The 115,343-nt window shown below is 41.0% G+C and carries 108 protein-coding genes, 15 tRNA genes, 3 rRNA genes and 1 pseudogene (2 of these 127 only partly in view); 110 read left to right on the forward strand and 17 right to left on the reverse strand.

From position 1 onward, the window contains the following. From M594_RS00810 to pcp, 11 genes are all read left to right on the forward strand, one after another. Position 1, forward strand: a tRNA-His gene (locus tag M594_RS00810) (it extends 72 nt beyond the left edge of the window). Positions 2–14: 13 nt separating this feature from the next. After that, a tRNA-Gln gene (locus M594_RS00815) sits at positions 15–86 on the forward strand. Between the two features lie 9 nt (positions 87–95). Further along, a tRNA-Leu gene (locus tag M594_RS00820) sits at positions 96–179 on the forward strand. A 107-nt stretch (positions 180–286) separates the two neighbouring features. After that, positions 287–1,564 carry a gamma-glutamylcysteine synthetase gene (locus M594_RS00825; RefSeq protein ID WP_173875717.1) on the forward strand — a complete coding sequence of 426 codons (1,278 nt, stop codon included), beginning with the start codon at positions 287–289 and terminating at the stop codon, positions 1,562–1,564. 75 nt (positions 1,565–1,639) lie between these two features. Then, positions 1,640–3,124 (forward strand): threonine synthase, encoded by a 1,485-nt coding sequence (gene thrC / locus M594_RS00830; RefSeq protein ID WP_173875718.1) that lies wholly within the window; start codon positions 1,640–1,642, stop codon positions 3,122–3,124. Between the two features lie 60 nt (positions 3,125–3,184). Beyond that, positions 3,185–4,465 carry an MATE family efflux transporter gene (locus M594_RS00835; protein ID WP_045606637.1) on the forward strand — a complete coding sequence of 427 codons (1,281 nt, stop codon included), beginning with the start codon at positions 3,185–3,187 and terminating at the stop codon, positions 4,463–4,465. 3 nt (positions 4,466–4,468) lie between these two features. Continuing rightward, on the forward strand, positions 4,469–5,092 hold the full coding sequence (locus tag M594_RS00840) for an HAD family hydrolase (RefSeq protein WP_173875719.1): 624 nt from the start codon (positions 4,469–4,471) through the stop codon (positions 5,090–5,092). A 162-nt stretch (positions 5,093–5,254) separates the two neighbouring features. Then, a complete protein-coding gene (locus tag M594_RS00845; protein ID WP_173875720.1) occupies positions 5,255–6,457 on the forward strand; it encodes a LysM peptidoglycan-binding domain-containing protein in 1,203 nt (400 codons plus the stop codon). A gap of 318 nt (positions 6,458–6,775) precedes the next feature. Continuing rightward, the gene (locus M594_RS00850; RefSeq protein ID WP_173875721.1) at positions 6,776–7,201 is read left to right on the forward strand and encodes a MarR family winged helix-turn-helix transcriptional regulator; all 426 of its coding nucleotides are present in this window, start codon (positions 6,776–6,778) and stop codon (positions 7,199–7,201) included. Between the two features lie 10 nt (positions 7,202–7,211). Further along, positions 7,212–7,574 (forward strand): DUF1304 domain-containing protein, encoded by a 363-nt coding sequence (locus M594_RS00855; protein ID WP_150923264.1) that lies wholly within the window; start codon positions 7,212–7,214, stop codon positions 7,572–7,574. A 217-nt stretch (positions 7,575–7,791) separates the two neighbouring features. After that, a complete protein-coding gene (gene pcp, locus M594_RS00860) occupies positions 7,792–8,436 on the forward strand; it encodes a pyroglutamyl-peptidase I (protein ID WP_173875722.1) in 645 nt (214 codons plus the stop codon). Between the two features lie 27 nt (positions 8,437–8,463). Here pcp and M594_RS00865 read toward each other — a convergent pair whose 3' ends face one another. After that, the gene (locus tag M594_RS00865; protein ID WP_173875723.1) at positions 8,464–9,321 is read right to left on the reverse strand and encodes a DUF975 family protein; all 858 of its coding nucleotides are present in this window, start codon (positions 9,319–9,321) and stop codon (positions 8,464–8,466) included. 116 nt (positions 9,322–9,437) lie between these two features. On the opposite strand from M594_RS00865, the gene tgt reads away from it, so the two are divergent. The 27 genes from tgt to gap all read left to right on the forward strand — a co-directional run bounded on the left by tgt (position 9,438) and on the right by gap (position 34,743). After that, the gene (tgt, locus tag M594_RS00870; RefSeq protein WP_001285237.1) at positions 9,438–10,580 is read left to right on the forward strand and encodes a tRNA guanosine(34) transglycosylase Tgt; all 1,143 of its coding nucleotides are present in this window, start codon (positions 9,438–9,440) and stop codon (positions 10,578–10,580) included. A 100-nt stretch (positions 10,581–10,680) separates the two neighbouring features. Beyond that, positions 10,681–12,498: an acyltransferase family protein gene (locus tag M594_RS00875; RefSeq protein WP_173875724.1), complete on the forward strand. Its 1,818-nt coding sequence runs from the start codon at positions 10,681–10,683 to the stop codon at positions 12,496–12,498. Positions 12,499–12,638: 140 nt separating this feature from the next. Continuing rightward, entirely contained in the window at positions 12,639–13,790 is a 1,152-nt protein-coding gene (gene nagA, locus M594_RS00880) for an N-acetylglucosamine-6-phosphate deacetylase (RefSeq protein ID WP_033687416.1), read from the forward strand. A gap of 191 nt (positions 13,791–13,981) precedes the next feature. Then, positions 13,982–14,347, forward strand: coding sequence for a DUF1033 family protein (locus tag M594_RS00885; RefSeq protein WP_173875725.1), 366 nt, complete (start codon positions 13,982–13,984; stop codon positions 14,345–14,347). 75 nt (positions 14,348–14,422) lie between these two features. Further along, positions 14,423–15,364: a competence type IV pilus ATPase ComGA gene (gene comGA, locus M594_RS00890; RefSeq protein WP_173875726.1), complete on the forward strand. Its 942-nt coding sequence runs from the start codon at positions 14,423–14,425 to the stop codon at positions 15,362–15,364. Then, complete coding sequence (gene comGB, locus M594_RS00895) at positions 15,312–16,328, forward strand: competence type IV pilus assembly protein ComGB (RefSeq protein WP_153209728.1); 1,017 nt, start codon at positions 15,312–15,314, stop codon at positions 16,326–16,328. The genes comGA and comGB overlap by 53 nt, the downstream gene beginning before the upstream one ends. 1 nt (position 16,329) lies before the next feature. Beyond that, positions 16,330–16,653: a comG operon protein ComGC gene (comGC, locus tag M594_RS00900; RefSeq protein WP_000738641.1), complete on the forward strand. Its 324-nt coding sequence runs from the start codon at positions 16,330–16,332 to the stop codon at positions 16,651–16,653. Next, the gene (comGD, locus tag M594_RS00905) at positions 16,616–16,996 is read left to right on the forward strand and encodes a competence type IV pilus minor pilin ComGD (RefSeq protein WP_173875727.1); all 381 of its coding nucleotides are present in this window, start codon (positions 16,616–16,618) and stop codon (positions 16,994–16,996) included. The genes comGC and comGD overlap by 38 nt, the downstream gene beginning before the upstream one ends. A gap of 16 nt (positions 16,997–17,012) precedes the next feature. After that, on the forward strand, positions 17,013–17,315 hold the full coding sequence (gene comGE / locus M594_RS00910) for a competence type IV pilus minor pilin ComGE (protein ID WP_153209718.1): 303 nt from the start codon (positions 17,013–17,015) through the stop codon (positions 17,313–17,315). Further along, entirely contained in the window at positions 17,278–17,739 is a 462-nt protein-coding gene (gene comGF / locus M594_RS00915) for a competence type IV pilus minor pilin ComGF (RefSeq protein ID WP_173875728.1), read from the forward strand. Before comGE ends, comGF begins: the two co-directional genes overlap by 38 nt. Further along, the gene (gene comGG / locus M594_RS00920; protein WP_173875729.1) at positions 17,717–18,130 is read left to right on the forward strand and encodes a competence type IV pilus minor pilin ComGG; all 414 of its coding nucleotides are present in this window, start codon (positions 17,717–17,719) and stop codon (positions 18,128–18,130) included. The genes comGF and comGG overlap by 23 nt, the downstream gene beginning before the upstream one ends. A 32-nt stretch (positions 18,131–18,162) precedes the next feature. Then, a complete protein-coding gene (locus M594_RS00925) occupies positions 18,163–18,750 on the forward strand; it encodes a class I SAM-dependent methyltransferase (RefSeq protein WP_173875730.1) in 588 nt (195 codons plus the stop codon). A gap of 60 nt (positions 18,751–18,810) precedes the next feature. Then, complete coding sequence (locus tag M594_RS00930; RefSeq protein ID WP_173875731.1) at positions 18,811–19,764, forward strand: class I SAM-dependent methyltransferase; 954 nt, start codon at positions 18,811–18,813, stop codon at positions 19,762–19,764. A 49-nt stretch (positions 19,765–19,813) separates the two neighbouring features. Further along, entirely contained in the window at positions 19,814–21,004 is a 1,191-nt protein-coding gene (locus M594_RS00935) for an acetate kinase (protein WP_084886490.1), read from the forward strand. 149 nt (positions 21,005–21,153) lie between these two features. Beyond that, positions 21,154–21,525: a ribonuclease P protein component gene (rnpA, locus tag M594_RS00940; RefSeq protein WP_000739245.1), complete on the forward strand. Its 372-nt coding sequence runs from the start codon at positions 21,154–21,156 to the stop codon at positions 21,523–21,525. After that, on the forward strand, positions 21,500–22,324 hold the full coding sequence (locus M594_RS00945; RefSeq protein WP_217423022.1) for a membrane protein insertase YidC: 825 nt from the start codon (positions 21,500–21,502) through the stop codon (positions 22,322–22,324). Before rnpA ends, M594_RS00945 begins: the two co-directional genes overlap by 26 nt. Positions 22,325–22,341: 17 nt before the next feature. Beyond that, the gene (jag, locus tag M594_RS00950; protein ID WP_173875732.1) at positions 22,342–23,331 is read left to right on the forward strand and encodes an RNA-binding cell elongation regulator Jag/EloR; all 990 of its coding nucleotides are present in this window, start codon (positions 22,342–22,344) and stop codon (positions 23,329–23,331) included. A gap of 50 nt (positions 23,332–23,381) precedes the next feature. Further along, the gene (locus M594_RS00955; RefSeq protein ID WP_173875733.1) at positions 23,382–24,005 is read left to right on the forward strand and encodes a ribonuclease P; all 624 of its coding nucleotides are present in this window, start codon (positions 23,382–23,384) and stop codon (positions 24,003–24,005) included. Between the two features lie 116 nt (positions 24,006–24,121). Then, on the forward strand, positions 24,122–26,098 hold the full coding sequence (gene tkt / locus M594_RS00960) for a transketolase (protein ID WP_173875734.1): 1,977 nt from the start codon (positions 24,122–24,124) through the stop codon (positions 26,096–26,098). A gap of 116 nt (positions 26,099–26,214) precedes the next feature. After that, positions 26,215–26,514, forward strand: a complete 300-nt coding sequence (gene yajC / locus M594_RS00965; protein WP_001069289.1) for a preprotein translocase subunit YajC — start codon at positions 26,215–26,217, stop codon at positions 26,512–26,514. A 46-nt stretch (positions 26,515–26,560) separates the two neighbouring features. Further along, a complete protein-coding gene (locus M594_RS00970; RefSeq protein ID WP_173875735.1) occupies positions 26,561–27,004 on the forward strand; it encodes a low molecular weight protein-tyrosine-phosphatase in 444 nt (147 codons plus the stop codon). Continuing rightward, entirely contained in the window at positions 26,991–27,401 is a 411-nt protein-coding gene (locus M594_RS00975; protein WP_173875736.1) for an MORN repeat-containing protein, read from the forward strand. The genes M594_RS00970 and M594_RS00975 overlap by 14 nt, the downstream gene beginning before the upstream one ends. A 299-nt stretch (positions 27,402–27,700) precedes the next feature. Beyond that, the gene (gene adhE, locus M594_RS00980; protein ID WP_173875737.1) at positions 27,701–30,352 is read left to right on the forward strand and encodes a bifunctional acetaldehyde-CoA/alcohol dehydrogenase; all 2,652 of its coding nucleotides are present in this window, start codon (positions 27,701–27,703) and stop codon (positions 30,350–30,352) included. 131 nt (positions 30,353–30,483) lie between these two features. After that, positions 30,484–31,395, forward strand: a complete 912-nt coding sequence (locus M594_RS00985; RefSeq protein WP_173875738.1) for a helix-turn-helix domain-containing protein — start codon at positions 30,484–30,486, stop codon at positions 31,393–31,395. Positions 31,396–31,605: 210 nt separating this feature from the next. Further along, the gene (locus tag M594_RS00990) at positions 31,606–32,289 is read left to right on the forward strand and encodes an ABC transporter ATP-binding protein (RefSeq protein WP_173875739.1); all 684 of its coding nucleotides are present in this window, start codon (positions 31,606–31,608) and stop codon (positions 32,287–32,289) included. Further along, positions 32,258–33,559 (forward strand): ABC transporter permease, encoded by a 1,302-nt coding sequence (locus tag M594_RS00995; RefSeq protein ID WP_173875740.1) that lies wholly within the window; start codon positions 32,258–32,260, stop codon positions 33,557–33,559. The genes M594_RS00990 and M594_RS00995 overlap by 32 nt, the downstream gene beginning before the upstream one ends. Positions 33,560–33,735: 176 nt before the next feature. Beyond that, positions 33,736–34,743 carry a type I glyceraldehyde-3-phosphate dehydrogenase gene (gene gap, locus M594_RS01000; RefSeq protein WP_000260685.1) on the forward strand — a complete coding sequence of 336 codons (1,008 nt, stop codon included), beginning with the start codon at positions 33,736–33,738 and terminating at the stop codon, positions 34,741–34,743. 68 nt (positions 34,744–34,811) lie between these two features. Here the strand turns inward: gap and M594_RS01005 are convergent, their stop codons facing one another. Continuing rightward, on the reverse strand, positions 34,812–35,687 hold the full coding sequence (locus tag M594_RS01005; protein WP_302478532.1) for an RluA family pseudouridine synthase: 876 nt from the start codon (positions 35,685–35,687) through the stop codon (positions 34,812–34,814). Between the two features lie 86 nt (positions 35,688–35,773). Here M594_RS01005 and pbp2a point away from each other — a divergent pair, with 86 nt between their 5' ends. From pbp2a to M594_RS01100, 19 genes are all read left to right on the forward strand, one after another. Then, on the forward strand, positions 35,774–37,969 hold the full coding sequence (pbp2a, locus tag M594_RS01010) for a penicillin-binding protein PBP2A (protein ID WP_173875741.1): 2,196 nt from the start codon (positions 35,774–35,776) through the stop codon (positions 37,967–37,969). Positions 37,970–38,021: 52 nt separating this feature from the next. Next, entirely contained in the window at positions 38,022–38,174 is a 153-nt protein-coding gene (rpmG, locus tag M594_RS01015) for a 50S ribosomal protein L33 (RefSeq protein WP_001809375.1), read from the forward strand. Positions 38,175–38,183: 9 nt separating this feature from the next. Beyond that, positions 38,184–38,360: a preprotein translocase subunit SecE gene (secE, locus tag M594_RS01020; protein ID WP_042900249.1), complete on the forward strand. Its 177-nt coding sequence runs from the start codon at positions 38,184–38,186 to the stop codon at positions 38,358–38,360. A gap of 53 nt (positions 38,361–38,413) precedes the next feature. After that, positions 38,414–38,950 (forward strand): transcription termination/antitermination protein NusG, encoded by a 537-nt coding sequence (nusG, locus tag M594_RS01025; protein ID WP_049499248.1) that lies wholly within the window; start codon positions 38,414–38,416, stop codon positions 38,948–38,950. 120 nt (positions 38,951–39,070) lie between these two features. After that, on the forward strand, positions 39,071–39,550 hold the full coding sequence (locus tag M594_RS01030; protein ID WP_173875742.1) for a sigma-70 family RNA polymerase sigma factor: 480 nt from the start codon (positions 39,071–39,073) through the stop codon (positions 39,548–39,550). Positions 39,551–39,639: 89 nt separating this feature from the next. Further along, positions 39,640–39,711: transfer RNA gene (locus tag M594_RS01035), tRNA-Glu, on the forward strand. A 243-nt stretch (positions 39,712–39,954) separates the two neighbouring features. Further along, positions 39,955–41,500: ribosomal RNA gene (locus M594_RS01040) — 16S ribosomal RNA — on the forward strand. Positions 41,501–41,551: 51 nt separating this feature from the next. Beyond that, positions 41,552–41,624, forward strand: a tRNA-Ala gene (locus tag M594_RS01045). A gap of 124 nt (positions 41,625–41,748) precedes the next feature. Next, positions 41,749–44,650: ribosomal RNA gene (locus tag M594_RS01050) — 23S ribosomal RNA — on the forward strand. A gap of 76 nt (positions 44,651–44,726) precedes the next feature. Next, a 5S ribosomal RNA gene (gene rrf, locus M594_RS01055) occupies positions 44,727–44,842 on the forward strand. The 16S, 23S and 5S rRNA genes sit together here with 11 tRNA genes alongside, the layout of an rRNA operon. 4 nt (positions 44,843–44,846) lie before the next feature. Further along, positions 44,847–44,919, forward strand: a tRNA-Val gene (locus tag M594_RS01060). Positions 44,920–44,921: 2 nt separating this feature from the next. After that, positions 44,922–44,994: transfer RNA gene (locus tag M594_RS01065), tRNA-Asp, on the forward strand. Between the two features lie 23 nt (positions 44,995–45,017). Further along, positions 45,018–45,090, forward strand: a tRNA-Lys gene (locus tag M594_RS01070). 5 nt (positions 45,091–45,095) lie between these two features. Next, positions 45,096–45,177 (forward strand) — tRNA-Leu (locus M594_RS01075). An 18-nt stretch (positions 45,178–45,195) separates the two neighbouring features. Continuing rightward, positions 45,196–45,268, forward strand: a tRNA-Thr gene (locus M594_RS01080). 22 nt (positions 45,269–45,290) lie between these two features. After that, a tRNA-Gly gene (locus M594_RS01085) sits at positions 45,291–45,362 on the forward strand. Positions 45,363–45,369: 7 nt separating this feature from the next. Continuing rightward, positions 45,370–45,455, forward strand: a tRNA-Leu gene (locus tag M594_RS01090). Between the two features lie 11 nt (positions 45,456–45,466). After that, positions 45,467–45,540 (forward strand) — tRNA-Arg (locus M594_RS01095). A gap of 15 nt (positions 45,541–45,555) precedes the next feature. Then, positions 45,556–45,629 (forward strand) — tRNA-Pro (locus M594_RS01100). A 42-nt stretch (positions 45,630–45,671) separates the two neighbouring features. Here the strand turns inward: M594_RS01100 and M594_RS01105 are convergent. Then, positions 45,672–46,936: pseudogene (locus M594_RS01105) on the reverse strand (ISL3 family transposase). A 61-nt stretch (positions 46,937–46,997) separates the two neighbouring features. After that, positions 46,998–47,183: a hypothetical protein gene (locus tag M594_RS01110; protein ID WP_173875743.1), complete on the reverse strand. Its 186-nt coding sequence runs from the start codon at positions 47,181–47,183 to the stop codon at positions 46,998–47,000. A 217-nt stretch (positions 47,184–47,400) separates the two neighbouring features. On the opposite strand from M594_RS01110, the gene M594_RS01115 reads away from it, so the two are divergent. The 9 genes from M594_RS01115 (at position 47,401) to pepC (ending at position 60,801) form a co-directional block, all read left to right on the forward strand. Continuing rightward, complete coding sequence (locus tag M594_RS01115) at positions 47,401–51,792, forward strand: PolC-type DNA polymerase III (RefSeq protein ID WP_173875744.1); 4,392 nt, start codon at positions 47,401–47,403, stop codon at positions 51,790–51,792. Between the two features lie 87 nt (positions 51,793–51,879). Further along, entirely contained in the window at positions 51,880–52,404 is a 525-nt protein-coding gene (locus tag M594_RS01120) for a DnaA ATPase domain-containing protein (RefSeq protein WP_020902437.1), read from the forward strand. A 107-nt stretch (positions 52,405–52,511) separates the two neighbouring features. Next, positions 52,512–53,462: a helix-turn-helix transcriptional regulator gene (locus M594_RS01125; protein ID WP_173875745.1), complete on the forward strand. Its 951-nt coding sequence runs from the start codon at positions 52,512–52,514 to the stop codon at positions 53,460–53,462. Positions 53,463–53,469: 7 nt separating this feature from the next. Continuing rightward, the gene (locus M594_RS01130) at positions 53,470–54,783 is read left to right on the forward strand and encodes a DUF262 domain-containing protein (protein WP_173875746.1); all 1,314 of its coding nucleotides are present in this window, start codon (positions 53,470–53,472) and stop codon (positions 54,781–54,783) included. Further along, positions 54,777–56,654 carry a DUF262 domain-containing protein gene (locus tag M594_RS01135; RefSeq protein ID WP_173875747.1) on the forward strand — a complete coding sequence of 626 codons (1,878 nt, stop codon included), beginning with the start codon at positions 54,777–54,779 and terminating at the stop codon, positions 56,652–56,654. Before M594_RS01130 ends, M594_RS01135 begins: the two co-directional genes overlap by 7 nt. A 227-nt stretch (positions 56,655–56,881) precedes the next feature. Further along, entirely contained in the window at positions 56,882–58,123 is a 1,242-nt protein-coding gene (locus M594_RS01140) for an aminopeptidase (RefSeq protein ID WP_173875748.1), read from the forward strand. A gap of 9 nt (positions 58,124–58,132) precedes the next feature. Beyond that, on the forward strand, positions 58,133–58,363 hold the full coding sequence (locus M594_RS01145; RefSeq protein ID WP_000901572.1) for a GlsB/YeaQ/YmgE family stress response membrane protein: 231 nt from the start codon (positions 58,133–58,135) through the stop codon (positions 58,361–58,363). Positions 58,364–58,632: 269 nt separating this feature from the next. After that, a complete protein-coding gene (locus M594_RS01150; RefSeq protein ID WP_173875749.1) occupies positions 58,633–59,355 on the forward strand; it encodes a pseudouridine synthase in 723 nt (240 codons plus the stop codon). A 111-nt stretch (positions 59,356–59,466) separates the two neighbouring features. After that, entirely contained in the window at positions 59,467–60,801 is a 1,335-nt protein-coding gene (gene pepC / locus M594_RS01155; RefSeq protein WP_173875750.1) for an aminopeptidase C, read from the forward strand. Positions 60,802–60,856: 55 nt separating this feature from the next. Here the strand turns inward: pepC and M594_RS01160 are convergent, their stop codons facing one another. From M594_RS01160 to M594_RS01180, 5 genes are all read right to left on the reverse strand, one after another. Further along, on the reverse strand, positions 60,857–61,768 hold the full coding sequence (locus tag M594_RS01160; protein WP_033676082.1) for a PTS system mannose/fructose/sorbose family transporter subunit IID: 912 nt from the start codon (positions 61,766–61,768) through the stop codon (positions 60,857–60,859). 23 nt (positions 61,769–61,791) lie between these two features. Next, positions 61,792–62,595 carry a PTS mannose/fructose/sorbose transporter subunit IIC gene (locus M594_RS01165; RefSeq protein WP_049543673.1) on the reverse strand — a complete coding sequence of 268 codons (804 nt, stop codon included), beginning with the start codon at positions 62,593–62,595 and terminating at the stop codon, positions 61,792–61,794. Positions 62,596–62,620: 25 nt separating this feature from the next. After that, positions 62,621–63,610, reverse strand: coding sequence for a PTS sugar transporter subunit IIB (locus tag M594_RS01170; RefSeq protein WP_000021970.1), 990 nt, complete (start codon positions 63,608–63,610; stop codon positions 62,621–62,623). Between the two features lie 236 nt (positions 63,611–63,846). After that, positions 63,847–64,866 (reverse strand): alcohol dehydrogenase AdhP, encoded by a 1,020-nt coding sequence (gene adhP / locus M594_RS01175; protein WP_173875751.1) that lies wholly within the window; start codon positions 64,864–64,866, stop codon positions 63,847–63,849. 224 nt (positions 64,867–65,090) lie between these two features. Continuing rightward, positions 65,091–65,903, reverse strand: coding sequence for a Cof-type HAD-IIB family hydrolase (locus tag M594_RS01180; protein ID WP_173875752.1), 813 nt, complete (start codon positions 65,901–65,903; stop codon positions 65,091–65,093). A gap of 189 nt (positions 65,904–66,092) precedes the next feature. On the opposite strand from M594_RS01180, the gene M594_RS01185 reads away from it, so the two are divergent. The 6 genes from M594_RS01185 to folK all read left to right on the forward strand — a co-directional run bounded on the left by M594_RS01185 (position 66,093) and on the right by folK (position 72,175). Further along, the gene (locus M594_RS01185; protein WP_173875753.1) at positions 66,093–67,511 is read left to right on the forward strand and encodes an NCS2 family permease; all 1,419 of its coding nucleotides are present in this window, start codon (positions 66,093–66,095) and stop codon (positions 67,509–67,511) included. Between the two features lie 52 nt (positions 67,512–67,563). Further along, entirely contained in the window at positions 67,564–68,271 is a 708-nt protein-coding gene (locus tag M594_RS01190) for a CPBP family intramembrane glutamic endopeptidase (RefSeq protein ID WP_023947032.1), read from the forward strand. A 93-nt stretch (positions 68,272–68,364) separates the two neighbouring features. Continuing rightward, positions 68,365–69,345: a dihydropteroate synthase gene (gene folP / locus M594_RS01195; protein WP_023947034.1), complete on the forward strand. Its 981-nt coding sequence runs from the start codon at positions 68,365–68,367 to the stop codon at positions 69,343–69,345. Position 69,346: 1 nt separating this feature from the next. After that, positions 69,347–70,669 carry a bifunctional folylpolyglutamate synthase/dihydrofolate synthase gene (locus M594_RS01200; RefSeq protein WP_023947035.1) on the forward strand — a complete coding sequence of 441 codons (1,323 nt, stop codon included), beginning with the start codon at positions 69,347–69,349 and terminating at the stop codon, positions 70,667–70,669. Further along, positions 70,650–71,204, forward strand: a complete 555-nt coding sequence (folE, locus tag M594_RS01205) for a GTP cyclohydrolase I FolE (protein WP_000380921.1) — start codon at positions 70,650–70,652, stop codon at positions 71,202–71,204. Before M594_RS01200 ends, folE begins: the two co-directional genes overlap by 20 nt. A gap of 158 nt (positions 71,205–71,362) precedes the next feature. Further along, positions 71,363–72,175: a 2-amino-4-hydroxy-6-hydroxymethyldihydropteridine diphosphokinase gene (gene folK, locus M594_RS01210; protein ID WP_173875754.1), complete on the forward strand. Its 813-nt coding sequence runs from the start codon at positions 71,363–71,365 to the stop codon at positions 72,173–72,175. 45 nt (positions 72,176–72,220) lie between these two features. Here the strand turns inward: folK and M594_RS01215 are convergent, their stop codons facing one another. Next, entirely contained in the window at positions 72,221–72,538 is a 318-nt protein-coding gene (locus M594_RS01215) for a DUF960 domain-containing protein (protein WP_049522427.1), read from the reverse strand. A 237-nt stretch (positions 72,539–72,775) separates the two neighbouring features. Between M594_RS01215 and ccpA the strand changes: the two genes are divergently transcribed. Next, positions 72,776–73,786 (forward strand): catabolite control protein A, encoded by a 1,011-nt coding sequence (gene ccpA, locus M594_RS01220; protein WP_001090628.1) that lies wholly within the window; start codon positions 72,776–72,778, stop codon positions 73,784–73,786. Positions 73,787–73,837: 51 nt separating this feature from the next. Here ccpA and M594_RS01225 read toward each other — a convergent pair whose 3' ends face one another. Then, positions 73,838–74,800, reverse strand: coding sequence for an asparaginase (locus tag M594_RS01225; RefSeq protein WP_173875755.1), 963 nt, complete (start codon positions 74,798–74,800; stop codon positions 73,838–73,840). Between the two features lie 65 nt (positions 74,801–74,865). On the opposite strand from M594_RS01225, the gene M594_RS01230 reads away from it, so the two are divergent. Then, positions 74,866–76,257 (forward strand): Cof-type HAD-IIB family hydrolase, encoded by a 1,392-nt coding sequence (locus M594_RS01230; RefSeq protein ID WP_173875756.1) that lies wholly within the window; start codon positions 74,866–74,868, stop codon positions 76,255–76,257. A 127-nt stretch (positions 76,258–76,384) separates the two neighbouring features. On the opposite strand, the gene M594_RS01235 is transcribed toward M594_RS01230, so the two are convergent. Continuing rightward, positions 76,385–76,837 (reverse strand): universal stress protein, encoded by a 453-nt coding sequence (locus M594_RS01235; RefSeq protein WP_000079148.1) that lies wholly within the window; start codon positions 76,835–76,837, stop codon positions 76,385–76,387. Positions 76,838–76,998: 161 nt separating this feature from the next. Between M594_RS01235 and M594_RS01240 the strand changes: the two genes are divergently transcribed. The 4 genes from M594_RS01240 to M594_RS01255 all read left to right on the forward strand — a co-directional run bounded on the left by M594_RS01240 (position 76,999) and on the right by M594_RS01255 (position 81,053). Then, complete coding sequence (locus M594_RS01240) at positions 76,999–77,301, forward strand: hypothetical protein (protein ID WP_173875757.1); 303 nt, start codon at positions 76,999–77,001, stop codon at positions 77,299–77,301. A gap of 156 nt (positions 77,302–77,457) precedes the next feature. Then, complete coding sequence (locus M594_RS01245; protein WP_000666455.1) at positions 77,458–78,672, forward strand: pyridoxal phosphate-dependent aminotransferase; 1,215 nt, start codon at positions 77,458–77,460, stop codon at positions 78,670–78,672. A 144-nt stretch (positions 78,673–78,816) separates the two neighbouring features. Beyond that, a complete protein-coding gene (gene rpmH / locus M594_RS01250; protein WP_000831905.1) occupies positions 78,817–78,951 on the forward strand; it encodes a 50S ribosomal protein L34 in 135 nt (44 codons plus the stop codon). Between the two features lie 137 nt (positions 78,952–79,088). Then, positions 79,089–81,053 carry a peptide ABC transporter substrate-binding protein gene (locus tag M594_RS01255; RefSeq protein WP_173875758.1) on the forward strand — a complete coding sequence of 655 codons (1,965 nt, stop codon included), beginning with the start codon at positions 79,089–79,091 and terminating at the stop codon, positions 81,051–81,053. A 287-nt stretch (positions 81,054–81,340) separates the two neighbouring features. Here M594_RS01255 and M594_RS01260 read toward each other — a convergent pair whose 3' ends face one another. After that, positions 81,341–83,185 carry an APC family permease gene (locus tag M594_RS01260; RefSeq protein WP_173875759.1) on the reverse strand — a complete coding sequence of 615 codons (1,845 nt, stop codon included), beginning with the start codon at positions 83,183–83,185 and terminating at the stop codon, positions 81,341–81,343. 156 nt (positions 83,186–83,341) lie between these two features. On the opposite strand from M594_RS01260, the gene M594_RS01265 reads away from it, so the two are divergent. The 16 genes from M594_RS01265 (at position 83,342) to M594_RS01340 (ending at position 97,449) form a co-directional block, all read left to right on the forward strand. Next, positions 83,342–84,115 carry a TatD family hydrolase gene (locus M594_RS01265; protein ID WP_173875760.1) on the forward strand — a complete coding sequence of 258 codons (774 nt, stop codon included), beginning with the start codon at positions 83,342–83,344 and terminating at the stop codon, positions 84,113–84,115. Continuing rightward, a complete protein-coding gene (gene rnmV, locus M594_RS01270; protein ID WP_049502254.1) occupies positions 84,115–84,681 on the forward strand; it encodes a ribonuclease M5 in 567 nt (188 codons plus the stop codon). The genes M594_RS01265 and rnmV overlap by 1 nt, the downstream gene beginning before the upstream one ends. A gap of 65 nt (positions 84,682–84,746) precedes the next feature. Continuing rightward, complete coding sequence (rsmA, locus tag M594_RS01275; RefSeq protein ID WP_001216838.1) at positions 84,747–85,619, forward strand: 16S rRNA (adenine(1518)-N(6)/adenine(1519)-N(6))-dimethyltransferase RsmA; 873 nt, start codon at positions 84,747–84,749, stop codon at positions 85,617–85,619. 1 nt (position 85,620) lies between these two features. Then, positions 85,621–86,499 carry a ribosome small subunit-dependent GTPase A gene (rsgA, locus tag M594_RS01280; protein ID WP_173875761.1) on the forward strand — a complete coding sequence of 293 codons (879 nt, stop codon included), beginning with the start codon at positions 85,621–85,623 and terminating at the stop codon, positions 86,497–86,499. A 10-nt stretch (positions 86,500–86,509) separates the two neighbouring features. Further along, positions 86,510–87,166: a ribulose-phosphate 3-epimerase gene (gene rpe / locus M594_RS01285; RefSeq protein WP_004255827.1), complete on the forward strand. Its 657-nt coding sequence runs from the start codon at positions 86,510–86,512 to the stop codon at positions 87,164–87,166. Continuing rightward, positions 87,129–87,791 carry a thiamine diphosphokinase gene (locus M594_RS01290; protein WP_173875762.1) on the forward strand — a complete coding sequence of 221 codons (663 nt, stop codon included), beginning with the start codon at positions 87,129–87,131 and terminating at the stop codon, positions 87,789–87,791. Before rpe ends, M594_RS01290 begins: the two co-directional genes overlap by 38 nt. Before the next feature lies 1 nt (position 87,792). Then, positions 87,793–89,049, forward strand: a complete 1,257-nt coding sequence (gene rmuC, locus M594_RS01295; protein WP_173875763.1) for a DNA recombination protein RmuC — start codon at positions 87,793–87,795, stop codon at positions 89,047–89,049. Then, positions 89,039–89,980, forward strand: coding sequence for a 3'-5' exoribonuclease YhaM family protein (locus M594_RS01300; protein ID WP_000703213.1), 942 nt, complete (start codon positions 89,039–89,041; stop codon positions 89,978–89,980). The genes rmuC and M594_RS01300 overlap by 11 nt, the downstream gene beginning before the upstream one ends. A gap of 105 nt (positions 89,981–90,085) precedes the next feature. Beyond that, positions 90,086–90,913, forward strand: coding sequence for a pur operon repressor (purR, locus tag M594_RS01305; protein WP_004255834.1), 828 nt, complete (start codon positions 90,086–90,088; stop codon positions 90,911–90,913). A 66-nt stretch (positions 90,914–90,979) separates the two neighbouring features. After that, positions 90,980–92,230 (forward strand): diaminopimelate decarboxylase, encoded by a 1,251-nt coding sequence (locus tag M594_RS01310; RefSeq protein WP_173875764.1) that lies wholly within the window; start codon positions 90,980–90,982, stop codon positions 92,228–92,230. A gap of 125 nt (positions 92,231–92,355) precedes the next feature. Continuing rightward, a complete protein-coding gene (gene pflA, locus M594_RS01315) occupies positions 92,356–93,150 on the forward strand; it encodes a pyruvate formate-lyase-activating protein (RefSeq protein WP_173875765.1) in 795 nt (264 codons plus the stop codon). A 274-nt stretch (positions 93,151–93,424) separates the two neighbouring features. Further along, positions 93,425–94,135: an ABC transporter ATP-binding protein gene (locus M594_RS01320; protein WP_173875766.1), complete on the forward strand. Its 711-nt coding sequence runs from the start codon at positions 93,425–93,427 to the stop codon at positions 94,133–94,135. 1 nt (position 94,136) lies between these two features. Further along, positions 94,137–94,922 carry an ABC transporter permease gene (locus tag M594_RS01325; RefSeq protein ID WP_173875767.1) on the forward strand — a complete coding sequence of 262 codons (786 nt, stop codon included), beginning with the start codon at positions 94,137–94,139 and terminating at the stop codon, positions 94,920–94,922. A 1-nt stretch (position 94,923) separates the two neighbouring features. Beyond that, positions 94,924–95,643, forward strand: coding sequence for an ABC transporter permease (locus tag M594_RS01330; protein WP_173875768.1), 720 nt, complete (start codon positions 94,924–94,926; stop codon positions 95,641–95,643). Positions 95,644–95,704: 61 nt separating this feature from the next. Then, positions 95,705–96,391, forward strand: coding sequence for a response regulator transcription factor (locus tag M594_RS01335; protein WP_020901993.1), 687 nt, complete (start codon positions 95,705–95,707; stop codon positions 96,389–96,391). Further along, the gene (locus tag M594_RS01340; protein ID WP_020901994.1) at positions 96,361–97,449 is read left to right on the forward strand and encodes a sensor histidine kinase; all 1,089 of its coding nucleotides are present in this window, start codon (positions 96,361–96,363) and stop codon (positions 97,447–97,449) included. Before M594_RS01335 ends, M594_RS01340 begins: the two co-directional genes overlap by 31 nt. A gap of 178 nt (positions 97,450–97,627) precedes the next feature. Here M594_RS01340 and yidC read toward each other — a convergent pair whose 3' ends face one another. Then, positions 97,628–98,554: a membrane protein insertase YidC gene (gene yidC, locus M594_RS01345; protein WP_020901995.1), complete on the reverse strand. Its 927-nt coding sequence runs from the start codon at positions 98,552–98,554 to the stop codon at positions 97,628–97,630. Positions 98,555–98,631: 77 nt separating this feature from the next. Continuing rightward, positions 98,632–98,910, reverse strand: a complete 279-nt coding sequence (locus M594_RS01350) for an acylphosphatase (protein ID WP_001174616.1) — start codon at positions 98,908–98,910, stop codon at positions 98,632–98,634. A 33-nt stretch (positions 98,911–98,943) separates the two neighbouring features. Between M594_RS01350 and M594_RS01355 the strand changes: the two genes are divergently transcribed. The 11 genes from M594_RS01355 to M594_RS01405 all read left to right on the forward strand — a co-directional run bounded on the left by M594_RS01355 (position 98,944) and on the right by M594_RS01405 (position 107,868). Continuing rightward, entirely contained in the window at positions 98,944–99,684 is a 741-nt protein-coding gene (locus M594_RS01355) for a TrmH family RNA methyltransferase (protein WP_173875769.1), read from the forward strand. 54 nt (positions 99,685–99,738) lie between these two features. Beyond that, positions 99,739–100,422, forward strand: coding sequence for a Bax inhibitor-1 family protein (locus M594_RS01360; RefSeq protein WP_001016903.1), 684 nt, complete (start codon positions 99,739–99,741; stop codon positions 100,420–100,422). Positions 100,423–100,534: 112 nt separating this feature from the next. Next, positions 100,535–101,527 carry an aspartate--ammonia ligase gene (gene asnA / locus M594_RS01365; RefSeq protein ID WP_084947345.1) on the forward strand — a complete coding sequence of 331 codons (993 nt, stop codon included), beginning with the start codon at positions 100,535–100,537 and terminating at the stop codon, positions 101,525–101,527. 64 nt (positions 101,528–101,591) lie between these two features. Further along, complete coding sequence (gene rsmD / locus M594_RS01370; protein WP_173875770.1) at positions 101,592–102,131, forward strand: 16S rRNA (guanine(966)-N(2))-methyltransferase RsmD; 540 nt, start codon at positions 101,592–101,594, stop codon at positions 102,129–102,131. After that, positions 102,121–102,609: a pantetheine-phosphate adenylyltransferase gene (gene coaD / locus M594_RS01375; RefSeq protein ID WP_173875771.1), complete on the forward strand. Its 489-nt coding sequence runs from the start codon at positions 102,121–102,123 to the stop codon at positions 102,607–102,609. The genes rsmD and coaD overlap by 11 nt, the downstream gene beginning before the upstream one ends. Beyond that, positions 102,593–103,630, forward strand: a complete 1,038-nt coding sequence (locus tag M594_RS01380; RefSeq protein ID WP_033687316.1) for a SepM family pheromone-processing serine protease — start codon at positions 102,593–102,595, stop codon at positions 103,628–103,630. The genes coaD and M594_RS01380 overlap by 17 nt, the downstream gene beginning before the upstream one ends. Positions 103,631–103,687: 57 nt before the next feature. Then, positions 103,688–103,918 carry a DUF1146 family protein gene (locus tag M594_RS01385; RefSeq protein ID WP_000250399.1) on the forward strand — a complete coding sequence of 77 codons (231 nt, stop codon included), beginning with the start codon at positions 103,688–103,690 and terminating at the stop codon, positions 103,916–103,918. Between the two features lie 23 nt (positions 103,919–103,941). Continuing rightward, the gene (gene murA / locus M594_RS01390) at positions 103,942–105,225 is read left to right on the forward strand and encodes a UDP-N-acetylglucosamine 1-carboxyvinyltransferase (protein WP_173875772.1); all 1,284 of its coding nucleotides are present in this window, start codon (positions 103,942–103,944) and stop codon (positions 105,223–105,225) included. After that, positions 105,218–105,406 (forward strand): DNA-directed RNA polymerase subunit beta, encoded by a 189-nt coding sequence (locus M594_RS01395; RefSeq protein ID WP_004241151.1) that lies wholly within the window; start codon positions 105,218–105,220, stop codon positions 105,404–105,406. The genes murA and M594_RS01395 overlap by 8 nt, the downstream gene beginning before the upstream one ends. A gap of 38 nt (positions 105,407–105,444) precedes the next feature. Continuing rightward, the gene (endA, locus tag M594_RS01400; RefSeq protein ID WP_000359015.1) at positions 105,445–106,269 is read left to right on the forward strand and encodes a DNA-entry nuclease EndA; all 825 of its coding nucleotides are present in this window, start codon (positions 105,445–105,447) and stop codon (positions 106,267–106,269) included. 267 nt (positions 106,270–106,536) lie between these two features. Beyond that, a complete protein-coding gene (locus tag M594_RS01405) occupies positions 106,537–107,868 on the forward strand; it encodes a hemolysin family protein (RefSeq protein ID WP_173875773.1) in 1,332 nt (443 codons plus the stop codon). Between the two features lie 299 nt (positions 107,869–108,167). Here the strand turns inward: M594_RS01405 and M594_RS01410 are convergent. After that, positions 108,168–108,238, reverse strand: a tRNA-Cys gene (locus M594_RS01410). Positions 108,239–108,543: 305 nt separating this feature from the next. Between M594_RS01410 and M594_RS01415 the strand changes: the two genes are divergently transcribed. The 5 genes from M594_RS01415 (at position 108,544) to M594_RS01435 (ending at position 115,025) form a co-directional block, all read left to right on the forward strand. After that, complete coding sequence (locus M594_RS01415; RefSeq protein WP_173875774.1) at positions 108,544–110,523, forward strand: peptide ABC transporter substrate-binding protein; 1,980 nt, start codon at positions 108,544–108,546, stop codon at positions 110,521–110,523. Positions 110,524–110,589: 66 nt separating this feature from the next. Further along, positions 110,590–112,086 (forward strand): ABC transporter permease, encoded by a 1,497-nt coding sequence (locus tag M594_RS01420; RefSeq protein WP_124788148.1) that lies wholly within the window; start codon positions 110,590–110,592, stop codon positions 112,084–112,086. Then, complete coding sequence (gene oppC, locus M594_RS01425; RefSeq protein WP_124788147.1) at positions 112,086–113,012, forward strand: oligopeptide ABC transporter permease OppC; 927 nt, start codon at positions 112,086–112,088, stop codon at positions 113,010–113,012. Before M594_RS01420 ends, oppC begins: the two co-directional genes overlap by 1 nt. A gap of 8 nt (positions 113,013–113,020) precedes the next feature. Continuing rightward, positions 113,021–114,088, forward strand: coding sequence for an ABC transporter ATP-binding protein (locus M594_RS01430; protein ID WP_173875775.1), 1,068 nt, complete (start codon positions 113,021–113,023; stop codon positions 114,086–114,088). Positions 114,089–114,098: 10 nt separating this feature from the next. Next, entirely contained in the window at positions 114,099–115,025 is a 927-nt protein-coding gene (locus M594_RS01435; protein ID WP_124788145.1) for an ATP-binding cassette domain-containing protein, read from the forward strand. A 90-nt stretch (positions 115,026–115,115) separates the two neighbouring features. On the opposite strand, the gene M594_RS01440 is transcribed toward M594_RS01435, so the two are convergent. Further along, a protein-coding gene (locus tag M594_RS01440) for a TrkH family potassium uptake protein (RefSeq protein ID WP_173875776.1) crosses the window boundary here: on the reverse strand, positions 115,116–115,343 show its 3' portion. It continues 1,212 nt past the right edge of the window; 228 of the gene's 1,440 nt are visible here — the last part of the coding sequence; the start codon falls outside the window, past its right edge; its stop codon occupies positions 115,116–115,118.

Raw genomic sequence — 115,343 nt, forward strand, 5'->3', positions numbered from 1 at the left:
CTATTTTATATTATTGGGGTATAGCCAAGCGGTAAGGCAAGGGACTTTGACTCCCTCATGCGTTGGTTCGAATCCAGCTACCCCAGTTACTATTTGCCGGCGTGGCGGAATTGGCAGACGCGCTGGACTCAAAATCCAGTGTCCGCAAGGACGTGCCGGTTCGACCCCGGCCGCCGGTATAGTATAGAGTTAAGGAACGTTGTAAATCTTCGTTCCTTTTTTATATTATTTTTGGTATAATAATAGTTATTCAAATTTTATTTAGATTATGAAAGTGTAGGGAAGTATGTCTCGTTCTATCGATTTATTAAAACATCGGTATTTGAAAAATATTAAAGAAAATCCTGGATTGTTTGTCGGGATTGAGCTGGAATATCCTGTTGTAAACTTGGAAGGGGATGCTACAGATGTTGAAGTTATCAAACACTTATTCCGATATTTAGTTTATGCTTTGGACTTTACTGTCGAAAAGGTTGATGATTTTGGGACTCCTATTCAGTTAGTGGACCCATTAAGTCAGGATGCTATTTTATTTGAAGTTTCCTATACTACGATTGAGTTTGCATTTGGTAAGACAGAAACGATTCAAGAGGTCGAAAATCGTTTTAACAATTATATGGTAGTAATCCAGAAAAAGTTAGCTGAATCAAATCATGCTATTGTTGGCTGTGGTATTCATCCCAACTGGGATAAAAATGAGAATTGTCCAGTGGTTTACCCACGCTATCAGATGTTGATGGACTATTTGAATTTGAGTAGAAATGTGACTAAATCAGACTTACATCATTTCCCTGAATATGGTGCTTTTATCTGTGGGAGTCAGGTACAGTTGGATGTTTCAAAGTCTAAATACTTACGGGTGATTAATGCTTTTACCCAAATTGAAGCTGCTAAGGCTTATTTATTTGCTAATTCTGAGTTTTCAGGTGAGGATTGGGATACGAGAATTGCAAGGGATATTTTCTGGGAAGAATCGATGCATGGTATCTATCCAGAAAACGTCGGGGTCAATGCTAGACTCTTTAAAGATGAGGATGATTTTTTTGATTATCTAGATCATTCTGCAATTTTTACTGCGGAACGTGATGAACAAACCTATTATTTTTATCCGATTCAGGCAAGCGAGTACCTGACAACACCTGAAATCCAAGCATATGCACTTAATGGGGATGAGATTATTATTTATCCTCAAGAGAAGGATTTTGAAACACATCGTAGTTATCAGTACCAAGACTTAACGACTCGTGGAACAGTTGAGTTTCGTAGTGTGTGTACTCAACCTCTAGATAGAACCTTCGCTTCAGCAGCTTTTCACTTAGGATTGTTGGTTAATTTAGATAAGTTAGAAGCTTACTTAGAAACAGTACCTTTCTTTAAAGAATTTGGTCGTGATTACAAGTTTTTAAGACGGCAATTTTCTAAAAAAAATCTTATAGCTGAGGAAAAAACTGCGATTATTGAATTTTCCAAAGACTTACTCCTTCTAGCTGAGGAAGGACTGGAGATGAGAAATAAGCAAGAAATGACCTACTTACAGGCTTTGAAAGAAGAATTGGGCCTATAATTTCTCTTACAAAAGGAGAATTTTCTGAAAAATCATGATATAATGGATGAGACTATAGATAAAGGACAGAGAGTAATGACATTAGTTTATCAATCAACGCGTGATGCCAACAATACAGTAACTGCTAGTCAAGCTATTTTGCAAGGTTTGGCGACGGACGGTGGTTTGTTTACACCGCTTACTTATCCAAAGGTAGATTTGGACTTTGACAAATTGAAAGATGCTTCTTATCAGGAAGTTGCTAAGTTAGTTTTGTCGGCATTTTTAGATGACTTTACAGCTGAGGAGTTGGACTACTGTATCAACAATGCCTACGATAGCAAATTTGATACTCCTGCTATCGCGCCATTAGTGAAATTAGACGGACAATATAACTTGGAACTTTTCCATGGTTCAACAATTGCCTTTAAGGATATGGCCTTGTCTATTTTGCCATACTTTATGACAACAGCTGCTAAGAAACATGGTTTGGAGAACAAGATTGTCATCTTGACAGCGACATCTGGTGACACGGGGAAAGCTGCTATGGCAGGATTTGCGGATGTACCTGGTACTGAGATTATCGTCTTTTATCCAAAGGATGGTGTCAGCAAGGTACAAGAGTTGCAAATGACCACTCAGACTGGCGACAATACTCATGTTATCGCTATTGATGGTAACTTTGACGATGCGCAAACAAATGTGAAGCACATGTTTAACGACGTAGTTCTTCGTGAAAGATTAGCGGCTAACAAGTTGCAATTTTCATCTGCAAACTCTATGAATATTGGTCGTTTGGTGCCACAGATTGTTTATTATGTTTATGCCTATGCTCAGTTAGTTAAGACTGGTGAGATTGTGGCTGGTGAACAGATCAACTTTACCGTACCAACAGGAAACTTTGGAAATATCTTGGCTGCTTTTTATGCCAAACAAATCGGCTTACCAGTTGGTAAATTGATCTGTGCTTCAAATGATAACAATGTTTTGACAGACTTCTTCAAGACACGTGTTTACGATAAGAAACGTGAGTTTAAAGTGACTACTAGTCCATCTATGGATATTTTGGTATCTTCAAACTTGGAGCGTTTGATTTTCCATCTTTTAGGTAATGATGCGGTTAAAACAGCTGAACTCATGAATGCCTTGAACAAGCAAGGACAATATGAGTTGACAGACTTTGATGCAGAGATTTTGGACCTCTTTGCAGCTGAATATGCGACTGAGGAAGAAACAGCGGCAGAAATCAAGCGTGTTTATGAGTCAGATTCCTATATCGAGGATCCACATACGGCGGTTGCCTCGGCAGTTTATAAGAAATACCAAGCGGCTACTGGCGATGTGACTAAGACAGTGATTGCTTCAACAGCGAGTCCATACAAGTTCCCAGTGGTTGCAGTAGAAGCTGTAACTGGAAAATCAGGGCTTGGCGACTTTGAAGCTTTGGCTCAATTACATGATATTTCAGGAGTGGCAGTGCCGCCAGCAGTTGACGGGCTTGAAACAGCTCCTGTTCGTCATAAGACAACTGTGGCGGCTGCTGACATGCGAGCAGCGGTTGAGGCTTATCTAGGACTTTAAGACAGAGGGAGTAAACTCGGTTGGGAAACCAACTGAGTTTCTTTTCATCAGGAGGAAGGATTGTTTAAGAAAAATAAAGACATTCTTAATATTGCCTTACCAGCTATGGGCGAAAACTTTTTGCAGATGCTCATGGGGATGGTGGATAGTTACTTGGTAGCCCACTTGGGCTTGATAGCTATTTCGGGTGTATCAGTAGCTGGCAATATTATCACGATTTACCAGGCGATTTTCATCGCTCTGGGGGCTGCTATTTCCAGTGTTATTTCAAAAAGTTTGGGGCAGAAGGATCAATCTATGCTAGCCTATCATGTGACTGAGGCGTTTAAGATTACCTTACTATTAAGTTTCCTTTTAGGAGCTTTGTCCATCTTCGCTGGGCAAGAGATGATAGGACTATTGGGAACGGAGAGGGCTGTAGTTGAGAGTGGAGGACTGTATCTATCTTTGGTAGGCGGATCGATTGTTCTTTTGGGCTTGATGACCAGTCTGGGTGCCTTGATTCGTGCAACGCATAATCCACGTCTGCCTCTCTATGTTAGTCTCTTGTCAAATGCTTTGAATATTCTCTTTTCCAGTCTAGCTATTTTTGTTCTTGATATGGGGATAGCTGGTGTTGCTTGGGGAACTATTCTGTCTCGCTTGGTAGGTCTTGTGATTTTATGGTCGCAATTAAAGTTGCCTTTTGAGAAACCGACTTTTGGTTTAGATAAGGAACTATTGACCTTAGCTTTGCCAGCAGCTGGAGAGCGGCTTATGATGCGTGCTGGAGATGTCGTTATCATTGTCTTGGTTGTGTCTTTCGGGACAGAGGCAGTGGCTGGAAATGCAGTCGGAGAAGTCTTGACCCAGTTTAACTATATGCCTGCCTTTGGCGTAGCTACGGCAACGGTCATGCTGGTGGCTCGAGCAGTTGGGGAGGATAATTGGAAAAGAGTCGCTAGTTTGAGTAAGCAAACCTTTTGGCTTTCTCTGTTCCTCATGTTACCCTTGACCTTCAGTATCTATGCTTTGGGTATACCACTAACTCATCTCTATACGACTGATTCTCTAGCGGTGGAGGCTAGTGTACTAGTGACACTTTTTTCACTACTTGGTACTCCTATGACGATAGGAACAGTCATCTATACAGCAGTCTGGCAGGGTTTGGGCAATGCTCGGCTTCCCTTTTATGCGACAAGTATAGGAATGTGGTGTATCCGCATTGGAACAGGGTATCTGATGGGGATTGTGCTTGGTTGGGGCTTGCCCGGTATTTGGGCCGGAACCCTTTTGGATAATGGTTTTCGTTGGTTATTTCTACGCTATCGTTACCAGCGCTATGTGAGCTTGAAAGGATAGGAAATGCAAAAAACAGCTTTTATTTGGGATTTAGATGGGACTTTATTGGACTCTTATGAAGCGATTTTATCAGGGATTGAGGAGACTTTTGGTCAGTTTGCTATTCCTTATGATAAAGAGAAGGTGAGAGAGTTTATCCTAAAGTATTCTGTGCAGGATTTGCTTGTGCAGGTGGCGGAAGAGAGAAAACTGGATGCGGAAGTGCTAAATCAGGTGCGTGCCCAGAGTTTGGCTGAGAAGAATGCTCAGGTAGTTTTGATGCCAGGTGCGCGTGAGGTGCTAGCTTGGGCAGAGGAATCAGGAATTCAGCAGTTTGTTTACACTCATAAGGGAGACAATGCTCTTACCATTCTCAGAGATTTGGGTTTGGAGTCCTATTTTACGGAGATTTTAACCAGTCAGAGTGGCTTTGCGCGTAAACCTAGTTCAGAAGCGGCTACCTATCTGTTAGACAAGTATCAGTTGGATTCTGAGAAGACCTATTATATAGGGGATCGGACTCTGGATGTGGAATTTGCCCAGAATAGTGGTATTCAAAGCCTCAACTTTTTAGAGTCGACTTATGAAGGAAATCACAGGATTCAAGCGTTAGCAGATATTTCCCGTTTTTTTAAGGCTGAGCGATAAAAAGATTGTGTCAGTTTTGTGACAGTGACCTAACAAACTGTTTCAAGTAACCGAGTTTGTTACAAGGAATAGACAGTTCTGTTAAATAGGCCCGAGAGGGCTTTGTTTCTGCATTTTTTGTGTTATCATAGACAGGTACTCATTTGAAAGGAATTTGAAAGAATGAAGAAAAGAATATTATTAGCCTCAACAGTAGCCTTGTCATTTGCCCCAGTATTGACAACTCAAGCAGAAGAAGTTCTTTGGACTGCACGTAGTGTTGAGCAAATCCAAAATGATTTGACTAAAACGGATAACAAAACAAGTTATACCGTTCAGTATGGTGATACCTTGAGCACCATTGCAGAAGCCTTGGGTGTAGATGTCACAGTTCTTGCGAATTTGAATAAAATCACGAATATGGACTTGATTTTCCCAGAAACTGTTTTGACAACGACTGTCAATGAAGCAGAAGAAGTAACAGAAGTTGAAATCCAAACTCCTCAAGCAGACTCTAGTGAAGAAGTGACAACTGCGACAGCAGATTTGACAACCAATCAAGTGACGGTTGATGATCAAACTGTTCAAGTTGCAGATCTTTCTCAACCAATTGCAGAAGCGCCAAAAGCAGTAGAAACTACAAGTACAAAAGAAGTAGCATCAAGTTCAGAAGTTGCAGAGACAGTTGCTACCGCAGAAGAAGTGGCACCATCTACAAACACCTCAACGTCAGAGGAGCAAACAGTCGAAACAAGCAGTGCAGTTGCAGAAGCAGTTTTTCAGGCAACGATTCCAGCTGAGAAAGAGGAAACACAAGCCAGCCCTCAACCTGAGGCAACAGTGGAAGAAACTACAACACCAGTAGAAGAAAAAGCGCCTGAAACAACTGCAACAAGTTCAGAAGAAGCAAAAGAAGCCTCATCAAAAGAAGCTACAACAGTAGTTTCTACTTATCAACCAGAAGAGAAGAAAACAGTTTCAACAACTTACGCAGCTCCAGCAGCGCCCGATTATGCTGGACTTGCGTTAGCGAAATCTGAAAATGCAGGCCTTCAACCACAAACAGCTGCCTTTAAAGAAGAAATTGCTAACTTGTTTGGCATTACATCCTTTAGTGGTTACCGTCCAGGGGACAGTGGAGATCACGGAAAAGGTTTGGCTATCGACTTTATGGTACCAGAAAGCTCAGAACTAGGGGATAAGGTTGCGGAATACGCTGTTCAAAATATGGCCAGCCGAGGAATTAGTTACATCATCTGGAAACAACGTTTCTATGCTCCATTCGATAGCAAATATGGGCCAGCTAATACTTGGAACCCAATGCCAGACCGTGGTAGCGTGACAGAAAATCACTATGATCACGTTCACGTTTCAATGAATGGATAAACCAGACTTTGTAATATCATTTTGACGAATGAGATCTAGCTTTCGTGATAGGAAGCGAGTCTCGTTCGTTTTTTCTTTGTCATACTATTCGAAAATCTCTTCAAACCACGTCAGTTTTATCTGCAACCTCAAAGCTGTGCTTTGAGCAACCTACGGATAGCTTCCTAGTTTGCTCTTTGATTTTCATTGAGTATCAATATGAATGGAAAATGGAAGTTACCATTTTGTAATGATTGAAGCAACATTCTTGCAATCTATTTTACTTCGCATTATAATTGATAAATCAACTATTGATAAATCAATTAAAAGGAGAAAGAAATGATAGAGATTCAAGATTTGCTTTATCAACTCCGCTTGTCTGAGCAAGCGAGTACGCAATTGTTTGAAAAAAGGCTTGGGATTAGTTTGACACGGTATCAGATTTTATTATTTTTGCTGAAGCATTCCCCTTGTAATCAAATAGCGGTTCAGGAGCGTTTGAAGATTGATCAGGCCGCCTTGACACGACATTTCAAGATTTTAGAAAAGGAAGGTTTGGTGGAGCGTCATCGTAATCCTGAAAATCAGCGAGAAGTGTTGGTAGAGACTACGAAGTATGCGAAGGAGCAGTTAGTGATGAATCCACCTCTACAGCATATCAAGGTTAAAGAAGCGATGGAAAGTATCTTAACAGAGTCTGAAAGAACAGAACTCAGACGTTTATTAAATAAATTGGTTTTGGGTATTGAGAATATAGAGATTTAAGGAGAAAAATATGTCAATTATGACAATCATTCTAGCAACGATCGTTGCTTTGGAGCATTTTTACATTTTTTATTTGGAAAGTATTGCAACGCAATCAGATGCAACCAGTCGAGACTTTAACATGGAAAAGGAAGAACTAGCTCGTCCGTCTGTAAGTTCACTGTTTAAAAATCAAGGGATTTATAACGCTCTGCTAGGAGTCTTTCTCCTGTATGGAATTTATTTCTCACAGAATTTAGAAATTGTGACTATTTTTGTTTTATTTGTGATTGGGGCTGCGGCTTATGGCTCTCTGACAGCAGATAAGAAAATTATTTTGAAGCAAGGTGGACCAGCTATTTTGGCCTTGATTAGTATTTTTCTCTTTAAATAAGCTCATACTCTTCGAAAATCAAATTCAAACCATGTCAGCGTCGCCTTGCCGTACTCAAGTACAGACTGTGGCTAGCTTCCTAGTTTGCTCTTTGATTTTCATTGAGTATCAGAGACCAATCCTAGACTCGCTAGTCCTTTTCACTCCAGAACAAGGGAAATATGTTATACTTGTTTTTAAGAAAAAGTCTCATTGAATTTGTTTTGAGGAGTTAGAAATGAAAGTATTAGTGACAGGTTTTGAGCCCTTTGGAGGGGAAATGGTCAATCCAGCTTTGGAGGCCATTAAAGGTTTACCAGCTGAAATCCATGGTGCTGAGGTTCGTTGGCTAGAAGTGCCAACAGTCTTTCACAAATCGGCCCAAGTATTGGAAGAAGAGATGAGTTGTTATCGACCTGACTTTGTCCTTTGTATTGGCCAAGCTGGTGGAAGATCTAGCTTGACACCTGAACGAGTGGCCATTAATCAAGACGATGCACGCATCCCGGATAACGAAGGTAATCAACCGATTGACCTTCCCATTCGCCCAGACGGTGCTCCGGCCTACTTTAGTAGTCTGCCGATTAAAGCGATGGTTCAAGCTATAAAAAAAGAGGGATTGCCGGCCTCTGTTTCCAATACTGCAGGGACTTTTGTCTGCAATCATTTGATGTATCAAGTCCTCTATTTGGTAGAAAAGAAATTTCCACATGTTAAGGCAGGTTTTATGCATATTCCTTATATGATGGAACAGGTGGTGAATCGACCGACCACTCCAGCTATGAGTTTAGTGGACATTATGCGAGGGATAGAAGCGGCAATCGGGGCCATTATCGAACATGGAGATCAGGATCTTAAGTTGGTAGGTGGAGAAACTCATTGATAGAAAAAAAGCTTGAGGGAAAAACCTTCAAACTTTTGGACGTTTTCGAGCCAGTACTGCTCGGTAAAAAATTATTTTATTGATTTGAATGTAGGGTAGGAGTGAGAAACTAGCAATTCCAAAGGTAATCCAATTGAGGAAGTACCAAGGAAGGAGTTGTAAGTCTAGGACAAAGCGTTGAAATTTGTAGCCTTTCATCAGGAAATGGCTGGTTTTAAGGATTTGTCCTGGTTTGGCCTGTCCTAAGTCTAGGGTGTCACAGAGGAGAAATTCTACCTGAGAATAGGCATAGTATTGTGGAATATAGAGACTATTTCCGATAATCATTAAGAGGATACTTGCTAGAAAATAAAGACCAAAGGTCATGAGGAAACGCTCGGTTTCAATTGACGTGAAATCCAGATTAGGAAACTCAGGATGGAGGGCAACGAATTTCTTGGCTAAAAAGCTACTGTAAAAGAGAAAGTAAATTCCGAGTAAACTAGGAATACTCCATAAGAAGAGATAGAAGCGTTTGAGAAGGAGAGTCAAAAAGGTTTGTGAAAAGTGCTCTTCGTTAAAGAGAGTGAGACTATTTTTGACGGATAGTTCTGTATCTGGATTCTTAATGAGTTTCAGCGTTGTATAAACTGAACTGGTTAGAAGAATAGTTCCGATAAAGGAGACTAATAGAGGAAAAAGGTAGGCTTGGAATACATGGCCAAACACGCTTAAAAAGGGTTGTTCTAAAATTGCTTCGTTGATACGCTCTAAGGGATTGAGGAAGCCAGACAAGATAACCAGCATGCTAGGTAAGAGATAGACGAGAAAGAGGCGGGGATTTTCAGCCTGAAATTGTCTGGCTTGCACACGAACGGTTTTTAAATCAATTTTTGGGTATTTCATTCTCTCATTATACCATAGTTCGTGACAGTTCCAGCTTTTTTTGATAAAATCATACAGTATGCCCTTGGGCACAAAGTATGAACTGGGACTGTCTTTCCCAGCTTCGGAGGTAAAAAATGTCAGATTCACCAATCAAATATCGTTTGATTAAGAAAGAAAAACACACAGGAGCTCGTCTGGGCGAAATCATCACTCCCCATGGCACCTTCCCGACACCTATGTTTATGCCGGTTGGGACACAAGCCACTGTCAAAACTCAGTCGCCTGAAGAATTGAAGGAGATGGGTTCGGGAATTATCCTGTCAAACACCTATCATCTCTGGCTTCGCCCTGGAGATGAACTCATCGCACGCGCAGGTGGTCTCCACAAGTTCATGAATTGGGACCAGCCTATCTTGACAGATAGTGGTGGTTTTCAGGTTTATTCCTTAGCAGATAGCCGTAATATCACAGAAGAAGGAGTAACCTTTAAAAACCATCTCAATGGTTCTAAGATGTTCTTGTCCCCAGAAAAAGCCATTTCTATTCAGAACAATCTGGGCTCAGACATCATGATGTCCTTTGACGAATGTCCTCAGTTTTATCAACCTTACGACTACGTTAAGAAATCAATCGAGCGTACCAGTCGTTGGGCTGAGCGTGGTTTGAAGGCTCACCGTCGTCCACATGACCAAGGTTTGTTTGGGATTGTGCAGGGGGCAGGATTTGAAGACCTGCGTCGCCAATCGGCTCATGACCTTGTCAGTATGGATTTCCCAGGCTACTCTATCGGTGGTTTGGCGGTGGGAGAAACCCACGAAGAGATGAATGCTGTCTTGGACTTTACAACCCAATTGTTGCCTGAAAACAAACCTCGCTATCTGATGGGTGTGGGAGCGCCAGATAGCTTGATTGATGGGGTGATTCGTGGGGTGGATATGTTTGACTGTGTCTTGCCGACTCGTATCGCTCGTAACGGAACTTGTATGACCAGTCAAGGTCGTTTGGTTGTCAAAAATGCTCAGTTTGCTGAGGACTTTACGCCACTGGATCCTGAGTGTGATTGCTACACATGTAAGAACTATACACGCGCTTATCTTCGTCACCTGCTCAAGGCTGATGAAACCTTTGGTATCCGCTTGACGAGTTATCACAATCTTTACTTCTTGCTTAACCTGATGAAGCAAGTGCGACAAGCCATCATGGATGACAATCTCTTGGAATTCCGTGAGTATTTTGTTGAAAAATACGGCTATAATAAGTCAGGCCGTAATTTTTAAACTGGAATTGATATAAGCTAAAAATCCTAAGTTTTCTCTTGGGATTTTTCTTCTTTTTTTGATAGAATAAAGTGTATAATGAAAGGGAGAATAAACTCGTATGCGTATTAAATGGTTTTCCTTGATTAGGATTACAGGTTTACTTTTGGTACTCTTGTATCATTTCTTTCAGACAATCTTTCCTGGAGGATTTTTCGGGGTAGATGTCTTTTTCACATTTTCAGGCTTTCTGATTACGGCTCTACTTATCGAAGAATTTTCTAAAAATCATGAAATTGATTTGGTTGGATTTTTTAGGAGACGCTTTTATCGGATTGTGCCACCTGTGGTTTTGATGGTCTTGGTGACCATGCCCTTTACCTTTCTAGTTCGGCAAGATTATGTGGCTGGAATTGGGGGTCAGATTGCGGGTGTCTTAGGCTTCATGACCAACTTCTATGAAATCCTAACAGGTGGGAGTTATGAATCTCAGTTCATTCCTCATTTGTTTGTTCATAATTGGAGCTTGGCTGTTGAGGTTCACTACTATATCCTCTGGGGATTGGCAGTTTGGTTCTTATCTAAACAGTCCAGATCAAATGGTCAGTTGAGAGGAATGGTCTTTCTCTTATCTGCTGTTGCCTTTTTGATTAGTTTCTTCTCCATGTTTATTGGTAGTTTAATGGCGAGCTCCTATTCCACTGTCTACTTTTCAAGTCTAACCCATGTCTACCCTTTCTTTTTAGGAAGTATACTTGCAACAGTTGTGGGCGTTCGTCAGACGAGCGATTTGGTCAGACAATTTGATCGAATGTGGAATCTACGTCAGAATCTGTTAGTATTTGGAGCAGGTCTCTTAGTATTATTACTGTTGACTTTCTTCGTTAAGTTTACCTATCTCTTTGCTTATTTATTTGGATTCTTAATGGCCAGTTTAGCAGCCATGGCTATGATTGTTGCTGCGCGTGTCTTGCATGAAAAAACTCCCAATATAGAAGAACCAAAGGTAATCAGTTTTCTAGCAGACACTAGCTATGCAGTTTATCTTTTCCATTGGCCATTTTATATTGTTTTTTCTCAGTTAATGAGCAATCTACCGGCTGTTATTCTGACAATTATCTTTTCATATTTTTTTGCTAGCCTATCTTTTTATGTTATTGAACCTTTGATCGCTGGAAAGACAAGTCCTATAATACGGAAAATTGCTAGCTTACCTCATATACAAGTAATTAGCACATCTATTTTTGGAATTCTTAGCTTGCTTACAGTAGTTATCATAGCCCTAGCTCCTCAGGTAGGTGACTTTGAAACGGATTTGATGGTCAATGGTTTCAAACAAGCACAAACCAATATTGGGCAAACTAAAATGCTTGCTGAGCAGGCAGAAGTAAGTCGTTTGGGCATTGTAGAAGGAACGAGTTTAATTGGTGATTCAGTTGCTTTGCGTGCAAATACAGCCTTGAAAGAAGCACTTCCTGATGCAAATATTAATGCTCAGGTTAGTCGTACTACCAAGCAAGCCAATGACATTATGCTCAATAACAGCCAGAACAAGGCACTTTTAAAAACAGTTGTCATTGCAACGGGTGTTAATAACCCTGAGGGTTACAAGAATGATTTGGACAGTCTTGTTAATAATTTGCCAAAAGGTCATCATTTGATTTTAGTTACACCTTACGAGGGAGATAAGAGCAAGGATACATATGCATCGGTGGAGCAGTATGCAAACTATGCACGTGAATTAGCTGAAAAGACTCCTTATGTAAGTATTGCTGACTGGAATAAGGTTTCTAAGGAACATCCTGAAATCTGGGCTGGAACAGACCAAGTTCACTTTGGGAATGACAATAGCAAGCTAGAAGAAGGTGCTAAGCTATACGCAGAAACGATAGTAGCTGCTGTTAAGGCTGCTCAAGAACAACCTGTGAAATCAAAATGAGATAAAAGAGTTGGAGAAATCCAGCTCTTTTAAAATATCTCTAGAAAATAGGTCTATACCATTTACAAATAAAAAAGAAAGGTTTATAATGTAATTGACATAATAAATTGTAGAATCAATCTTTTAAGGAGGTTAACATTATGCCTAACTATATTAAAGCGGATCAGTTTTTCTACCCACACGGAGTTCGTCGTGGTGGTTACTTGGAACTTGTGGACGGCAAGTTTGGAAAGCATGTAGAAGAGATTCCTGAAGGCGCTGACGTCATTGACTATACAGGATACAGCATTGCGCCAGGACTTGTGGATACCCACATTCATGGATTTGGTGGTGTGGATGTTATGGATAATAATATCGAAGGAACACTTCATACCATGAGTGAAGGACTCCTCAGTATGGGAGTAACGAGCTTCTTACCAACCACTTTAACATCAACTTATGAGCAATTGCTCGCGGTAACTGAAAATATCGGTGCTCGTTACCAGGAAGCAAGTGGAGCCAAGATTCGTGGAATCTATTTTGAAGGACCTTATTTCACAGAGAAATACAAGGGGGCTCAAAACCCTGCTTACATGAAAGATCCTCGTATGGATGAGTTCCGTACTTGGCAAAAAGCAGCAAATGGCTTGCTAAATAAAATTGCCCTTGCACCAGAACGTGAAGGTGTAGAGGACTTTGTTCGTACGGTTACGGGCGAAGGTGTGACGGTTGCTCTTGGGCACTCAAACGCGACTTTTGATGAAGCTAAAAAAGCAGTCGATGCTGGAGCGAGTGTTTGGGTACACGCCTACAATGGAATGCGTGGGTTGACTCACCGCGAACTCGGTATGGTTGGAGCCATGTATCAATTACCTCATACCTATGCAGAGTTGATCTGTGATGGCCACCACGTAGATCCAAAAGCCTGCGAAATTCTTATCAAACAAAAAGGAACAGAAAACATTGCTCTTATCACAGACTGTATGACAGCTGGTGGATTGGAAGACGGTGACTATATGTTGGGAGAATTCCCAGTTGTCGTTGCAAATGGAACTGCTCGCCTCAAATCGACAGGCAATTTGGCAGGTTCTATTCTCAAACTCAAGGACGGTTTGAAAAATGTGGTTGACTGGAACATTGCTTCTCCACACGAAGCAGTTATGATGGCAAGCTTTAACCCAGCAAAATCTGTTCATATTGATGATGTCTGTGGCCAAATCCGTGAAGGCTATGACGCTGACTTTATCGTACTAGATAAAGATTTGGAATTGGTAGCAACCTACCTAGATGGTGTGAAACGCTATCAAGCATAAGAGAGAAGGCAGGAGTTAGAGACTAGCTTCTGCTTTTTTATTATGTGACTATTAGTCCGTAAGGCAGCAGAACAAATTCAGTTTTCCATCAGATGGCTGGATTTTTTATCAAAAAATTAAGAAATGAGCATATTTCTTTCCTTGTTTAGTGGAATTAGTTATAATATACGATACAAAGGAAATGAATGAATATGTATCGTGTTATAGAAATGTATGGAGATTTTGAACCTTGGTGGTTCTTAGAAGGTTGGGAAGAAGATATTGTAGCTAGTAAGAAATTTGACCAGTATTATGATGCTCTCAAATACTACAAAACTTGCTGGTTTAGATTGGAACAAGAATCCCCTCTTTATAAAAGTAGAAGTGACTTGATGACCATTTTCTGGGATCCAGAAGACCAACGTTGGTGTGATGAATGTGACGAGTATTTACAACAATACCATTCTTTGGCTCTTTTGCAGGACGAGCAGGTTATTCCAGATGAAAAATTACGCCCAGGCTATGAAAAACAAACAGGTAAGGAAAGGCACCGTTCTTGCCGTATGAAATTAAGATAGAGGAAAAGTAACTTTTTGGAGTTGCTTTTTTTATTTTTCCAAATCTTTGCGAATAGTATAGGTGAGGAGGTAAGTATGGTTCAAGAAATTGCACAAGAAATCATTCGTTCAGCTCGGAAAAAAGGAGCGCAAGACATTTATTTTGTTCCTAAGTTAGATGCCTATGAGCTTCATATGAGGATAGGAGACGAGCGCTGTAAAATTGGTTGTTATGATTTTGAAAAGTTTGCGGCCGTCATCAGTCACTTTAAGTTTGTGGCGGGTATGAATGTTGGAGAAAAGCGACGTAGTCAACTTGGTTCCTGTGATTATGCCTATGACCAGAAGGTGGCGTCCTTACGTTTATCTACTGTAGGCGACTATCGAGGGCATGAGAGTTTAGTTATTCGCTTGTTGCATGATGAGGAGCAGGACTTGCATTTTTGGTTTCAGGATATTGATGAATTGGGCAAGCAGTATAGGCAACGGGGACTTTATCTTTTTGCTGGTCCAGTCGGAAGTGGTAAGACAACCCTGATGCACGAATTGGCCAAGTCCATCTTTAAAGGACAGCAAGTCATGTCTATCGAAGATCCTGTAGAAATCAAGCAGGAGGACATGCTCCAGTTGCAGTTGAACGAAGCAATCGGACTAACCTATGAAAATCTGATTAAGCTTTCCCTACGGCATCGTCCTGATCTCTTGATTATCGGAGAAATTCGTGACAGCGAAACGGCGCGTGCAGTGGTCAGAGCTAGTTTGACAGGTGCGACAGTCTTTTCAACCATTCATGCCAAGAGTATTCGAGGTGTTTATGAGCGCCTGCTGGAGTTGGGTGTGAGTGAGGAGGAATTAGCAGTCGTTCTGCAAGGAGTTTGTTACCAGAGATTAATCGGGGGAGGAGGAATTGTTGACTTTGCAAACAAAGACTATCAAGAACACCAGCCAACTAGCTGGAATGAACAGATTGACCAGCTTCTTAAAGATGGACATATCACAAGTCTTCAGGCTGAAACGGAAAAAATTAGCTACAGCTAAGCAAAAAAATATCATCACCTTGTTTAACAATCTCTTTTCCAGCGGTTTTCATCTAGTGGAGACTATCTCATTTTTAGATAGGAGTGCTTTGTTGGACAAGCAGTGTGTGACCCAGATGCGTACAGGTTTGTCTCAGGGGAAATCATTCTCAGAAATGATGGAAAGTTTGGGTTTTTCAAGTGCCATTGTCACTCAGTTATCCCTAGCTGAAGTTCATGGGAATCTCCACCTTAGTTTAGGAAAGATAGAAGAGTATCTGGACAATCTGACCAAGGTCAAGAAAAAATTAATTGAAGTAGCGACCTATCCCTTGATTTTGCTGGGTTTTCTTTTCTTAATTATGCTGGGGCTACGGAACTATCTACTACCACAACTGGATAGTAGCAATATTGCCACCCAAATCATTGGAAATCTGCCACAAATCTTTCTAGGAATGGTGGGGTTTGTTTCCATACTTGCCCTTTTAGCACTAACTTTCTATAAAAGAAGTTCCAAAATGCGTGTCTTTTCTATCTTAGCGCGTCTTCCCTTCTTTGGAATCTTTGTTCAGACTTATTTGACAGCTTATTATGCGCGTGAATGGGGGAATATGATTTCTCAAGGGATGGAGTTGACGCAGATTTTTCAAATGATGCAGGAACAAGGTTCCCAACTCTTTAAAGAAATCGGTCAAGATCTAGCTCAAGCCCTACAAAATGGTCGCGAATTTTCTCAAACCATAGCAACCTATCCTTTCTTTAAGAAAGAGTTGAGTCTTATTATCGAGTATGGTGAAGTCAAGTCCAAGCTGGGGAGTGAGTTGGAAATCTATGCTGAAAAAACTTGGGAAGCCTTTTTTACCCGAGTTAACCGCACCATGAATTTGGTGCAGCCACTGGTTTTTATCTTTGTGGCACTGATTATCGTTTTACTTTATGCGGCAATGCTCATGCCCATGTATCAAAATATGGAGGTAAATTTTTAACATGAAAAAAATGATGACATTCTTGAAAAAAGCGAAAGTGAAGGCTTTTACACTTGTGGAGATGTTGGTGGTCTTGCTCATCATCAGCGTGCTTCTCTTGCTCTTTGTACCTAATCTGACCAAGCAAAAAGAAGCAGTCAACGACAAAGGAAAAGCTGCTGTTGTTAAGGTGGTGGAAAGCCAGGCAGAGCTTTATAGCTTAGATAAAAATGAAGATGCTAGCCTAAGCAAGTTACAAGCAGATGGGAGAATCACAGAAGAACAGGCTAAAGCTTATAAAGAATACCATGCTAAACAAAATACCAGTCAAACCGTTGCAGATTAAGGCCTTTACCATGCTTGAAAGTCTCTTGGTTTTGGGTCTTGTGAGTATCCTTGCCTTGGGCTTGTCAGGTTCTGTTCAGTCCACTTTTGCGGCGGTAGAGGATCAGATTTTCTTTATGGAGTTTGAAGAACTCTATCGGGAAACCCAAAAACGCAGTGTAGCCAGTCAGCAAAAGACTAGTCTGAACTTAGATGGGCAGACAATCACTAACGGCAGTCAAAAGTTGACAGTTCCCAAAGGGATTCAGGCACCATCAGGCCAAAGTATTACATTTGATCGAGCTGGGGGCAATTCGTCCCTGGCTAAGGTTGAATTTCATACCAGTAAAGGAGCGATTCGTTAGCAATTATATCTAGGAAATGGAAAAATTAAACGCATTAAGGAAACAAAAAATTAGGGCAGTGATTTTACTGGAAGCAGTGGTTGCTTTAGCTATCTTTGCTAGTATTGCGACCCTACTTTTGGGACAAATTCAAAAAAATAGGCAAGAAGAAGCAAAAATCTTGCAAAAGGAAGAAGTCTTGAGGGTAGCTAAGATGGCCTTGCAGACAGGTCAAAATCAGGTAAACATAAACGGAGTTGAGATTCAGATGTTTTCTAGTGAAAAAGGATTGGAGGTTTATCATGGCTCAGAACAGTTGTTGGCTATCAAAGAGCCATAAGGTCAAGGCTTTTACCTTGTTAGAATCCCTTATTGCTCTCGTTGTTATCAGTGGAAGCTTACTCCTCTTTCAAGCCATGAGTCAGCTCCTCATTTCAGAAGTTCGCTACCAGCAGCAAAGCGAGCAAAAGGAGTGGCTCCTGTTTGTGGACCAGTTGGAGGCAGAATTAGATCGTTCGCAGTTTGAAAAAGTGGAAGGCAATCGTCTCTATATGAAGCAGGATGGCAAGGATATTTCTATAGGTAAGTCTAAATCAGATGATTTTCGGAAAACCGATGCCAGTGGACGAGGTTATCAGCCTATGGTTTATGGCCTCAAATTTGCGCAGATTACAGAGGACAATCAATTGGTTCGCTTTCGTTTTCAATTCCAAAAAGGCTTAGAAAGGGAGTTCATATATCGTGTGGAAAAAGAAAAAAGTTAAGGCGGGTGTTCTCATCTATGCAGTCACTATGGCAGCCATCTTTAGTCTTTTGTTACAATTTTACTTGAACCGACAAGTCGCCCACTATCAAGACTATGCTTTAAATAAAGAAAAGTTAATCGCTTTTGCTATGGCTAAGCGAAGCAAAGATAAGGTTGAGCAAGAAAGTGGGGAACAGGCCTTTAATCTGGGTCAGGTGAGTTATCAAAATAAGAAAACAAGCTTGGTGACGACGGTTCGTACGCCTAAGAGTCAATATGAGTTTCTGTTTCCTTCAGTCAAAATCAAAGAAGAGAAAACAGATAAAAAGGAAAAGGTAGCGACTGATTCAAGCGAAAAAGCGGAGAAGAAAAAATCAGAAGAGAAGTCTGAAAAGAAAGAGAATTCCTAGCCAATCAAGCTACTTTGTGCTAAACTAAAAATATGAAACATGATTTTAACCACGAAGCAGAAACTTTCGATTCGCCTAAAAATATCTTCCTTGCAAACTTGGTTTGTCAAGCAGTCGAGAAACAGATTGATCTTCTATCAGACAAAGAAATTTTGGATTTTGGTGGAGGGACGGGGCTATTAGCCTTGCCTCTGGCAAAACAAGCCAAATCTGTAATATTGGTAGATATTTCTGAGAAAATGCTGGAGCAAGCTCGTTTGAAAGCGGAGCAGCAAGAAATCAAGAATATCCAGTTTTTGGAGCAAGATTTACTGAAAAAAACCTTAGAGCAAGAGTTTGATCTCATTGTTGTTTGTCGTGTTCTTCATCATATGCCTGATTTGGATGCGGCTCTCTCACTGTTTCATCAACAGTTGAAGGAAGATGGACAACTCCTCGTTGCTGATTTTACCAAGACAGAGGCTAACCATCATGGATTTGATTTAGCTGAACTGGAAAAACAGCTAATTGAGCATGGTTTTTCATCTGTGCATAGTCAGATCCTCTATAGCGCTGAAGACCTGTTTCAAGGAAATTACTCAGAACTCTTTTTAACAGTAGCCCAAAAATCACTCGCTTAATCAGGGAGTGATTTTTCTATAAGGATGGAAAAAAGAAGGGAAATTTGATAAGATAGGAATATGGATTTTGAAAAAATTGAACAAGCTTATACGTATTTACTAGAGAATGTCCAAGTCATCCAAAGTGATTTGGCGACCAACTTTTATGACGCCCTGGTGGAGCAAAACAGCATCTATTTGGATGGTGAGACTGAGTTAGAGCAGGTCAAGGAAAACAATCAGGCCCTTAAACGCTTAGCGCTTCGCAAAGAAGAATGGCTCAAAACCTACCAGTTTCTCTTGATGAAGGCTGGGCAGACAGAGCCCCTACAGGCCAATCACCAGTTTACACCAGATGCCATTGCTTTACTTTTGGTGTTTATTGTGGAAGAGTTGTTTAAAGAGAAGGAGATTACGATCCTCGAAATGGGTTCTGGGATGGGAATTTTGGGCGCTACTTTCTTGACCTCGCTTGATAAAAAGGTGGATTACTTGGGAATGGAAGTGGATGATTTGCTGATTGATTTGGCGGCTAGTATGGCAGATGTAATTGGTTTGCAGGCTGGTTTTGTCCAAGGAGATGCCGTTCGTCCACAAATGCTCAAAGAAAGCGATGTGGTCATCAGCGACTTGCCTGTCGGCTATTATCCTGATGACGCCGTTGCGTCGCGCCATCAAGTTGCTTCTAGTCAAGAACATACTTACGCCCATCACTTGCTCATGGAACAAGGACTTAAGTATCTCAAGTCAGACGGATATGCTATTTTTCTAGCTCCGAGTGATTTGTTGACCAGTCCTCAAAGTGACTTGTTGAAAGGTTGGTTGAAAGAGGAGGCAAGTCTGACTGCCATGATTAGTTTGCCTGAAAATCTCTTTGCCAGTGCTAAACAATCCAAGACGATTTTTATCTTACAGAAGAAAAGTGAAACAGCAGTAGATCCTTTTGTTTATCCACTTGCTAGCTTGCAAGATGCAAGTGTTTTAATGAAATTTAAAGAAAATTTTCAAAAATGGACTCAAGGTACTGAAATATAAAATAGATTTTGTTATAATAGATGAAAACGCTTAAAAGAGGAGTCTTGTTATGACAAAAACAATTGCAATCAATGCGGGAAGTTCAAGTTTGAAATGGCAATTATACTTAATGCCAGAAGAAAAAGTATTGGCGAAAGGTTTGATTGAACGTATCGGTTTGAAAGATTCAATTTCAACTGTAAAATTTGATGGTCGTTCTGAACAACAAATTTTGGATATTGAAAATCATACACAAGCCGTTAAAATCTTATTGGATGACTTGATTCGTTTCGATATTATCAAGGCTTATGATGAGATTACAGGTGTTGGACACCGTGTTGTTGCCGGTGGAGAATATTTCAAAGAATCAACAGTTGTTGAAGGGGATGTTTTAGAAAAAGTTGAAGAGTTGAGTTTGTTGGCTCCTCTCCACAATCCAGCTAATGCAGCAGGTGTTCGCGCCTTCAAGGAATTGTTGCCAGACATTACCAGTGTAGTTGTTTTTGATACTTCATTCCACACAACTATGCCAGAGAAAGCTTATCGCTATCCTCTACCAACAAAATATTACACAGAAAACAAGGTTCGTAAATATGGTGCCCACGGTACAAGTCACCAGTTTGTAGCAGGAGAAGCAGCAAAACTCTTGGGCCGTCCATTAGAAGACTTAAAATTGATTACTTGCCACATCGGTAATGGTGCTTCTATTACAGCTGTTAAGGGTGGTCAATCTGTCGATACTTCAATGGGCTTCACTCCACTTGGTGGTGTGATGATGGGAACTCGTACAGGGGATATTGACCCAGCTATCATTCCTTACTTAATGCAATATACAGAGGACTTTAACACGCCTGAAGATATTAGTCGAGTCCTTAATCGTGAATCAGGCCTTATGGGTGTTTCAGGCAAATCTAGTGATATGCGAGATGTGATTGCTGCTATGGAAGAAGGGGATCACGATGCCACTTTAGCCTATGAAATGTATGTTGATCGCATTCAAAAACATATCGGTCAATACCTTGCGGTCCTAAATGGAGCAGATGCTATTATCTTTACTGCAGGTATCGGTGAAAATGCTGCAAACGTACGTGAAGATGTTATCTCAGGTATCTCTTGGTTTGGCTGTGATGTTGATCCAGAAAAGAACGTCTTTGGCGTGACAGGAGACATCTCAACAGAGGCAGCGAAGATCCGTGTATTGGTTATTCCAACTGATGAAGAATTAGTCATTGCCCGTGACGTTGAACGCTTAAAAAAATAACTAAAATCAGAAAAAATATTCCGTACAAGGAGTTGGGAAAGAGATTTTTCCAGCTTCTTTTTATGGTGAAATTGTCCAAAACCTTGCTATGATTGGCTTTTTTGAAAAATATGGTATAATAGTAGTAATTTAATAGATGGAGTTGAGTTTTGAAGAAAAACTTTCGTGTAAAAAGAGAGAAAGATTTTAAGGCGATTTTCAAGGAGGGGACAAGTTTTGCCAATCGCAAGTTTGTTGTCTACCAACTAGAAAATCAGAAAAACCATTTTCGAGTAGGTCTATCAGTTAGCAAAAAACTTGGGAATGCCGTCACTAGAAATCAAATTAAGCGACGAATTCGGCATATTATCCAGAATGCAAAAGGGAGTCTGGTAGAAGATGTCGACTTTGTTGTCATTGCTCGAAAAGGAGTCGAAACCTTGGGATACGCAGAGATGGAGAAAAATCTACTCCACGTATTAAAATTATCAAAGATTTACCAGGAAGGAAATGGGAGTGAAAAAGAAACTACAGTTGACTAGTTTGCTAGGACTGTCCCTATTGATCATGACAGCCTGTGCAACAAATGGGACAACTAGCGATATTACAGCCGATTCGGCTGATTTTTGGAGTAAATTTGTTTACTTCTTTGCGGAAATCATTCGCTTTTTATCGTTTGATATCAGTATCGGAGTGGGGATTATCCTCTTTACGGTCTTGATTCGTACAGTTCTCTTGCCAGTCTTCCAAGTGCAAATGGTAGCTTCTAGAAAAATGCAAGAAGCTCAACCACGCATTAAGGCGCTTCGAGAACAATATCCAGGTCGAGATATGGAAAGTAGAACCAAATTAGAGCAGGAAATGCGTAAAGTCTTTAAAGAAATGGGTGTCAGACATTCAGATTCTCTTTGGCCGATTTTGATTCAGATGCCGGTTATCTTGGCCTTGTTCCAAGCTCTATCAAGAGTTGACTTTTTAAAGACAGGTCATTTCTTATGGATTAACCTTGGTGGTGTGGATACAACCCTTGTTCTTCCGATTTTAGCAGCAGTATTTACCTTTTTAAGTACTTGGTTGTCCAACAAAGCCTTGTCTGAGCGTAATGGAGCTACGACTGCGATGATGTATGGGATTCCAGTCTTAATCTTTATCTTTGGGGTTTATGCTCCGAGCGGAGTCGCTCTCTACTGGGCAGTGTCCAATGCTTATCAAGTCTTGCAAACCTATTTCTTGAACAATCCATTCAAGATTATTGCAGAGCGCGAGGCCGTAGTTCAGGCACAGAAAGATTTGGAAAATAGAAAAAGAAAAGCCAAGAAAAAGGCTCAGAAAACGAAATAATAAGGAGGAATCTGGTAATGGTAGTATTTACAGGTTCAACTGTTGAAGAAGCAATCCAGAAAGGATTGAAAGAATTAGATATTCCAAGAATGAAGGCTCATATCAAAGTCATTTCTCGTGAGAAAAAAGGATTTCTTGGTTTATTTGGTAAAAAACCAGCCCAAGTGGATATCGATGCTATTAGTGAAACGACAGTTGTAAAAGCAAACCAACAAGCTGTAAAGGGAGTTCCAAAGCAAATTAATGATTTGAATGAGCCTGTTAAAACAGTCAGTGAAGCAACGGTTGATTTGGGTCATGTTGTAGAGGCAATTAAAAAGATTGAAGAGGGAGGCCAAGGTATTTCTGATGAAGTCAAGGCTGAAATCTTAAAACATGAAAGACATGCCAGCACTATCTTGGAAGAAACTGGTCACATTGAGATTTTAAATGAATTACAACTTGAAGAAACTGCTCTCGAAGGAGAAGTAGAAACGCCTATTATTGAAAGCCAAACTGAGCAAACTGAAAGTCAAGAACTAGAAGAATTGGGCTTGAAGGTTGAACCGAGCTTCGATATTGAACAAGTAGCTACGGAAGTAACGACTTATGTTCAAACAATTATTGATGACATGGATGTTGAAGCCACACTTTCAAATGATTATAACCGTCGTAGCATCAATTTACAAATTGATACAAATGAGCCAGGGCGTATTATCGGTTATCATGGTAAAGTCTTGAAGGCCTTGCAACTGTTGGCTCAAAATTATCTTTACAACCGCTATTCAAGAACCTTCTACATTACAATCAATGTCAATGATTATGTCGAACACCGTGCAGAAGTCTTGCAGACCTATGCGCAAAAATTGGCGACTCGTGTTTTAGAAGAAGGACGCAGTCATCAGACAGATCCAATGTCGAATAGCGAACGCAAGATTATCCATCGTATTATTTCACGTATGGATGGTGTGACCAGTTACTCTGAAGGTGACGAGCCCAATCGCTATGTCGTTGTAGATACAGAATAAGTAAAATCAGGGTCCTCCTGATTTTTTGCTAGTTAGAAGAGGTTAAGCGTATGTTTAATAAGATAAGAGACTATCTAGACTTTGCAGGTTTGCAGTACCGTAATCCAGATAAAGCTGGGGAAGAACGAGAGAAAATGCTGGAATTCCGTCATAAAGGCCAAGAGGCTCGAAAGGCTTTTACAGAACTGACTAAAGCATTTCAAACCAGTCATCCAGAATGGCAACTCCAACAGACTAGCCAGTGGATGAACCAAGCGCAGCGCTTGCGACCACACTTCTGGGCTTATATACAGCGTGAGGGGAAAGTGACAGAACCTATGTTGGCTCTTCGTTTGTATGGGACATCTACTGACTTTGGAATTTCCTTAGAGGTCAGTTTCATCGAGCGTAAGAAAGATGAGCGAACTCTAGGCAAGCAGGCCAAAGTTTTAAAAGTTCCAACCGTTGAAGGTGTTTATTATCTAGTCTACTCTGATGGTCAAAGTCAACGGTGGGAGGCGAACGAAGAAAATCGTCAAATTTTAAGAAATAAACTATCCAATCAGGAAGTCCGAAAAGTGTTAGTTAAGGCAGATGTTTCTTTTATTGAAAATCAATCATTAGAAAATATTTTAGAAAAATTAGAAGAAGCTTATGAACGCTTACTTCCCTACTATCAGGCGACTAGAGGGTAGAAATCACGAGACTTATCTAGAGTCGAATTGATTTATTGCTATTCTATGTATTTTTTCATATAATAGTAAAATAGAATGTGTGATCCAATAATCACCTTAAATAGAAAGGAAATTCTATGTCAAATCTATCTGTTAATGCAATTCGTTTCCTAGGTATTGACGCCATTAATAAAGCCAACTCAGGTCACCCAGGTGTGGTTATGGGAGCGGCTCCAATGGCTTATAGCCTCTTTACAAAACAACTTCGTATCAATCCAGCTCAACCAAACTGGATTAACCGCGACCGCTTTATTCTTTCAGCAGGACATGGTTCAATGCTCCTTTATGCCCTTCTACACCTTTCTGGTTTTGAAGATGTTAGTATGGATGAGATCAAGAGCTTCCGCCAATGGGGTTCAAAAACACCAGGTCATCCAGAATTTGGCCATACAGCGGGGATTGATGCTACAACAGGTCCTCTAGGTCAAGGGATTTCAACTGCCACTGGTTTTGCCCAGGCAGAACGTTTCTTGGCTGCTAAATATAACCGCGAAGGCTACAATATCTTTGACCACTATACTTATGTTATCTGTGGAGACGGAGACTTGATGGAAGGTGTCTCAAGTGAGGCGGCTTCATACGCAGGCTTGCAAAAACTAGACAAATTGGTTGTTCTTTATGATTCAAATGACATCAACTTGGATGGTGAGACAAAGGATTCCTTTACAGAAAGTGTTCGTGACCGTTACAATGCTTACGGTTGGCATACAGCCTTGGTTGAAGATGGAACAGACTTGGAAGCAATCCATGCTGCTATTGAAGCGGCTAAAGCTTCAGGCAAACCATCTTTGATTGAAGTGAAGACTGTTATTGGATACGGTTCTCCAAATAAACAAGGAACTAATGCGGTACACGGTGCTCCTCTTGGAGCAGATGAAACTGTAGCAACTCGTCAAGCGCTTGGTTGGGACTACGAACCATTTGAAATCCCAGAACGAGTATATGCTGATTTCAAAGAACATGTTGCAGACCGTGGCGCATCAGCTTATGAAGCTTGGACAAAATTAGTTGCTGATTATAAAGAAGCTCATCCAGAACTTGCAGCAGAAGTAGAAGCCATCATCGACGGACGTGATCCAGTTGAAGTGACTCCAGCAGACTTCCCAGCATTAGAAAATGGCTTCTCTCAAGCAACTCGTAACTCGAGTCAGGATGCCTTAAACGTTGTAGCGGCTAAGTTGCCAACTTTCTTGGGTGGATCAGCTGACCTAGCTCATTCAAACATGACTTACATTAAAACAGATGGACTTCAAGACGATGCCAATCGCTTGAACCGTAACATTCAGTTTGGTGTTCGTGAATTTGCCATGGGAACTATCTTGAACGGGATGGCCCTTCATGGTGGACTTCGTGTATACGGTGGAACTTTCTTCGTCTTCTCTGACTATGTGAAGGCAGCTGTCCGCTTGTCAGCCTTGCAAGGTCTTCCTGTGACTTATGTCTTTACCCACGATTCAATCGCAGTTGGTGAAGACGGTCCGACTCACGAACCAGTTGAGCACTTGGCTGGTCTTCGTGCTATGCCAAATCTAAATGTTTTCCGTCCAGCAGATGCGCGTGAAACTCAAGCAGCTTGGTACCTTGCAGTGACAAGTAAGAAAACGCCAACTGCCCTTGTCTTAACACGTCAGAACTTGACTGTTGAAGAGGGAACAGACTTCGACAAGGTTGCAAAAGGTGCCTATGTCGTCTATGAAAATGCAGCAGATTTTGATACCATCTTGATTGCGACAGGTTCAGAGGTTAATCTAGCTGTCTCAGCTGCCAAAGAATTGGCTAGTCAAGGCGAAAAAGTCCGCGTAGTCAGCATGCCATCCACAGATGTCTTTGATAAACAAGATGCAGCTTACAAGGAAGAAATCCTGCCAAATGCAGTTCGCCGTCGTGTTGCAGTCGAAATGGGTGCAACTCAAAACTGGTACAAATATGTTGGACTAGATGGTGCAGTTCTTGGTATTGATACCTTTGGAGCCTCTGCTCCAGCACCAAAAGTATTGGCAGAATATGGCTTTACTGTTGAAAATCTTGTAAAAGTCGTTCAAAACTTGAAATAATCCTAAAAATCAGGGCGCAAGCTCTGGTTTTTCTTACTAGAAAAGCAAGGTACAACCTTGTAAAAGTAGCTGAAATTTGATATAGTAGTCCTATGTAAAATACAAAGGAGAAAACAATGAATCCAAATTATACATTTTTAATCATGCTTGTGGCGATGTTGGGCTTGATGTTCTTTATGCAACGCTCTCAAAAGAAACAAGCACAAAAACGTATGGAAAGTTTAAACAAACTACAAAAAGGCTATGAAGTTATTACAATCGGGGGCCTTTACGGAACAGTCGATGAAGTAGATACTGAGAAGAGAACGATTGTTCTTGATGTAGATGGAGTTTACTTGACTTTCGAACTAGCTGCTATTAAGACAGTATTACCGCTGAAAGAAACAGCTTCACTAGAAGGCGCAATTGAAAAATAAGACGGGATTACTAACTCCCGTTTTTCTATAAAAGAAAGGAAATGGGATGAAAAAACTAGCCTTTGTCTGTCTGGGGAATATTTGCCGTAGTCCTATGGCTGAGTTTGTTATGAAATCAATGACAGATAATTATGAAATCCAAAGTCGAGCGACTTCTTCTTGGGAACATGGCAATCCGATTCATAAGGGAACTCAAGGGATTTTTCAACAGTATGAGATTCCTTATGAAAAAGGCAAAACATCGCTTCAGATTAGCAAGGAAGATTTTGAAGCCTTTGATTATATTATCGGAATGGACGCTTCAAATGTTTCTGACTTACGTCAGATGTGTCCAGTAGACTGTCAAGATAAGATTTACTCATTTGCATCTGAAAGCGTTCCAGATCCTTGGTATACAGGAGATTTTGAGGAAACCTATCAGCGTGTTCAAGAGGGTTGTCGAGCTTGGTTAGAACGTTTAGAAAAGGAGAGTGAAGGTGGAAAATCTTAAGAATTTTTACGAAAAGTATCGTGTCTATCTGACTCGTCCACTTTTAGAGACTCTAGCAGTAGTTGCCATTGTCTTTTGTGCTGTGCTCGTCTTTTTTCTAAATATTCCCGGAAAAGGTGTTCTAAAGCTTGATAATGGAACTATTGTTTACGACGGCAGTCTTGTCCGTGGTAAAATGAATGGCCAAGGAACCATTACCTTCCAAAATGGGGACCAATATACAGGTGGTTTCAACAATGGAGCCTTCAACGGAAAAGGTACCTTTCAATCTAAAGAAGGCTGGACCTACGAAGGTGATTTTGTAAATGGTCAGGCTGAAGGAAAAGGAAAACTAACAACAGAACAAGAAGTTGTTTATGAAGGGACTTTTAAACAAGGCGTTTTTCAACAAAAATAAAGCCTCCTTATCAAAGGAGGTATTATTAGAATAGCTAAGTAAGCGCTTACCCGAAAATCCTTTTCTTTCCAAGCCCCTCTTCCAAGTAAGTTTGTGAAATAAAAAATATTTGAAATTAATTTCACAAACTCTAAAGAAAAAACTTGGTAAGTAAAGAAAATGAGAAACATTTCACAAACAATAAAAAATTCTTTGTGAAATGTTTATGAAACTGTTTACAAAGTTGAAATAATGCGTTATAATAAACTTGTGAAAAAATTAACAAAGGATATCAATCCTTGAAAGCTATGGAGGAAAATATGGCTGATAAAAAAACTGTGACACCAGAGGAAAAGAAACTCGCTGCTGAAAAGCATGTCGATGGATTGGTGCAAAAAGCTTTAGTTGCTCTTGAGGAAATGCGTAAACTCGACCAAGAACAGGTCGACTACATCGTAGCTAAAGCGTCAGTGGCAGCTTTGGATGCCCACGGAGAATTGGCTCTACATGCCTATGAAGAAACAGGACGTGGTGTATTTGAAGACAAAGCAACTAAGAACTTGTTTGCTTGTGAACACGTGGTAAACAATATGCGTCACACTAAAACAGTTGGCGTTATCGAAGAAGACGATGTAACAGGATTGACTCTCATCGCTGAACCGGTTGGTGTTGTCTGTGGTATTACTCCTACAACAAACCCAACATCAACAGCAATCTTTAAGGCATTGATTTCATTGAAGACTCGTAATCCTATTGTCTTTGCCTTCCACCCATCAGCTCAAGAATCATCAGCTCACGCAGCTCAAATTGTTCGTGATGCTGCGATTAAAGCAGGAGCTCCTGAAAACTGTGTACAGTGGATCACTGAACCATCTATGGAAGCAACTAGTGCCCTTATGAACCACGAAGGTATTGCAACAATCCTTGCAACAGGTGGTAATGCCATGGTTAAAGCGGCGTACTCTTGTGGTAAACCAGCTCTTGGGGTAGGTGCCGGGAACGTTCCAGCTTATGTTGAAAAATCAGCTAACATTCGCCAAGCTGCACACGATATCGTCATGTCTAAATCATTTGATAATGGTATGGTCTGTGCCTCAGAGCAAGCGGTTATCATTGATAAAGAAATTTACGATGAATTTGTAGCAGAGTTCAAATCTTATCACACTTACTTTGTAAACAAAAAAGAAAAAGCACTTCTTGAAGAATTCTGCTTCGGCGTGAAAGCAAACAGCAAAAACTGTGCTGGTGCAAAATTGAACGCTGACATCGTTGGTAAACCAGCAACTTGGATTGCAGAGCAAGCAGGATTTACAGTTCCAGAAGGAACAAACATTCTTGCTGCAGAATGTAAAGAAGTTGGTGAAAATGAGCCATTGACTCGTGAAAAATTGTCACCAGTTATCGCAGTTTTGAAATCTGAAAGCCGTGAAGATGGTATTTCCAAAGCTCGTCAAATGGTTGAATTTAACGGTCTTGGTCACTCAGCAGCTATCCACACAGCTGACGAAGAATTGACTAAAGAATTTGGTAAAGCTGTTAAAGCTATTCGTGTTATCTGTAACTCACCTTCTACTTTCGGTGGTATCGGGGACGTTTACAATGCCTTCTTGCCATCATTGACACTCGGATGTGGTTCTTACGGACGCAACTCAGTTGGGGATAACGTTAGTGCCATTAACCTTTTGAATATCAAAAAAGTCGGAAGACGGAGAAATAACATGCAATGGATGAAACTTCCTTCAAAAACATACTTTGAACGTGATTCAATTCAATACCTTCAAAAATGTCGTGACGTTGAACGTGTCATGATCGTTACTGACCATGCCATGGTAGAGCTTGGTTTCCTTGATCGTATCATCGAACAACTTGATCTTCGTCGCAATAAGGTTGTTTACCAAATCTTTGCTGATGTAGAACCAGATCCAGATATCACTACAGTTGAACGTGGTACTGAAATCATGCGTGCCTTCAAACCAGATACAATCATCGCTCTTGGTGGTGGATCTCCAATGGATGCTGCTAAAGTAATGTGGCTCTTCTATGAACAACCAGAAGTGGACTTCCGTGACCTTGTTCAAAAATTCATGGATATCCGTAAACGTGCCTTCAAGTTCCCATTGCTTGGTAAGAAGACTAAATTCATCGCGATTCCAACTACATCTGGTACAGGATCTGAAGTAACACCATTTGCCGTTATCTCTGATAAAGCAAACAACCGTAAATACCCAATCGCTGACTACTCATTGACACCAACTGTGGCAATCGTAGACCCTGCCTTGGTATTGACAGTTCCTGGATTTGTAGCTGCTGATACTGGTATGGACGTATTGACCCACGCGACTGAAGCTTACGTATCACAAATGGCTAGCGACTACACTGACGGTCTTGCACTTCAAGCCATCAAGCTTGTATTCGAAAACCTTGAAAGCTCAGTTAAGAATGCAGACTTCCATTCACGTGAGAAAATGCATAACGCTTCAACAATCGCTGGTATGGCCTTTGCCAATGCCTTCCTAGGTATTTCTCACTCAATGGCCCATAAGATTGGTGCGCAATTCCACACAATCCACGGTCGTACTAATGCTATCTTGCTTCCATACGTCATCCGCTACAACGGTACACGTCCAGCTAAGACAGCAACATGGCCTAAGTACAACTACTACCGTGCAGATGAAAAATACCAAGATATCGCTCGTATGCTTGGGCTTCCAGCTTCTACTCCAGAAGAAGGTGTGGAATCTTACGCAAAAGCTGTCTATGAACTTGGTGAGCGCGTAGGTATCCAAATGAACTTCAAAGCACAAGGTATCGACGAAAAAGAATGGAAAGAACATTCACGTGAATTAGCCTTTCTTGCTTACGAAGACCAATGTTCACCAGCTAACCCACGCCTTCCAATGGTTGACCATATGCAAGAAATCATCGAAGATTCTTACTATGGCTACAAAGAAAGACCAGGACGCCGTAAATAATTGTTATCAGCCTAGAGGCAGGAGGAATCCTGTCTCTTTTTTGTAATTCTTTTTGGAAAATGGTATAATAATCGCATATATTTGTTTGAAAATCAAAGCTTTGATAATCGTGCGAGGGAGAAATCTAAGAGATGAATGATCTAGGGGAAAAGGTAAGACTTCTTAGAGAAGAGAAAGGACTTAGTCGCCCTGTTTTTTGTGGAGATGAGTCAGAACTGTCAGTCCGTCAGTTAGTGCGCATTGAAAAAGGAGAATTTCGTCCTACGATAAAAACACTAGAATATATAGCGAATAGGTTAGGCATTCCATCTTATGTCTTGATGCCAGACTATAAGGAATTACCGAAACGTTACCAAGAATTAAAATACTTTCTTCTTCATCATCCTGACTATGGAGACAAGGAGTTGCAGGAGCAGAAGGAAGAATATTTTGATGAGATTTTTGAATGTTTTTATGATGATTTGCCACGTGATGAGAAAGTGCTAGTGGATTGTCTTCAAGCTATAGATGCAGTGAGAGCAACTGGTAATTCTTTGTATGGTACCAGTTTGCTTGAAAATGGTCTGCATAACTTACTATCCAGAGATGTATATAAAGCGGAGGAACTATTAAGACTGAGGTTGTATTTTGCATGTAACTTAATGGATGGTTTGAAAGCGGGTGAAATAAAAGAATCTGAGCATGAAACCATTCTTTATTTTCATGATAAACTAAGTTCTCAGGTTGATAAGATGGAGTTCGATTGTTTGGACTTACTTAGAGACTCCTTGTTAGCTTCTTTAACTTGTATAGAGATTATGGGGTTGCTTCATTATTTTAAGAGGGCAGTCGAGACCTTAAATAAAATAGGGCAAAAAACACGAGATTTTCAAAAACAACCGATTGTCTTGATGCTTGAGTGGAAATATTATATTCAGACGGATTATGAAACAGCCAAACAAAAGTATGAAGAAGCAAAAATGATGGCAAGGATGTTTGGCAATGAGAAGTTATTAGTTAGTTTAGATAAGGAATGGGCTGAGGACCTAGAAAAGTATTGTTAAATTGTTTATAGGAGTGACATTTCTGTCATTGGAGAAATGTCGCTTTTTTGTTACAATGAATTTTACTTGATATACATCCAGAAGCAAACTAGGGAATAGAGAGAAAGATCTAAGTAGTAGACTTAAAGGGTAAATCAGCGCTGATGTAGCTTGAAGGATTTTCTATAAGTATGATGTATGACGATAACAGTTTTAAATAAGGGGGAAAGAATGTCCATTTTATCCATTAAAAATATTTCAAAGTTTTACACTTTGGACGGTAAACATCAAGAGCAGGCTTTAAGAAATATTAACCTGCAGATTGCAAAAGGTAAAATTACAGCGATTTACGGTCCGTCAGGCTGTGGCAAAACTAGCTTGCTAAACATTATCAGTGGTCTAGATAGACAATATGAAGGAGTTTTAGAATTTAAAGGGGAATCCCTCCGTGACTTATCAGAGATTGAACTAACTCAATTTCGTAAAGATAGGATTGGATTTGTGTTTCAAAATTTTAACCTCATTCCTTATCAATCTGTCTTGGACAATGTCAAGCTGCCTCTCTATGTCAAAGATTTATCTGACAGGGAGATGACAATGATTGCAAAGGAGCAATTAAGTAACTTGGGCATGGAACCTTTTGTAGCTAAAAATGTTAAACAACTTTCTGGTGGGCAAAAGCAACGTGTAGCAATCGCGCGTGCACTGGTAAATCAGCCAGATATGATTGTAGCAGACGAACCAACGGGTTCGCTGGATTCTCAATCCCAAGAAATGGTATTGGAAGTGTTTAAAAATTTAGCCCAAACAGGGAAAACAGTATTGATTGTAACCCATAATTCAGAGGTTGCTGAATATGCAGACGTGATTATCAAAATGAAGGATGGTGAAGTCGTTGAAGAAGTCAAAAAATAAAGGATTGTCATTAAAAAATAAATTCAAACTTTCTTTAAATAACTTTATGGAAAGAAAGTGGCGTAACTTATTGATTGCGCTAGCAACCTCAATCGGTTTTGTAGGAGTCTTAATTTCTTTCGGCTTGGGAAATGCTTTGATTTCGATGATTGATGAAAATACGAATGGAGGTCAAATCCCTTCTCAAGTTCAGATTGCTTTAAATACAGAAAATGCTGGACGAGGTTTTTTGAACCAAGATGATAAGAACTATATCACGGATACAGTTGGGAAAGAAGCTATTAAATATTTGGAGAGTCCTTTTGGGATGAACATGTCAAATATTACTATAGATGGGCAAGAAATGGATCTAAGTCAAACGATGCCTTCTTATGCTCAAGTAGTGAGTCTCTATGAGGATACAAGTATCTCTGTTAGTAGTAATGAGGCGGACAAAGTATTGGCTGGCTCCCTCTATACTGATGCAAATGAACAGGGCTTGACGATTCCAATCAGTTTACTAAAAAATTGGAATGAACAGACAGGAAAAAATCTGACAGCTAGTGATGTTATTGGCAAATCAGTCTCAGCAAGTATTGTAGAAAATGCTGCCGAATCTAGCAAGACTGCTCAATTTCAAACGAAGATTGTGCGTGTAATCAATGATGAAGATGATATGGAGGACAGCAACAGTTTCATGCCGTCTCATCAAATGGAAACGATTTTGAAAAAGGCTGGATTTACAAAAGCTGTATCTTATTTTATCTTGGAACTCAAAGATCCATCACAGACAAAAGCGGTAACAGAAGAATTACAGAAAAATAAGAAATATACGGTTCTTTCTCAACAGAAGGTTCTTGATATTGTGATTACTTTTATTCGTGTCATTCAGGGATTATTGATTGTACTTTCATCACAAGCTATTGTGGTAGCAGCGGTCATGATTGGTATCATTATTTACATCAATATCATGCAACGTTCTAAGGAAATAGGTGTCATGAAGGCGGTTGGTTATCAGAATCGTGATGTCAAAGGAATTTTTATTTACGAGGCTATCTGGATTGTAGGCATTGCCTTGCTGCTGGCATTTTTGGTTGCACAAGGGGTGGGAAGTTTGGCGAATGCGGTTGTAAATCACTTTTACCCATCCATCACTAAGGTTTTTGAATTAAATCTTCTATCTATTTTAGGAACTCTAGCTTTCGCTCTATTACTTGGTTATGTCTCAGCCTACTTCCCAGCACGTAAAATTAGTAAAATGGATCCTGTAGAATCGCTACGATATGAATAGTAAGGGAGTTCTTGATTTATAGCCTTAAAAAGAAACTGACATAGAAAAACAATGCCCGTACTTGCAATTCAACTCAAATAGTTATATAATAGGTTTGTTGAAAGGTGATTTGTAGTGATTCAAGTTACTCTTTTCACAATAAAAATTTCATGATTTTCATAAGGAGGAAATCACTAATGGTAGTTAAAGTTGGTATTAACGGTTTCGGACGTATCGGTCGTCTTGCTTTCCGTCGTATCCAAAACGTAGAAGGTGTTGAAGTTACACGCATCAACGACCTTACAGATCCAGTTATGCTTGCACACTTGTTGAAATACGACACAACTCAAGGTCGTTTCGACGGTACTGTTGAAGTTAAAGAAGGTGGATTCGAAGTTAACGGTAAATTCGTTAAAGTTTCTGCTGAACGTGATCCAGAACAAATCGACTGGGCTACTGACGGTGTAGAAATCGTTCTTGAAGCTACTGGTTTCTTTGCTAAGAAAGAAGCAGCTGAAAAACACCTTAAAGGTGGAGCTAAAAAAGTTGTTATCACTGCTCCTGGTGGAAACGACGTTAAAACAGTTGTATTCAACACTAACCACGACGTTCTTGACGGTACTGAAACAGTTATCTCAGGTGCTTCATGTACTACAAACTGCTTGGCTCCAATGGCTAAAGCTCTTCAAGACAACTTTGGTGTTGTTGAAGGATTGATGACTACTATTCACGCTTACACTGGTGACCAAATGATCCTTGACGGACCACACCGTGGTGGTGACCTTCGCCGTGCTCGCGCTGGTGCTGCAAACATCGTTCCTAACTCAACTGGTGCTGCAAAAGCTATCGGTCTTGTAATCCCAGAATTGAACGGTAAACTTGACGGATCTGCACAACGCGTTCCAACTCCAACTGGATCAGTTACTGAATTGGTAGCAGTTCTTGAAAAGAACGTTACTGTTGATGAAGTGAACGCAGCTATGAAAGCAGCTTCAAACGAATCATACGGTTACACAGAAGATCCAATCGTATCTTCAGATATCGTAGGTATGTCTTACGGTTCATTGTTTGACGCAACTCAAACTAAAGTTCTTGACGTTGACGGTAAACAATTGGTTAAAGTTGTATCATGGTACGACAACGAAATGTCATACACTGCACAACTTGTTCGTACTCTTGAATACTTCGCAAAAATCGCTAAATAATTCATGAGTCGATAAAAAGCAAGGCCTTTTGGTCTTGCTTTTTAAATATTTAAAAATGGATGACAGAATCATCCATTCTTTTTTAATTCTTTTTCAAAAGTATCTGAAAGGGCATTGAAGCTTAATTTCTCTAATGTAAGCGGATGGGTAAAGGACAGTCGAAAGGCATGAAGCATAAGCCGACTTGATTTTGATTTACTATTATAGAGAGGGTCACCTAGGATCGGGAAGTTATGATGCGAAAGGTGCACACGAATTTGATGTGTTCGACCTGTCTTTAGCTTGCAACGAACCAAGGAAGTTTTGTTTGGAAATTGCTTTAATCTGCTTACATGCGTTTCAGCATATTGTCCATTTTTTGTATCAACTATTCGCTTTCTGCGATCATGGCGATGACGTCCGATTTTGTCCCTGAAAACAAGCTCTTTGCTGCTGATATTTCCATCAACTAGTGCCCAGTATTCCCTAGAAATCTCTTTTTTCTCCAGTAAGCGATTGAGAATAGGCAGGATAAAAGGATTTTTGGCAAAGAGAACCAAACCACTGGTTTCCATATCTAGACGATGGACGACATAGCAGGTTTGGCCAACGTAGGCACTGACATGGTTAAGAAGGGCGATTTCGTTTGGCTGATTACCATGCGTTTTCATCCCCTCTGGTTTGTTAACAATAATCAAGTGTTGATCTTGATAAACTTCCTGAACGAGGTTTGGGTTGCCCCAAGGGATTTCTTTTTCGGGATAATCTTCCTCGTCAAAAGTTAACTGGCAAATATCTCCAGGATTTACCATCTCGTTCCAGTGAACTTCTTCTTGATTTATCAAAATATGTTTCTTGATTCTCAAAAAATGACGGATTTTTCTAGGGATGAGGAGTTGTTCCTCAAGTAATTGCTTTACCGTCATTTGAGGTAGAGAGTCTGGTAATGTAAATGTGAATTTCATACAGATATTGTAACAAAAAAAGACCTATTTTGATAGGAAATAGCTAAATTCTTGTCTTCCTATGACGAAGATGATAAAATAAACGCATGAAATTAGATAAATTATTCGAGAAATTTCTTTCTCTTTTTAAAAAAGAAACAAGTGAACTAGAGGACTCTGATTCTACTAGCTTACGTCGCTCTCGTAGTGATCGAAAAAAATTAGCCCAAGTAGGTCCAATTCGAAAATTCTGGCGTCGCTATCATCTAACAAAGATTGTCCTTATACTAGGTTTGAGTGCAGGCTTGCTAGTTGGAACCTATTTGTTTGCTGTAGCCAAGTCAACCAATGTTAACGATTTGCAAAATGCCTTGAAAACTCGGACTATCATTTTTGACCGTGAAGAAAAAGAGGCTGGTGCCTTGTCTGGTCAAAAGGGAACCTACGTTGAACTGACTGACATCAGTAAAAACTTGCAGAATGCCGTTATTGCGACAGAAGACCGCTCTTTCTATAAAAATGACGGGATTAACTATGGTCGTTTCTTCTTGGCTATTGTAACTGCTGGTCGTTCAGGTGGTGGTTCTACTATTACCCAACAGCTGGCTAAAAATGCCTATCTATCACAGGATCAAACTGTCGAGAGAAAAGCAAAAGAATTTTTCCTTGCCTTAGAATTAACAAAAAAATATAGTAAGGATCAAATTCTAACCATGTACCTTAATAACGCATATTTTGGAAATGGTGTGTGGGGTGTAGAAGATGCGAGTAAGAAATACTTTGGAGTTTCTGCATCAGAAGTGAGTCTGGATCAAGCTGCGACTCTGGCAGGGATGCTAAAGGGTCCAGAGCTGTATAACCCCTTGAAATCTGTAGAAGATTCTACTAATCGTCGTGATACTGTCTTGCAAAATATGCTGGCAGCGGGTTATATTGATAAAAATCAAGAAACCGAAGCTGCAGAAGTTGATATGACTTCGCAATTGCACGATAAATATGAAGGAAAAATCTCAGATTACCGCTATCCTTCTTACTTTGATGCGGTGGTTAACGAAGCCGTTTCCAAGTATAATCTAACAGAGGAAGAAATTGTCAATAATGGCTACCGTATTTATACAGAGCTGGACCAAAACTATCAAGCAAATATGCAGGTTGTCTATGAAAATACATCGCTATTTCCGAGGGCAGAGGATGGAACATTTGCTCAATCAGGAAGTGTAGCTCTCGAACCGAAAACAGGTGGAGTTCGTGGAGTTGTCGGTCAAGTTGCTGACAATGATAAAACTGGATTCCGGAATTTCAACTATGCAACTCAATCAAAACGTAGTCCTGGTTCTACAATTAAGCCTTTAGTTGTTTATACGCCAGCAGTTGAAGCAGGTTGGGCTTTGAATAAGCAATTGGATAACCATACCATGCAGTACGACAGCTATAAGGTTGATAACTATGCAGGGATCAAAACGAGTCGAGAAGTTCCTATGTATCAAGCCTTGGCAGAGTCGCTTAATCTACCTGCTGTTGCCACTGTTAATGATTTGGGCGTCGACAAGGCTTTTGAGGCAGGCGAAAAATTCGGACTCAACATGGAAAAGGTCGACCGTGTTCTTGGTGTCGCCTTGGGAAGTGGTGTCGAAACCAATCCTCTGCAAATGGCTCAAGCATATGCTGTCTTTGCAAATGAAGGTTTAATGCCTGAAGCTCATTTTATTAGTAGAATTGAAAATGCTAGTGGACAAGTTATTGCAAGCCATAAAAATTCACAAAAACGGGTGATTGATAAGTCTGTAGCTGACAAGATGACTAGTATGATGTTAGGAACATTCACCAACGGAACGGGAATTAGTTCGTCGCCTGCAGACTATGTCATGGCAGGGAAAACTGGTACAACTGAAGCAGTTTTCAATCCTGAATATACAAGTGACCAGTGGGTAATTGGCTATACTCCGGATGTAGTGATTAGTCACTGGCTTGGTTTTCCGACCACTGATGAAAATCACTATCTAGCTGGCTCTACTTCAAACGGTGCAGCCCATGTCTTTAGAAACATTGCCAATACCATTTTACCTTATACTCCAGGAAGTACCTTTACGGTTGAAAATGCTTATAAGCAAAATGGAATTGCACCAGCCAATACAAGAAATCAAGTGCAGAGTAATGAAACGAATCAGATGGATGATACCCTTTCTGATATTAGAAGTCGTGCGCAAAATCTGGTAGATGAGGCCAGCCGTGCTATCTCGGATGCTAAAATTAAGGAAAAGGCTCAAACGATATGGGATTCGGTAGTCAATCTATTTCGTTAAGATGCTTGTCAAAGCCTAGCTTTCTTGTTATAATAGACAAGATGGAGGCGTTATGGCACTAAAAAAAGCAAGTCTAGCTTGTGCGGTTTGTGGTTCAAGAAACTATTCAATTAAGATCAGCGGAAACCCCAAGCCAACACGACTAGAAGTAAATAAATTTTGTAAACATTGTGGTAAGTACACTACACACAGAGAAACGAGATAGGAGAGAGCGATGCGTTTTATTGGAGATATTTTTAGACTTCTTAAAGACACAACATGGCCAACTCGCAAGGAAAGCTGGAGAGATTTTCGTTCTATCATGGAATACACAGCTTTCTTTGTAATAATTATTTACATTTTTGACCAGTTGATTGTTTCAGGTTTGATTCGATTTATTAACATTTTTTAGAAGGCTAGTGGAGTTATTTACACTAGAGATCTTCTATTATGAAAGGAAATATCATGGATAGTTTTGATAAAGGGTGGTTTGTTTTACAAACTTATTCTGGTTATGAAAATAAGGTAAAAGAAAATCTATTACAGCGTGCACAAACCTACAACATGTTGGATAATATTCTACGCGTTGAAATTCCAACACAAACAGTGCAAGTTGAAAAGAATGGAAAGAGAAAAGAAGTGGAAGAAAATCGCTTTCCAGGTTATGTTCTTGTAGAAATGGTCATGACAGATGAAGCTTGGTTTGTTGTTCGAAACACACCAAACGTTACAGGATTCGTTGGATCTCACGGGAATAGATCTAAACCAACTCCATTATTGGAACAAGAAATTCGTGATATCTTGATTTCTATGGGACAAACCGTACAGGAGTTTGATATCGATGTTGAAGTTGGTCAAACTGTACGTATTATTGATGGCGCTTTTGCAGACTATACTGGTAAGATTACAGAGATTGATAATAATAAAGTGAAGATGATTATCTCTATGTTTGGCAATGATACAGTTGCAGAAGTAAACTTAAATCAAATTGCAGAATTATAACCCCAAGAGAGGCCTGTCCTCTCTTTTTTGTGCAGTTTAGACGGTGTAGGGAACAGAATGGGGAAAATGGGACAAAAGTGTTTCTGAATCTGTTAAACTGTATCTAGAAAGGGGAACGTTATGTTTAAAGAATTGTATAAAGAAGTCCAGGGAATTGTATATAAAAGTAGAAATGAATATTACCTTCATTTATGGGAGCTATCGGATTGGGACCAAGAGGGAATGATTTGCTTACATGAATTGATCAGTAGAGAAGAAGAGCTAGTAGAAGATATTCCTCGTTTAAGGAAATATTTTAAGACTAAGTTCCGGAATCGAATTCTAGACTATATCCGTAAGCAAGAAAGTCAGAAGCGTAGATATGATAAAGAACCCTATGAAGAAGTAGGTGAGATTAGTCATCGTATAAGCGAGGGAGGTCTGTGGCTAGATGAGTATTATCTCTTTCATGAGACACTAAGAGATTATAGAAACAAACAAAGTAAAGACAAACAAGAAGAGTTAGAACGCGTCTTAAGAAATGAACGCTTCCGAGGGCGTCAAAGAGTATTAAGGGACTTACGTATTGTGTTTAAGGAATTTGATATCCGTACTCGGTAAGAAGCTATGCCAAAAAAAAGAAAAAAACAGAAAAAGTAGTTGACAAAGTTTGAAAAGCCTGTATAATAGTAAGAGTTGAAAACAGCTCAGGTCCGTTGGTCAAGGGGTTAAGACACCGCCTTTTCACGGCGGTAACACGGGTTCGAATCCCGTACGGACTATGGTATGTTGCGGTTGGAAACACTTGATGAAAAAAGATTAAAAAAGTTTCAAAAAAGTGTTGACAAGCGAAAGCGACTGTGGTATACTAATATAGTTGTCACTTGAGAGAAGCAAGTGACAAAGACCTTTGAAAACTGAACAAGACGAACCAATGTGCAGGGCACTACAACAATTGTTGTAGTACTGAACAATGAAAAAAACAATAAATCTGTCAGTGACAGAAATGAGTGAGAACTCAAACTTTTAATGAGAGTTTGATCCTGGCTCAGGACGAACGCTGGCGGCGTGCCTAATACATGCAAGTAGAACGCTGAAGGAGGAGCTTGCTCTTCTGGATGAGTTGCGAACGGGTGAGTAACGCGTAGGTAACCTGTCTGGTAGCGGGGGATAACTATTGGAAACGATAGCTAATACCGCATAAGAGTAGATGTTGCATGACATTTGCTTAAAAGGTGCAATTGCATCACTACCAGATGGACCTGCGTTGTATTAGCTAGTTGGTGGGGTAACGGCTCACCAAGGCGACGATACATAGCCGACCTGAGAGGGTGATCGGCCACACTGGGACTGAGACACGGCCCAGACTCCTACGGGAGGCAGCAGTAGGGAATCTTCGGCAATGGACGAAAGTCTGACCGAGCAACGCCGCGTGAGTGAAGAAGGTTTTCGGATCGTAAAGCTCTGTTGTAAGAGAAGAACGAGTGTGAGAGTGGAAAGTTCACACTGTGACGGTATCTTACCAGAAAGGGACGGCTAACTACGTGCCAGCAGCCGCGGTAATACGTAGGTCCCGAGCGTTGTCCGGATTTATTGGGCGTAAAGCGAGCGCAGGCGGTTAGATAAGTCTGAAGTTAAAGGCTGTGGCTTAACCATAGTACGCTTTGGAAACTGTTTAACTTGAGTGCAAGAGGGGAGAGTGGAATTCCATGTGTAGCGGTGAAATGCGTAGATATATGGAGGAACACCGGTGGCGAAAGCGGCTCTCTGGCTTGTAACTGACGCTGAGGCTCGAAAGCGTGGGGAGCAAACAGGATTAGATACCCTGGTAGTCCACGCCGTAAACGATGAGTGCTAGGTGTTAGACCCTTTCCGGGGTTTAGTGCCGTAGCTAACGCATTAAGCACTCCGCCTGGGGAGTACGACCGCAAGGTTGAAACTCAAAGGAATTGACGGGGGCCCGCACAAGCGGTGGAGCATGTGGTTTAATTCGAAGCAACGCGAAGAACCTTACCAGGTCTTGACATCCCTCTGACCGCTCTAGAGATAGAGTTTTCCTTCGGGACAGAGGTGACAGGTGGTGCATGGTTGTCGTCAGCTCGTGTCGTGAGATGTTGGGTTAAGTCCCGCAACGAGCGCAACCCCTATTGTTAGTTGCCATCATTCAGTTGGGCACTCTAGCGAGACTGCCGGTAATAAACCGGAGGAAGGTGGGGATGACGTCAAATCATCATGCCCCTTATGACCTGGGCTACACACGTGCTACAATGGCTGGTACAACGAGTCGCAAGCCGGTGACGGCAAGCTAATCTCTTAAAGCCAGTCTCAGTTCGGATTGTAGGCTGCAACTCGCCTACATGAAGTCGGAATCGCTAGTAATCGCGGATCAGCACGCCGCGGTGAATACGTTCCCGGGCCTTGTACACACCGCCCGTCACACCACGAGAGTTTGTAACACCCGAAGTCGGTGAGGTAACCGTAAGGAGCCAGCCGCCTAAGGTGGGATAGATGATTGGGGTGAAGTCGTAACAAGGTAGCCGTATCGGAAGGTGCGGCTGGATCACCTCCTTTCTAAGGATAAGGAACTGCGCATTGGTCTTGTTTAGTCTTGAGAGGTCTTGTGGGGCCTTAGCTCAGCTGGGAGAGCGCCTGCTTTGCACGCAGGAGGTCAGCGGTTCGATCCCGCTAGGCTCCATTGGTGAGAGATCACCAAGTAATGCACATTGAAAATTGAATATCTATATCAAATAGTAACAAGAAAATAAACCGAAAACGCTGTAGTATTAATAAGAGTTTATGACTGAAAGGTCAGAAAATAAGGTTAAGTTAATAAGGGCGCACGGTGGATGCCTTGGCACTAGGAGCCGAAGAAGGACGTGACAAACGACGATATGCCTTGGGTAGCTGTAAGTAAGCGATGATCCAGGGATTTCCGAATGGGGGAACCCAACAGGTACTACCTGTTACCCGCATCTGTTAAGGATGTGAGGAGGAAGACGCAGTGAACTGAAACATCTAAGTAGCTGCAGGAAGAGAAAGCAAAAGCGATTGCCTTAGTAGCGGCGAGCGAAATGGCAGAAGGGCAAACCGAAGAGTTTACTCTTCGGGGTTGTAGGACTGCAATGTGGACTCAAAGATTATAGAAGAATGATTTGGGAAGATCAGCCAAAGAGAGTAATAGCCTCGTATTTAAAATAGTCTTTGTACCTAGCAGTATCCTGAGTACGGCGGGACACGTGAAATCCCGTCGGAATCTGGGAGGACCATCTCCCAACCCTAAATACTCCCTAGTGACCGATAGTGAACCAGTACCGTGAGGGAAAGGTGAAAAGCACCCCGGGAGGGGAGTGAAATAGAACCTGAAACCGTGTGCCTACAACAAGTTCGAGCCCGTTAATGGGTGAGAGCGTGCCTTTTGTAGAATGAACCGGCGAGTTACGTTATGATGCGAGGTTAAGTTGAAGAGACGGAGCCGTAGGGAAACCGAGTCTGAATAGGGCGCCTTAGTATCATGACGTAGACCCGAAACCATGTGACCTACCCATGAGCAGGTTGAAGGTGCGGTAAGACGCACTGGAGGACCGAACCAGGGCACGTTGAAAAGTGCTTGGATGACTTGTGGGTAGCGGAGAAATTCCAAACGAACTTGGAGATAGCTGGTTCTCTCCGAAATAGCTTTAGGGCTAGCGTCGACATTAGAGATTCTTGGAGGTAGAGCACTGTTTGGGTGAGGGGTCCATCCCGGATTACCAATCTCAGATAAACTCCGAATGCCAATGAATTATGGTCGGCAGTCAGACTGCGAGTGCTAAGATCCGTAGTCGAAAGGGAAACAGCCCAGACCACCAGCTAAGGTCCCAAAATAATTGTTAAGTGGAAAAGGATGTGGGGTTGCACAGACAACTAGGATGTTAGCTTAGAAGCAGCTATTCATTCAAAGAGTGCGTAATAGCTCACTAGTCGAGTGACCCTGCGCCGAAAATGTACCGGGGCTAAAACAATTTACCGAAGCTGTGGATACCTTTATAGGTATGGTAGGAGAGCGTTCTATGTGTGATGAAGGTGTACCGTGAGGAGTGCTGGAACGCATAGAAGTGAGAATGCCGGTATGAGTAGCGAAAGACAGGTGAGAATCCTGTCCACCGTAAGACTAAGGTTTCCAGGGGAAGGCTCGTCCGCCCTGGGTTAGTCGGGACCTAAGGAGAGACCGAAAGGTGTATCCGATGGACAACAGGTTGATATTCCTGTACTAGAGTATGTAGTGATGGAGGGACGCAGTAGGCTAACTAAAGCAGACGATTGGAAGTGTCTGTCTAAGCAGTGAGGTGTGATATGAGTCAAATGCTTATATCTGTAACATTGAGCTGTGATGGGGAGCGAAGTTTAGTAGCGAAGTTAGTGACGTCACACTGCCAAGAAAAGCTTCTAGCATTTAAACATACTCTACCCGTACCGCAAACCGACACAGGTAGTCGAGGCGAGTAGCCTCAGGTGAGCGAGAGAACTCTCGTTAAGGAACTCGGCAAAATGACCCCGTAACTTCGGGAGAAGGGGTGCTGACTTTAAGTCAGCCGCAGTGAATAGGCCCAAGCAACTGTTTATCAAAAACACAGCTCTCTGCTAAATCGTAAGATGATGTATAGGGGGTGACGCCTGCCCGGTGCTGGAAGGTTAAGAGGAGTGCTTAGCGTAAGCAAAGGTATGAATTGAAGCCCCAGTAAACGGCGGCCGTAACTATAACGGTCCTAAGGTAGCGAAATTCCTTGTCGGGTAAGTTCCGACCCGCACGAAAGGCGTAATGATTTGGGCACTGTCTCAACGAGAGACTCGGTGAAATTTTAGTACCTGTGAAGATGCAGGTTACCCGCGACAGGACGGAAAGACCCCATGGAGCTTTACTGCAGTTTGATATTGAGTGTCTGTACCACATGTACAGGATAGGTAGGAGTCTATGAGATCGGGACGCCAGTTTCGAAGGAGACGTTGTTGGGATACTACCCTTGTGTTATGGCCACTCTAACCCGGATAGGTGATCCCTATCGGAGACAGTGTCTGACGGGCAGTTTGACTGGGGCGGTCGCCTCCTAAAAGGTAACGGAGGCGCCCAAAGGTTCCCTCAGAATGGTTGGAAATCATTCGCAGAGTGTAAAGGTATAAGGGAGCTTGACTGCGAGAGCTACAACTCGAGCAGGGACGAAAGTCGGGCTTAGTGATCCGGTGGTTCCGTATGGAAGGGCCATCGCTCAACGGATAAAAGCTACCCTGGGGATAACAGGCTTATCTCCCCCAAGAGTTCACATCGACGGGGAGGTTTGGCACCTCGATGTCGGCTCGTCGCATCCTGGGGCTGTAGTCGGTCCCAAGGGTTGGGCTGTTCGCCCATTAAAGCGGCACGCGAGCTGGGTTCAGAACGTCGTGAGACAGTTCGGTCCCTATCCGTCGCGGGCGTAGGAAATTTGAGAGGATCTGCTCCTAGTACGAGAGGACCAGAGTGGACTTACCGCTGGTGTACCAGTTGTCTTGCCAAAGGCATCGCTGGGTAGCTATGTAGGGAAGGGATAAACGCTGAAAGCATCTAAGTGTGAAACCCACCTCAAGATGAGATTTCCCATGATTTTATATCAGTAAGAGCCCTGAGAGATGATCAGGTAGATAGGTTAGAAGTGGAAGTGTGGCGACACATGTAGCGGACTAATACTAATAGCTCGAGGACTTATCCAAAGTAACTGAGAATATGAAAGCGAACGGTTTTCTTGATTTGAATAGATATTCAATTTTGAGTAGGTATTACTCAGAGTTAAGTGACGATAGCCTAGGAGATACACCTGTACCCATGCCGAACACAGAAGTTAAGCCCTAGAACGCCGGAAGTAGTTGGGGGTTGCCCCCTGTGAGATATGGAAGTCGCTTAGCTCTAGGGAGTTTAGCTCAGCTGGGAGAGCATCTGCCTTACAAGCAGAGGGTCAGCGGTTCGATCCCGTTAACTCCCATAGGTCCCGTAGTGTAGCGGTTATCACGTCGCCCTGTCACGGCGAAGATCGCGGGTTCGATTCCCGTCGGGACCGTTAGAATAATGTAAGTTATTTTAGACTCGTTAGCTCAGTTGGTAGAGCAATTGACTTTTAATCAATGGGTCACTGGTTCGAGCCCAGTACGGGTCATATATGCGGGTTTGGCGGAATTGGCAGACGCACCAGATTTAGGATCTGGCGCTTAACGGCGTGGGGGTTCAAGTCCCTTAACCCGCATTAAGATATAATAAATGAGCCGGCTTAGCTCAGTTGGTAGAGCATCTGATTTGTAATCAGAGGGTCGCGTGTTCAAGTCATGTAGCCGGCATTTTTAGATAGAAGAAAACAGTGCGAACGTAGTTCAGTGGTAGAACACCACCTTGCCAAGGTGGGGGTCGCGGGTTCGAATCCCGTCGTTCGCTTAGAGAGGCCGGGGTGGCGGAACTGGCAGACGCACAGGACTTAAAATCCTGCGATTGGTAACGATCGTACCGGTTCGATTCCGGTCCTCGGCATAATATAATGAGCACCCTTAGCTCAACTGGATAGAGTACCTGACTACGAATCAGGCGGTTAGAGGTTCGACTCCTCTAGGGTGCATTTTTCTTTTTAACTCGGGAAGTAGCTCAGCTTGGTAGAGTACTTGGTTTGGGACCAAGGTGTCGCAGGTTCGAATCCTGTCTTCCCGATTAATTGTAGCTTTTTATCAACTGTAGTGGGGTGAAGAAAAGCTAAGATCGAGAAAGGACGAATTTCGTCCTTTCTTTTTTGATGTTCAGAGCAATAAAAATCCGTTTTTTGAAGTTTTCAAAGTTTCGAAATCCAAAGGCATTGCGCTTGATGAGTTTGATGAGATTATTAGTGGCCTCCAATTTTGCGTTAGAATAGGGTAGTTGAAGGGCGTTGACAATTTTTTCTTTGTCCTTTAGAAATGTTTTAAAAACAGTATGAAAAAGAGGATGAACCGGCTTAAGATTGTCCTCAATGAGTCCGAAAAATTTATCTGGCTCCTTGTTCTGAAAGTGAAAGAGTAATAGCTGATAGACATTGTAGTGGTGTTTCAAGTCTTCTGAATAGCTCAAAAGCTTGTCTAAAATCTCTTTATTGGTCAAGTTCATACGAAAAGTAGGGCGATAAAAACGTTTATCGCTGAGTTTACGACTATCCTGTTGGATGGGTTTCCAGTATCGCTTGATAGCCTTGTATTCATGAGATTTTCGTTCAAACTGATTCATGAATTGGACACGCACACGACTCATAGCACGGCTTAAATGTTGTACAATATGGAAACGATCTAGAACGATTTTAGCACACGGAAAAATCTGTTTAGCCAAGTCATAGTAAGGGGTAAACATATCCATAGTAATGATTTTCACTCGACATCGAACTGCCCTATCATATTTAAGAAATTGATTTCGGATAATAGCTTGTGTTCTGCCCTCAAGAACAGTGATAATGTTGAGATTGTCAAAATCTTGAGCAATGAAACTCATCTTTCCCTTAGTGAAGGCAGACTCATCCCAGGACATAATCTCAGGAAGACAAGAAAAATCATGCTTAAAACGGAAGTCATTGAGTTGAGCTTGCGAATGACAGTTGAAGTTGAAATGGAAAGCTGATGAGCAATATCGGTCAAAGAAGTCTTTTCAATCAGCTTTTGCGCAATTTTTTGGTTGATGATACGATGGATTTGATGATTTTTCTTTACTATAGGAGTCTCAGCGATAGCCATTTTTGAGCACTGATAGCACTTAAAACGGCGTTTTTTAAGGAGAATTCTAGTAGGCATACCAGTTGTTTCAAGGTAAGGAATTTTAGAAGGTTTTTGAAAGTCGTATTTCTTCATTTGACTTCCACCACACTCAGGACAAGATGGGGCGTCATAGTCCAGTTTAGCTATGATTTCCTTGTGTGTATACATATTGATGATGTCTAGAAACTGGATATTGGGGTCTTTAATATCTAGTAGTTTTGTGGTAAAATGTAATTGTTCCATATGATTCTTTCTAATGAGTTGTTTAGTCGCTTTTCATTATAGATTTTATGGGACTTTTTTTCTACACAAAAATAGGCTCCATAATATCCATAGGGGATTTACCCACTACAAATATTATAGAACCATTATTGGTTGCTTCCAGTTTGGCGATGATTTCCTTGTGTGTAACCCTATTAATAACATTGATAATTTTGATATCAGTATCTTCAATGTCAAGCAGTTTCGTGATAAAATGTAATAGTTCCATATGAATCTTTCTAATGAGTTGTTTTGTCGCTTTTCATTATAGATTTTATGGGACTTTTTTCTACACCAAAATAAGCTCCATAATATCCATAGGGGATTTATCTACTACAAATATTATAGAGTCATTTGTTAAAAGTAGCAGTCTTTAAGGTAAGATACTAGCTATATATTTTTTCTAAATATGGTAAAATAGTAGAAGAATAATGTGAGGGAAATGAATGTCAAACAGTTTTGAAATTTTGATGAATCAACTGGGGATGCCTGCTGAAATGCGACAGGCTCCTGCTTTATCACAGGCTGATATTGAGCGAGTTGTAGTTCATAAAATTAGTAAGGTATGGGAGTTTCATTTCGTATTTTCTAATATTTTACCGATTGAAATCTTTTTAGAATTAAAGAAAGGTTTGAGCGAAGAATTTTCTAAGACAGGCAATAAAGCTGTTTTCGAAATCAAGGCTCGGTCTCAAGAATTTTCAAATCAGCTCTTGCAGTCCTACTATAGGGAGGCTTTCTCTGAAGGCCCATGTACTAGTCAAGGTTTTAAATCTCTTTATCAGAATTTGCAAGTTCGTGCTGATGGAAATCAACTCTTTATTGAGGGTTCCGAGGCGATTGATAAGGAACACTTTAAGAAAAATCACCTTCCTAATTTAGCTAAACAACTTGAAAAATTTGGCTTTCCAACTTTTAATTGTCAAGTCGAGAAGAATGATGTGCTGACCCAAGAGCAGGAAGAGGCCTTTCATGCTGAAAATGAGCAGATTGTTCAAGCGGCCAATGAGGAAGCGCTCCGTGCGATGGAACAACTGGAACAGCTGGCACCTCCTCCAGCGGAAGAGAAGCCAGCCTTTGATTTTCAAGCCAAAAAGGCTGCGGCTAAGCCAAAGCTAGATAAGGCGGAGATTACTCCTATGATCGAAGTGACGACGGAGGAAAATCGTCTGGTCTTTGAAGGGGTTGTTTTTGATGTGGAGCAAAAAGTGACCAGAACAGGGCGTGTTTTGATCAACTTTAAAATGACGGACTACACTTCAAGTTTTTCGATGCAAAAGTGGGTTAAGAATGAGGAAGAGGCTCAGAAATTTGACCTAATCAAGAAAAATTCTTGGCTCCGAGTTCGTGGGAATGTGGAGATGAATAACTTCACACGTGATTTGACTATGAACGTGCAAGACGTGCAGGAAGTTGTTCACTATGAGCGGAAGGATTTGATGCCAGAAGGTGAGCGCCGGGTTGAGTTTCATGCTCATACTAACATGTCGACCATGGATGCACTACCCGAGGTAGAAGAGATCGTTGCGACAGCTGCTAAGTGGGGACACAAGGCGGTTGCCATCACGGACCATGGAAATGTTCAGTCCTTCCCACACGGCTATAAGGCGGCTAAGAAAGCAGGAATCCAGCTGATCTATGGTATGGAAGCCAATATCGTGGAGGATCGTGTCCCTATCGTCTACAACGAAGTGGAGATGGACTTGTCGGAAGCGACCTACGTGGTTTTTGACGTGGAAACGACAGGTCTTTCAGCTATCTATAATGACTTGATTCAGGTTGCGGCCTCTAAGATGTACAAGGGGAATGTCATTGCTGAATTTGATGAATTTATCAATCCTGGACATCCTTTGTCAGCTTTTACTACTGAGTTGACTGGAATTACAGATGATCATGTCAAAAATGCCAAACCACTGGAACAAGTTCTGCAAGAATTTCAAGAGTTTTGCAAGGACACGGTCCTAGTTGCCCACAATGCCACCTTTGACGTTGGATTTATGAATGCCAACTATGAGCGTCATGGTCTGCCTAAGATTAGCCAGCCAGTGATTGATACGCTAGAGTTTGCTCGAAACCTCTATCCTGAGTATAAGCGTCATGGTTTGGGGCCTTTGACCAAGCGTTTTGGTGTGGCTTTAGAACATCACCACATGGCCAATTACGATGCGGAAGCTACAGGTCGCCTGCTTTTCATCTTTATCAAAGAGGTAGCAGAAAAACATGGTGTGACCGATTTAGCTAGACTCAACATTGATTTGATTAGCCCAGATTCTTATAAAAAAGCTCGGATTAAACATGCGACAATTTATGTCAAGAATCAAGTAGGGCTAAAAAATATCTTTAAACTGGTTTCTTTATCCAATACCAAGTACTTTGAAGGGGTGCCACGGATTCCAAGAACGGTTCTAGATGCCCATCGGGAGGGCTTGATTTTAGGTTCAGCTTGCTCTGAGGGTGAAGTTTTTGATGCAGTCGTTTCCCAAGGTGTGGATGCGGCGGTTGAGGTGGCCAAGTATTATGACTTTATCGAGGTTATGCCACCGGCTATTTATGCGCCATTAATTGCCAAGGAGCAGGTCAAGGATATGGAGGAGCTCCAGACCATTATCAAGAGTTTGATAGAGGTTGGGGACCGTCTTGGCAAACCTGTTCTGGCTACGGGAAATGTTCACTATATCGAACTGGAAGAAGAGATTTACCGTGAAATTATTGTCCGTAGTTTGGGCCAGGGGGCTATGATTAACCGAACCATCGGTCATGGGGAACATGCCCAACCAGCTCCTCTTCCCAAGGCTCATTTTCGAACAACCAATGAGATGTTGGATGAATTTGCCTTCTTGGGCGAGGATTTAGCACGCAAGTTGGTTATTGAAAACACCAATGCCTTGGCAGAAATCTTTGAACCCGTTGAGGTTGTAAAAGGTGATTTGTACACGCCTTTCATCGACAAGGCTGAAGAGACGGTTGCTGAGTTGACCTATAAGAAAGCTTTTGAGATTTATGGAAATCCGCTACCAGATATTGTCGATTTGCGGATTGAAAAAGAACTAACCTCTATTCTGGGGAATGGATTTGCTGTGATTTATCTGGCTTCCCAGATGCTAGTGCAACGTTCTAATGAACGGGGCTACTTGGTTGGTTCTCGTGGGTCTGTTGGGTCCAGTTTCGTTGCGACCATGATTGGGATTACAGAGGTTAATCCTCTCTCTCCACACTATGTCTGTGGTCAGTGTCAGTACAGTGAGTTTATCACTGATGGTTCTTACGGTTCAGGTTTTGATATGCCCAATAAGGACTGTCCTAAATGTGGCCACAAACTCAGCAAAAACGGACAAGATATTCCTTTTGAGACCTTCCTTGGTTTTGATGGAGACAAGGTTCCTGATATTGACTTGAACTTCTCGGGAGAAGATCAGCCTAGTGCTCACTTGGATGTGCGTGATATCTTTGGTGAGGAATATGCCTTCCGTGCAGGAACGGTTGGTACGGTGAAAGCTAAGATAGCCTATGGATTTGTCAAGGGTTACGAGCGAGATTATGGGAAAATTTATCGTGCTGCAGAGGTGGAACGTCTAGCCCAGGGAGCTGCGGGTGTCAAACGTACGACAGGTCAGCACCCAGGGGGAATCGTAGTTATTCCTAACTATATGGAGGTCTATGATTTTACGCCGATCCAATATCCAGCAGACGACGTAACGGCTGAATGGCAGACTACTCACTTTAACTTCCACGATATCGATGAGAACGTCCTCAAACTCGATATACTGGGACATGATGATCCGACTATGATTCGAAAACTCCAGGACTTGTCTGGGATTGACCCTAATGAAATCCCTATGGATGACGAAGGCGTGATGGCCCTTTTTTCTGGGACTGATGTGCTTGGGGTAACACCTGAACAAATTGGAACGCCTACAGGGATGTTGGGGATTCCAGAATTTGGAACCAACTTTGTACGTGGAATGGTAGACGAGACGCATCCGACGACTTTTGCAGAATTGCTTCAGTTGTCAGGGTTGTCCCACGGTACCGACGTTTGGCTGGGCAATGCCCAAGATTTGATTAAGCAAGGGATTGCTGACCTATCAACCGTTATCGGTTGTCGAGACGACATCATGGTTTACCTCATGCATGCTGGCCTCGAGCCTAAGATGGCCTTTACCATTATGGAACGGGTACGTAAGGGCTTGTGGCTCAAGATTTCAGAAGAGGAGAGAAATGGCTATATCGAAGCCATGAAGGCTAATAAGGTGCCAGAGTGGTATATCGAGTCCTGTGGGAAAATTAAGTACATGTTCCCGAAAGCCCATGCGGCAGCCTACGTTATGATGGCCTTGCGTGTAGCTTACTTCAAGGTTCACCACCCTATTTATTACTACTGTGCTTACTTCTCAATCCGTGCTAAGGCATTTGATATCAAGACCATGGGGGCGGGCTTGGATGCTATCAAGCGCAGAATGGAAGAAATCTCTGAAAAACGGAAGAACAATGAGGCTTCTAATGTGGAGATTGATCTTTATACAACTCTTGAGATTGTCAATGAAATGTGGGAACGTGGTTTCAAGTTTGGGAAGTTAGACCTCTACCGTAGTGATGCGACTGAATTCATCATTGACGGAGATACACTGATTCCACCATTTGTTGCTATGGATGGTCTGGGAGAGAACGTTGCCAAGCAGTTAGTTCGAGCGCGTGAAGAGGGAGAATTTCTTTCTAAAACAGAATTGCGTAAGCGTGGTGGACTCTCATCAACTTTGGTTGAAAAGATGGATGAAATGGGCATTCTCGGCAATATGCCAGAGGATAACCAGTTGAGTTTGTTTGATGAATTGTTTTAAAAAATTGCTTATTTTGATCAAGTGGACAAAATATGTCCACTTGATTTGTTATAATTCTCTTAAAAATAATAGAAAAGAGAGTATAATATGGTGGATCAAGAAATTTTAAATTCTAATGTGTCAATTGAAGAGGAGATTTATAATTTTGAAAAAGGCTTGAAAGATGATGGGAGTGATTGGACCGGATTCCCACAAATAGACTTAAAAGAAGATTCTCAATGTATTTACATTCGCGGTATTTCAGAGACTGACAGATGGCATTTGATTTATTATACGTTAACTAAAATAAAACCTGCTACTCCAATAGCATCACTTGTATATTATCGAGTGAGAGATAATTTGATTTTTTCTAAACATAGTCAATGGATAAAACTGCAAATGGGGTATACAGAGTATGACTTGATTTTTCTGGAGGGAGTTCAATTTTTGGGAGAAGCTGATCAAAGGGTACAGGAATACTGGATGCAGCAATTCAAAGAGAGTAAGAAAAGAAACAAACTCTTCATTGTATATTCAGACTGCTTACCCGAAGACTTAAAAAATATGCCTGAATCCGTAGTTGAGTTCTTCGAATCTGGCATAGTGGTACAGTTGAAATCATCTAAGGGCTAGTTTATTTTGCTTTAATCGTTTTGAATATAAAGTGCTAGTTAGACTATAGAAGTGATAATAATGTACTGGAAATAGTATTGTTTGAATAATATGTAGAAGGACTGCAAATGAATGATCAAGAGAGACTGCTAACGATTTTTTTACGTTTACAGTTTGGGACTCCGTTAGGAAAAAAGCAACTGGCTCAGGAATTTGAGGTTAGTGAAAAGACGATACAGAGAGATTTTTCGCTACTCCGTGATATTTTATATAGTCACACCAGTTATAGTGGAGATTTGCTTTATAACCGTAAAACGAATAAGTATTGTTTATCTAGTAAGTCAGTTTTTAATAAAAAGGATATTCTAGTTATTTCAAAGATTTTATTGGAAAATCGAGCACTGAACAGACCAGAAATTGCTAGCTTACTAAATAATTTACTGAACTTAGTTCCCCGTGATGATCGGAAAGAAATCGAGCAGATTATTGGAAGTGAAAAGCTTAACTATGCTCCCTTAACGGATCAACAAAATAGAATAGAGAAAATTTGGAATTTATCAGAAGCTATTTTACATGAACAGGTTCTAGACATTATCTATCAAAAACCTTATTCTGAGTCTTCTAAGAGGCAGACTGTTTTGCCAGTCTCTCTTTATTATGATAGTCATTATTTCTATCTAGTTGTCTACCAGCTGAAACATGCTACTTATATTACTTTAAGAGTAGACCGCATCCGGTCATGGTCTCTTAGTGATATAGAGAAACCCTCTATTTCTTATCGAAATAAATTTAGAGATGGTGACATTCGTAACGAGAGAGTAGATGCTTTTATCGGGAAGAAAATCAGTATTGAAATCGAGTATTTGTACGATCCGACGATTGTGATGGATCAATTTCCAAATGCAAAAATAGTTGGGAAAAATGGCAACTGGACTCATTTTCAGTTTGAAAGTCAGCATACACCGGGGCTTAAACGCTGGTTGCTGGGACAAGGGGAAGCAGTTACTGTTTTATATCCTCGGATTTTAGTAGAGGATATGAAGCAAACAGTTCAAGAGATGATAGATAAATATAGATGAGGATAAAATGACTATTCAATTTACTTCTAAAAAGGTTGGAGAACTATTGAAAGAAGAGGGTTTGCGGATTCCTTCTTATCAAAGACCATATAAATGGAACAGAAAACATATCCGTAATCTTTTTTATGATTTACGAGATGCTATGGGGAAAAAGGAATATCAGATTGGTTCCGTTATCTTGCATAAAAATGATAGATACTTAGATATTGTCGATGGACAGCAACGGCTAATTTCTATTTCATTGTTTCTTCATTTATTAGATAGATTAGAGAATTATAAGGGTGCTAAGCAACTGCTGAGTGCTGCTGTATTTGGAGAGCTATCTTGCTATCATGCGAGTGAAAATTATAATGAGTGGGAAAATTTGACTCAATTGGTTGGCGAAAATCAGGCAAAAGATATTTGCAATTTTTTATTGGAAAATTGTTCTGTCTCCGTGATTACTATGCCACAGAAACGATTATCTGAAGCCTTTCAGTTATTTGATTCTCAGAATAATCGTGGAAAATCTTTAGAACCTCATGATTTGCTCAAAGCCTATCATCTTCGCAAGGAAGATTCAGAAGATGAAAAGATTGTTGAAAAGTGGGAGCAATTTGTAGAAGATAAAGATTTAAGTCTCAAAGAGTTGTTTGATAAACATCTTTTCCGTATGAGACGTTGGTCTCGAGGAGAGACAGGATTGACAAACAAGCGTTATGGATCTTATCTGCGTTTTACAGAGGATTTTATTGACGATTTTAAAGGCGTTGATTTGAATCAGAACTTTCCATATCTAGAATTGTATCGTCATATTGAAAATCTCCCCATGTCCATTACTATGCCAATCATTGATGGAAGTAAATTTTTTGAGTATATTGAATCTGCTCATGTAACTATTAAAGAGCATAAAGATTTTTTAAATGAAGAGTTAGGATTTTCTGATGAACCTGAAGGGGAAGGAAAAAATCTAGTTTACCCAAAAGGTATGTTGAACATTTACAATAGCTCAAAGGGGCGCTACCTCAAGTGTTACAATATATTCCTAAATATTTGCTCACTTTTTGCAGAGAGATTTGGAAAAGATGAGCTATCAACGGAGATAGTAGAAACCTTGTTTATTTGGTCTTATTACCCTCGAGTTAAGTCTAAAGCAATATATGATGCGACGGTAGGAAACTATGTTGCTGGTGGAAGGTTTAGACAAAAAGAGGCTCAAAAGCTATTTCAACTTTTATCTCATGCTGTCACTCCGAATGATTTCATGATTAAGATAGATAGAGAATTATTTGAAAATTATACTGTGGACAAGATTATAGAAGAGGAAAAAGGTAAATGGTAGAAACACATATAAGCTTATCAGTTAATCGTTTATTAAATGAAGATACCTATGCTATTCCTCTATATCAGAGAAATTTTGCTTGGACTTATGATGAAATTGAACAATTGTTGAACGATGTGGCGGATGCTTTTCAAGAAAATAGAGACAATTACTATAAAAATAGAGACAATTACTATATTGGAACATTAGTCGTTAATAAAGAGAATGGCATTTTCAAAATCATAGATGGGCAACAACGGACAACAGCCCTTAATTTGATTGCCTTAGCTTTGAAGCATGAGTTTGGTTTTGATAGATTGAAAGCTGTCAATCTTACCTTCCCAGCTAGGCAGAAATCAAATAAAAATATTAAAGATTTATTTGCCAAGCAAGAAATTTCAGAGGACGATGAAAATGAGCTGACTAGAGGTTACAGATATGCTAAAGACGCATTGAAAAAAGTGCTAGAGGAGCGCCGTCTTGATCCTCAGTCTTTCGTTGATTATCTTTTTGAGAATGTCATCATTTTTCGGAGTATACTTCCTGAGGATTTAGATTTGAATCTTTATTTCGAACGTTTCAACTCTCGAGGAGAACAACTAGAGGCTCATGAGATTCTTAAGGCGCAAATGATGGCTAAGTTCGGTACAGATCAAGAAATGGCGCAAAAGTTTGCAAGAATTTGGGACGCCTGTGCAGAATTTAATAAGCCGGTAATAAAAACTTTTCAAATCCGAAGTAGACCAAACAATACTGATGAAGAGGGGGAGAAAATTTTTGGTAAAGAATTTACTAACTTCAAATTGGAAAGTGTATTTGAGAAAATAAGAGTAAAAAAAATTGAGCAACGAAGTTTACTAGATGCAATTACTCAGACAAAATATGAAAGTAGTAGCTTAGTAAATAATGGAGCAGATATTTCAAATTATACGACTGTAATTGATTTTCCAACATTTTTGCTTCAAGTTTTTTTCATAATGGAAGGAAATGATGAAACTACATTTGATGATAAAAAATTATTGAAAATTTTTGAAATTGAACGACGAGATAGAGAATGGGTCCAACAATTTGGGCAACTACTTCTGACTATGAAGCATATATTTGATACGCTTATCGTAAAAAATGTCCAATTAGAAAATGAAACCGAATGGCAAATCAAACGAGGTAAGTATGAGACATATCAACGAAATGAAAATGGAGGATGGAAATATGTTCGAATTAATTATCAAAACAATACTTTTGACAATTTAAACAAAAATATTATCCTCCTTCAATCCATGTTTGCTGTGACCTTTACTGCTAATCGTGATAGTCGTTGGTTATTCGAGATCTTACAATTTCTATTCAGACATATTGAAGAACTAAATAATCAAGAATTTGGTGATTATTTTAAGGAATTTCTTGAAAAAATGGCAGTGAGATATGCTGAGGAAAGATTGTTTACCGAAGATAAAAGTATCAAAAAATATGGGGCAATTCCTGTTTACGCTTTTAACTTTGTAGATTATGTTTTATGGAAAAATCGTGAAGAATTGAAGAAAGATTACGATATTGAGTTTGGAGATTTCAAATTTGCATATCGTCGCTCCATAGAGCATTGGTATCCTCAGAATCCAAATGGACATGATGGAGAGAGCCAATTATCTTCTGAGTTTTTACATTCCTTTGGTAATCTTTGTATCATTACCGATAGTCAGAACTCCAGGTTTGGCAACTCCTATCCAGAGGCTAAATTAGAACAATGGGAAAGAGAAGGGATATTCCATCGTCAGAGTTTAAAATTACAGATGATGGCAAAGGTAACTTCTAAAAAAAATAGATGGGATATTGGTGAGATTCAATCTATGGAAAAAGAAGTGGAAAGATATGTACAAAATTTTTGTAATAGCTAATTAAAACAAGCTTCAGTAAGCTTGTTTTTTAAAATACCAATATATGTGATATACTAGTAAGGGAAGGATTTTGTAAAAGACAAACCAGCTCAAAAAGTTTTTGACTATCAGCTAGAACTTGCTGACCAGACAATACTTCTATCGACAGCACTCTTGTCAGGTGCTATTGCTTTAGCAGGATTATTCTCTGCTTTGAAAGAAAAATAAAATAGAAAAGAGAAAACAACATGGTTTTACCAAATTTTAAAGAAAATCTAGAAAAATATGCGAAATTACTGGTTGCGAACGGAATCAACGTGCAGGCTGGTCACACTTTGGCTCTTTCTATTGATGTGGAGCAACGCGAGTTGGCGCATTTGATTGTGAAAGAAGCTTATGCTTTGGGTGCACATGAGGTGATCGTTCAGTGGACAGATGATGTCATTAACCGTGAGAAATTCCTCCACGCACCGATGGAGCGTCTGGACAATGTGCCAGAATACAAGATTGCTGAGATGAACTATCTCTTGGAGAACAAGGCTAGCCGTCTCGGAGTTCGTTCATCTGATCCAGGTGCCTTGAACGGAGTGGATGCTGACAAGCTATCAGCTTCTGCTAAAGCTATGGGACTTGCTATGAAGCCAATGCGCATCGCAACGCAATCCAACAAGGTTAGCTGGACTGTGGCAGCCGCTGCTGGACTTGAGTGGGCTAAGAAAGTCTTTCCAAATGCTGCGAGCGACGAAGAAGCAGTCGATCTCCTTTGGGACCAAATCTTCAAAACTTGCCGTGTCTACGAAGAAAATCCTGTTAAGGCTTGGGAAGAGCATGCAGCTATCCTTAAGAGTAAAGCTGATATGCTCAATAAAGAACAATTTTCAGCCCTTCACTACACAGCGCCAGGGACAGATTTGACACTTGGTTTACCAAAGAACCACGTTTGGGAATCAGCTGGTGCTATCAATGCACAGGGCGAAGGATTCTTGCCAAATATGCCGACAGAAGAAGTCTTCACAGCGCCTGACTTCCGTCGTGCAGATGGTTATGTCACTTCTACAAAACCGCTTAGCTATAATGGAAATATCATCGAGGGAATTAAAGTAACCTTCAAGGATGGACAAATTGTGGATATCACTGCAGAAAAAGGCGATCAAGTCATGAAAGACCTTGTCTTTGAAAATGCGGGTGCGCGTGCCTTGGGTGAATGTGCCTTGGTACCAGATCCAAGCCCAATTTCTCAGTCAGGCATTACCTTCTTTAATACCCTTTTCGATGAGAATGCGTCAAATCACTTGGCTATCGGTGCAGCCTATGCGACTAGCGTAGTTGGTGGAGCGGAGATGAGCGAAGAGGAGCTTGAAGCTGCGGGGCTTAACCGTTCAGATGTTCACGTGGACTTTATGATTGGTTCTAACCAAATGGATATCGATGGTATCCGTGAGGATGGGACACGTGTACCACTCTTCCGTAACGGAGATTGGGCAAATTAAGGAGATAATATGTTAGGAAGTATGTTCGTTGGTCTCCTAGTGGGATTTTTAGCAGGTACTCTGACCAATCGTGGAGAGCGAATGGGGTGTTTTGGAAAAATGTTTCTCGGATGGATTGGTGCCTTTATAGGCCATTTGCTTTTTGGGACTTGGGGACCGATAATAGCAGGAACTGCCATTATTCCGGCAGTACTAGGTTCCATGATTGTCTTAGCGATTTTCTGGAGACGAGGGAGTTAATTTCTTAAATCTGATACTCAATGAAAATCAAAGAGCAAACTAGGAAACTAGCCGCAGGTTGCTCAAAGCACTGCTTTGAGGTTGCAGATAGAACTGACGAAGCCAGCTCAAAACACTGTTTTGAGGTTGCAGATAGAACTGACGAAGTCAGTAACCATACATACGGCAAGGCGACGTTGACGCGGTTTGAAGAGATTTTTGAAGAGTATGAAACAAAAAGGAGGTTGGTCATTGTACCAGCCTCCTTTTGAGTATGATATAATAGTTCTATGAGATTAGATAAATTTTTAGTTGCCTGCGCTGTGGGGAGCCGGACTGAGGTCAAAAACTTGCTCAAGGCTGGGCGCGTGACTGTAAATGGTAAAAAAGAAAAATCAGCTAAATTGCAGATTGATGAAAAAATAGATGAGATTCGCTTTGATGGGCAAGTGTTGGAGTATGAAGAGTTTGTCTACTACATGATGAACAAGCCCCAAGGAGTTATCTCAGCGACTGAGGATCCTAAGCACAGAACCGTTCTGGACTTGCTGGATGATATTGCTCGGAGCAAGGAAGTTTTCCCAGTAGGACGCTTGGATATTGACACGCATGGTCTTTTACTCTTGACCAATGATGGTCAGCTGGCTCATGCTCTTCTTTCACCTAAGCGTCATGTGGACAAGACTTATCAGGCTCAGGTCAAGGGAATTATGACTCAAGAAGACGTGGAGACATTTGCCAAGGGAATTCCTCTTAAAGACTTTACTTGTCAGCCTGCTAAACTGGAGCTTGTGTCCATAGATCCAGAAAAGAATCAAAGCCAAATCCGTGTGACCATTGCAGAAGGGAAGTTTCATCAGGTCAAGCGTATGGTGGGCTACTGTGGCAAGGAAGTAGTAGACTTGCAACGTTTGACTATGGGAACGCTAGTATTGGATGAGAACTTGCAGCGAGGAGAATGGCGTCGCTTGACCAAGGAAGAATTAGAGGTTCTCCTTGCTAGTATCGCTTAAATTGGTTTATATTCGAAAAAGGTGAGGTAGAATGTCCTTGCCTTTTATGTTTTTCAGTTGCTTCCTTTGTGAAAAGAGTTATAATAGACTGTAGAATAAAAGGAGGAATCTATGAACGCGATTCAAGAATCATTTACTGATAAACTATTTGCCAACTATGAAGCAAATGTCAAATACCAAGCGATTGAAAATGCTGCCAGCCATAATGGAATTTTTGCAGCTCTAGAACGTCGCCAAAGTCATGTAGACAATACACCTGTTTTTTCATTGGATTTGACCAAGGACAAGGTAACCAACCAGAAAGCATCTGGTCGTTGCTGGATGTTCGCAGCCCTTAACACCTTCCGCCACAAACTCATCTCTCAATATAAATTGGAAAACTTTGAGTTGTCACAAGCCCACACTTTCTTCTGGGACAAGTATGAGAAATCAAACTGGTTCTTGGAGCAAGTCATTGCGACTGCAGACCAAGAATTGACGAGCCGTAAGGTTAAATTCCTACTTCAGACACCTCAACAAGATGGTGGTCAATGGGATATGGTGGTATCTCTTTTTGAAAAATATGGTGTCGTGCCTAAGTCAGTTTACCCTGAGTCAGTTTCATCTAGTAGCAGTCGTGAGCTAAATGCCATTCTCAACAAATTGCTTCGTCAAGATGCTCAAATCTTGCGTGACTTGCTTGTTTCTGGTGCAGATCAAGCGACTGTTCAAGCTAAGAAAGAAGACCTCTTGCAAGAAATCTTTAATTTCCTTGCTATGTCATTGGGGCTTCCACCACGAAAATTTGACTTTGCTTATCGCGATAAAGACAACAACTACCAAAGCGAAAAGGGCATTACACCACAGGAATTTTACAAGAAATATGTCAATCTTCCTTTAGAAGACTACGTTTCTGTTATCAATGCTCCAACTGCTGACAAACCTTACGGAAAATCTTACACAGTTGAGATGTTGGGGAATGTGGTTGGTAGCCGTGCAGTTCGCTACATCAACGTGCCGATGGAGCGCTTGAAAGAATTGGCGATTGCTCAAATGCAAGCAGGTGAGACTGTTTGGTTTGGTTCTGATGTCGGTCAGCTCAGCAACCGCAAAGCTGGAATCCTTGCGACAGATGTTTATGACTTTGAATCAAGCATGGACATTAAACTCACTCAAGACAAGGCTGGACGTTTGGACTACAGCGAGAGCTTGATGACCCACGCCATGGTCTTGACAGGTGTGGACTTGGATGAAAATGGGAAATCAACTAAGTGGAAGGTTGAAAACTCATGGGGAGACAAGGTCGGTACAGATGGTTACTTCGTTGCCTCAGATGCTTGGATGGACGAATACACTTACCAGATTGTTGTCCGCAAAGAATTGTTAACAGCCGAAGAACAAGCTGCCTATGAAGCAGAACCAATTGTTCTTGCACCATGGGATCCAATGGGAGCCTTGGCTGAATAAAAGTATAGAAAAAAGGAATCAGATTTTAGAACCTGATTCCTTTTAAGTTGCTTGATTACATGATGTGAAGAACATGTGCCACAATACCCACTGCGAAGAGTGCAAGGATAATAGTGATTGGAGATACTTTTTTCTTAAGTAAGTACATGCAAAGGAAAGTAAGGAGTAGTCCTGATAGTCCAGGGATCAACATATCCAAGTTTTGTTGGAAAGTAGTAACTTTTTCAGGTGTTTGAGACAATCCTTGTCCTACTTGTGCGAATGCTTCTTGGATACCTTTAGATCCTTCTGGCAATTTATCCCAATGGATATAAGCTTTTTCATCTAGTTGAACTTTGGCAACATCGAAAGCAAATTTAATATTTACCCAACGTTGAACAAGGACAGCAAGAATGAACATACCAAGGATAGAAGCTCCTTTAGTGATGTCTTGAAGGATACCGCCAGACATATCTTTAGTGATTTCTGATCCAGCCTTGTATCCAATCTCTTGTGTATACCACAAGAATGACATACGAATCAAGTTCCAAAGAACGAAGAAGAGGATTGGACCTAAGATATTACCAGTAAGGGCAAGTGAAGCACCGAGTGATCCAAGGATTGGGCGTACTGTAAACCAGAATACTGGGTCACCGATACCAGCAAGAGGTCCCATCATACCGATTTTAACCCCTTGGATAGCAGCGTCATCAATTTCAACACCGTTAGCACGTTCTTCTTCAAGTGCAAGAGTAACCCCCATGATTGGAGCGGCTACGTATGGGTGAGTGTTGAAGAACTCAAGATGGCGTTCAAGAGCAGCGATTTGATCTTCTTTTTTAGTGTAGAGTTTTTTAAGAGCTGGAATTAATGAGTAAGCCCAACCCAAGTTTTGCATACGTTCATAGTTCCAAGAACCTTGTAAGAAAGTTGAACGCCACCAAACTTTTTTACGATCTGATTTAGTTAATTGAAGTTTTTCAGTCATGATGTTTTCAGTCCTTTCTTATTTTAGTAGTCTTCTAGGATATCGCCGATTGGGTCGTTAGAAGTTGCGGCTCCTCCGCCACCATTTCCACCAGTTTTAGAAAGGTGAAGGTAGATAAGAGCGATAGCAACACCGATAGCACCAAATCCGATTAGAGTAATATCTGACACGGCAGCAAGCACGAAACCAATAGCGAAGAATGGCCATACTTCACGAGTTGCCATCATGTTGATAACCATAGCGTAACCAACGGCAACGACCATACCACCACCGATAGCCATACCATCTTTGAGCCAATCAGGCATAGTATTTAGAATGCTTTGTACTGTTTCAGTTGGTACCATTAGAAGGAGTGCTGCAGGGACTGCAATACGAAGACCTTGAAGAAGAAGTGCGACAAAGTGAGCACGTTCAACTGCTTTGAAGTCACCTTTTTTAGCAGAAGCATCAGCAGTGTGAACCAATCCGACAGAGAGTGTACGGACAATCATAGTCAAGAATAGACCAGCAACTGCAAGAGGGATAGCAACCGCTTGGGCAACACCGATACCTGTCTTAGTAAAGTCGCCACCAAGAACCATGATAATGGCAGCAGCAACAGAAGCAAGAGCAGCGTCAGGAGCTACGGCAGCTCCGATGTTAGCCCAACCAAGGGCGATCATTTGAAGAGAACCACCAAGGATAATCCCTGCTTCAAGGTTACCAGTAACAAGACCGATAAGGGTACAAGCTACGATTGGTTGATGGAATTGGAACTGGTCGAGGATACCTTCAAGACCTGCTAGGAAGGCTACAACGACTACTAAAACCATAGAAATAATAGACATCTTTAAAATCCTTTCATAAAATCGATTATTGCACGTTTGCTTTGTTGATCAAGTCAAACAAATCTTTTTTCGTGTCGTTTGGTACTTTACGTACGTCAAATTCAACACCGAGGTCACGCATTTTTTCAAATGTAGCAACGTCTTCTTTATCCATAGACAAAACGTTGTTAACCATTGTTTTACCAGTTGAGTGAGCCATTGATCCAACATTAAGAGTTTTGATTGGCACGCCACCTTCGATAGCACGAAGAGCATCTTGAGGTGTTTCAAACAAGATAAGGGCATGTGTTTCTCCGAAGCGAGGATCTTTTGCAACGTCGATTAGTTTTTGGATAGGAACAACGTTTGCTTTCACTTTACCTGGAGCTGCTTGTTTAATCAATTCTTTACGTAATTCGTCTTTAGCTACGTTATCTGAAGCAACGATGATACGGTCTGCTTTTGAATCTGGAGTCCAAGCAGTTGCAACCTGACCGTGAAGTAAACGAGTGTCTAGACGGGCAAGGTTGATTTTGAGTTTACCGTCTCCGATGACAGTTCCTTCTGGGATAGCAGCTTGGGCAACTGGAGCAGCTGCAGCGCTTGCTACTTCCTCAACTGGGTTTAGCTCTTCTGGAAGAGCTTTGATGCCATCTTTGGCTTCTTTAATAATATTCGCAGCGACTTTTTCTACACCTGCAGCAGCGTCCATGAGGCGCTCTGTGTAGGCTTGAATTAACATCGGTAAGTTCAGTCCTGTGATGATGGCAAACTTACGCTCAGGATTTTCTCCCATCACGCGGCTAGCTTGGTTAAATGGAGATCCACTCCAAAGGTCAGCCAAAACTAGAACCTCATCTTCTGCGTCAAATGCAGCAACAGCGTTATTAAACTTAGCGTATAGATCGTCAGGACCTTCGTTTGGCATAAAGGTTACAACTTGAACCTTTTCTTGTTCACCAAAGATCATAGATCCTGACTGATGAATACCCGCAGCAAATTCGCCGTGGCTCGCAATAATGATTCCGATACTCATTATTGTCATTCCTCCTTTTTGTTGTTTCAGTTTTCTTTTAAGAAAACTTTAAGACTTTTTAAGTATAAACCGTTTTCATCTAAAAATCAACTATTTATCATAAAATAATTAAAAAGATTACATCTGAAAATATTGATATATTGAGTTTTAGAGAAGTTTTTTTGAATCCTTATTAAAAAATTTAATATAAAAAAGTTGGAAGCGCATTCCAACTTTTAAAATAGGTTTCTAATAGATTAGTGGGTGAAGTCGAGTACCATACGTCCTTGGATTTGACCTTTTTCCATTTCGTCGAAAATGGCTACGGCATCTTCTATTGGACGTTTTTGGACAACTGGAACTACTAAACCTTCTGCACCGAATTGGAAGGCTTCTTCCAAGTCTTTACGAGTTCCAACAAGAGAACCGATGACTTGGATTCCATCTAGAACGGTTTTGACGATGCTGAGTTCCATCATTTCAGAAGGAAGACCAACAGCGACTACGCGACCACCGGCACGAACTGAGTCAACAGCCTGGTTGAAGGCAACTTTAGACACAGCAGTTACGACAGCTGAATGAGCTCCACCATCAGTTTTTTCTTTGATGAGTCCAGGTACATCTTCAACTTCGAGGCCGTTAATAACAATGTCAGCGCCTACTTCTTTTGCAAGGCCAAGTTTGTCATTGTTGATATCAACTGCGATAACATGAGCATTGAATACTTTTTTAGCGTATTGAACAGCTAGGTTACCAAGTCCACCAGCACCGTAAAGAACAACCCATTGACCTGGTTCAACTTTTGCTTCTTTTATAGCTTTATAGGTTGTTACCCCAGCACATGTGATAGAAGAAGCTTGGGCTGGATCAAGTCCGTTCGGAACTTTAACAGCATAGTCTGCAGTTACGATACATTGTTCAGCCATACCACCGTCTACTGAGTAGCCAGCATTTTTCACTGTACGGCAAAGGGTTTCGCGACCAGTTGTACAGTATTCGCAAGTGCCACATCCTTCGAAGAACCAAGCAACGCTGACGCGGTCACCGACTTTAAGGCTTTTCACATCTGGGGCAATTTCTTTAACGATACCAACACCTTCGTGACCTAGGACACGTCCTGGTACCTGACCGAAGTCGCCATGGGCAACGTGGAGGTCAGTGTGGCAAACACCGCAGTATTCAATTTCTACAAGTGCTTCCCCAGTTTCAAGTGGACGGAGTACTTTTTCTTCAACAGCAACACCAGTGCTTTCTGGATTTACAACAACAGCTTTCATAGCTATCCTCCTTGATATTAACTGAGAGCAGGAGAAACAGGACTGGATTGATTTTGTGTCAACAGAGTCGAGTATGACGAGCTCTCTTGTATTTATATGTGAAGTATATCACAAAAGAAAGCCTTTTCCAAGGTTTTGGAGGCAAAAAGTAGAACAATCGATTAACTGGTTGATGAGACTGTGAAAAGAGCACAAAGACCAGCTTGCAAGCTGGTCAGAATGGACTATAAGAATAAATCTTGCAGGGTTTTGGCAACCCCGTCTTGGTCATTTGTCAAGGAAATTTGCTCATCTGCATAGGGAAGTAGCTCTGGGTTGGCATTTTTCATTGCATAACCTTTCCCAGCAAAAGCGAGCATTTCGGTATCATTGTGTTCATCTCCAAAGGCAATCAAATCTTTTTTATCACGGTTCATTACCTTGAGCAAGTAGTCCAAAGCAAAGGCCTTGTTGACACCTTTTGGGGTACACTCAAGGATATTGAGCGGCCCTCCCCAGGTATTGATAGACAGTTCATGCTGGTAGAAGGCGTTCATTTCTTTTGCAAGGGCATACTTGTCACTGGCTCTGGTCTGCAACAGAATACAGTTAGGATCCTTGGTTACTAACTCAGGCTGGAATTGATCTTCAGGCTGGAAAGCTTCTACACCAAATAGTTTAGGATTGGCAATTTTTTCATTAGGATTTGTAATGTAGAATTTTTTACGATATTCTCCAGCGATAAAATCGGCTTGAATGTCCTCTGAACGTTGAACCATGTCTAGCAGATATTTTTTGTCTACGGTTAAACACTTTTCAAAGTTCCAAACTTGGTCTGGTAAATGAGTGAGGGAGCCGTTGAAGTTAATCATAGGAGTGTCTAAGCCTAGTTCACGGTAAAAATCTTTTGACATGCGGTAAGGGCGTCCTGTCGTAATAATAACCTGATGGCCTTTTTCAACAACTTTTTTAATGGTTCTTTTGGTAAAGTCAGAAATTTGACTGTCTGAGTTGAGTAGGGTTCCATCCAGGTCAACTGCAATAATTTTTTTCGTCATAGGGACCTTTCTAGTGTCTTTTCAGATAAGATGTCTACTATTATAACAGAAAGCAGGCAGAAAATCAGATTCGAAACAAAAAAAGAAATTTCATCAAATTCTTAAATAAATCAAACAAAGATATTGAAAAAGTGAATGATAAATGATATAATTCTATTATTGTTCGTAAAAATTAAAAGGAGATTAATAATGGACAAATTATTTAAACTAAAAGAGAACGGTACAGACGTTCGTACAGAGGTTCTCGCTGGTTTAACAACTTTCTTTGCAATGAGTTATATTCTCTTTGTAAACCCACAAATTCTTTCGCAAACAGGAATGCCTGCTCAGGGTGTATTCCTCGCAACGATTATCGGTGCAGTTGCTGGTACCCTGATGATGGCCTTCTACGCTAACTTACCTTATGCCCAAGCGCCAGGTATGGGGCTGAATGCTTTCTTTACCTTTACAGTCGTATTTGGACTTGGTTATTCTTGGCAAGAAGCCCTAGCTATGGTCTTCATCTGTGGGATTATCTCATTGATTATTACCTTGACAAATGTTCGTAAAATGATCATTGAATCGATTCCAAATGCTCTTCGCTCAGCTATTTCAGCTGGTATCGGTGTCTTCCTTGCCTACGTAGGAATTAAGAATGCTGGATTTTTGAAATTTACGATCGATCCAGGTAACTATACTGTTGTAGGAGAAGGGGCTGACAAAGCTCAAGCAACGATTGCAGCAAACTCTTCAGCAGTTCCAGGATTGGTTGACTTTAATAACCCAGCTGTTTTGGTGGCACTTGCAGGACTGGCCATTACAATCTTCTTTGTTATCAAAGGAATTAAAGGGGGAATTATCCTCTCTATCTTGACAACAACTATTCTTGCTATCGCAGTTGGTTTGGTAGATTTGTCAAGCATCGATTTTGCTAATAACCATGTTGGTGCAGCCTTTGAAGATTTGAAGACAGTCTTTGGTGCAGCTCTTGGTTCAGAAGGTTTGGGAGCTTTGATTTCAGATACAGCTCGCTTGCCTGAAACTCTGATGGCTATTCTTGCCTTCTCATTGACAGATATTTTTGATACAATTGGTACCTTGATCGGTACAGGTGAAAAAGTTGGTATCGTAGCGACAAATGGTGAAAACCACCAATCAGCTAAGTTGGATAAGGCTCTTTACTCTGACTTGATTGGTACTTCAATTGGTGCCATCGCTGGTACTTCGAACGTAACGACTTATGTCGAGTCTGCTGCTGGTATCGGTGCAGGTGGACGTACTGGTTTGACAGCCTTGGTCGTGGCAATCTGTTTTGCGATCTCAAGCTTCTTTAGCCCACTTCTAGCGATTGTACCAACAGCCGCTACAGCTCCAATCTTGATTATCGTTGGGATTATGATGTTGGCTAGCTTGAAAAATATCCATTGGGATGATATGTCTGAAGCGGTTCCTGCTTTCTTCACATCTATCTTTATGGGATTCAGCTACTCTATCACTCAAGGGATTGCAGTTGGTTTCTTGACTTACACTTTGACTAAGCTTGTTAAAGGTCAAGCTAAAGATGTTCATGTCATGATTTGGATTTTGGATGCCTTGTTTATCCTTAACTACATCAGTATGGCCTTATAATAGGATAACCCAGGGGGATTTTCCCCCTTTTTTAATATAAAGGAGATGGGTGATGAAAGAGAAAAATATGTGGAAAGAATTATTGAATCGTGCAGGTTGGCTGTTAATCTTTTTGCTGGCGACAATTTTATATCAGATTCCTATAGGGGTTACTGCTATTTTAACTTTAAATGCAGTACCACTGTTGCAGTCAGGACTGATAGTTGCTGGTATTTCGATTGTAGTTTTGGCACTATTTATTTTTGGAGCTCGTAAAACGCAATTAGCAAGTTTTAATTTTTCTTTTTTTAGAGCGAAGGATTTGGCACGTTTGGGCTTGAGTTATTTAGTTATTATCGGGTCAAATATACTTGGTTCTATCTTGTTACAACTGTCAAATGAGACGACAACAAGTAACCAGTCTCAGATTAACGATATGGTTCAGAATAGTTCTCTGATTTCCAGTTTCTTCTTACTGGCCTTGCTTGCTCCGATTTGTGAGGAAATCTTGTGCCGTGGGATTATTCCTAAAAAGATTTTCCGAGGAAAAGAGAACTTGGGATTTGTAGTCGGTACGATTGTGTTTGCTTTATTGCATCAACCAAGTAATTTACCTTCTTTATTGATTTATGGAGGTATGTCGATTGTTCTATCTTGGACGGCTTACAAAACCCAACGTTTGGAAATGTCTATCTTGCTTCACATGATTGTTAATGGGGTAGCCTTCTGTTTATTGGCTCTTGTGGTGATCATGAGTCGGACATTAGGGATTTCTGTTTAAGATTTTTGACAATTGCTTACTTGTTTCTACTGGGAAAAAGATGAATGCAATCGTGTCCATCTTTTTCTTTTTATGGTAAAATAGAGAAATAATATGATGAAAAACCTTGAGGGAGTGACCGATATGTCAAGTAAAGCCAATCATTCAAAGACATCTATTTGCGGAATTATTAATGTAACCCCAGACTCCTTTTCGGACGGTGGTCAATTTTTTGCTCTTGAGCAGGCACTCCAGCAGGCTCGTAAATTGATAGCAGAAGGGGCTAGTATGATCGATATCGGCGGAGAATCGACTCGGCCTCGGCCGGGAAGTAGCTATGTTGAGATAGAAGAGGAAATCCAGCGTGTTGTTCCAGTGATTAAAGCGATTCGCAAGGAAAGTAATGTCCTCATTTCCATTGATACTTGGAAAAGTCAGGTGGCAGAGGCTGCTTTGGCTGCTGGTGCCAATCTAGTCAATGATATCACTGGTCTTATGGGTGATGAGAAAATGGCTCATGTGGTTGCTAAGGCTGGAGCGAAAGTAGTCATTATGTTTAATCCAGTTATGGCGCGACCTCAGCACCCTAGCGCGCTCATATTTCCTCATTTTGGTTTTGGACAAGCTTTTACAGAGGAAGAGTTAGCTGACTTTGAAACATTGCCAATCGAAGAGTTGATGGAGACTTTCTTTGAACGAGCACTAGCGAGAGCAAATCAAGCTGGAATTGCACAAGAAAACATCCTGCTGGATCCAGGAATCGGCTTTGGTCTGACCAAGAAAGAAAATCTGCTTCTTTTACGGGACTTGGATACACTACATCAGAAGGGGTATCCAATCTTTCTTGGAGTGTCGCGCAAGAGGTTTGTAATCAATATCCTTGAAGAAAATGGCTTTGAAGTCAATCCTGAGACAGAACTTGGTTTCCGTAATCGAGATACGGCTTCGGCTCATGTAACTAGTATCGCTGCGAGACAGGGTGTAGAAGTGGTGCGCGTGCATGACGTAGCTAGTCACAGGATGGCAGTTGAAATTGCCTCCGCTATTCGTCTGGCTGATGAAGCGGAAAATTTAGATTTAAAACAATATAAATAAGATGAAAGAAATTGAAAACAATCAGTGGATTGTCAACTATCGGACGGACCAACCGCATTTTGGCTTGGAACGAATGGTGGAACTGTTAGCTTTGCGTGGCAATCCCCATCTCAAACTCAAGGTTATCCATATCGGAGGGACCAATGGCAAGGGTTCGACTATTGCTTTTTTGAAAAATATGCTGGAAAAGCTAGGCCTGAGAGTTGGTGTGTTCAGCTCGCCCTATCTCATTCATTATACAGACCAGATTAGCATCAATGGGGAATCCATTCCCGAAGCTAGACTAGAAGCCCTCATGGCAAACTATGAGTCTTTGCTTGAGGGGGAGAGGGGCCTTGCTTTACAAGGAACAACCGAGTTTGAGATTATCACAGCTCTGGCCTATGACTACTTTGCCACAGAGCAAGTAGATGTGGCTATCATGGAAGTCGGCATGGGTGGACTCTTGGATAGTACCAATATCTGCCAGCCAATTTTAACAGGAATTACGACCATTGGATTGGACCATGTAGCCCTACTTGGTGACACCTTGGAAGCCATAGCGGAGCAGAAAGCTGGTATTATCAAACAAGGTATTCCCTTGGTGACAGGTCGTATTGCTCCAGAAGCTTTGGCTGTGATTGACCGCATTGCGGAAGGGAAAGATGCGCCGAGATTTGCCTACGGGGCAGATTATAAGGTCAGCTATCAAAAGAGTGTGGTTACAGGCGAAGTCTTTGACTATACAAGTGTTGTCAGACAAGGTCGCTTCCAGACTGGCCTGCTTGGTTTGCACCAGATAGAGAATGCTGGGATGGCCATAGCTTTACTTGATAATTTTTGTCAAGAAGATTGTCGAGAGCTAGCAAGCAATTACTTGCTTGCTCAAGCTATGGAAGAAACAAGGTGGCCAGGGCGTTTGGAGGTCGTGTCAAGAACTCCCTTGATGATTTTGGATGGAGCCCATAATCCCCATGCTATTAAGGCTTTATTAGCAACCTTGCAAGAACGCTTTGCGGATTATCGTAAGGAAATCCTCTTTACTTGTATCAAAACCAAGGCCTTGGAGGATATGTTGGACTTGCTGGGGGCCATGCCAGATACCGAGCTTACTCTGACACATTTTGACGATAGTCGGGCGACTGATGAAAAAGTGCTGGAAGAGGCAGCTAAGTCTAGAAATCTCAGCTACCAAGGTTGGCAGGATTTTCTAGAGCAGAAATTGACAGATAAAAAAGAAGAGAAAAAAACAGTTAGGATTGTCACGGGTTCCTTGTATTTCTTGAGCCAAGTGAGAGCCTATCTGATGGAGAGGAAAAACGAGAATGGATACACAAAAGATTGAAGCAGCTGTAAAAATGATTATCGAGGCTGTAGGAGAGGACGTTAATCGCGAGGGCTTGCAGGAAACACCTGCTCGTGTCGCTCGTATGTACCAAGAGATTTTTTCAGGTCTTGGTCAAACAGCAGAGGAACATTTGTCCAAATCCTTTGAGATTATTGACGATAATATGGTGGTAGAAAAGGATATTTTTTTCCATACTATGTGTGAACACCACTTCTTGCCATTTTATGGTAGAGCGCATATTGCCTATATTCCAGATGGCCGTGTGGCAGGTTTGTCTAAGCTAGCCCGTACGGTTGAAGTTTATTCGAAAAAACCACAAATTCAAGAACGATTGAATATCGAAGTAGCCGATGCTTTGATGGACTATCTAGGCGCTAAAGGAGCCTTTGTTGTTATTGAGGCGGAACATATGTGTATGAGCATGCGCGGTGTTAGAAAACCAGGCACTGCAACCTTGACGACAGTAGCTCGTGGTCTATTTGAAACAGATAAGGATCTTCGAGATCAGGCTTATCGTTTAATGGGACTATAATACTTTTCGAAAATCAAATTCAAACCACGTCAGCTTCCATCTGCAACCTCAAAACAGTGTTTTGAGCAGCCTGCGGCTAGCTTCTTAGTTTGCTCTTTGATTTTCATTGAGTATAAAAAGAATCCGCTTTAGGCGGATTTTTCTAGAAAGGAATCATTATGGATCAACTGCAGATTAAGGATTTGGAAATTTTTGCCTATCATGGTCTTTTTCCCAGTGAGAAAGAATTGGGGCAGAAGTTTGTCGTTTCAGCTATCTTATCCTATGATATGACCAAGGCGGCTACAGATTTGGATTTAACAGCCTCTGTCCATTACGGAGAACTGTGTCAGCAGTGGACGACTTGGTTTCAGGAAACGAGTGAAGATTTGATTGAAACGGTAGCTTATAAACTGGTGGAACGTACTTTTGAGGCTTATCCTCTTGTCCAAGAAATTCAGCTGGAACTGAAAAAACCTTGGGCGCCAGTGCATTTGCCGCTAGATACTTGCTCGGTAACCATTCATCGTCGCAAGCAACGGGCCTCTATCGCCCTAGGAAGCAATATGGGGGATAAGCGAGAAAACTTGAAACAAGCCATTGAGAAAATGCGAGATCGAGGTATCCATATTCTCAAAGAGTCCAGTGTCTTGACGACGGAGCCTTGGGGTGGTGTGGAGCAAGATAGCTTTGCTAATCAAGTGGTTGAGGTTGAAACCTGGTTGCCTGCCCCAGTTCTATTAGAGACCTTGTTAGCCATTGAGTCAGAGATGGGACGGGTGAGAGAAGTACATTGGGGACCTCGTTTGATTGATTTGGACTTGCTCTTTGTGGAGGATCAGATTCTTTATACAGACGACCTCATCTTGCCTCATCCTTACATAGCGGAACGCCTTTTTGTCCTTGAGTCCTTACAGGAAATTGCGCCTCATTTTATCCATCCGACATTAAAGCAACCGATCCGCAACTTGTATAATGCTTTGAAACAATAGAAAAAACTCTAGTTTTCAGTCGCTTGTAACTGAAGGCTAGAGTTTTTAAAATAGGTCATTTTCTTCTGGGAGGAGGATAGTTTCTCTACCGTCCATATCTAAAACCAGTACTTTCGGGGGATAAAGAGGGTCGAAAGGATGGTTAAAGTCAAAATCAATGGCTGTAGGGAGGTGTTGACTTGAAAAGTGGAAGGTAATTTTTCCTTGGTTATTGAGCAATTGAAACTCGAGTTCTTCTTCCAATTCAAAGACATTTTTTAAGAAGTGGTCAATAATATACCAAAAAGAGTCAATGACATCATCGGGTAAGCTGGTAACAATGCCAAAACTAGCTGACCGCATGTGGGTATTGGTAAAAGCCATATTTCTTCCCCCTTTCTTTTCCCTTATCATACAGCAAATAGGATTAAAAATCAAGAAAAGGTGATTTTTTCTTCATAAACATAGCTTCCTATGAAATTTTTTCAAATAATCTTCAAAAAACGCTTGAAAGTGTTTACAAATAGTGATAAAATGGAATAAGTAGAACCATGAAAACGAAATTTTCATACCATCTCTTTTTTTGGAGTCTCGTGAGGTATGATATAGAAAGGAAATGGAATGAATACAGACGATACAGTAACGATTTATGATGTCGCCCGTGAAGCAGGTGTTTCAATGGCGACAGTTAGCCGTGTAGTCAATGGCAATAAGAATGTAAAAGAGAATACCCGTAAAAAAGTACTCGAGGTGATTGATCGTTTGGATTACCGTCCAAATGCTGTGGCGCGTGGTCTTGCAAGTAAAAAGACAACCACTGTCGGTGTCGTGATCCCCAATATCACCAATGGTTATTTCTCAACGCTTGCTAAAGGGATTGATGATATCGCTGAAATGTACAAGTACAATATCGTCCTTGCCAATAGTGATGAGGATGATGACAAGGAAGTTTCAGTTGTCAATACACTGTTTTCTAAGCAAGTGGATGGTATCATCTTTATGGGGTATCACTTGACTGAAAAAATTCGTTCAGAGTTTTCTCGTTCTCGGACACCGGTTGTTCTTGCAGGAACTGTGGATGTAGAACATCAGCTTCCAAGTGTCAATATTGACTACAAACAAGCAACGATTGATGCAGTAACCTACCTTGCTAAAGAAAATGAGCGCATTGCTTTCGTAAGCGGTCCACTAGTGGATGACATCAATGGTAAGGTTCGTTTGGTTGGCTACAAGGAAGCCTTGAAAAAAGCAGGGATTTCTTATAGCGAAGGATTGGTATTTGAGTCTAAATACACTTATGAAGATGGCTATGCCTTGGCAGAACGCTTGATTTCATCAAACGCAACTGCAGCAGTTGTAACAGGTGATGAGTTGGCAGCAGGTGTTTTGAACGGCCTTGCTGATAAGGGTGTGTCAGTACCAGAAGAATTTGAAATCATTACTAGTGATGATTCGCAAGTCTCACGCTTTACCCGTCCAAACTTGACCACTATTGCCCAACCTCTTTATGACCTTGGTGCCATTAGTATGCGTATGTTGACTAAGATTATGCACAAGGAAGAGTTGGAAGAACGTGAAGTTCTCTTACCTCATGGTTTGACAGAACGTCGTTCGACACGAAAACGTAAATAGAAAAAATCAGGGAATCGTGAAGATTTCCTGATTTGTTTTTAGAGAAGAGTATTAGCCTTCCATATAGTCTTTCAAAGCTGGCCCTGTTAGTCCGGCATTGATGGCAATAAGGAGCTTTAGGCGGGCTTTTTGGGCGTTAAGTTCTTTGACAAAGAAAACGCCTGCTTTTTGCAACTGCACGCCCCCACCTTGGTAGGCATAAACAGGTTCCGCTATACCGTTAAAGCATCGTGAAACCAGAGCGACTGGGATTCCTTTTTGCAGAAGGCTTTCTAATTTTTGAGCCGTTTCTTTGGGAATATTACCAGCTCCGAAGGCTTGGATAATCAAACCGTCCAATTGTTCCAAATCCAGCATATCAATCAGCTCATCTGTCATACCGGCATAAGCAGAGATGATAGGGACTAAGCCTTGTATGTGATCAAGGTCAAAGCGAACACGAGGTTCAGCTGTTTTAAAGTAGAGTATTTCCTGTTTCATGATGAGACCAAGTGGCCCGTGTGTTGGAGTCTGGAAGGTGCTGACGTTGGTCGTATGTGTTTTGGTAACATACTTGGCAGCGTGGATCTCATCGTTCATAACAACCAAAACTCCTTTATCAGCAGCCTTGTCATCGCTAGCCACCCTTAAAGCACTCAGATAATTATAAACACCATCACTGCCGAGTTCATTTGAGCTGCGCATGGCCCCTGTTAGAACGATAGGCATATGGGGAACTTCCATGGTATCAAGGAAATAGGCTGTTTCCTCTAAAGTATCGGTCCCGTGTGTGATCACCACTCCATCGTAGTTATCTGCTTCCTCTTTGATTTTTTGGTAGAGGGCCAGCATATGCTTGGGTTTGATATGAGGACTTGGCAGGTTAAAAAAGTCCAAGGCGTGGACTTGTATTCCTTCAAGTGGGTTGGACACATGGTTCATGGGATTATCTGAACTTGTCACAACAGCGCCAGAAGCATCGGCCTGCATGGAAATAGTTCCGCCTGTATGTAAAACAAGGATTTTCTTAGGCATGATTTACTCACTCTTTCTGAAATGTGGTATAATCATTGTATCACAAAAGGGGAGATTGGGATAGGATGGAAGTCAAAGCTGTTTTTTTTGATATCGATGGAACCTTGGTCAACGATCGCAAGAGTGTTTTGAAATCCACTAAGGACGCGATTAAGATTGTCAAAGAACAAGGGGTACTGGTCGGCGTAGCGACAGGACGAGGACCTTTTTTTGTTAAGAAATTGATGGACGATTTGGATCTGGATTTTGCGGTAACCTACAATGGCCAGTATATCTTTAATAAAGACAAAGTCTTATTCACGAGCCCTATTTCCAAGTTACATTTGCGCCAGCTCATTACTTATGCTAAAAAAGAGGGTAAGGAGATTGCCCTAGGGACTAAGGATGCCATGTTGGGTTCCAAAATCATGTCCTTTGGTCTGGGTTCTTTTTCTCAACGAATCAGTCGCTTCGTTCCCTCAGTTTTAACTCGGACGGTGAGCCATTCCTTTAATCGTATGGTCAGCAAGGTTGTTCCCCAAAAGGAAGAAGACCTGCTTCATCTGATGAATCAGCCTATCTACCAAGTTTTGATGCTGATGACACCAGAAGAATCTGAGAAGGCAGCAGCTGATTTTGAAGATTTGAAATTGACACGTAGCAATCCTTTTGCAGCAGATGTCATCAATCAAGGAAACTCTAAATTGGAAGGCATTCGACGAGTTGGGAAAGAATATGGTTTTGATCTCAACCAAGTGATGGCCTTTGGTGACTCCGATAACGACCTAGAAATGCTGGCGGGTGTCGGTATGTCGGTCGCTATGGGAAATGGTAGTAGCAGTGTCAAGGAAGTTGCCAAGCACATCACTACCAGCAATCAGCAAGATGGAATCCACAAGGCCCTGGAACATTTTGGTGTTCTGGCCTCAGAAAAAGTCTTTGTCAGCCGTGACTATCATTTCAATAAGGTCAAGACCTTCCACCACATGATGGATGAACGAACCCAAGAAGAACCTCGAGCTTGGGATTTAGAAGGTGCAACCCACAGGGCTGGCTTTAAAATAGAAGAATTGGTGGAATTTGTTCGAGCTGCCAGTCCTTCTGAAGAGGACTTTGATCAAGCTCTATTGCAACTTCATCAAGCTCTTGATAAGGCGGCAGATAAAGTAGCCAAGAAGACCCCTGCTCAGCAAGATTTGATAGGGCAAGTGGATGCCTTGATTGACACGCTTTACTTTACCTACGGTAGTTTTGTTTTGATGGGGGTGGATCCAGAACGTATTTTTGATATTGTCCATCAGGCCAATATGGGGAAAATTTTTCCAGATGGCAAGGCTCATTTTGATCCAGTGACCCATAAAATCTTAAAACCAGATGATTGGGAAGAAAAATATGCTCCAGAACCTGCTATTAAAAAGGAACTGCAGCGCCAGCTCAAGGCTTATGAACGCCATAAAGAGAGAAATAATACTCAATGAAAATCAAAGAGCAAACTAGGAAACTAGCCGTAGGCTGTACTTGAGTACGGCAAGGCGACGTTGACGTGGTTTGAATTTGAGTATAAATAGTAAACAAAAAGGAGCGCTGAGCTCCTTTTCTTCGTGATTATAAGGTTTTTTCTTGTTCTCTCACAACCAGCAAATCGACCTTAGCATGGCGGAGGATGTATTCAGATGAAGAGCCGACCAAGAGGCGTTCAAAGGCGTTGAGACCAGTTGCACCAACGAGGATGAGGTCTACTTCCTCTGCATCTGGAATAGTACGTGCTAGTAGGGTCTTTGGATTTCCCATTTCAATGACGATATGAACATCTGCCACACCAGCATCTTTAGCACGTTTTTCGTACTCTTTCATCAGACTTTCAGCGTCGACTTGGAGTTCTTCGTAAACTTCAGCATCAAAGGTGGATACGCTTTGGAGCGCGCGTGTGTCAATGACATGTGCGATGGTGAGTTTAGCGTCGTTTCGTAGAGCAGAATGAACTCCCTTGACAAAAGCCAAGTCCGCTTCTTTAGAACCATCGATTGCGACCATGATATTTTGGTAACGTTGTGCCATAATGAAACCTCCTGAAATTTTCTTACTATAATTGTAAACCTTTTCACTATAGAAGTAAAGCAAAAAAAGTATTTTTCAAAAGAATGTTAGCGCTTAAAATCTATATAAATATATGATAAAATAAAAGAAAGGATAGCAGGAAAGAAGTGAAGGGAGGGAGAATGATGAAAATCTCTTTTCAAGAAGCAAAAAAATCAAATTTTCTTTATTATGGCATCATCCTAGTTTCAGTCTTGCTAGAAGTTATCATGATCTGGCAATTAGAGAGTCTGGTACCGCTTCTCTATCCAGGTTTTGTTGGCTTTTTAGTCTTTCACCTACTCTACCATTTTCTATTATTCCTGGTTGCAAAACGAAGTGGGCGTTGGGATTACTTGATGATATGGGGACTTTTTCTCATGTTCAATCTTCTTTATGACTCCTTTTTAGGCTTGCTTTTTCTAGGTTTATCTTTTGGTATGTGATGTGACTTTCGCAAAATACCTGCTATCTCCCCTGTCTTGACCTCGCTTTTAGCGAGGTTTTTATTCTGTAGGATTTTAATAACACATTTCAGTAAACTTGTCGCAATCCCTTTCTAGTGGTATAATGTTACTATCTCGATGAATTGAGGAAACAAGATGAAAGAATATAACAAGTCTAGTAAGTTAGAGCATGTTGCTTATGATATCCGTGGTCCTGTTTTGGAAGAAGCCATGCGGATGCGAGCAAACGGAGAAAAGATTTTACGTCTGAATACAGGAAATCCAGCAGAATTTGGCTTTACAGCGCCAGACGAGGTCATTCATGACTTGATTATGAATGCGCGTGATAGTGAAGGATATTCTGACTCCAAAGGGATTTTCTCAGCCCGTAAGGCTATCATGCAGTATTGCCAATTGAAGAAATTCCCAAACGTAGATATTGATGATATCTACCTTGGAAATGGTGTCAGTGAGTTGATTGTCATGTCCATGCAGGGGCTTTTGGACAATGGAGACGAGGTCTTGGTGCCAATGCCAGACTATCCCCTTTGGACAGCGGCTGTCAGCCTAGCTGGAGGAAATGCCGTTCACTATATCTGTGATGAAGCTGCAGAATGGTACCCAGATATTGACGATATCAAGTCAAAAATCACTTCTAATACCAAGGCAATCGTCCTTATCAATCCAAACAACCCAACTGGAGCCCTTTATCCTAAGGAACTCTTGCTGGAAATTATTGAGATTGCCCGTCAAAACGATTTGATTATCTTTGCGGATGAAATTTACGACCGCATGGTCATGGATGGACATGTGCATACGCCTGTGGCGAGCCTGGCACCAGATGTTTTCTGTGTCAGCATGAATGGTCTGTCAAAATCCCACCGTATCGCTGGTTTCCGTGTGGGTTGGATGGTCTTGTCTGGACCTAAGACTCATGTCAAGGGCTATATCGAAGGGCTCAATATGCTATCCAATATGCGCCTTTGCTCTAACGTTTTGGCCCAACAAGTCGTACAAACTTCCTTAGGTGGCCACCAATCGGTCGATGAATTGCTCCTTCCTGGTGGACGAATTTACGAGCAAAGAAATTTCATTTACAATGCCATTCAAGATATTCCAGGTTTGTCTGCGGTTAAACCTAAGGCTGGACTCTATATCTTCCCTAAAATCGACCGCAATATGTACCGTATCGATGATGATGAACAGTTTGTCCTTGATTTCTTGAAGCAGGAAAAGGTTCTCTTGGTTCATGGTCGAGGCTTTAACTGGCAGGAACCAGACCACTTCCGTATCGTTTACCTTCCTCGTGTTGATGAACTAGCCCAAATCCAAGAAAAGATGACTCGTTTCTTGAAACAGTATCGTAGATAGGGCTTACATTCGAAAAAGCTGGAAACATTTGCCTAGAGCTATTGACAAAAGTAAAAGAATCAGATAGAATAGTAAAGTATGTTTAGTAACTGATCACTTTATAGCCGGCTAAACGAATACAAAATCTATGAGGAGGTATTCATCGTGAAACGTACTTATCAACCAAGTAAACTTCGTCGTGCGCGCAAACACGGATTCCGTAACCGTATGTCAACTAAAAACGGTCGTCGCGTATTGGCAGCTCGTCGTCGTAAAGGACGCAAAGTTTTGGCTGCATAATCCAAACGAACCATAACAAAAATCAGTAGGAACTCGAGTCTACTGATTTTTATTTTTGTAAAAAAGTTAAAAAGGCTTTATATTTTTGCTCAAATAGTGTATAATATTTCACATATAGTAAAAAATGGAGAATAATCATGAAGAAATCAAAAGTTATGCTTTTTGGAGCTATGGCTTTGACAGCAGGTCTAGCTCTAGCGGCATGTGGGTCTTCCCAATCAAGTAATGCAGACAAGACTTACTCTTATATCTTTGTTAGCAACCCAGATACCTTGGATTATATTACCTCTACTCGAGACTCAACATCTAGTATCACAACCAACTTGATTGATGGGTTGTTGGAAAATGACCAGTATGGCAATCTCATCCCATCTATGGCTGAGTCATGGACAGTGTCAAAAGATGGTTTGACCTACACTTATAAAATCCGTCAGGGGGCTAAATGGTACACTTCTGAAGGAGAAGAGTATGCAGATGTAACGGCTCATGACTTTGTGACAGGTCTCAAGTATGCGGCTGATAAAAAAGCTGAAAACTTGTACTTGGTACAAGACTCTATCAAGGGGCTAGCAGACTATGTTGAAGGAAAATCATCTGATTTTGGAACTGTTGGTGTTAAGGCAGTGGATGATTACACGCTACAATACACTCTCAACCAACCTGAGACTTATTGGAACTCTAAAACAACAGCAAGTATCCTTAGTCCTGTAAATGAAGCCTTCTTGAAGTCTCAGGGAGATGACTTTGGAAGTGTGACACCATCAAGTATCTTGTCAAATGGTCCTTACTTATTTAAATCATTCACATCCAAATCTTTGATTGAACTTGACAAAAACCCTAATTACTGGGATAAGGACAAGGTCAAAATTGAGAAAGTGAAACTCTCTTTCTTTGACGGTTCTGACCAAGACAGCATTGCTAGAGGTTTCTTGGATGGTAACTATACAGATGGTCGTATCTTCCCAACAAGTTCAGTCTTTGCTGAACTCAAGAAGGGAAATGAGGACAAGATTACCTATACACCACAAAACTCAGTTACTTTCTACTATCTTTTCAACGTCAATCGTCAAAGCTACAAGCAGACTATGAAACAGTCTGATAAGGAAAAGACAGATTCACGCGCAGCTATGCAAAATAAAGATTTCCGTCAGGCTATCAACTTTGCCTTTGACCGTCATGCTTATGCAGCGCAGACAAATGGTGAAGATGGAGCAGACCGTATCTTGCGTAACACGATTACACCAAGTAACTTTGTCCAAGTTGGTGATAAGAACTTCGGTGATATTGTCAATGAAAAAATTGTCAATTACGGTAAAGATTGGGCAAATATCAATCTAAACGATGGTAAGCAAGCCTTCTTGAATCCTGAAAAGGCCAAAGAAAAATTTGCTAAGGCTAAAGAAAGTCTGCAAGCACAGGGAGTAACCTTCCCAATTCATTTGGATATGCCAGTTGACCAGACTGCTAAATTAGATGTGCAACAGGCTGGATCTTTCAAACAAACAGTGGAAGAAACTCTTGGTAAGGAGAATGTAGTTATCGACGTTATCCAACTTTCTCCAGATGAAAAAGACCAAGCAACCTACTTTGCAGATACAGCAGAACAAAAAGACTACGATATCGACATCTCAGGATGGGGTGGAGACTACTCAGACCCTAAGACTTACCTAGCTATTCTTGATCCAGAGACAGGCTCTCAGTTGAAAAACATGGGCTTGTCTGAAGGAAAAGACAAGGAAGTCAAGGACAAGATTGGTCTTGCTGACTACAAGAAACTCTTGGATCAGGCTGATGCGGAAATCACAGATACTCAAGCTCGCTATGAAAAATATGCTGAAGCCCAAGCTTGGTTGACAGATAGTGCCCTCTTCCTACCAGTTCAAAGTGGTGGAGCTAACCCAATCTTCCGTAAGACTGTACCGTTTACAGGACCATTCTCATTCGTTGGTCATAAGGGAAATGCGGACAACTACAAATATGTTGAATTGCAAAAAGAGCCAGTCACTGCTAAACAGTACCAAGAACTCTATGAAAAATGGCTGAAAGAAAAAGCTGAGTCAAATAAAAAAGCTCAGGAAGATTTAGCTAACCACATTCAATGATATTCCTAGTCATGCTTTTCAGTTAATACTCTTCGAAAATCTCTTCAAACCACGTCAGCGTTGCCTTACCGTATATATGGTTACTGACTTCGTCAGTTCTATCTGCAACCTCAAAACAGTGTTTTGAGCTGACTTCGTCAGTTTCATCTACGACCTCAAAGCAGTGCTTTGAGCAGCCTGCGGCTAGCTTCCTAGTTTGCTCTTTGATTTTCATTGAGTATAAGCATAGTGAATGGATTCAGAAAAAGGCCTTACCAGAGCTTCTTGCTTCTGGTAGGGCCTTTTCTTTATTCTTTTAAGTGATAGGAATAGCTAGCGACAACGACGTCTTGGTGCCAGCGGAGTGCATATTTGAGTTTGAGACTCATCTGATTGTGTAGAATATTTTGCCAAGGTTTATTAGGGATAAACTGGGGTACCAGAACAGTGACTGTATAGTTCTTTTTCTGAGCATCCTCAGAGATTCGTTTGACATACTTGACAGTAGGGGTGATGATGTCACGGTAGCTGGTCTTGATGTTCTTCAGAGTAATGGTTGGGAAGTAATCGGCAAATTCTTGGAGAATTTCTTGGTCTTTTTCTGCTGTTTCCTTGGTAGAAATATGCATGGCTAGGACTTCGTCACCAATACTTTGAGCGTAGTTAATGGCTCCGACGCTGACGCGGGTGACATTTCCTACTAGGACGAGGACAAGATTGCCATCGTAGGTACGTTTTTCGATGCCTTCATAGAGTCGTAGTTGTTGGGCCACTTTTTGGTAATGACTGTGAATCGCTAAGAAGAGTAGGGTGAGTACGAGAATAATCGGGAAGAAAGGCCAGATATCACTGAGACGGAAAAAGAGCAGGATTAGCACGATAGCGTAGCAAATGATAGCTCCAAGGATATTGGCAAGGGCAGGTTTTAAGAAATTTACCCCTTTTTCTTTTTTCCAATGGCGAATCATCCCAGTCTGAGAAAGGGCAAAGGGAACGAAGACCCCGATAGTATAAAGGGGAATCAAACGTTCGGTATTGCCATTAAAAATGAGAAGAAGAATCATAGCCCCAAATGCCAGAGTTAAAATTCCATTAGAGTAGCCTAGGCGATCTCCTTTTTCCATAAAGAGATGGGGCATGTATTTGTTTTTAGCCATATTGTAAGCCAGCATAGGGAAGGCCGAAAAGCCAGTATTTGCAGCTACGGCCAAAATCAAGGCTGTGGAGAATTGGAAGATATAATAGCCAAGGTGACCTAAGAAGGAATTACCAAGGATGCCTTGAGCCATCTGTGAAAGAATAGTTTCTCCGTGTTGAGGCATAATCCCCATCCAGTAGTTTAGGAAGGTAATGCCTGCAAAAAGAAAACCTAAAATCAAGGCCATGATGGTCAAGGTCTGAGCGGCATTCTTTTCTTTCGGAGCCTTGAAAAAGGGAACGGCATTTGAAATAGCTTCAACTCCTGTCAGAGAGGCAGAGCCGCTGGTAAAGGCTCTTAGAATGAGAACGATAGACAGGCTCGGAGCAGCATGCCCAATAGGTGAAGTTGCCTGATAGCTGAGAGACCCTGTCATTAGTTGAAAGATTCCGTAGAGCAAGAGAAAGACAGTACTGATGATAAAGAGATAGACAGGAATCATCAGTGAACTGGCAGATTCTTTTAAGCCCCGTAAATTCAAGAGCATAAGCAAGCAAACTAGAAAAATGGAAATGTGGAGGTTGTAAGGGTGGAGAGCAGGGAGAGCTGCTGTGATAGCATCGGCTCCAGATGACACCGATACCGCCACAGTCAGCATGTAGTCAACTAGCAGACTACCTCCAGCGATTAAGCCAAGTTCGGGAGATAGATTTTCTCGAGTAACCATATAGGCCCCTCCCCCTTGAGGGTAGGCATGGATGATTTGACGGTAGGAGACGGTCAGGCTAGCTAGGAGCAGGAGGACAAAGAGGCCGATAGGAAGACTCCACCATATCGCAAGAGGAGAGAGACTAGCCAAGACGAGGACTACTTGCTCAGGCCCATAGGCAATGGAAGATAGAGCGTCGCTTGACAACATAGCCAAGGCCTGCATTTTTCCCAGCAGACCTCCCTCGCCTTCTGTTAAGGACTTAAGAGGACGACCGATAAAAGTCTGTTTTAATTTTGTAAACATTGTATTTTCCTTTTCTGAAAATTTCAATAAGTGCTATTATACTGCTTTGGGAAAATAGCGTCAAGAGACGACGATGGATTTTAGAATATTTTGTACAGATGAGGAGAGAGGGCAGTTTTTTGGTATAATAGAAGATAGAAAACGAGGTTAGAAGAGATGATTTTTGATACACATACACACTTGAATGTAGAAGAATTTGCAGGTCATGAGGCAGAAGAAATCGCCTTAGCTGCTGAGATGGGTGTGACACAGATGAATATTGTTGGTTTTGATAAACCGACGATTGAGCGTGCTTTGGAGTTGGTGGATGAGTACGACCAACTCTACGCGACTATTGGTTGGCACCCTACAGAAGCAGGGACTTACACGGAGGAAGTCGAGGTTTACTTGTTGGATAAGTTAAAACATTCCAAGGTTGTGGCTCTAGGTGAAATTGGTTTAGACTACCATTGGATGACAGCGCCAAAAGAGGTGCAGGAGCAGGTTTTTCGCCGTCAGATTCAGTTATCTAAGGACTTGGATTTGCCTTTTGTAGTTCATACCCGTGATGCGTTGGAAGATACCTATGAGATTATCAAGAGTGAGGGCGTTGGTCCTCGAGGTGGTATCATGCATTCTTTTTCGGGAACTCTTGAATGGGCAGAGAAGTTTGTGGACCTTGGTATGACCATTTCCTTCTCAGGAGTGGTGACTTTCAAGAAGGCAACTGATATCCAAGAAGCTGCTAGAGAACTTCCTTTGGACAAGATTTTGGTGGAAACGGATGCTCCCTACTTGGCTCCTGTTCCTAAACGGGGTCGTGAAAATAAAACAGCCTACACTCGCTATGTAGTGGACTTTATCGCTGACTTGCGTGGCATGACGGCAGAAGAGCTAGCGGCGATAACAACTGCAAATGCAGAACGAATTTTTGGATTGGACAGCAAGTAATGAAAGAGAAAATTTCCCAAGTTATCGTGGTTGAAGGTCGCGATGATACGGCCAATCTCAAACGTTATTTCGATGTAGAGACCTATGAGACACGAGGTTCTGCCATCAATGAGCAAGATATTGCACGTATTCAGCGTCTACACCAACGCCATGGAGTCATTGTCTTTACAGACCCAGATTTTAATGGGGAGCGGATTCGTCGCATGATTATGACGGCCATTCCAACAGTTCAGCATGCCTTCCTCAAACGAGATGAAGCTGTCCCCAAGTCCAAGACCAAGGGCCGTTCTCTGGGAATTGAGCATGCCAGCTATGAAGACCTGAAAACGGCTCTAGCTCAGATTACAGAACAATTTGAACATGAGAGTCAGTTTGATATCAGTCGTAGCGACTTGATTCGCCTTGGTTTTCTAGCGGGAGCAGATAGCCGTAAGCGAAGAGAATATCTAGGAGAAGCTCTCCGAATTGGCTATTCCAACGGCAAGCAACTCTTGAAACGCCTAGAACTATTTGGAGTAACCTTGGTGGAAGTGGAAGAAGCTATGAAATCTTATGAGAACAGCTAAGTAGACCCCAAAATACAAGGGGAATGTGTTACAATAGTAGTAACAGATAATAGAAAAGAGAATAGATGAGAATTGCAGATTACAGCGTGACCAAGGCAGTGCTGGAGCGTCACGGTTTTACCTTTAAAAAGTCCTTCGGGCAAAATTTCTTGACGGATACCAATATTCTTCAAAAAATCGTGGATACGGCTGAGATTGATGACCAGGTTAATGTCATCGAAATCGGGCCAGGGATTGGTGCCTTGACCGAGTTTCTGGCTGAGCGTGCAGCAGAGGTCATGGCCTTTGAAATTGACCATCGTTTGGTACCGATTTTGGCAGATACCTTGCGTGATTTTGACAATGTTACCGTAGTCAACGAGGACATTCTCAAAGTTGATTTGGCGCAACATATCCAGAATTTCAAAAATCCTGACCTGCCAATCAAGGTAGTGGCTAATTTACCTTACTACATCACGACGCCTATTCTCATGCACTTAATCGAGAGTGGGATTCCTTTTAGTGAGTTTGTTGTTATGATGCAGAAAGAAGTGGCAGACCGCATTTCAGCCCAGCCGAATACCAAGGCTTACGGTAGCTTGTCGATTGCGGTGCAGTATTACATGACTGCCAAGGTTGCTTTCATCGTGCCTCGTACGGTCTTTGTGCCAGCGCCAAACGTGGACTCTGCTATTTTGAAAATGGTGCGTCGTCCAGAACCAGCCGTAGCAGTGGAAGACGAGAACTTCTTCTTTAAGGTTTCTAAGGCTAGTTTCACCCATCGTCGCAAGACCTTGTGGAACAATTTGACAGGTTACTTTGGCAAGACTGAAGAGGTCAAGGACAAGCTGACCAAGGCTTTGGACCAAGCAGGCTTGTCACCAAGTGTACGTGGGGAAGCCCTCAGCTTGGCAGAATTTGCCAGCCTAGCAGATGCACTTAAAGGGCAAGGACTCTAAGATGCAGGGACAAATTATTAAAGCCTTGGCAGGCTTCTACTATGTAGAGAGTGATGGCAAGGTTTATCAAACACGAGCGCGTGGAAATTTTCGTAAAAAAGGCCATACTCCCTACGTTGGGGATTTGGTAGATTTTTCTGCCGAGGAAAATTCAGAAGGCTATATCCTCAAGATTCACGAACGCAAAAACAGCCTAGTCCGTCCGCCAATTGTTAATATTGACCAAGCTGTAGTAATCATGTCAGTCAAGGAACCTGATTTTAACAGCAATTTGCTGGATCGTTTCTTGGTTCTTTTGGAGCACAAGGACATCCATCCCATCGTTTATATTTCCAAAATGGACCTACTGGAAGATAGAGGGGAACTGGATTTTTACCAACAGACCTATGGTGATATCGGCTATGACTTTGTGACCAGTAAAGAGGAACTCCTGCCTTTATTGACAGGCAAGGTTACGGTCTTTATGGGGCAGACAGGTGTTGGGAAGTCAACACTTCTCAATAAAATCGCACCAGACCTCAATCTTGAAACAGGAGAAATTTCAGACAGTCTGGGTCGCGGGCGCCACACTACTCGAGCAGTTAGTTTTTATAATCTCAATGGAGGTAAAATCGCAGACACACCAGGTTTTTCATCATTGGATTATGAAGTATCAACAGCGGAAGACCTCAATCAGGCCTTTCCAGAGATTGCTAGTGTCAGCCGAAACTGCAAATTCCGCACTTGTACCCATACCCATGAGCCGTCCTGTGCAGTGAAGCCGGCAGTAGAAGAGGGTGCCATTGCCATCTTCCGTTTTGACAACTACCTGCAATTCCTCAGTGAGATTGAAAATCGCAGAGAAACCTATAAAAAAGTCAGCAAAAAAATTCCAAAATAAGGAGAAACCTATGTCTCAATACAAGATTGCTCCGTCAATTCTGGCAGCAGATTATGCCAACTTTGAACGTGAAATCAAACGCCTAGAAGCAACTGGGGCAGAATATGCCCATATCGATATCATGGATGGGCACTTTGTGCCACAAATCAGTTTTGGTGCAGGTGTGGTCGAAGCTCTTCGCCCTCATAGCAAGATGGTCTTTGACTGCCACTTGATGGTAGCTAATCCTGAGCATCATTTAGAAGACTTTGCGCGTGCGGGAGCGGATATCATCAGCATCCATGTGGAAGCAACGCCCCATATTCATGGTGCCCTCCAAAAAATTCGTTCACTCGGTGTCAAGCCATCAGTTGTCATTAACCCTGGTACGCCTGTTGAAGCCATCAAGCACGTCCTTCATCTAGTTGACCAAGTTTTAGTCATGACAGTTAACCCAGGCTTTGGTGGGCAAGCCTTTTTGCCTGAAACCATGGATAAGGTCCGTGAGTTGGTTGCCCTTCGTGATGAAAAAGGCTTGAACTTTGAAATCGAAGTCGATGGCGGGATCGATGATCAAACCATTGCTCAAGCCAAAGAAGCTGGTGCGACCGTTTTTGTAGCAGGTTCCTATGTCTTTAAGGGAGATGTCAATGAGCGAGTACAAACTCTCAGAAAACAACTGGACTAGGGTTGCCGTTTTTGCAGGTGGAGATCGTGGTCATTATCGGACGGACTTTGATAGATTTGTCGGTGTGGATCGAGGTTCTCTCTGGGTCTTGGAAGAAGATTTGCCTCTTACTCTAGCAGTCGGAGATTTTGATTCTGTGACGGAAGAAGAGCGACAGGTGATTCAAAAACGTGCCCAGCATTTTGTTCAAGCCCGACCAGAAAAAGATGATACAGATCTGGAATTGGCTCTCTTAACCATCTTTGAGCAAAATTCTCAGGCTCAGGTTACTATTTTCGGTGCTTTGGGTGGTCGTATTGATCATATGCTAGCTAACGTCTTTCTACCTAGCAATCCTAAGTTGGCGCCCTATATGCGCCAGATAGAAATTGAGGATGGGCAAAATTTGATTGCCTATTGTCCAGAAGGGACCAGTCAGCTAGAACCCCGTTCAGACTACGACTATCTAGCCTTTATGCCAGTTCGGGATAGCCAGCTGACTATTCTCGGAGCTAAGTATGAGTTGACAGAGGAGAATTTTTTCTTTAAAAAAGTGTACGCTTCTAACGAATATATAGATAGGGAAGTTTCGGTGACTTGCCCAGATGGTTATGTGGTCGTACTGCATAGCAAGGACAGGAGGTAGGATGGAAAGTTTACTTGTTCTATTATTGATTGCCAACCTTGCTGGCCTCTTTCTGATTTGGCAAAGGCAGGATAAGCAGGAGAAACACCTAAGCAAGAGCTTGGAGGATCAGGCAGATCACTTGTCAGACCAGTTGGATTATCGCTTTGAACAAGCCAGACAAGCCAGTCAGTTGGATCAAAAAGACTTGGAAGTAGCTGTCAGCGACCGTTTGCAAGAAGTTCGAATGGAATTGCACCAAGGCTTAACTCAAGTTCGTCAAGAAATGACAGATAATCTCCTCCAAACCAGAGACAAGACTGACCAACGTCTCCAAGCCTTGCAGGAATCAAATGAGCAACGCTTGGAACAAATGCGCCAAACAGTCGAGGAAAAACTAGAAAAAACCTTACAGACACGCTTGCAGGCCTCCTTTGAGACAGTTTCCAAACAATTGGAGTCTGTCAATCGTGGTCTTGGAGAAATGCAGATAGTTGCCCGCGATGTCGGCGCCCTCAACAAGGTTCTCTCTGGAACCAAGACGCGAGGGATTCTGGGAGAATTGCAACTGGGGCAAATTATCGAAGATATCATGACACCAGCCCAGTATGAACGAGAATATGCAACGGTTGAAAACTCCAGTGAACGAGTGGAGTATGCCATTAAGTTGCCTGGACAGGGTGACCAGGAATATGTCTACTTACCGATTGACTCCAAGTTTCCACTGGCAGATTATTACCGATTAGAAGAAGCCTATGAAGCAGGTGACAAGGACGATATTGAACGCTGTCGCAAGTCACTCTTAGCAAGTGTCAAGCGCTTTGCCAAGGATATCAAGAGCAAGTACATAGCACCGCCTCGGACGACCAATTTTGGAATCTTGTTTGTTCCGACAGAAGGTCTCTACTCAGAAATCGTCCGCAATCCGGTCTTCTTTGATGATTTGAGAAGGGAGGAGCAGATTATTGTCGCAGGTCCAAGTACCCTGTCAGCTCTCCTCAATTCCCTATCAGTTGGATTCAAAACTCTCAATATCCAAAAGAGTGCCGACCATATCAGTAAGACTCTTGCCAGTGTCAAGACCGAATTTGGCAAGTTTGGTGGCATTCTGGTTAAGGCACAAAAACATCTCCAACATGCCTCTGGCAATATTGATGAATTATTAAACCGTCGCACTACAGCTATCGAGCGGACGCTCCGTCACATTGAGTTGTCAGAAGGTGAGCCTGCGCTTGATTTACTCCATTTCCAAGAAAATGAGGAAGAATATGAAGATTAGTCACATGAAAAAAGATGAGCTGTTTGAAGGCTTTTACCTAATCAAGTCAGCTGACCTGAGGCAAACTCGAGCTGGGAAAAACTACCTAGCCTTTACCTTCCAAGATGATAGTGGCGAGATTGAAGGGAAACTCTGGGATGCCCAACCTCATAACGTTGAGGCCTATACTGCAGGTAAGGTTGTCCACATGAAAGGACGCCGAGAAGTTTATAACAACACCCCTCAAGTCAATCAAATTACCCTTCGCCTGCCTCAACCTGGTGAACCCAATGACCCAGCTGATTTCAAGGTCAAGTCGCCAGTTGATGTCAAGGAAATCCGTGACTACATGTCGCAAATGATTTTTAAAATTGAAAATCCTGTCTGGCAACGAATTGTCCGAAAGCTCTACACCAAGTATGATAAGGAATTCTACTCCTATCCAGCTGCCAAGACTAATCACCATGCCTTTGAAACGGGTTTGGCCTATCATACGGCGACCATGGTGCGTTTGGCAGATGCTATTAGCGAAGTTTATCCTCAGCTCAATAAGAGCCTGCTCTATGCGGGAATTATGCTGCATGACTTAGCTAAAGTCATTGAGTTGACGGGACCAGACCAGACCGAGTACACAGTGCGAGGCAATCTCCTTGGGCATATTGCTTTGATTGATAGCGAAATTACTAAAACAGTTATGGAACTCGGTATCGATGATACCAAGGAAGAAGTCGTTCTGCTTCGTCACGTCATCCTTAGTCACCACGGCTTGCTTGAGTATGGAAGTCCAGTCCGTCCACGCATTATGGAAGCAGAGATTATCCATATGATTGACAATCTGGATGCAAGCATGATGATGATGTCAACTGCTCTTGCTTTGGTGGATAAGGGAGAGATGACCAATAAAATCTTCGCTATGGACAATCGTTCCTTCTATAAACCAGATTTAGATTAATAATTTAAGAAAAATGAGCATTTTTTAGGATAAGAATGTTCGTTTTTTTATGTGAATATGGTATAATAGATAAAATATCAAAATTAAATGAAGTGGGAAATAGAAATGAAATTAAGAAGAAGTGATCGGATGGTTGTCATTTCCAACTATTTGATTAATAATCCTTATAAACTAACTAGTCTCAATACTTTTGCTGAAAAGTACGAATCTGCTAAATCATCCATCTCAGAGGATATCGTGATTATCAAACGCGCCTTTGAGGAAATTGAAATCGGTCATATCCAGACAGTAACTGGTGCTGGTGGTGGTGTCATTTTCACACCATCAATCTCAAGCCATGATGCCAAGGAAATGGTTGAGGACTTGCGTGCCAAGTTGTCAGAAAGTGACCGTATCTTGCCAGGTGGCTATATCTACCTGTCTGATTTGCTTAGCACACCAGCTATCTTGAAAAATATTGGTCGTATTATTGCCAAGAGCTTTATGGACCAAAAAATTGATGCCGTTATGACCGTAGCGACCAAGGGTGTTCCACTTGCAAATGCAGTTGCCAATGTCCTCAATGTTCCTTTTGTTATTGTGCGCCGTGACCTGAAAATTACCGAAGGTTCAACTGTCAGCGTCAACTATGTTTCAGGTTCAAGTGGTGACCGCATTGAGAAAATGTTCCTTTCAAAACGTAGTCTCAAGGCAGGCAGCCGTGTCTTGATTGTGGATGACTTCTTGAAAGGTGGCGGAACTGTCAATGGGATGATTAGTCTCTTGCGTGAGTTTGATTCGGAATTGGCTGGTGTAGCAGTCTTTGCGGATAATGCCCAAGAAGAACGTGAAAAGCAGTTTGACTACAAGTCACTCTTGAAGGTAACCAATATTGATGTCAAGAACCAAACCATCGATGTTGAGGTTGGCAATATCTTTGACGAAGATAAATAAGAGATAGAACTAAAGGTTGGAACGATTGTCCCAGCCTTTCTTTGCAAATAGAATAGAAGGAAACTTATGAAAACACCATTTATCAATAAAGAAGACTTAGAAAAGATTGTTGCCGAGTTCCCGACTCCCTTTCACTTGTATGATGAGAAGGGAATTCGTGAAAAGGCAAGAGCCGTCAACCAAGCATTTTCGTGGAACAAGGGCTTTAAGGAATATTTTGCAGTTAAGGCTACTCCAACCCCAGCTATTTTGAAAATTCTCCAAGAGGAAGGCTGTGGTGTGGATTGCTCTAGTTATGTGGAGCTTTTGATGAGTCATAAACTGGATTTCCCTGGTTCTGAGATTATGTTCTCTTCAAACAACACGCCAGACAAGGAATACGCCTATGCACGTGAATTGGGTGCGACCATTAATTTGGATGCCTTTGAAGATATTGAACATCTGGAGCGTGCAGCAGGCATTCCAGAAATCATCTCTTGTCGTTACAATCCTGGGGGTGTTTTTGAGCTAGGAACAGATATTATGGACAATCCTGGAGAAGCCAAGTTTGGCATGACCAAGGACCAGCTCTTTGAAGCTTTTGCCATATTGAAGGAAAAAGGAGCTAAGACTTTTGGGATTCACTCCTTCCTAGCGTCCAATACCGTGACCCATCTCTATTATCCAGAGTTGGCGCGTCAGCTTTTTGAATTGGCTGTTGAAATCAAGGAAAAGTTGGGTATTTCGCTAGACTTTATCAATCTTTCTGGCGGTATTGGTGTTAACTATCGTCCTGAGCAGGAGTCAAATGATATTGCTTTGATTGGTGAGGGGGTTCGTAAGGTTTATGAAGAGGTCCTTACGCCAGCAGGTCTTGGTCAGGTTAAGATTTTCACCGAATTGGGTCGTTTTATGTTAGCCCCTCACGGTGCTTTGGTCACAAGAGTTACCCATAAGAAGAAAACCTACCGTACCTATCTAGGTGTGGATGCATCAGCAGTTAACCTTATGCGTCCAGCTATGTACGGCGCCTACCACCATATTACCAATCTGACACATCCAAATGGGCCAGCTGAAGTGGTAGATGTGGTCGGTTCACTCTGTGAAAACAATGATAAATTTGCAGTGAATCGTGAACTGCCTCATACAGAAATTGGTGATTTGTTGGTTATTCATGATACAGGTGCCCACGGATTTTCAATGGGCTACCAGTACAATGCCAAACTTCGTTCTGCGGAAATCCTTTATACTGAAGAAGGCAAAGCCCGCCAAATCCGCCGTGCAGAGCGCCCTGAGGACTATTTTGCAACCTTGTATGGTTTTGATTTTGAAGAGTAAAATGATAATTAATTGAAAATGAAATTGAAAAACAGATTGCTTTCTAAAAAATAGGCAAAAATCTTGTTTTTCCTTCAAGTCGTGATATAATAAAACTATAAAACGTTTTCAAGGAAGGTAACGATATGTCTGAAGAAACAATTGATTATGGACAAGTGACAGGAATGGTGCATTCGACAGAAAGCTTTGGGTCAGTAGATGGGCCGGGTATTCGCTTTATTGTCTTTTTGCAGGGCTGTCACATGCGTTGCCAGTATTGTCACAACCCTGACACTTGGGCTATGGAGTCCAATAAGTCACGTGAACGGACGGTAGATGATGTCTTGACAGAAGCCTTGCGCTACCGCGGTTTCTGGGGAAATAAGGGTGGGATTACAGTCAGTGGAGGAGAAGCCCTCTTGCAGATTGATTTCCTGATTGCCCTTTTTACCAAGGCCAAGGAACAAGGAATCCACTGTACCTTGGATACCTGTGCCCTTCCTTTTCGTAATAAACCACGTTACCTTGAGAAGTTTGACAAACTCATGGCTGTCACTGACTTGGTTCTCTTGGATATCAAGGAAATCAACGAAGAACAGCACAAAATTGTTACTAGCCAAACCAATAAAAATATCTTGGCTTGTGCCCAGTATCTATCAGATATTGGAAAACCTGTCTGGATTCGCCACGTGCTAGTTCCAGGTTTGACAGATAGAGATGATGACTTGATTGAACTTGGTAAGTTCGTCAAGACCCTCAAAAATGTGGATAAGTTTGAAATTCTACCATATCATACCATGGGAGAATTCAAATGGCGTGAACTGGGAATTCCATATTCCCTCGAAGGGGTCAAACCACCAACAGCAGACCGCGTCAAGAATGCTAAGAAACTCATGGATACTGAAAGTTATCAAGACTATTTGAAACGTGTACATGGATAAAAAAGAAGCCTGATGGAAACATCGGGCTTTTAAGTTTACACAAATATATATAATTAAATAAAACAAAATTTTATACTCTTCGAAAATCTCTTCAAACCACGTCAGTGTCGCCTTACCGTACTCAAGTACAGCTTGCGGCTAGCTTCCTAGTTTGCTCTTTGATTTTTATTGAGTATTAAATCTTTTTTACTCTCTAAATTCTGAAAAAAATCCGAAAAAGAATATGTAAGATATAGTTACTTTTAGAAATATTAAATAGAATAGGAGAACATCTATGGAACAAAGTATTGCCATTAAAAATTTATGTAAGTCGTATGGCCAAACTCAAATTTTAAAAGATATTTCTTTTGAAGCAAAAGCAGGTAGAGTGACTGCTTTCCTAGGTCCAAATGGAGCTGGAAAAAGTTCAACCTTACGTATTTTATTAGGATTAGACAAAGCAACATCTGGTCTTACCCAAATTGGAGATCAAACTTATAAGGAAATAAAATTTCCTCTAAAGATTGTAGGAGCTTCATTTGACAGTGTAGGAGCTCCTGATGATCGGACTGTTTATCAACATTTGAAAATTGTTGCTGCTAGTAATGGGATATCCAGTCAGCGAATTGATCAAGTCTTGGATATGGTGGATATTAGCCATAAGAAAAAATCTAAAATTGGGAAGTTATCATTAGGAGAAGGACAACGCTTGGGAATTGCAACAGCTCTATTAGGAAATCCTCAATATCTGATATTAGATGAACCGACTAATGGGTTGGATCCAAGGGGAATTCGGTGGTTTAGAGAGTTTATAAAAAAACAAGCTCAAGAAGGAAAGACAGTCTTGCTATCATCTCATATATTATCGGAAGTGGAAGCAGTAACAGATGATGTAGTTATCATAAATAAAGGAAAAGTTCTTATAAAAGGCACTTTACAAGAAGTGATGAAAAATCTTTCTTCACTAGAAGAAGTCTTCTTTAGTTTAACAGAAGGAGGAAAGTGACATGGCACTTATTTACTCTCTTCATTCTGAAATATTGAAATTATTTTATAAGAGAGCTACTCATATTGTACTATTCTTGATACTCGTATTTCAAACATTTTTAGCAAATATTGGTGCTTCTCAAATTGTTTCAGTTGGTATCCATGCTACACCAGAGACAAATCCAGAATTAGCAGAAGCTATACCTCCTATTGAATTTTTAGGTTTTGACGTCACTTTATTTGGTATTTTTATTATGATTATCCTAGGCTCAATTTACGGAGCCGAGGAGTATAAATGCTCTGCTATTCGTACAAGCATCCTCTCTATTACAAATCGAAGTACTTTCCTAGTTTCAAAAACATTAGTTTGGCTTGTATTTTCTTTTTTCATTTCCTTTCTATCAATATTCCTGACGATTAACATGACACATTATGTTTTAGGACAAGATGGCTTATTGCTTTTTTCACTAAATGGGAGAGTTTGGTTCTATATATTTTTAGCCAGTATAGCTTGGACCTTGTTGGGACTGCTAGCCTATATTATGGCTTTGACATTTAAAACATCCATTGTTCCTCTATTATTTTTGCTTCCTCAAGTCTACAATTTAGGAACATTCTTAGCAAACTATATATCGGTTGCAAAATTTCTTCCAGTTGCATTGGGGCAAGGATTGATTGCTACATCTCCTCAAATTTTAGAACATAATAGTTTACAAAATATTTTACTTTTACTTTGTTGGAACTTCTCATTCTTGGCTTTAGCAATCTACCGCTTACTTAAGTCAGATATTGGAGGAGGTGAATAAGTTGAAAGAGCAACTTAAAAGTGAGTATCTCAAGTTTATTATGAATCCGTGGCACTGGTTGATTATAGGTGCTCTATTACTGTGTGTTCCAGCGTTAGTTATTTTTTTAAATAATAAGCCAGACCAGTTGACCCTACAGTTTGTTTTGGAACAGCTACTGCAAAGTCTCTATTTAGGACAGGCGGGTTTCATTAGTCTAGCTGTTCTATTTATAGGTCAAGAATTTACAGGTTCTAGCCTTCGTACCAGTTTTCTTACATGTCCAAATCGTTTGATATTTATAATCTGTAAACTAGCTATTGTATTATGTATGGAAATTGTATTATTGGCTACTGTAATATCATTATGCATACTAATCGCGCAAGGATACTACAATATCAATCTTTTGAGTAATATTAAACATGTTCTAACAATTCTATTTCCAGCTTGTATTTCTATTCTAACCTTCTCTCTTTTAAGTGGTATTTTTGTATTTATTTCCCAGTCTTTTATCTTAATTTTGGGAATAAGTTTATCCCTTTTATTGGGGTTGGGACAAATGTTATTACAATTCAGTTCTTTTTTTAGAAATTTACCATTACTGGCTAGTATGAATTGTTTTTATACCTATCCATTGTCTCTTTATTATCCAGTGTGGCAAGGCTTAGGGATACAAATAGTTTGGTTATTAATTGTTTTTCTATTTGCTACATTGATACTTATAGGAAAAAATGTACGCTAAAGACAGGGGATATCCTGTCTTTTTCTCAGTTAGTGCTATAATATATTCAGGAGGGTGAGTTATGGCTTATAAAATTTTGGTTGTAGATGATGATCTTGCTATTCTTCGCCTAATAAAAAAAGTACTAGAATATGAAAAATATGAAGTAGTCATACGAAATAAGATAGAAGAGATTGATCTTTGTGATTTTACAGGCTTTGACTTGATTCTATTAGATATTATGATGCCTGTTAGTGGTTTAGAAATCTGTCAGATGATTCGCGAGCAGATAACTGTTCCTATCTGTTTTATAACTGCCAAGGATATGGATGAAGACTTAGTAGCTGGAATCAATGCAGGTGCTGATGATTATATTATGAAGCCCTTTAGTATGCAAGAACTTTTAGCACGTGTTAAAATGCACTTGCGTCGTGAAGAACGGACTAAAGGAAATGTTCATCAAATAAAGATTGGGAAGCTTATACTATATACGGATAGTAAGGAACTATTTGTAAACGATGATAAGATTGCCTTGACAAGGAGGGAATTTGATATAGTGAATCTTTTAGCAAGCACCCCAAGTAGAATATACTCTATAGAGGAAATTTATAATTATCTATATCCACAAAGTTCCGAAGCTCTTTTACGTTCGGTTTCAGAGTATATTTATCAAATTCGTCAAAAGCTGAAACCTTATCAATTAAATCCAATTAAAACCTTGTATGGTGGAGGATATCAATGGGTAGAATCAAAAGTTTTAGACAATTAATTCGAGAAACCTGTTGGAGAATTATTTGGCAGTTTAGTCTTGGCTTACTAATGGCCTATCTTATTCCCTTAGCTTCAGTATCTATACAAATAAATGAAGATGGGAAACCTTTAAACAATAGTGGTGTTCTATCAATCTTTTTTAATGTGTCATCATGGATATATATTTGTGTTTTATTGATTATTCTAATAAGTTATCACATTGGAAAATTGTTGAAAAAACTGAGTTATGAAATGACTTTGATTTATGAAAATAGTATGTGGTTGGAGAAGGAATGTACAGAAAGTTTAACGGTTAAAGAATTTCGCGAGACAGGAAATCGGATTATTGTGATGCAAGATAGAATTCGACAATTAATAGTTGATGAGAAACAGCAGAAAGAAGATTTAATGTTTCAGGTTTCAGCAGCTTCTCATGATTTAAAAACTCCCTTAACCATTATTAGGGGAAATGTGGAATTTTTGCAGACGATAACTGAAAACGACCAATCTCAAGAATGCTTAGCAGATATAGAAAGAGCTAGTCAACAGTTACTAGATTATTTCAATCAATTGATTCACTATTCTAAAACCTATTATGATGATGAGACAGGTTGGACGGAGTATTCCTCTTCAGATTTTATCAATGAATTAGAGAAAGAAGTCTCTTTTTTGATAAAAAATCAGATGAAGTTTTCTTTTGAACAAAATGTGAAAGGAACTGAAAACTATTATATAAATCCATCTCTTCTGATTCGTGCCATACAAAATATTTTAACAAATGCTTTGGAATACGCCGATAAACAGAATCCTAAAATTAACATTAGGGTAGAGCAAGAGGAGAAAGAATTGAAAATAGGCATATGGAATAATGGCTCGGAATTTCCAGATGAAGTTTTAAATAATTTTGGAAAGCTCTTTTATCGTATGGATAAAGCTAGATCGGTTAAAGAGCAACATTATGGTATTGGACTTAGTTTTGTATGTAGAGTTGCAAAACTACACAAAGGCCGAGTTGAGCTTAGAAATAGAGACGCGGGAGCAGAAGTTTTAATAACTGTGAATTGTATTAAATCATAGTGATTTACTTGTTAATTTATGATTGAATAGTTTTTTATATGTGAGCTTTTAAACTATTTAACGTTTTCGATTAGTATAAGATGTAACGGTAGATAATAAAAACGAATGATGATATCTAGTTGATGAAAACTATTTATCATTCATTCGTTTTTTTAATTATTGGATAATTTACGTAGCCTTATCTCGAACGTTGTTTTCCAGCGTTGCGATTTTTATGTTTTTTCTTGCTTGTGATAGCAGTTGGTTGTCCAGGGGTAACGTCTTTTCGTCCACTTGGTGTAGAGAAAGTACTTGCTTTTGGTGGGTTCTTTGCCAGTTCTTCACGGACTTTTTTGCGAAGTTTTGGACGAACGATATAGTTGACGATAAACTGTTGGAGAATCATCATGAAACCACCGACAACCCAGTAAAGTGTGACACTGGCTGGTGAAATGAGGGAGAAGACAACAATCGTGATTGGGCTCACGTAAGCCATTTTCTTGATTTGTTCTCTTTGCGTTTCGTCTTCTACTCCGTGAAGTGAAAGGAGCGATTGAAGATAGTAAAGGACACCTGCGCAGGCAACCAAAATCATACTTGGAGAACCTAGAGGAATGCCTAGGTAGCTTGCTTGAGCAACCCCTTCAGTATGTTGGGCAGCAAAGTAGATAGCTGAGAAGAAAGGCATTTGAAGGAGGATAGGGAAACATCCTACACCACCAAACATGCTGATGCCGTGTTCTTTCTGAGCGGCAAAGAGAGCTTGTTGGGCTTCGAGTTTTTCTTCTTGAGTAGTCGCTTCCTTGAGACGTGTTTGGTGTGGCTCAAGGACGTGCTTGAGGGCGTTCATCTTTTCAGAGTGAAGCGTTGCCTTCCATGATTGGTAGATACCAAGTGGCAAGATAATCAAGCGCACGATAATGGTTACGATGATGATAGCGACACCAAAGCCTAGACCTTGATCAGTAGCGAAGTACTTGATAGCTTCAGCCATAGGCGCTCCGATAGTATTCCAAATAAATCCTATTGGCTTTCCTGTGGCTTTATCGACTCTAACACAGCCAGTCAAGACTAGCAACATAGCCACTCCCATAGCTGAGAGTGCAAAACGTTTAATAGATTTCACTGTTTTTATTCCTTCTTTAAAAATTATACCTTTCTATTCTACTGTTTTTTTACAAAATATACAATAGTTCTAGAGACCTAATTTGCGATTTTAAAGTCAGGATAGGGAGGAAAGTTGCTCAGTTTGACATCTAAGTAGCTGACTTTTGAAAAAGGCGTCGGTCCTTTCCGGATTTCTTGGATAAATTTTGCCATGGTAGCAGATGAGTCTGCTTGGGCTAAGATTTCCACTGTGCCATCGTCGTTATTCCAGACTCGACCTGTTATGCCACCGATTTCGAGAGCCAAGCTGTAAACACCCCAACGAAAGCCGACTCCCTGCACCCTGCCTTGGGCAATCATTCTAACCTTTTGCATACCAAACCCCTTTGATTGTGTTATAATATTTCTATGACTATTATAACCTCAAAAGCCAATTCTGTGGTAAAAAATGCCAAGAAATTACACCAAAAAAAATACCGTAAGTCTACTTATTTGATTGAAGGTTGGCACTTGTTTGAAGAAACTGTTCAAGCTGGAGTGACGATTGAGAAAATTTTTGCCCTAGAAAGTTATAGAGATCAGTTATCTGCTTTTCCGCAAATTGTCTGGGTGTCAGAGGATATTCTGCTAGATTTGGCGGATTCTCAGACTCCACAGGGAATCGTTGCCGTGGTTCAAAAAGAAGAAGTAGGACAAGCTGATTTGAGTCAGGGCAAGTTCTTGTTTTTGGAAGATGTGCAAGATCCTGGTAATGTGGGAACGATCATTCGGACTGCGGATGCAGCAGGTTTTACTGGAGTGATTGTTTCAGATAAGTCGGCAGATATCTACAGTCTCAAGACCTTGCGTTCCATGCAAGGTAGTCATTTCCATTTACCTATTTATCGGATGACTAGTCAAGCACTGCTTGAGGAAGCTAAAGAAGCAGGTATCCCAGTGCTAGCAACAACCTTATCTAAAGATTCTGTTGATTACAGAGAACTGCCTCCTATAGAAAATTTTGTACTAGTCATGGGAAATGAGGGGCAAGGAATTAGTCCCCTTATGGCTGAAAGTGCAGACCAGTTGGTCCACATTAGTATGAAGGGGCAGGCGGAGAGTCTCAATGTTGCCGTTGCAGCCGGTATTTTAATTTTCCATTTAAGTTAATTTTAACTTTCTTTGCTATAATCAAGGAAAGATGTTCATAGAAAAGGAGAAAAGATGAATCACACTATTATTCATGACCGCGCAGGTCTCAATCAATTTTACGCTAAGGTTTATGCCTTTGTTGGTCTGGGGATTGGACTATCAGCCTTGGTATCTGGCCTTATGTTGACGGTCTTTCAGTCTCAGCTGGTTTACTTTTTGATGCAGGGGCGTCTCTGGTTAACCATTGCTACTTTTGCAGAGCTAGCACTAGTCTTCGTTGCTAGTAACATGGCCTTAAAGAATAGTCCAGCGGCTCTTCCAGTATTTTTACTTTACTCAGTATTAAACGGCTTTACCCTTAGTTTTGTGGTGGCCTTCTATACTCCGGGTACAGTTTTGTCTGCCTTTGTATCAAGCGCCCTTCTCTTCTTTGTCATGGCGGCAGTCGGTATGTTCACTAAGAAAGATTTGAGTGGCCTTGGTCGGGCTATGATGGCTGCTCTTATTGGTCTGCTGATTGCTATGGTAGTCAATATTTTCTTGGCTAGTGGCTTCTTTGATTATATGATTAGCGTAGCCATGGTCTTGGTCTTCTCTGGGCTGATTGCTTGGGACAACCAAAGAATTCGTCTCGCTTATGAACAATCACAAGGTCGTGTAGCGACAGGCTGGGTTGTGTCAATGGCTCTCAGTATCTATCTTGATTTTATCAATCTCTTCCTAAGTATTCTACGTATTTTTGGTCGTAATGACTAAAAGGTCTATGAAATCAGTGTTCGAAGGAGCACTGATTTTTTTTAAATTTGCTCTTTCCTTTTCTTAGAAATAGGTGTATAATGCTTTTAATTAATTTTTTGAGGAGTAGTTTATGAAGAAAAGTTTTATCCATCAACAAGAAGAGATTTCCTTTGTCAAAAACACTTTTACCCAGTATTTGAAAGATAAGTTAGAAGTTGTCGAAGTTCAAGGTCCTATCTTGAGCAGGGTCGGTGACGGAATGCAGGATAATTTATCAGGTGTGGAGAATGCCGTATCAGTCAAGGTTCTCCAAATCCCTGATGCTACTTATGAAGTGGTGCACTCCCTTGCTAAATGGAAACGCCATACTTTGGCCCGTTTTGGTTTCGGTGAGGGTGAGGGTCTCTTCGTCCACATGAAGGCCCTTCGTCCAGACGAAGATTCTCTGGATGCGACCCACTCTGTTTATGTTGACCAGTGGGACTGGGAGAAGGTTATCCCAAATGGTAAACGGAATATCGCTTATCTCAAAGAAACAGTTGAGAAGATTTACAAGGCTATTCGCCTGACTGAGCTAGCTGTTGAAGCCCGCTATGACATCGAATCAATCTTGCCAAAACAAATCACTTTTATCCACACAGAAGAGTTGGTAGAACGCTACCCAGACTTGACACCGAAAGAACGTGAAAATGCTATCTGTAAAGAATTTGGTGCTGTCTTCTTGATTGGTATTGGTGGTGAATTACCAGACGGTAAACCGCACGATGGACGTGCACCAGACTACGATGACTGGACAAGCGAATCTGAAAATGGCTACAAGGGTCTAAATGGTGATATTCTTGTCTGGAATGAATCCCTGGGTGGAGCCTTTGAGTTGTCCTCTATGGGAATCCGTGTGGATGAAGAAACTCTTCGCCGTCAGGTGAAAATCACAGGTGATGAAGACCGCTTGGAATTGGAATGGCACAAGTCCTTGTTGAATGGCTTATTCCCATTGACAATCGGTGGAGGAATTGGACAATCTCGTATGGCCATGTTCCTACTTCGCAAGAAACACATCGGAGAGGTGCAAACAAGTGTTTGGCCTCAAGAAGTTCGCGATACTTACGAAAATATTTTGTAGAGAATCGAACCGTAAGGTTCGGTTTTCTTTCTCTTTTCGCCCATAATTTGGTATAATAAACGGTATGAAAATCGTATCAGGAATCTATGGGGGACGTCCCCTCAAGACACTAGAAGGCAAGACGACAAGACCTACTTCGGATAAGGTTAGGGGCGCCATTTTTAACATGATTGGTCCCTACTTTGAAGGGGGACGAGTCTTGGACCTTTATGCAGGTAGTGGTGGTTTATCTATCGAGGCAGTCTCACGTGGCATGTCCAGTGCTGTTTTGGTGGAGCGTGACCGTAAGGCTCAAGCCATCGTGGCTGAAAATATTCAGATGACCAAGGAAGTTGGAAAATTTCAACTACTCAAGATGGATGCAGAAAGGGCATTGGAACAGGTATCTGGGAAATTCGATCTCATCTTCTTAGACCCTCCTTATGCCAAGGAACAAATCGTATCAGATATTGAAAAAATGGCTGAGAGAGAGCTTTTTTCTGAAGATGTCATGGTCGTGTGTGAAACGGATAAGGCCGTTGAACTTACAGAAGAAATTGCCTGCCTGGGCATCTGGAAGGAAAAAATTTATGGAATTAGTAAGGTGACAGTTTATGTCAGATAAGATTGGCTTATTCACAGGCTCATTTGATCCGATGACAAATGGGCATATGGATATCATTGAACGGGCGAGCAGACTCTTTGATAAGCTCTATGTCGGTATTTTTTTTAATCCCCACAAACAAGGATTTCTCCCTATCGAAAATCGTAAACGGGGGCTAGAAGATGCTTTGAAACATTTGGGAAATGTTGAAGTCGTGTCTTCTCATGATGAATTGGTGGTTGACGTTGCAAAAAGACTGGGGGCTACTTTCCTAGTGCGAGGCTTGAGAAATGCTTCGGATTTGCAATATGAAGCCAGTTTTGATTACTACAACCATCAACTGTCTCCTGATATAGAAACCATTTATTTACATAGCCGACCTGAACATCTCTATATCAGTTCATCCGGTGTTAGAGAGCTTTTGAAATTTAGTCAGGATATTGCCTGCTATGTTCCCGAGAGTATTTTGGAGGAAATAAGAAATGAAAAAAAAGATTAGATGGCCCTTATATGTCATTGCGGCCTTGATTGTGACTTTCTTGGCGTTTGTAGTGCCTTTGCCTTATTATATAGAGGTTCCAGGTGGTTCGGAAGATATTCGCCAAGTCCTTAAAGTCAATGACACAGAAGATAAGGAAGCTGGTGCCTATCAATTCGTTACGGTTGGTGTCCAGCATGCCACTTTAGCTCATATGATTTATGCATGGTTGACGCCTTTTACAGATATTCGTAGTGCTCAGGAGACTACAGGTGGTTCTTCCGATGTTGAATTTATGCGGATCAATCAATTCTACATGCAAACATCGCAAAATATGGCCAAGTATCAAGGGTTAAAAACAGCTGGTAAGGATATTGAACTCAAATATCTTGGGGTTTATGTCTTGACTGTGACGGATAATTCGACCTTTAAAGGGATTCTCAACATTTCTGATACGGTCACAGCAGTCAATGATCAGACCTTTGATAGTTCCAAAGACTTGATTGATTACGTCAATTCTCAAAAATTAGGGGATTCTGTCAAGGTCACCTATGAAGAAGATGGGCAAACCAAGTCTGCAGAAGGAAAAATCATTACGCTAGAAAATGGCAAAAATGGAATTGGAATCGGCTTGATTGACCGTACAGAAGTAACCAGTGATGTCCCAATTCGCTTTTCAACAGCTGGTATTGGCGGTCCAAGTGCAGGTCTCATGTTTAGTCTGGCCATCTATACTCAAATAGCTGACCCTGGTCTTCGTAATGGTCGTATCGTTGCCGGTACAGGTACCATTGATCGCGATGGGAATGTGGGGGACATTGGAGGTATTGATAAGAAAGTTGTTGCTTCGGCTAGAGAAGGTGCTGCTATTTTCTTTGCCCCGGATAACCCTGTTAGCGAAGAAGAACAAAAAGCGCATCCTGATGCTAAAAACAACTACCAAACAGCCCTGGAAGCAGCTAGAACAATCAAGACAGATATGAAAATTGTTCCCGTTAAAACCCTACAAGATGCAATTGATTACTTGAAAAACAATCCCTAGTTTTTAAGTGAAGTTTCCAAACTAGCGCACAAACAGAGAAGATGGTATAATAGTCAAATGGTTCAATTATTATTCACTCTAAGCAGTCACATGCTCTTTATTTATGTGAGTTTTTACCTTTTAAAGAATCTTGTTAGATGGGAAAAAGTCTTAAAAGTAACAGCTGAGAACACAGGAAAAGTTCGTTTACTAGTAGCCTTTTTCAGCATTGTAATGGGATATATCATGAGTTCTTTCTTTATCAGTCTGTATCAGTTGTGGCAAGAAGCGCTTAGAGGATTATTATAAAATCAAGAGTAAAGGAAATAAGTATGGAAAAAATTGTGGTTCAAGGTGGCGATAATCGTCTGGTAGGAAGTGTTACGATTGAAGGAGCAAAGAATGCAGTCTTGCCCTTGTTAGCAGCGACTATTCTGGCAAGTGAAGGAAAGACCGTCTTGCAGAATGTTCCTATCTTGTCAGATGTTTTCACCATGAATCAGGTGGTTCGTGGTTTGAATGCCAAGGTGGATTTTGATGAGGAAGCTCATCTTGTCGAGGTGGATGCGACTGGCAATATCACAGAGGAGGCTCCCTACAAGTATGTTAGCAAGATGCGCGCATCCATCGTTGTCTTGGGACCAATTCTTGCTCGTGTAGGTCATGCCAAGGTATCCATGCCAGGTGGTTGTACGATTGGTAGCCGCCCTATTGATCTTCATTTGAAAGGTTTAGAAGCCATGGGGGCTAAGATTAGTCAGACGGCTGGTTATATCGAAGCCAAGGCGGATCGCTTACATGGAGCTCATATCTACATGGACTTCCCAAGTGTTGGTGCAACGCAGAACTTGATGATGGCAGCGACCCTAGCTGATGGGGTGACAGTGATTGAAAATGCTGCGCGTGAGCCTGAGATTGTTGACCTAGCCATTCTCCTTAATGAAATGGGAGCTAAGGTTAAGGGTGCTGGTACAGAGACCATTACCATTACCGGTGTTGAGAAACTTCATGGTACGACTCACAATGTAGTCCAAGACCGTATCGAAGCAGGAACTTTTATGGTAGCTGCTGCTATGACTGGTGGTGATGTCTTGATTCGAGACGCTGTCTGGGAGCATAACCGTCCCTTGATTGCCAAGTTGCTTGAAATGGGAGTGGAAGTGACAGAGGAGACTGAAGGGATTCGAGTTCGCTCTCAACTAGAAAATCTAAAAGCTGTTCATGTGAAAACCTTGCCCCACCCAGGATTTCCAACAGATATGCAGGCTCAATTTACAGCCTTGATGACCGTCGCAAAAGGGGAGTCAACTATGGTGGAGACAGTTTTCGAAAATCGTTTCCAACATCTAGAAGAAATGCGTCGCATGGGCTTGCACTCTGAGATTATCCGTGATACAGCTCGTATTGTTGGTGGTCAACCTTTGCAGGGGGCAGAAGTTCTTTCAACTGACCTTCGTGCCAGCGCAGCCTTGATTTTGACAGGTTTGGTAGCACAAGGAGAAACTGTAGTTGGTAAATTGGTTCACTTGGATAGAGGTTACTACCGTTTCCATGAGAAGTTGGCGCAGCTAGGTGCTAAGATTCAGCGGATTGAGGCAAGTGATGAAGATGAATAAGAAATCAAGCTACGTAATCAAGCGTTTACTTCTAGTCATTTTGGTACTGTTTTTGGGTGCTCTAGCCCTAGGAATCGGTTTAATGGTAGGTTATGGAATCTTGGGCAAGGGTCAAGATCCATGGGCTATCCTGTCTCCAGCAAAATGGCAGGAATTGATTCATAAATTTACAGGAAATTAGACTGGAGAACCAGTCTTTTTCTAGAGATAAGGAGAAAAATGGATAAAAAAACAAGACAGACACTGATCGGACTGCTAGTGTTATTGCTTTTATCTGCGGGAAGCTATTATATCAAGCAGATGCAATCGACACCAAATAGTCCCAAAACCAAGCTTAGTCAGAAAAAACAAGCGTCTGAAGCCCCTAGTCAAGAATTGGCAGAGAGTGTCTTAACAGACGCAGTCAAGAGTCAAATAAAAGGGAGCCTGGAGTGGAATGGCTCAGGTGCTTTTATCGTCAATGGTAATAAAACAAATCTAGATGCCAAGGTTTCAAGTAAGCCTTACGCTGATAATAAAACAAAGACAGTGGGCAAGGAAACAGTGCCAACCGTAGCAAATGCCCTCTTGTCTAAGGCTACTCGTCAGTACAAGAATCGTGAAGAAACTGGGAATGGTTCGACTTCATGGACTCCTCCAGGCTGGCATCAGGTCAAGAATCTAAAGGGTTCTTATACCCATGCGGTCGATAGAGGTCACTTGTTAGGCTATGCCTTAATCGGTGGCTTGGATGGTTTTGATGCCTCGACAAGCAATCCTAAAAACATTGCTGTTCAAACAGCTTGGGCAAATCAGGCACAGGCCGAGGATTCGACTGGTCAAAACTACTATGAAAGTATGGTACGTAAAGCCTTGGACCAAAACAAGCGTGTCCGTTACCGTGTAACTCTTTATTATGCTTCAAACGAGGATTTAGTTCCTTCAGCTTCACAGATTGAAGCCAAGTCTTCAGACGGAGAATTGGAATTTAATGTTCTAGTTCCCAATGTTCAAAAAGGACTTCAACTGGATTACCGAACTGGAGAAGTAACGGTTACTCAGTAAAATACAAAATAAACTCCTATGTCACTTATGGATATAGGAGTTCTTTCTTACTAGTTTAAGCAGGGCTACAATAGACACTGATACTCAATGAAAATCAAAGTGCAAACTAGGAAGCCAGCCGCAGGTTGCTCAAAGCACAGCTTTGAGGTTGCAGATAAAGCTGACGTGGTTTGAAGAGACCTTCGAAGAGCATGAGAAAAAATAATATGTACTGGACTATATTTTGTGATATAATAAAGGATAAGATACTATTTTAGGAGAAGAACTATGGAAGACCCAAGTAGTCAGAATTTGTTGCTACAATTTGTTTTATTGTTTATCTTGACAGTGTTAAATGCTTTTTTCTCAGCCACAGAAATGGCTATGGTTTCACTTAACCGTGCGCGGGTTGAACAAAAGGCAGAAGAAGGAGATAGACGCTATATCCGTCTGCTGAAGGTACTAGAAAATCCTAACCACTTTTTATCAACCATTCAAGTAGGGATTACCCTGATTACGATCTTATCAGGGGCGAGTTTGGCAGACACTCTGGGACGAGAAATTGCATCTTGGCTTGGAAATAGTGAAACATCTTATGCTGTTGCAAGTTTTCTGTCTTTAGCATTTTTGACTTATATTTCCATCGTTTTTGGGGAATTGTATCCTAAGAGAATCGCTCTTAATCTAAAGGATGCCTTGGCGATTCGTACAGCACCAGTTATCATTGGGCTTGGGAAACTAGTTAGTCCCTTTGTTTGGCTCTTGTCTGCATCTACCAATCTCTTGAGTCGCTTGACTCCTATGACCTTTGACGATGCTGATGAAAAAATGACCCGTGATGAAATTGAGTACATGTTGACCAATAGTGAAGAAACACTAGATGCTGACGAAATTGAGATGTTACAAGGGATTTTTTCACTAGATGAACTGATGGCAAGAGAAGTCATGGTTCCTCGAACGGATGCCTTTATGGTCGATATTCAGGATGATAGTCAAACCATCATTCAAAGTATTTTAAAACAAAATTATTCTCGTATCCCTGTCTATGATGGAGACAAGGATAATGTGATTGGGATTATTCACACCAAGAGTCTCCTTAAGGCGGGCTTTGTGGACGGTTTTGACAATATTGTTTGGAAGAAAATCTTACAAGATCCACTTTTTGTTCCTGAAACTATTTTTGTGGATGATTTGTTAAAAGAACTGCGCAATACCCAAAGACAAATGGCAATCTTGCTGGATGAATACGGTGGGATGGCTGGTTTGGTGACCCTAGAAGACCTCTTAGAGGAAATCGTTGGGGAAATCGATGACGAAACAGATAAAGCGGCAATAGATGTTCATCAAATCGGTGAGGATACTTACATTGTTCAAGGTACCATGAATCTCAATGATTTTAATGACTACTTTGATGTTGAACTGGAAAGTGATGACGTTGATACCATCGCTGGTTACTATTTGACAGGAGTTGGGACCATTCCAACGACTGAGAAACTCAGTTATGAATTAGTCAGCCAAAACAAACAGCTTATCCTAACCAATGATAAGGTGAAAAATGGACGTGTTACCAAAGTAAAAGTCCAAATTACCGAAGTTGAAATAGAAGAAGAAACAGAGTAAACTAGAGGCTTTTGTCACCAGGCGTGACGAAGCTTTTTCAGTTGATTTCATACTCTTCGAAAATCAAATTCAAACCGCGTCAACGTCGCCTTGCCGTACGCAAGTACAGCCTGCGGCTAGTTTCCTAGTTTGCTCTTTGATTTTCATTGAGTATCAAAAGATTGTCTCCTAAAAAGAAGTCTGCCCCAAATTCACCCCAAAAGTTTTTGTAAGTTATATGTATTTATCCGAAGAAAATAAAAAAAGCCCTTTAAACTGGGCTTTCTGTTTAAATGAAACCTGATAAATCAAGTTATAGAAGGCGGTAGACGGATTTGAACCGACGATCAAGCTTTTGCAGAGCCGTGCCTTACCACTTGGCTATACCGCCATAACTCTTACTATTATACCTTGAAAATTTCTCTACGTCAATAGTTTCTTAATCAAAAAAATAGTTTACAAAAATGAGTTTTATGTCTATAAATAAAAATGTAAGGAAAGTATGAATTTAAAGGTTTTTAGGGAGCTATTTCTAGAGTAAGTTTTTCATGAAATGAGATGAAAAACTGAAAAAACTTGACAAATAAAATTTTTTTGGTAGAAATGCGCCTAAATATTCTGAAAATTCGTTTACTTTTTAGAAGATATATGTTATAATTTCCAATAAGCCAAAATTTTTCAATAGGAGTTACAAACATGAAAAAAAGTAGAGTATTTGTTGCAGCAGGAGTTGCTTTATTAGCAACAGGTGTGTTAGTTGCTTGTGGAAATTCGAAATCATCTGATTCGACAGCGCCAAAAAATTATGGTTATGTTTATACAGCTGATCCAGAAACGTTGGATTACCTCATTTCAGGGAAACAAAGTACGAAAGTGGCTACTTCAAACGGAATCGATGGCCTCTTTACAAATGATAAATACGGGAACTTGACTCCTGCGGTTGCAGAAGACTGGTCTGTATCAAAAGATGGATTGACTTATACCTACAAAATTCGTAAAGGTGTAAAATGGATGACATCTGATGGCGAAGAATATGCTGAAGTGACTGCTAAAGATTTCGTGAATGGATTGAAACATGCGGCAGATAAAAAATCAGAAGCGCTTTACCTAGCTGAAACTTCTGTTAAAGGTCTATCTGACTATTTGACAGGTAATTCAAAAGATTTCTCTACAGTAGGTATTAAAGCGGTTGATGATTATACTCTTGAGTATACTTTGAACCAACCAGAACCATACTGGAATTCTAAGATGGCTTACTCAATTTTCTGGCCGTTAAACGAAGAATTTGAAAAATCAAAAGGTTCTGATTTTGCTAAAGCAACAGATCCTACATCCTTACTTTATAACGGACCTTTCTTGCTTAAAGGTTTGACTGCTAAATCTTCTATCGAATTTGCTAAGAATGAGCAGTACTGGGATAAAGAGAATGTTCATTTAGATACAGTCACACTTGCATACTTTGATGGTTCAGACCAAGAATCACTTGAACGTAATTTTACAAGTGGAGCTTATAGTTTTGCTCGTCTTTACCCAACAAGTTCAAACTTCTCGAAGGTAGAGGAGTCATACAAGGATAATATTTTCTACACTCCATCAGGAGCTGGTGTTGGAGGTTTAGGTGTAAATATTGATCGTCAAAATTACAAATATACCTCTAAAACAACAGATGATGAGAAAACATCTACTAAGAAAGCTCTTCTTAACAAAGACTTCCGCCAAGCCTTGAACTTTGCCTTTGATCGTACAGCTTATTCTGCTCAAGTTAACGGTAAAGAAGGCGCTCCTCTAGCAGTTCGTAATCTATTTGTGAAACCGGACTTTGTTTCTGCGGGTGAAAAAACTTTCGGTGACTTGGTTGCTGAAAAAGTTACGACTTATGGAGACGAGTGGAAAAATGTAAACTTTGCTGATGGTCAAGACGGTCTCTTTAACGCTGACAAAGCTAAAGCAGAATTTGCTAAAGCTAAAACTGCTCTGGAAGCAGAAGGAGTGAAATTCCCTATCCATTTGGATGTTCCAGTAGACCAAACGTCTAAAAACTATATCGCACGTATTCAGTCGTTCAAACAATCAGTTGAAAAAGTTTTAGGTGAAGAAAATGTTGTCATCGATATTCAACAAATTTCTAAAGATGAATTCTTTAATGTGACTTATTATGCTGCTAATGCGGCGGCTGAGGATTGGGATCTTTCAGGTGCTGTTGGATGGAATCCTGACTATGAAGATCCATCAACTTATCTTGACATCCTTAAATCAACTAATAGTGAGCAAACGAAAACTTATATGGGCTATGATGACCCATCAAATGCAGCTGCGGCAAAAGTTGGTATGAAAGATTACGATAAATTGCTCGATGAAGCTGGAAAAGAAACAAGTGATCTTAACAAGCGTTATGAAAAATATGCTGCTGCTCAAGCTTGGTTGACAGACAGCTCACTCTTCTTACCAGCTATGTCTTCTAGTGGTGCTGCACCATTTATTTCTCGTGTTGTACCATTCTCAGCTTCTTATAGCCAATCTGGAGATAAAGCTTCAGATGTCTACTTCAAATATGTTCAGTTACAAGATAAGGTTGTAACAAAGGCTGATTATGAACAAGCTCGTGAGAAATGGCTCAAAGAGAAAAAAGAATCAAACGAAAAAGTTCAAAAAGAATTGACTAAACACGTTAAATAAATAACTCTCAAGAGAACTTTCTCTCCATGAGGAGAAGGTTCTTTTGGGATTTAAAAAGGAAACGATATGAAGAAATATATTTTTATGCGTGTCTTGCGTTCATTGTTGTCTATTTTCTTGGTGACAACTTTAACCTACACGATTATCTATACGATGGTACCTCGTAAATTGATTTTTAAACAGGATACCAACTATAATAAGATTGCAACCACTCCAGATAAACGGGATAACTATGAAAATACTGTTTATGAGCGTATGGGCTATATCGAGTATTACGATACCAAGGAGCTGCAAGAAAAAGCTAGTAAATTAGACTCATCGGTAACAGTTGATGCTAATGATAGCAATAAAGCGATTTATGAAAAATACATTAATCAATTAGGTAATGGTTGGACACTAGGTGTATTTTCAGAGAGTGGTCAGTTCTATGCTACGCGTGAAATTCCAATTTTTGAACGTGTTTTCAAATTCTATGCTAACTTGCTTGATATTGATCATACAAACAAGATTCAAGACCCTGAAAATCCAAACTTAGAACGCTATCTTCGCTTTGAAAATGACCCTGCTATCGGCTGGTCGTTGGTTGGTTCAGGTACAAAACATAAGTATCTGTTGTATTTTAACAACCAATTCCCATTTGTACACCAAAACTTTGTGAATGTTAATTTAGGTGATTCTTACCCAACTTATGCAAACACTCCCGTACTTCAAGTCATTACACAAGGTCAAGGACAAACAAAGACTGGACAAGTTCAATTCCCTACTGGTAAGAAGACTTCATCTGTAGATATTTACTCACGTACTTATAAATCACCTAGTCAGGCAGACGCTCGTGAGGTAGCCAACTATGGTAAAAATGATCCGTATACAGCTACAGAGAGCAACTATCAGTATCCATCAATGATTGCAAGCTCTGCTGTTGCTGGATTAATTGGTTTGATTATTTCGTATGCTATTGCAATCCCTCTTGGGTCTGCTATGGCTCGCCACAAGAATACTTGGATTGATAGCTTCTCGACAGGTGCTTTGACCTTCTTGCTTGCTCTTCCAACGATTGCTTTGGTTTATATTGTTCGTTTGATTGGATCATCTATTGGTCTTCCAGATTCGTTCCCTATCTTGGGTGCTGGAGATTGGCGTTCTTATGTTTTGCCAGCAGTTATTCTAGGATTGCTAGGAGCACCAAGTACAGCTATCTGGATTCGTCGTTACATGATCGATTTGCAATCTCAAGACTTCGTTCGTTTTGCTCGTGCCAAAGGTTTGTCTGAAAAAGAAATTTCAAACAAACATATCTTTAAAAACGCAATGGTTCCTTTGGTTTCAGGTATTCCTGGTGCCGTTATCGGGGTTATCGGTGGTGCAACTCTTACTGAAACAGTTTTCGCCTTCCCAGGTATGGGTAAAATGTTGATTGACTCTGTTAAGGCGTCAAATAACTCGATGGTAGTTGGTCTTGTCTTCATCTTCACATGTATTTCTATCTTCTCACTCTTTGTAGGGGATATCTGGATGACAATGCTTGACCCACGTATTAAATTGACAGAGAAAGGAGGCAAATAATGTCAACAATCGATAAAGAAAAATTTCAGTTTGTAAAACGTGACGATTTTGCCTCTGAAACGATTGATGCACCAGCTTATTCATACTGGGGATCTGTCTTCAGACAGTTTTTGAAGAAAAAATCGACAGTTGCTATGCTAGGTATTTTGGTCGCTATTATTTTAATGAGCTTTATTTACCCAATGTTCTCAGATTTTGATTTCAACGATGTAAGTAAGGTAAATGACTTCAGTGCTCGCTTTATCAAGCCTAACGCTGAACATTGGTTTGGTACAGATAGTAATGGTAAATCCTTGTTTGATGGGGTTTGGTTTGGTGCGCGTAACTCTATCCTCATCTCTGTAATTGCTACTTTTATTAACCTTATAATTGGTGTTATTGTTGGTGGAATTTGGGGAATTTCAAAATCCGTTGACCGTATCATGATGGAAGTTTATAACATTATTTCAAACATTCCATCTCTCTTGATTGTTATTGTCTTGACGTACTCAATTGGTGCTGGTTTCTGGAATTTGATTTTTGCCATGAGTGTGACAACTTGGATTGGGATTGCTTATATGATTCGTATCCAAATCATGCGTTATCGTGATTTAGAATACAACCTCGCTTCTCAAACTCTTGGAACACCTACCTTTAAAATCATCGTCAAAAATATCATGCCACAATTGGTATCTGTTATTGTATCTACAATGACATTGATGTTGCCAAGCTTTATCTCTTATGAAGCCTTCCTTTCCTTCTTTGGATTAGGACTACCTGTGACAGTTCCAAGTTTGGGACGTTTGATTTCAGACTATTCACAAAATGTTACGACCAACGCTTACCTGTTCTGGATTCCATTAACAACATTGATTTTGGTATCCTTATCTCTCTTTGTTGTTGGTCAAAACTTAGCGGATGCTAGTGATCCACGTACACATAGATAGGAGTAAATATGACAAAAGAAAATAATGTAATATTGACTGCTCGCGATATTGTCGTGGAATTTGACGTTCGTGACAAAGTGTTAACGGCTATCCGAGGAGTGTCTCTGGATTTGATTGAAGGGGAAGTTCTTGCCTTGGTAGGTGAGTCTGGTTCTGGTAAATCTGTATTAACAAAAACTTTTACAGGAATGTTAGAAGATAATGGGCGGATTGCTCAAGGAAGTATCGACTATCGTGGACAAGACTTGACTGCTCTGGCTTCTAACAAGGAGTGGGAGAAGATTCGTGGTGCTAAAATTGCGACCATCTTCCAAGATCCTATGACAAGTTTGGATCCAATCAATACAATCGGTAGCCAAATTACAGAAGTTATCGTTAAACACCAAGGAAAAACAGCCAAGGAAGCTAAAGAAATGGCAATCGACTATATGAAAAAAGTCGGAATTCCAGAAGCTGAGAAACGTTTTGAAGAATATCCTTTCCAATATTCGGGTGGGATGCGTCAACGTATTGTTATTGCGATAGCTCTTGCTTGTCGTCCAGATATCTTAATCTGTGATGAACCTACAACTGCCCTTGACGTAACTATTCAAGCACAAATTATTGATTTGCTTAAAACCTTGCAAAATGAGTACCACTTTACCATTATCTTTATCACACATGACCTTGGTGTGGTAGCAAGTATTGCAGATAAAGTAGCGGTTATGTACGCTGGGGAAATTGTAGAATATGGAACTGTTGAGGAAGTCTTCTACGACCCACGCCATCCATATACCTGGAGTCTCTTATCTAGCTTACCTCAGCTTGCTGATGATAAAGGTGAATTATACTCTATCCCAGGAACACCGCCATCTCTTTATACTGAGTTGAAAGGTGATGCTTTTGCCCTTCGTTCAGATTATGCTATGCAAATTGACTTTGAACAAAAAGCACCTAAGTTTCCTGTTAGTGATACTCACTGGGCTAAGACTTGGTTGCTTCATGAAAATGCTCCTAAAGTTGAAAAACCAGGAGTTATAGCAGATTTGCATGACAAGATTCGTGATAAAATGGGCTTTGCTCATCTAGAAGACTAGGAGGAAGGAAATGTCTGAAAAATTAGTAGAAATTAAAGATTTAGAAATTTCCTTCGGTGAAGGAAGTAAGAAGTTTGTTGCAGTTAAAAATGCAAACTTCTTTATCAACAAGGGAGAAACATTCTCTCTTGTAGGTGAATCCGGTAGTGGAAAAACAACCATTGGTCGTGCTATTATTGGTTTGAACAATACAAGCAAAGGTGAAATTATCTTTGATGGTCAGAAGATTAATGGGAAAAAATCACACAAGGAATCATCAGAGCTGATTCGTCGTATTCAGATGATTTTCCAAGACCCTGCAGCCAGCTTGAATGAGCGTGCGACAGTTGATTACATTATCTCGGAAGGTCTTTATAACTACCATTTGTTTAAAGATGAAGAAGATAGACAAGAAAAAGTTCAAAAGATGATTCATGAAGTTGGGCTTTTAAAAGAACACTTGACCCGTTACCCACACGAGTTTTCTGGTGGTCAACGTCAGCGTATCGGGATTGCCCGTGCCCTTGTTATGGAGCCTGATTTCGTTATTGCAGATGAGCCAATTTCAGCCTTAGACGTTTCTGTGCGTGCCCAAGTCTTGAACTTGCTTAAAAAATTCCAAAAAGAACTTGGTTTGACCTATCTCTTTATCGCCCATGACTTGTCGGTTGTTCGTTTTATTTCAGATCGTATCGCGGTTATTTACAAGGGTGTTATTGTAGAGGTTGCAGAAACAGAAGAATTGTTTAACAATCCAATTCATCCATATACTCAGGCCTTGCTTTCAGCGGTACCAATCCCAGATCCAATCTTGGAACGTAAGAAGGTCTTGAAAGTATATGATCCAGATCAACATGATTATGAGACAGATAAGCCATCTATGGTAGAAATCCGTCCAGGTCACTATGTTTGGGCTAACCAAGCGGAAGTAGCTCGTTATACAGCAAATCTTAGATAAGATAATACTACGAGAGGACTATTTGGTCTTCTCATTTTTAGTTTAAAAAATCCCCTTTTACTATTTTGTAAAAGGGGATTAATGTTGTAATTAACGTTTAGACCAAGTTCTCTTCATAAAGAGAAGTAGGATTGGATAAATCTCCAAACGACCTGCAATCATTGCAAAGGAGAGGAGAATTTTTGAGATAGGACTAAAGATTGAGAAACTAGAAGTGGTTCCTAGAATAGGTCCTATATTATTGAAACAGCTAAAGACAGCGCTAGTCACAACCAGAAAATCATTGCTATCTAGGCTGACAATAAAGATAAGCGCTAG

It is taken from the genome of Streptococcus mitis (genome assembly GCF_013305725.1).
GTDB classification, from domain to species: domain Bacteria; phylum Bacillota; class Bacilli; order Lactobacillales; family Streptococcaceae; genus Streptococcus; species Streptococcus mitis_BO.

Coding starts and splice junctions, on each gene's coding strand:
- M594_RS01310 (WP_173875764.1), top strand. CDS start 90,980: ATGAAAACACCATTTATCAATAAAGAAGACTTAGAAAAGATTGTTGCC.
- M594_RS01395 (WP_004241151.1), top strand. CDS start 105,218: ATGAATAAGAAATCAAGCTACGTAATCAAGCGTTTACTTCTAGTCATT.
- M594_RS01125 (WP_173875745.1), top strand. CDS start 52,512: ATGAATGATCAAGAGAGACTGCTAACGATTTTTTTACGTTTACAGTTT.
- M594_RS01300 (WP_000703213.1), top strand. CDS start 89,039: ATGAAGATTAGTCACATGAAAAAAGATGAGCTGTTTGAAGGCTTTTAC.
- rsmA (WP_001216838.1), top strand. CDS start 84,747: ATGAGAATTGCAGATTACAGCGTGACCAAGGCAGTGCTGGAGCGTCAC.
- M594_RS01290 (WP_173875762.1), top strand. CDS start 87,129: ATGAGCGAGTACAAACTCTCAGAAAACAACTGGACTAGGGTTGCCGTT.
- comGB (WP_153209728.1), top strand. CDS start 15,312: ATGGACATATCACAAGTCTTCAGGCTGAAACGGAAAAAATTAGCTACA.
- rsmD (WP_173875770.1), top strand. CDS start 101,592: ATGAAAATCGTATCAGGAATCTATGGGGGACGTCCCCTCAAGACACTA.
- M594_RS01185 (WP_173875753.1), top strand. CDS start 66,093: ATGGACAAATTATTTAAACTAAAAGAGAACGGTACAGACGTTCGTACA.
- comGF (WP_173875728.1), top strand. CDS start 17,278: ATGGCTCAGAACAGTTGTTGGCTATCAAAGAGCCATAAGGTCAAGGCT.
- M594_RS01350 (WP_001174616.1), bottom strand. CDS start 98,910: ATGCAAAAGGTTAGAATGATTGCCCAAGGCAGGGTGCAGGGAGTCGGC.
- M594_RS01260 (WP_173875759.1), bottom strand. CDS start 83,185: ATGTTTACAAAATTAAAACAGACTTTTATCGGTCGTCCTCTTAAGTCC.
- M594_RS00855 (WP_150923264.1), top strand. CDS start 7,212: ATGTCAATTATGACAATCATTCTAGCAACGATCGTTGCTTTGGAGCAT.
- M594_RS01385 (WP_000250399.1), top strand. CDS start 103,688: ATGGTTCAATTATTATTCACTCTAAGCAGTCACATGCTCTTTATTTAT.
- M594_RS00995 (WP_173875740.1), top strand. CDS start 32,258: ATGGTGAAGTCGTTGAAGAAGTCAAAAAATAAAGGATTGTCATTAAAA.
- folE (WP_000380921.1), top strand. CDS start 70,650: ATGGATACACAAAAGATTGAAGCAGCTGTAAAAATGATTATCGAGGCT.
- M594_RS01405 (WP_173875773.1), top strand. CDS start 106,537: ATGGAAGACCCAAGTAGTCAGAATTTGTTGCTACAATTTGTTTTATTG.
- rmuC (WP_173875763.1), top strand. CDS start 87,793: ATGGAAAGTTTACTTGTTCTATTATTGATTGCCAACCTTGCTGGCCTC.
- M594_RS01355 (WP_173875769.1), top strand. CDS start 98,944: ATGACTATTATAACCTCAAAAGCCAATTCTGTGGTAAAAAATGCCAAG.
- comGE (WP_153209718.1), top strand. CDS start 17,013: ATGGAAAAATTAAACGCATTAAGGAAACAAAAAATTAGGGCAGTGATT.
- M594_RS00885 (WP_173875725.1), top strand. CDS start 13,982: ATGTATCGTGTTATAGAAATGTATGGAGATTTTGAACCTTGGTGGTTC.
- M594_RS00935 (WP_084886490.1), top strand. CDS start 19,814: ATGACAAAAACAATTGCAATCAATGCGGGAAGTTCAAGTTTGAAATGG.
- nusG (WP_049499248.1), top strand. CDS start 38,414: ATGGATAGTTTTGATAAAGGGTGGTTTGTTTTACAAACTTATTCTGGT.
- comGA (WP_173875726.1), top strand. CDS start 14,423: ATGGTTCAAGAAATTGCACAAGAAATCATTCGTTCAGCTCGGAAAAAA.
- comGC (WP_000738641.1), top strand. CDS start 16,330: ATGAAAAAAATGATGACATTCTTGAAAAAAGCGAAAGTGAAGGCTTTT.
- M594_RS00930 (WP_173875731.1), top strand. CDS start 18,811: ATGGATTTTGAAAAAATTGAACAAGCTTATACGTATTTACTAGAGAAT.
- thrC (WP_173875718.1), top strand. CDS start 1,640: ATGACATTAGTTTATCAATCAACGCGTGATGCCAACAATACAGTAACT.
- M594_RS01180 (WP_173875752.1), bottom strand. CDS start 65,903: ATGACGAAAAAAATTATTGCAGTTGACCTGGATGGAACCCTACTCAAC.
- M594_RS01265 (WP_173875760.1), top strand. CDS start 83,342: ATGATTTTTGATACACATACACACTTGAATGTAGAAGAATTTGCAGGT.
- endA (WP_000359015.1), top strand. CDS start 105,445: ATGGATAAAAAAACAAGACAGACACTGATCGGACTGCTAGTGTTATTG.
- M594_RS01190 (WP_023947032.1), top strand. CDS start 67,564: ATGAAAGAGAAAAATATGTGGAAAGAATTATTGAATCGTGCAGGTTGG.
- M594_RS01005 (WP_302478532.1), bottom strand. CDS start 35,687: ATGAAATTCACATTTACATTACCAGACTCTCTACCTCAAATGACGGTA.
- tgt (WP_001285237.1), top strand. CDS start 9,438: ATGTCAGATTCACCAATCAAATATCGTTTGATTAAGAAAGAAAAACAC.
- M594_RS01215 (WP_049522427.1), bottom strand. CDS start 72,538: ATGGCTTTTACCAATACCCACATGCGGTCAGCTAGTTTTGGCATTGTT.
- M594_RS01200 (WP_023947035.1), top strand. CDS start 69,347: ATGAAAGAAATTGAAAACAATCAGTGGATTGTCAACTATCGGACGGAC.
- adhE (WP_173875737.1), top strand. CDS start 27,701: ATGGCTGATAAAAAAACTGTGACACCAGAGGAAAAGAAACTCGCTGCT.
- rpe (WP_004255827.1), top strand. CDS start 86,510: ATGTCTCAATACAAGATTGCTCCGTCAATTCTGGCAGCAGATTATGCC.
- M594_RS01145 (WP_000901572.1), top strand. CDS start 58,133: ATGTTAGGAAGTATGTTCGTTGGTCTCCTAGTGGGATTTTTAGCAGGT.
- pcp (WP_173875722.1), top strand. CDS start 7,792: ATGAAAGTATTAGTGACAGGTTTTGAGCCCTTTGGAGGGGAAATGGTC.
- M594_RS01135 (WP_173875747.1), top strand. CDS start 54,777: ATGGTAGAAACACATATAAGCTTATCAGTTAATCGTTTATTAAATGAA.
- ccpA (WP_001090628.1), top strand. CDS start 72,776: ATGAATACAGACGATACAGTAACGATTTATGATGTCGCCCGTGAAGCA.
- M594_RS00845 (WP_173875720.1), top strand. CDS start 5,255: ATGAAGAAAAGAATATTATTAGCCTCAACAGTAGCCTTGTCATTTGCC.
- adhP (WP_173875751.1), bottom strand. CDS start 64,866: ATGAAAGCTGTTGTTGTAAATCCAGAAAGCACTGGTGTTGCTGTTGAA.
- jag (WP_173875732.1), top strand. CDS start 22,342: ATGGTAGTATTTACAGGTTCAACTGTTGAAGAAGCAATCCAGAAAGGA.
- M594_RS01435 (WP_124788145.1), top strand. CDS start 114,099: ATGTCTGAAAAATTAGTAGAAATTAAAGATTTAGAAATTTCCTTCGGT.
- M594_RS01240 (WP_173875757.1), top strand. CDS start 76,999: ATGATGAAAATCTCTTTTCAAGAAGCAAAAAAATCAAATTTTCTTTAT.
- M594_RS01140 (WP_173875748.1), top strand. CDS start 56,882: ATGGTTTTACCAAATTTTAAAGAAAATCTAGAAAAATATGCGAAATTA.
- nagA (WP_033687416.1), top strand. CDS start 12,639: ATGCCTAACTATATTAAAGCGGATCAGTTTTTCTACCCACACGGAGTT.
- M594_RS01150 (WP_173875749.1), top strand. CDS start 58,633: ATGAGATTAGATAAATTTTTAGTTGCCTGCGCTGTGGGGAGCCGGACT.
- M594_RS01170 (WP_000021970.1), bottom strand. CDS start 63,610: ATGAGTATCGGAATCATTATTGCGAGCCACGGCGAATTTGCTGCGGGT.
- M594_RS00840 (WP_173875719.1), top strand. CDS start 4,469: ATGCAAAAAACAGCTTTTATTTGGGATTTAGATGGGACTTTATTGGAC.
- M594_RS01340 (WP_020901994.1), top strand. CDS start 96,361: ATGGGTAGAATCAAAAGTTTTAGACAATTAATTCGAGAAACCTGTTGG.
- M594_RS01230 (WP_173875756.1), top strand. CDS start 74,866: ATGGAAGTCAAAGCTGTTTTTTTTGATATCGATGGAACCTTGGTCAAC.
- pflA (WP_173875765.1), top strand. CDS start 92,356: ATGTCTGAAGAAACAATTGATTATGGACAAGTGACAGGAATGGTGCAT.
- asnA (WP_084947345.1), top strand. CDS start 100,535: ATGAAGAAAAGTTTTATCCATCAACAAGAAGAGATTTCCTTTGTCAAA.
- M594_RS00955 (WP_173875733.1), top strand. CDS start 23,382: ATGTTTAATAAGATAAGAGACTATCTAGACTTTGCAGGTTTGCAGTAC.
- folP (WP_023947034.1), top strand. CDS start 68,365: ATGATGAAAAACCTTGAGGGAGTGACCGATATGTCAAGTAAAGCCAAT.
- M594_RS00875 (WP_173875724.1), top strand. CDS start 10,681: ATGCGTATTAAATGGTTTTCCTTGATTAGGATTACAGGTTTACTTTTG.
- pepC (WP_173875750.1), top strand. CDS start 59,467: ATGAACGCGATTCAAGAATCATTTACTGATAAACTATTTGCCAACTAT.
- M594_RS00850 (WP_173875721.1), top strand. CDS start 6,776: ATGATAGAGATTCAAGATTTGCTTTATCAACTCCGCTTGTCTGAGCAA.
- M594_RS00865 (WP_173875723.1), bottom strand. CDS start 9,321: ATGAAATACCCAAAAATTGATTTAAAAACCGTTCGTGTGCAAGCCAGA.
- M594_RS00970 (WP_173875735.1), top strand. CDS start 26,561: ATGAAAAAACTAGCCTTTGTCTGTCTGGGGAATATTTGCCGTAGTCCT.
- M594_RS01110 (WP_173875743.1), bottom strand. CDS start 47,183: ATGGAACTATTACATTTTATCACGAAACTGCTTGACATTGAAGATACT.
- M594_RS01235 (WP_000079148.1), bottom strand. CDS start 76,837: ATGGCACAACGTTACCAAAATATCATGGTCGCAATCGATGGTTCTAAA.
- M594_RS00825 (WP_173875717.1), top strand. CDS start 287: ATGTCTCGTTCTATCGATTTATTAAAACATCGGTATTTGAAAAATATT.
- M594_RS01335 (WP_020901993.1), top strand. CDS start 95,705: ATGGCTTATAAAATTTTGGTTGTAGATGATGATCTTGCTATTCTTCGC.
- yajC (WP_001069289.1), top strand. CDS start 26,215: ATGAATCCAAATTATACATTTTTAATCATGCTTGTGGCGATGTTGGGC.
- gap (WP_000260685.1), top strand. CDS start 33,736: ATGGTAGTTAAAGTTGGTATTAACGGTTTCGGACGTATCGGTCGTCTT.
- rnmV (WP_049502254.1), top strand. CDS start 84,115: ATGAAAGAGAAAATTTCCCAAGTTATCGTGGTTGAAGGTCGCGATGAT.
- M594_RS01115 (WP_173875744.1), top strand. CDS start 47,401: ATGTCAAACAGTTTTGAAATTTTGATGAATCAACTGGGGATGCCTGCT.
- M594_RS01030 (WP_173875742.1), top strand. CDS start 39,071: ATGTTTAAAGAATTGTATAAAGAAGTCCAGGGAATTGTATATAAAAGT.
- M594_RS01245 (WP_000666455.1), top strand. CDS start 77,458: ATGAAAGAATATAACAAGTCTAGTAAGTTAGAGCATGTTGCTTATGAT.
- M594_RS01430 (WP_173875775.1), top strand. CDS start 113,021: ATGACAAAAGAAAATAATGTAATATTGACTGCTCGCGATATTGTCGTG.
- purR (WP_004255834.1), top strand. CDS start 90,086: ATGAAATTAAGAAGAAGTGATCGGATGGTTGTCATTTCCAACTATTTG.
- M594_RS01165 (WP_049543673.1), bottom strand. CDS start 62,595: ATGTCTATTATTTCTATGGTTTTAGTAGTCGTTGTAGCCTTCCTAGCA.
- comGD (WP_173875727.1), top strand. CDS start 16,616: ATGCTAAACAAAATACCAGTCAAACCGTTGCAGATTAAGGCCTTTACC.
- pbp2a (WP_173875741.1), top strand. CDS start 35,774: ATGAAATTAGATAAATTATTCGAGAAATTTCTTTCTCTTTTTAAAAAA.
- M594_RS01415 (WP_173875774.1), top strand. CDS start 108,544: ATGAAAAAAAGTAGAGTATTTGTTGCAGCAGGAGTTGCTTTATTAGCA.
- M594_RS00925 (WP_173875730.1), top strand. CDS start 18,163: ATGAAACATGATTTTAACCACGAAGCAGAAACTTTCGATTCGCCTAAA.
- M594_RS00985 (WP_173875738.1), top strand. CDS start 30,484: ATGAATGATCTAGGGGAAAAGGTAAGACTTCTTAGAGAAGAGAAAGGA.
- coaD (WP_173875771.1), top strand. CDS start 102,121: ATGTCAGATAAGATTGGCTTATTCACAGGCTCATTTGATCCGATGACA.
- M594_RS00990 (WP_173875739.1), top strand. CDS start 31,606: ATGTCCATTTTATCCATTAAAAATATTTCAAAGTTTTACACTTTGGAC.
- M594_RS01380 (WP_033687316.1), top strand. CDS start 102,593: ATGAAAAAAAAGATTAGATGGCCCTTATATGTCATTGCGGCCTTGATT.
- rpmG (WP_001809375.1), top strand. CDS start 38,022: ATGGCACTAAAAAAAGCAAGTCTAGCTTGTGCGGTTTGTGGTTCAAGA.
- M594_RS01420 (WP_124788148.1), top strand. CDS start 110,590: ATGAAGAAATATATTTTTATGCGTGTCTTGCGTTCATTGTTGTCTATT.
- M594_RS01320 (WP_173875766.1), top strand. CDS start 93,425: ATGGAACAAAGTATTGCCATTAAAAATTTATGTAAGTCGTATGGCCAA.
- M594_RS01225 (WP_173875755.1), bottom strand. CDS start 74,800: ATGCCTAAGAAAATCCTTGTTTTACATACAGGCGGAACTATTTCCATG.
- rsgA (WP_173875761.1), top strand. CDS start 85,621: ATGCAGGGACAAATTATTAAAGCCTTGGCAGGCTTCTACTATGTAGAG.
- M594_RS01255 (WP_173875758.1), top strand. CDS start 79,089: ATGAAGAAATCAAAAGTTATGCTTTTTGGAGCTATGGCTTTGACAGCA.
- M594_RS01325 (WP_173875767.1), top strand. CDS start 94,137: ATGGCACTTATTTACTCTCTTCATTCTGAAATATTGAAATTATTTTAT.
- murA (WP_173875772.1), top strand. CDS start 103,942: ATGGAAAAAATTGTGGTTCAAGGTGGCGATAATCGTCTGGTAGGAAGT.
- tkt (WP_173875734.1), top strand. CDS start 24,122: ATGTCAAATCTATCTGTTAATGCAATTCGTTTCCTAGGTATTGACGCC.
- oppC (WP_124788147.1), top strand. CDS start 112,086: ATGTCAACAATCGATAAAGAAAAATTTCAGTTTGTAAAACGTGACGAT.
- secE (WP_042900249.1), top strand. CDS start 38,184: ATGCGTTTTATTGGAGATATTTTTAGACTTCTTAAAGACACAACATGG.
- M594_RS01360 (WP_001016903.1), top strand. CDS start 99,739: ATGAATCACACTATTATTCATGACCGCGCAGGTCTCAATCAATTTTAC.
- M594_RS01120 (WP_020902437.1), top strand. CDS start 51,880: ATGGTGGATCAAGAAATTTTAAATTCTAATGTGTCAATTGAAGAGGAG.
- folK (WP_173875754.1), top strand. CDS start 71,363: ATGGATCAACTGCAGATTAAGGATTTGGAAATTTTTGCCTATCATGGT.
- M594_RS01160 (WP_033676082.1), bottom strand. CDS start 61,768: ATGACTGAAAAACTTCAATTAACTAAATCAGATCGTAAAAAAGTTTGG.
- M594_RS01130 (WP_173875746.1), top strand. CDS start 53,470: ATGACTATTCAATTTACTTCTAAAAAGGTTGGAGAACTATTGAAAGAA.